General features: G+C 72.3%; 105 protein-coding genes, 3 pseudogenes and 1 riboswitch (2 of these 109 cut by a window edge). Of the genes and pseudogenes, 58 read left to right on the forward strand and 50 right to left on the reverse strand.

Translation table 11 applies throughout. The annotated features are described in order from the left end of the window. From E6R18_RS05065 to E6R18_RS05075, 3 genes and pseudogenes are all read right to left on the reverse strand, one after another. A pseudogene (locus E6R18_RS05065) lies at positions 1-332 on the reverse strand (zinc-binding dehydrogenase); it reaches 433 nt to the left of the window's first position. Further along, positions 329-829, reverse strand: coding sequence for a DUF4334 domain-containing protein (locus tag E6R18_RS05070; protein WP_136315620.1), 501 nt, complete (start codon positions 827-829; stop codon positions 329-331). Before E6R18_RS05070 ends, E6R18_RS05065 begins: the two are co-directional and overlap by 4 nt. 42 nt (positions 830-871) lie before the next feature. Then, positions 872-1,513, reverse strand: coding sequence for a TetR/AcrR family transcriptional regulator (locus E6R18_RS05075; RefSeq protein WP_136315621.1), 642 nt, complete (start codon positions 1,511-1,513; stop codon positions 872-874). Between the two features lie 262 nt (positions 1,514-1,775). Between E6R18_RS05075 and E6R18_RS05080 the strand changes: the two genes are divergently transcribed. Beyond that, positions 1,776-2,801 carry an LLM class F420-dependent oxidoreductase gene (locus E6R18_RS05080; protein ID WP_136315622.1) on the forward strand — a complete coding sequence of 342 codons (1,026 nt, stop codon included), beginning with the start codon at positions 1,776-1,778 and terminating at the stop codon, positions 2,799-2,801. A gap of 49 nt (positions 2,802-2,850) precedes the next feature. Continuing rightward, entirely contained in the window at positions 2,851-4,683 is a 1,833-nt protein-coding gene (locus E6R18_RS05085) for an AMP-dependent synthetase/ligase (RefSeq protein WP_136315623.1), read from the forward strand. A 52-nt stretch (positions 4,684-4,735) separates the two neighbouring features. On the opposite strand, the gene E6R18_RS05090 is transcribed toward E6R18_RS05085, so the two are convergent. After that, the gene (locus E6R18_RS05090) at positions 4,736-5,875 is read right to left on the reverse strand and encodes an acyl-CoA dehydrogenase family protein (protein ID WP_136315740.1); all 1,140 of its coding nucleotides are present in this window, start codon (positions 5,873-5,875) and stop codon (positions 4,736-4,738) included. Between the two features lie 89 nt (positions 5,876-5,964). On the opposite strand from E6R18_RS05090, the gene E6R18_RS05095 reads away from it, so the two are divergent. Beyond that, positions 5,965-6,591, forward strand: coding sequence for a TetR/AcrR family transcriptional regulator (locus E6R18_RS05095; RefSeq protein ID WP_136315624.1), 627 nt, complete (start codon positions 5,965-5,967; stop codon positions 6,589-6,591). 16 nt (positions 6,592-6,607) lie between these two features. Here the strand turns inward: E6R18_RS05095 and E6R18_RS05100 are convergent, their stop codons facing one another. Continuing rightward, positions 6,608-8,092: an aldehyde dehydrogenase family protein gene (locus E6R18_RS05100; protein WP_136315625.1), complete on the reverse strand. Its 1,485-nt coding sequence runs from the start codon at positions 8,090-8,092 to the stop codon at positions 6,608-6,610. 217 nt (positions 8,093-8,309) lie between these two features. Between E6R18_RS05100 and E6R18_RS05105 the strand changes: the two are divergent. Beyond that, positions 8,310-8,996 (forward strand): annotated as a pseudogene (locus E6R18_RS05105) (TROVE domain-containing protein); the annotation flags it as partial. A gap of 4 nt (positions 8,997-9,000) precedes the next feature. Here the strand turns inward: E6R18_RS05105 and E6R18_RS05110 are convergent. From E6R18_RS05110 to E6R18_RS05120, 3 genes are all read right to left on the reverse strand, one after another. Beyond that, positions 9,001-10,401, reverse strand: coding sequence for a cytosine permease (locus tag E6R18_RS05110; protein ID WP_136315626.1), 1,401 nt, complete (start codon positions 10,399-10,401; stop codon positions 9,001-9,003). Continuing rightward, positions 10,392-10,488, reverse strand: a riboswitch (TPP riboswitch). (Overlaps the previous gene by 10 nt.) Before the next feature lie 55 nt (positions 10,489-10,543). Next, positions 10,544-11,506: a formylglycine-generating enzyme family protein gene (locus E6R18_RS05115; RefSeq protein ID WP_136315627.1), complete on the reverse strand. Its 963-nt coding sequence runs from the start codon at positions 11,504-11,506 to the stop codon at positions 10,544-10,546. Next, the gene (locus E6R18_RS05120) at positions 11,503-12,753 is read right to left on the reverse strand and encodes an ROK family transcriptional regulator (RefSeq protein WP_136315628.1); all 1,251 of its coding nucleotides are present in this window, start codon (positions 12,751-12,753) and stop codon (positions 11,503-11,505) included. The genes E6R18_RS05115 and E6R18_RS05120 overlap by 4 nt, the downstream gene beginning before the upstream one ends. A 204-nt stretch (positions 12,754-12,957) precedes the next feature. On the opposite strand from E6R18_RS05120, the gene E6R18_RS05125 reads away from it, so the two are divergent. From E6R18_RS05125 to E6R18_RS05150, 6 genes are all read left to right on the forward strand, one after another. After that, positions 12,958-14,445, forward strand: coding sequence for a sulfatase-like hydrolase/transferase (locus tag E6R18_RS05125; RefSeq protein ID WP_136315629.1), 1,488 nt, complete (start codon positions 12,958-12,960; stop codon positions 14,443-14,445). Beyond that, entirely contained in the window at positions 14,442-15,305 is an 864-nt protein-coding gene (locus E6R18_RS05130; protein WP_136315630.1) for an ABC transporter permease, read from the forward strand. The genes E6R18_RS05125 and E6R18_RS05130 overlap by 4 nt, the downstream gene beginning before the upstream one ends. Before the next feature lie 3 nt (positions 15,306-15,308). Further along, complete coding sequence (locus E6R18_RS05135) at positions 15,309-16,091, forward strand: ABC transporter ATP-binding protein (protein WP_136315631.1); 783 nt, start codon at positions 15,309-15,311, stop codon at positions 16,089-16,091. Beyond that, positions 16,088-17,113, forward strand: coding sequence for an aliphatic sulfonate ABC transporter substrate-binding protein (locus tag E6R18_RS05140; RefSeq protein ID WP_136315632.1), 1,026 nt, complete (start codon positions 16,088-16,090; stop codon positions 17,111-17,113). Before E6R18_RS05135 ends, E6R18_RS05140 begins: the two co-directional genes overlap by 4 nt. Continuing rightward, complete coding sequence (locus E6R18_RS05145) at positions 17,110-19,368, forward strand: DUF4838 domain-containing protein (RefSeq protein WP_136315633.1); 2,259 nt, start codon at positions 17,110-17,112, stop codon at positions 19,366-19,368. Before E6R18_RS05140 ends, E6R18_RS05145 begins: the two co-directional genes overlap by 4 nt. Before the next feature lie 73 nt (positions 19,369-19,441). Continuing rightward, on the forward strand, positions 19,442-22,495 hold the full coding sequence (locus E6R18_RS05150; RefSeq protein WP_136315634.1) for a beta-galactosidase: 3,054 nt from the start codon (positions 19,442-19,444) through the stop codon (positions 22,493-22,495). Between the two features lie 67 nt (positions 22,496-22,562). On the opposite strand, the gene E6R18_RS05160 is transcribed toward E6R18_RS05150, so the two are convergent. From E6R18_RS05160 to E6R18_RS05180, 5 genes are all read right to left on the reverse strand, one after another. Beyond that, on the reverse strand, positions 22,563-23,057 hold the full coding sequence (locus E6R18_RS05160; RefSeq protein ID WP_136315635.1) for an FBP domain-containing protein: 495 nt from the start codon (positions 23,055-23,057) through the stop codon (positions 22,563-22,565). Between the two features lie 50 nt (positions 23,058-23,107). Continuing rightward, positions 23,108-23,614: an NUDIX hydrolase gene (locus tag E6R18_RS05165; RefSeq protein WP_136315636.1), complete on the reverse strand. Its 507-nt coding sequence runs from the start codon at positions 23,612-23,614 to the stop codon at positions 23,108-23,110. A gap of 71 nt (positions 23,615-23,685) precedes the next feature. After that, a complete protein-coding gene (locus E6R18_RS05170) occupies positions 23,686-24,585 on the reverse strand; it encodes a hypothetical protein (protein ID WP_136315637.1) in 900 nt (299 codons plus the stop codon). Next, complete coding sequence (locus E6R18_RS05175; protein WP_136315638.1) at positions 24,582-25,595, reverse strand: SPFH domain-containing protein; 1,014 nt, start codon at positions 25,593-25,595, stop codon at positions 24,582-24,584. The genes E6R18_RS05170 and E6R18_RS05175 overlap by 4 nt, the downstream gene beginning before the upstream one ends. Positions 25,596-25,802: 207 nt before the next feature. Beyond that, the gene (locus tag E6R18_RS05180) at positions 25,803-26,432 is read right to left on the reverse strand and encodes a TetR/AcrR family transcriptional regulator (RefSeq protein ID WP_136315639.1); all 630 of its coding nucleotides are present in this window, start codon (positions 26,430-26,432) and stop codon (positions 25,803-25,805) included. A 157-nt stretch (positions 26,433-26,589) separates the two neighbouring features. On the opposite strand from E6R18_RS05180, the gene E6R18_RS05185 reads away from it, so the two are divergent. Further along, on the forward strand, positions 26,590-27,405 hold the full coding sequence (locus tag E6R18_RS05185) for a phosphatase PAP2 family protein (RefSeq protein WP_136315640.1): 816 nt from the start codon (positions 26,590-26,592) through the stop codon (positions 27,403-27,405). Further along, positions 27,402-28,331, forward strand: a complete 930-nt coding sequence (locus E6R18_RS05190; RefSeq protein ID WP_136315641.1) for a hypothetical protein — start codon at positions 27,402-27,404, stop codon at positions 28,329-28,331. The genes E6R18_RS05185 and E6R18_RS05190 overlap by 4 nt, the downstream gene beginning before the upstream one ends. Positions 28,332-28,348: 17 nt before the next feature. On the opposite strand, the gene E6R18_RS05195 is transcribed toward E6R18_RS05190, so the two are convergent. Together E6R18_RS05195 and E6R18_RS05200 are read right to left on the reverse strand one after the other, a co-directional pair. Further along, a complete protein-coding gene (locus E6R18_RS05195; RefSeq protein WP_136315642.1) occupies positions 28,349-28,897 on the reverse strand; it encodes a PadR family transcriptional regulator in 549 nt (182 codons plus the stop codon). A gap of 53 nt (positions 28,898-28,950) precedes the next feature. Continuing rightward, on the reverse strand, positions 28,951-30,966 hold the full coding sequence (locus E6R18_RS05200) for an NADPH-dependent 2,4-dienoyl-CoA reductase (protein ID WP_136315643.1): 2,016 nt from the start codon (positions 30,964-30,966) through the stop codon (positions 28,951-28,953). A gap of 232 nt (positions 30,967-31,198) precedes the next feature. Between E6R18_RS05200 and E6R18_RS05205 the strand changes: the two genes are divergently transcribed. Then, positions 31,199-31,723 (forward strand): DoxX family protein, encoded by a 525-nt coding sequence (locus tag E6R18_RS05205; RefSeq protein WP_136315644.1) that lies wholly within the window; start codon positions 31,199-31,201, stop codon positions 31,721-31,723. A 36-nt stretch (positions 31,724-31,759) separates the two neighbouring features. On the opposite strand, the gene E6R18_RS05210 is transcribed toward E6R18_RS05205, so the two are convergent. After that, the gene (locus E6R18_RS05210) at positions 31,760-33,406 is read right to left on the reverse strand and encodes an FAD-dependent oxidoreductase (protein WP_136315645.1); all 1,647 of its coding nucleotides are present in this window, start codon (positions 33,404-33,406) and stop codon (positions 31,760-31,762) included. 25 nt (positions 33,407-33,431) lie between these two features. Continuing rightward, complete coding sequence (locus tag E6R18_RS05215; protein WP_136315646.1) at positions 33,432-34,346, reverse strand: diiron oxygenase; 915 nt, start codon at positions 34,344-34,346, stop codon at positions 33,432-33,434. Between the two features lie 237 nt (positions 34,347-34,583). On the opposite strand from E6R18_RS05215, the gene E6R18_RS05220 reads away from it, so the two are divergent. From E6R18_RS05220 to E6R18_RS05245, 6 genes are all read left to right on the forward strand, one after another. After that, on the forward strand, positions 34,584-34,919 hold the full coding sequence (locus E6R18_RS05220) for a DUF3592 domain-containing protein (protein ID WP_346764969.1): 336 nt from the start codon (positions 34,584-34,586) through the stop codon (positions 34,917-34,919). Between the two features lie 423 nt (positions 34,920-35,342). Continuing rightward, positions 35,343-36,887 carry a pectate lyase gene (locus E6R18_RS05225; protein ID WP_136315648.1) on the forward strand — a complete coding sequence of 515 codons (1,545 nt, stop codon included), beginning with the start codon at positions 35,343-35,345 and terminating at the stop codon, positions 36,885-36,887. A 119-nt stretch (positions 36,888-37,006) separates the two neighbouring features. Next, positions 37,007-38,056: a YihY/virulence factor BrkB family protein gene (locus E6R18_RS05230; protein ID WP_136315649.1), complete on the forward strand. Its 1,050-nt coding sequence runs from the start codon at positions 37,007-37,009 to the stop codon at positions 38,054-38,056. A gap of 76 nt (positions 38,057-38,132) precedes the next feature. Then, positions 38,133-38,546, forward strand: coding sequence for a phage holin family protein (locus E6R18_RS05235; RefSeq protein WP_136315650.1), 414 nt, complete (start codon positions 38,133-38,135; stop codon positions 38,544-38,546). Then, positions 38,543-39,013, forward strand: a complete 471-nt coding sequence (locus tag E6R18_RS05240) for a DUF3618 domain-containing protein (RefSeq protein ID WP_136315651.1) — start codon at positions 38,543-38,545, stop codon at positions 39,011-39,013. The genes E6R18_RS05235 and E6R18_RS05240 overlap by 4 nt, the downstream gene beginning before the upstream one ends. Further along, positions 39,010-39,276, forward strand: coding sequence for a DUF4235 domain-containing protein (locus E6R18_RS05245; RefSeq protein ID WP_136315652.1), 267 nt, complete (start codon positions 39,010-39,012; stop codon positions 39,274-39,276). Before E6R18_RS05240 ends, E6R18_RS05245 begins: the two co-directional genes overlap by 4 nt. 115 nt (positions 39,277-39,391) lie before the next feature. Here the strand turns inward: E6R18_RS05245 and E6R18_RS05250 are convergent, their stop codons facing one another. From E6R18_RS05250 to E6R18_RS05260, 3 genes are read right to left on the reverse strand one after another with little or no spacing between them, the layout of a single operon-like run. Continuing rightward, entirely contained in the window at positions 39,392-40,135 is a 744-nt protein-coding gene (locus E6R18_RS05250; protein ID WP_136315653.1) for a metallophosphoesterase, read from the reverse strand. Beyond that, positions 40,132-40,386 carry a hypothetical protein gene (locus E6R18_RS05255; RefSeq protein WP_136315654.1) on the reverse strand — a complete coding sequence of 85 codons (255 nt, stop codon included), beginning with the start codon at positions 40,384-40,386 and terminating at the stop codon, positions 40,132-40,134. The genes E6R18_RS05250 and E6R18_RS05255 overlap by 4 nt, the downstream gene beginning before the upstream one ends. Next, entirely contained in the window at positions 40,383-41,003 is a 621-nt protein-coding gene (locus E6R18_RS05260) for a nucleotidyltransferase family protein (protein WP_240799601.1), read from the reverse strand. Before E6R18_RS05260 ends, E6R18_RS05255 begins: the two co-directional genes overlap by 4 nt. A gap of 234 nt (positions 41,004-41,237) precedes the next feature. On the opposite strand from E6R18_RS05260, the gene E6R18_RS05265 reads away from it, so the two are divergent. The 5 genes from E6R18_RS05265 to E6R18_RS05285 all read left to right on the forward strand — a co-directional run bounded on the left by E6R18_RS05265 (position 41,238) and on the right by E6R18_RS05285 (position 45,049). Then, the gene (locus E6R18_RS05265; protein WP_136315656.1) at positions 41,238-41,483 is read left to right on the forward strand and encodes a DUF6480 family protein; all 246 of its coding nucleotides are present in this window, start codon (positions 41,238-41,240) and stop codon (positions 41,481-41,483) included. Positions 41,484-41,686: 203 nt separating this feature from the next. Further along, positions 41,687-43,345 carry a catalase gene (locus E6R18_RS05270; protein WP_136315657.1) on the forward strand — a complete coding sequence of 553 codons (1,659 nt, stop codon included), beginning with the start codon at positions 41,687-41,689 and terminating at the stop codon, positions 43,343-43,345. A 221-nt stretch (positions 43,346-43,566) separates the two neighbouring features. Next, positions 43,567-43,992 carry an aspartate 1-decarboxylase gene (gene panD, locus E6R18_RS05275; RefSeq protein WP_136315658.1) on the forward strand — a complete coding sequence of 142 codons (426 nt, stop codon included), beginning with the start codon at positions 43,567-43,569 and terminating at the stop codon, positions 43,990-43,992. A gap of 32 nt (positions 43,993-44,024) precedes the next feature. Next, positions 44,025-44,378 (forward strand): GNAT family N-acetyltransferase, encoded by a 354-nt coding sequence (locus tag E6R18_RS05280; RefSeq protein ID WP_136315659.1) that lies wholly within the window; start codon positions 44,025-44,027, stop codon positions 44,376-44,378. Positions 44,379-44,410: 32 nt separating this feature from the next. Continuing rightward, a complete protein-coding gene (locus E6R18_RS05285) occupies positions 44,411-45,049 on the forward strand; it encodes an aspartate/glutamate racemase family protein (RefSeq protein WP_136315741.1) in 639 nt (212 codons plus the stop codon). A 345-nt stretch (positions 45,050-45,394) separates the two neighbouring features. On the opposite strand, the gene E6R18_RS05295 is transcribed toward E6R18_RS05285, so the two are convergent. The 4 genes from E6R18_RS05295 to E6R18_RS05315 all read right to left on the reverse strand — a co-directional run bounded on the left by E6R18_RS05295 (position 45,395) and on the right by E6R18_RS05315 (position 50,009). After that, positions 45,395-45,838, reverse strand: coding sequence for a hypothetical protein (locus E6R18_RS05295; protein ID WP_136315661.1), 444 nt, complete (start codon positions 45,836-45,838; stop codon positions 45,395-45,397). A gap of 159 nt (positions 45,839-45,997) precedes the next feature. Further along, a complete protein-coding gene (locus tag E6R18_RS05305) occupies positions 45,998-47,389 on the reverse strand; it encodes a diaminopimelate decarboxylase (RefSeq protein WP_136315662.1) in 1,392 nt (463 codons plus the stop codon). 162 nt (positions 47,390-47,551) lie between these two features. Further along, a complete protein-coding gene (locus tag E6R18_RS05310; protein WP_136315663.1) occupies positions 47,552-49,192 on the reverse strand; it encodes a helix-turn-helix domain-containing protein in 1,641 nt (546 codons plus the stop codon). Between the two features lie 70 nt (positions 49,193-49,262). Next, on the reverse strand, positions 49,263-50,009 hold the full coding sequence (locus E6R18_RS05315) for an MgtC/SapB family protein (RefSeq protein ID WP_136315664.1): 747 nt from the start codon (positions 50,007-50,009) through the stop codon (positions 49,263-49,265). Positions 50,010-50,491: 482 nt separating this feature from the next. Between E6R18_RS05315 and E6R18_RS05320 the strand changes: the two are divergent. Continuing rightward, positions 50,492-50,725, forward strand: a pseudogene (locus tag E6R18_RS05320) (type 1 glutamine amidotransferase domain-containing protein); the annotation flags it as partial. A 26-nt stretch (positions 50,726-50,751) separates the two neighbouring features. Here E6R18_RS05320 and gndA read toward each other — a convergent pair. Next, positions 50,752-52,194 (reverse strand): NADP-dependent phosphogluconate dehydrogenase, encoded by a 1,443-nt coding sequence (gndA, locus tag E6R18_RS05325; RefSeq protein ID WP_136315665.1) that lies wholly within the window; start codon positions 52,192-52,194, stop codon positions 50,752-50,754. A 169-nt stretch (positions 52,195-52,363) separates the two neighbouring features. Between gndA and E6R18_RS35355 the strand changes: the two genes are divergently transcribed. Both E6R18_RS35355 and E6R18_RS05335 read left to right on the forward strand, forming a co-directional pair. Next, positions 52,364-52,807 (forward strand): hypothetical protein, encoded by a 444-nt coding sequence (locus E6R18_RS35355; protein WP_346764967.1) that lies wholly within the window; start codon positions 52,364-52,366, stop codon positions 52,805-52,807. 174 nt (positions 52,808-52,981) lie between these two features. Next, positions 52,982-53,563, forward strand: coding sequence for a TetR-like C-terminal domain-containing protein (locus tag E6R18_RS05335; protein WP_136315742.1), 582 nt, complete (start codon positions 52,982-52,984; stop codon positions 53,561-53,563). Positions 53,564-53,638: 75 nt separating this feature from the next. Here E6R18_RS05335 and E6R18_RS05340 read toward each other — a convergent pair whose 3' ends face one another. From E6R18_RS05340 to E6R18_RS05355, 4 genes are read right to left on the reverse strand one after another with little or no spacing between them, the layout of a single operon-like run. After that, on the reverse strand, positions 53,639-54,997 hold the full coding sequence (locus E6R18_RS05340; protein WP_136315666.1) for a GH1 family beta-glucosidase: 1,359 nt from the start codon (positions 54,995-54,997) through the stop codon (positions 53,639-53,641). A 20-nt stretch (positions 54,998-55,017) separates the two neighbouring features. Beyond that, on the reverse strand, positions 55,018-55,926 hold the full coding sequence (locus E6R18_RS05345) for a carbohydrate ABC transporter permease (protein ID WP_136315667.1): 909 nt from the start codon (positions 55,924-55,926) through the stop codon (positions 55,018-55,020). Next, on the reverse strand, positions 55,919-56,929 hold the full coding sequence (locus tag E6R18_RS05350) for a sugar ABC transporter permease (RefSeq protein ID WP_136315668.1): 1,011 nt from the start codon (positions 56,927-56,929) through the stop codon (positions 55,919-55,921). Before E6R18_RS05350 ends, E6R18_RS05345 begins: the two co-directional genes overlap by 8 nt. 10 nt (positions 56,930-56,939) lie before the next feature. Beyond that, positions 56,940-58,253, reverse strand: coding sequence for a sugar ABC transporter substrate-binding protein (locus E6R18_RS05355; RefSeq protein WP_136315669.1), 1,314 nt, complete (start codon positions 58,251-58,253; stop codon positions 56,940-56,942). A 145-nt stretch (positions 58,254-58,398) separates the two neighbouring features. Between E6R18_RS05355 and E6R18_RS05360 the strand changes: the two genes are divergently transcribed. Next, on the forward strand, positions 58,399-59,754 hold the full coding sequence (locus tag E6R18_RS05360) for an ROK family transcriptional regulator (protein ID WP_206308219.1): 1,356 nt from the start codon (positions 58,399-58,401) through the stop codon (positions 59,752-59,754). Between the two features lie 354 nt (positions 59,755-60,108). On the opposite strand, the gene E6R18_RS05365 is transcribed toward E6R18_RS05360, so the two are convergent. Then, positions 60,109-61,215, reverse strand: a complete 1,107-nt coding sequence (locus E6R18_RS05365; RefSeq protein ID WP_136315671.1) for a LacI family DNA-binding transcriptional regulator — start codon at positions 61,213-61,215, stop codon at positions 60,109-60,111. A gap of 8 nt (positions 61,216-61,223) precedes the next feature. Then, positions 61,224-63,743 carry a glycoside hydrolase family 3 C-terminal domain-containing protein gene (locus tag E6R18_RS05370; RefSeq protein WP_136315672.1) on the reverse strand — a complete coding sequence of 840 codons (2,520 nt, stop codon included), beginning with the start codon at positions 63,741-63,743 and terminating at the stop codon, positions 61,224-61,226. Between the two features lie 372 nt (positions 63,744-64,115). On the opposite strand from E6R18_RS05370, the gene E6R18_RS05375 reads away from it, so the two are divergent. Next, a complete protein-coding gene (locus E6R18_RS05375) occupies positions 64,116-65,420 on the forward strand; it encodes a transglycosylase family protein (RefSeq protein WP_136315673.1) in 1,305 nt (434 codons plus the stop codon). On the opposite strand, the gene E6R18_RS05380 is transcribed toward E6R18_RS05375, so the two are convergent. Beyond that, positions 65,390-66,496 (reverse strand): DMT family transporter, encoded by a 1,107-nt coding sequence (locus tag E6R18_RS05380; RefSeq protein ID WP_136315674.1) that lies wholly within the window; start codon positions 66,494-66,496, stop codon positions 65,390-65,392. The genes E6R18_RS05375 and E6R18_RS05380 overlap by 31 nt on opposite strands. Positions 66,497-66,763: 267 nt before the next feature. On the opposite strand from E6R18_RS05380, the gene E6R18_RS05385 reads away from it, so the two are divergent. Next, a complete protein-coding gene (locus E6R18_RS05385) occupies positions 66,764-69,115 on the forward strand; it encodes a GH92 family glycosyl hydrolase (protein WP_136315675.1) in 2,352 nt (783 codons plus the stop codon). Positions 69,116-69,190: 75 nt separating this feature from the next. Here the strand turns inward: E6R18_RS05385 and E6R18_RS05390 are convergent, their stop codons facing one another. Together E6R18_RS05390 and E6R18_RS05395 are read right to left on the reverse strand one after the other, a co-directional pair. Beyond that, a complete protein-coding gene (locus E6R18_RS05390; protein WP_136315743.1) occupies positions 69,191-69,523 on the reverse strand; it encodes an STAS domain-containing protein in 333 nt (110 codons plus the stop codon). Positions 69,524-69,769: 246 nt separating this feature from the next. Further along, positions 69,770-70,282 (reverse strand): MarR family transcriptional regulator, encoded by a 513-nt coding sequence (locus tag E6R18_RS05395; protein ID WP_136315676.1) that lies wholly within the window; start codon positions 70,280-70,282, stop codon positions 69,770-69,772. 80 nt (positions 70,283-70,362) lie between these two features. Here E6R18_RS05395 and E6R18_RS05400 point away from each other — a divergent pair, with 80 nt between their 5' ends. Continuing rightward, positions 70,363-71,538, forward strand: a complete 1,176-nt coding sequence (locus E6R18_RS05400) for a PP2C family protein-serine/threonine phosphatase (protein WP_136315677.1) — start codon at positions 70,363-70,365, stop codon at positions 71,536-71,538. A 31-nt stretch (positions 71,539-71,569) separates the two neighbouring features. Here E6R18_RS05400 and E6R18_RS05405 read toward each other — a convergent pair whose 3' ends face one another. From E6R18_RS05405 to E6R18_RS05425, 5 genes are all read right to left on the reverse strand, one after another. After that, the gene (locus tag E6R18_RS05405) at positions 71,570-72,025 is read right to left on the reverse strand and encodes an ATP-binding protein (protein WP_136315678.1); all 456 of its coding nucleotides are present in this window, start codon (positions 72,023-72,025) and stop codon (positions 71,570-71,572) included. 99 nt (positions 72,026-72,124) lie between these two features. Beyond that, complete coding sequence (locus E6R18_RS05410) at positions 72,125-72,568, reverse strand: response regulator (RefSeq protein ID WP_168712279.1); 444 nt, start codon at positions 72,566-72,568, stop codon at positions 72,125-72,127. Next, entirely contained in the window at positions 72,565-74,187 is a 1,623-nt protein-coding gene (locus E6R18_RS05415; protein ID WP_136315679.1) for a sensor histidine kinase, read from the reverse strand. Before E6R18_RS05415 ends, E6R18_RS05410 begins: the two co-directional genes overlap by 4 nt. After that, the gene (locus tag E6R18_RS05420; RefSeq protein ID WP_136315745.1) at positions 74,177-75,436 is read right to left on the reverse strand and encodes a SpoIIE family protein phosphatase; all 1,260 of its coding nucleotides are present in this window, start codon (positions 75,434-75,436) and stop codon (positions 74,177-74,179) included. The genes E6R18_RS05415 and E6R18_RS05420 overlap by 11 nt, the downstream gene beginning before the upstream one ends. Before the next feature lie 200 nt (positions 75,437-75,636). Beyond that, positions 75,637-76,539 (reverse strand): RNA polymerase sigma factor SigF, encoded by a 903-nt coding sequence (locus E6R18_RS05425; RefSeq protein WP_136315680.1) that lies wholly within the window; start codon positions 76,537-76,539, stop codon positions 75,637-75,639. 205 nt (positions 76,540-76,744) lie between these two features. Here E6R18_RS05425 and E6R18_RS05430 point away from each other — a divergent pair, with 205 nt between their 5' ends. Both E6R18_RS05430 and E6R18_RS33955 read left to right on the forward strand, forming a co-directional pair. Then, the gene (locus E6R18_RS05430; RefSeq protein ID WP_136315681.1) at positions 76,745-78,229 is read left to right on the forward strand and encodes an SDR family NAD(P)-dependent oxidoreductase; all 1,485 of its coding nucleotides are present in this window, start codon (positions 76,745-76,747) and stop codon (positions 78,227-78,229) included. A gap of 345 nt (positions 78,230-78,574) precedes the next feature. Then, entirely contained in the window at positions 78,575-78,751 is a 177-nt protein-coding gene (locus tag E6R18_RS33955) for a hypothetical protein (protein WP_168712277.1), read from the forward strand. A 78-nt stretch (positions 78,752-78,829) separates the two neighbouring features. Here the strand turns inward: E6R18_RS33955 and E6R18_RS05435 are convergent, their stop codons facing one another. Beyond that, the gene (locus E6R18_RS05435; RefSeq protein ID WP_136315682.1) at positions 78,830-79,204 is read right to left on the reverse strand and encodes a CrcB family protein; all 375 of its coding nucleotides are present in this window, start codon (positions 79,202-79,204) and stop codon (positions 78,830-78,832) included. Continuing rightward, entirely contained in the window at positions 79,201-79,671 is a 471-nt protein-coding gene (locus E6R18_RS05440) for a CrcB family protein (RefSeq protein WP_136315683.1), read from the reverse strand. Before E6R18_RS05440 ends, E6R18_RS05435 begins: the two co-directional genes overlap by 4 nt. 201 nt (positions 79,672-79,872) lie before the next feature. Here E6R18_RS05440 and E6R18_RS05445 point away from each other — a divergent pair, with 201 nt between their 5' ends. From E6R18_RS05445 to E6R18_RS05485, 9 genes are all read left to right on the forward strand, one after another. Continuing rightward, entirely contained in the window at positions 79,873-80,835 is a 963-nt protein-coding gene (locus E6R18_RS05445; protein WP_136315746.1) for an urea transporter, read from the forward strand. Between the two features lie 70 nt (positions 80,836-80,905). Then, positions 80,906-81,211: an urease subunit gamma gene (locus tag E6R18_RS05450; protein WP_136315684.1), complete on the forward strand. Its 306-nt coding sequence runs from the start codon at positions 80,906-80,908 to the stop codon at positions 81,209-81,211. Positions 81,212-81,214: 3 nt separating this feature from the next. Beyond that, positions 81,215-82,060 carry a cobalamin biosynthesis protein CbiX gene (locus tag E6R18_RS05455; RefSeq protein ID WP_136315685.1) on the forward strand — a complete coding sequence of 282 codons (846 nt, stop codon included), beginning with the start codon at positions 81,215-81,217 and terminating at the stop codon, positions 82,058-82,060. Further along, positions 82,057-82,545 (forward strand): urease subunit beta, encoded by a 489-nt coding sequence (locus E6R18_RS05460; protein ID WP_136315686.1) that lies wholly within the window; start codon positions 82,057-82,059, stop codon positions 82,543-82,545. The genes E6R18_RS05455 and E6R18_RS05460 overlap by 4 nt, the downstream gene beginning before the upstream one ends. Next, positions 82,545-84,269, forward strand: a complete 1,725-nt coding sequence (ureC, locus tag E6R18_RS05465; protein WP_136315687.1) for an urease subunit alpha — start codon at positions 82,545-82,547, stop codon at positions 84,267-84,269. The genes E6R18_RS05460 and ureC overlap by 1 nt, the downstream gene beginning before the upstream one ends. A 5-nt stretch (positions 84,270-84,274) precedes the next feature. Then, positions 84,275-85,021, forward strand: coding sequence for an urease accessory UreF family protein (locus tag E6R18_RS05470; protein ID WP_136315688.1), 747 nt, complete (start codon positions 84,275-84,277; stop codon positions 85,019-85,021). A 30-nt stretch (positions 85,022-85,051) separates the two neighbouring features. Next, positions 85,052-85,672, forward strand: coding sequence for an urease accessory protein UreG (ureG, locus tag E6R18_RS05475; protein ID WP_136315689.1), 621 nt, complete (start codon positions 85,052-85,054; stop codon positions 85,670-85,672). A 1-nt stretch (position 85,673) separates the two neighbouring features. Next, positions 85,674-86,633, forward strand: coding sequence for an urease accessory protein UreD (locus tag E6R18_RS05480; protein WP_136315690.1), 960 nt, complete (start codon positions 85,674-85,676; stop codon positions 86,631-86,633). Positions 86,634-86,669: 36 nt separating this feature from the next. Then, entirely contained in the window at positions 86,670-88,019 is a 1,350-nt protein-coding gene (locus E6R18_RS05485) for an ammonium transporter (RefSeq protein WP_136315691.1), read from the forward strand. A gap of 58 nt (positions 88,020-88,077) precedes the next feature. Here the strand turns inward: E6R18_RS05485 and E6R18_RS05490 are convergent, their stop codons facing one another. Continuing rightward, on the reverse strand, positions 88,078-89,481 hold the full coding sequence (locus E6R18_RS05490) for a lipase maturation factor family protein (protein ID WP_136315692.1): 1,404 nt from the start codon (positions 89,479-89,481) through the stop codon (positions 88,078-88,080). 135 nt (positions 89,482-89,616) lie between these two features. Between E6R18_RS05490 and E6R18_RS05495 the strand changes: the two genes are divergently transcribed. After that, entirely contained in the window at positions 89,617-90,786 is a 1,170-nt protein-coding gene (locus E6R18_RS05495; RefSeq protein WP_136315693.1) for a DUF6777 domain-containing protein, read from the forward strand. Between the two features lie 15 nt (positions 90,787-90,801). On the opposite strand, the gene E6R18_RS05500 is transcribed toward E6R18_RS05495, so the two are convergent. Then, the gene (locus E6R18_RS05500; protein ID WP_136315694.1) at positions 90,802-92,235 is read right to left on the reverse strand and encodes a carotenoid oxygenase family protein; all 1,434 of its coding nucleotides are present in this window, start codon (positions 92,233-92,235) and stop codon (positions 90,802-90,804) included. Between the two features lie 191 nt (positions 92,236-92,426). On the opposite strand from E6R18_RS05500, the gene E6R18_RS05505 reads away from it, so the two are divergent. Continuing rightward, positions 92,427-93,023, forward strand: coding sequence for a hypothetical protein (locus E6R18_RS05505; RefSeq protein WP_136315695.1), 597 nt, complete (start codon positions 92,427-92,429; stop codon positions 93,021-93,023). A 124-nt stretch (positions 93,024-93,147) separates the two neighbouring features. Further along, positions 93,148-94,200, forward strand: coding sequence for a chitinase (locus E6R18_RS05510; RefSeq protein WP_136315696.1), 1,053 nt, complete (start codon positions 93,148-93,150; stop codon positions 94,198-94,200). Positions 94,201-94,264: 64 nt separating this feature from the next. Here the strand turns inward: E6R18_RS05510 and E6R18_RS05515 are convergent, their stop codons facing one another. After that, positions 94,265-95,632 carry an FAD-dependent oxidoreductase gene (locus tag E6R18_RS05515; protein WP_136315697.1) on the reverse strand — a complete coding sequence of 456 codons (1,368 nt, stop codon included), beginning with the start codon at positions 95,630-95,632 and terminating at the stop codon, positions 94,265-94,267. A 273-nt stretch (positions 95,633-95,905) separates the two neighbouring features. Here E6R18_RS05515 and E6R18_RS05520 point away from each other — a divergent pair, with 273 nt between their 5' ends. The 10 genes from E6R18_RS05520 (at position 95,906) to E6R18_RS05565 (ending at position 106,576) form a co-directional block, all read left to right on the forward strand. Continuing rightward, the gene (locus tag E6R18_RS05520; protein WP_206308220.1) at positions 95,906-97,972 is read left to right on the forward strand and encodes a SpoIIE family protein phosphatase; all 2,067 of its coding nucleotides are present in this window, start codon (positions 95,906-95,908) and stop codon (positions 97,970-97,972) included. A 146-nt stretch (positions 97,973-98,118) separates the two neighbouring features. Continuing rightward, entirely contained in the window at positions 98,119-99,522 is a 1,404-nt protein-coding gene (locus E6R18_RS05525; RefSeq protein ID WP_136315698.1) for a wax ester/triacylglycerol synthase family O-acyltransferase, read from the forward strand. An 85-nt stretch (positions 99,523-99,607) separates the two neighbouring features. Then, entirely contained in the window at positions 99,608-100,624 is a 1,017-nt protein-coding gene (locus E6R18_RS05530; RefSeq protein WP_136315699.1) for an aldo/keto reductase, read from the forward strand. A 1-nt stretch (position 100,625) separates the two neighbouring features. Continuing rightward, positions 100,626-100,937: an L-rhamnose mutarotase gene (locus E6R18_RS05535; protein ID WP_136315700.1), complete on the forward strand. Its 312-nt coding sequence runs from the start codon at positions 100,626-100,628 to the stop codon at positions 100,935-100,937. 1 nt (position 100,938) lies between these two features. Then, positions 100,939-101,796: an amidohydrolase family protein gene (locus E6R18_RS05540; protein ID WP_136315701.1), complete on the forward strand. Its 858-nt coding sequence runs from the start codon at positions 100,939-100,941 to the stop codon at positions 101,794-101,796. A gap of 33 nt (positions 101,797-101,829) precedes the next feature. Further along, positions 101,830-102,690, forward strand: coding sequence for a DNA-formamidopyrimidine glycosylase family protein (locus E6R18_RS05545; protein ID WP_136315702.1), 861 nt, complete (start codon positions 101,830-101,832; stop codon positions 102,688-102,690). Between the two features lie 41 nt (positions 102,691-102,731). Next, positions 102,732-103,484, forward strand: a complete 753-nt coding sequence (locus E6R18_RS05550) for a LytTR family DNA-binding domain-containing protein (protein ID WP_136315703.1) — start codon at positions 102,732-102,734, stop codon at positions 103,482-103,484. 64 nt (positions 103,485-103,548) lie between these two features. Further along, complete coding sequence (locus tag E6R18_RS05555) at positions 103,549-103,911, forward strand: hypothetical protein (RefSeq protein ID WP_136315704.1); 363 nt, start codon at positions 103,549-103,551, stop codon at positions 103,909-103,911. Next, positions 103,908-105,389, forward strand: coding sequence for a cation acetate symporter (locus E6R18_RS05560; RefSeq protein ID WP_136315705.1), 1,482 nt, complete (start codon positions 103,908-103,910; stop codon positions 105,387-105,389). Before E6R18_RS05555 ends, E6R18_RS05560 begins: the two co-directional genes overlap by 4 nt. Then, on the forward strand, positions 105,386-106,576 hold the full coding sequence (locus tag E6R18_RS05565) for a histidine kinase (RefSeq protein WP_136315706.1): 1,191 nt from the start codon (positions 105,386-105,388) through the stop codon (positions 106,574-106,576). Before E6R18_RS05560 ends, E6R18_RS05565 begins: the two co-directional genes overlap by 4 nt. 13 nt (positions 106,577-106,589) lie before the next feature. Here the strand turns inward: E6R18_RS05565 and E6R18_RS05570 are convergent, their stop codons facing one another. Next, positions 106,590-107,093, reverse strand: coding sequence for a hypothetical protein (locus E6R18_RS05570; protein ID WP_136315707.1), 504 nt, complete (start codon positions 107,091-107,093; stop codon positions 106,590-106,592). A 163-nt stretch (positions 107,094-107,256) separates the two neighbouring features. Here E6R18_RS05570 and E6R18_RS05575 point away from each other — a divergent pair, with 163 nt between their 5' ends. Further along, on the forward strand, positions 107,257-107,454 hold the full coding sequence (locus tag E6R18_RS05575; protein ID WP_136315708.1) for a zf-HC2 domain-containing protein: 198 nt from the start codon (positions 107,257-107,259) through the stop codon (positions 107,452-107,454). On the opposite strand, the gene E6R18_RS05580 is transcribed toward E6R18_RS05575, so the two are convergent. Beyond that, a complete protein-coding gene (locus E6R18_RS05580) occupies positions 107,388-107,957 on the reverse strand; it encodes a sigma-70 family RNA polymerase sigma factor (protein WP_136315709.1) in 570 nt (189 codons plus the stop codon). The two genes, E6R18_RS05575 and E6R18_RS05580, sit on opposite strands and share 67 nt — an antisense overlap. 163 nt (positions 107,958-108,120) lie before the next feature. Next, complete coding sequence (locus tag E6R18_RS05585) at positions 108,121-108,582, reverse strand: universal stress protein (RefSeq protein WP_206308221.1); 462 nt, start codon at positions 108,580-108,582, stop codon at positions 108,121-108,123. Between the two features lie 163 nt (positions 108,583-108,745). Between E6R18_RS05585 and E6R18_RS05590 the strand changes: the two genes are divergently transcribed. Then, entirely contained in the window at positions 108,746-109,588 is an 843-nt protein-coding gene (locus E6R18_RS05590) for a polysaccharide deacetylase family protein (RefSeq protein WP_136315710.1), read from the forward strand. A gap of 9 nt (positions 109,589-109,597) precedes the next feature. Here the strand turns inward: E6R18_RS05590 and E6R18_RS05595 are convergent, their stop codons facing one another. Beyond that, positions 109,598-110,257 carry a class F sortase gene (locus tag E6R18_RS05595; protein ID WP_136315711.1) on the reverse strand — a complete coding sequence of 220 codons (660 nt, stop codon included), beginning with the start codon at positions 110,255-110,257 and terminating at the stop codon, positions 109,598-109,600. Between the two features lie 313 nt (positions 110,258-110,570). Between E6R18_RS05595 and E6R18_RS05600 the strand changes: the two genes are divergently transcribed. Continuing rightward, the gene (locus E6R18_RS05600; RefSeq protein WP_136315712.1) at positions 110,571-111,197 is read left to right on the forward strand and encodes a hypothetical protein; all 627 of its coding nucleotides are present in this window, start codon (positions 110,571-110,573) and stop codon (positions 111,195-111,197) included. Between the two features lie 96 nt (positions 111,198-111,293). Here E6R18_RS05600 and E6R18_RS05605 read toward each other — a convergent pair whose 3' ends face one another. Together E6R18_RS05605 and E6R18_RS05610 are read right to left on the reverse strand one after the other, a co-directional pair. Next, a complete protein-coding gene (locus E6R18_RS05605) occupies positions 111,294-111,848 on the reverse strand; it encodes a hypothetical protein (RefSeq protein ID WP_136315713.1) in 555 nt (184 codons plus the stop codon). A gap of 172 nt (positions 111,849-112,020) precedes the next feature. Next, positions 112,021-112,430, reverse strand: the 3' portion of a protein-coding gene (locus E6R18_RS05610; protein WP_136315714.1) for a DUF4239 domain-containing protein. It continues 358 nt past the right edge of the window; only the last 410 of its 768 coding nucleotides appear in the window; the start codon falls outside the window, past its right edge — the gene reads right to left on this strand; the stop codon is at positions 112,021-112,023.

The raw sequence follows: 112,430 nt of genomic DNA on the forward strand, positions 1-112,430 counted from the left end.
GATCGACGGCCACCACCGGATCACAGCCCACGGCGACGGCGGCCATCAGGGCGCTCAGGCCGACCCCGCCGGCGCCCAGGACGACCAGCGAGGACCCCGGTCCGGGCCGCAGCCGCACCCACCGCCTCGACCCGGCCGGCGCCCTCGTGGCCGAAGACCATCGGGGTGAGGTGGCGCGGCCAGGTGCCTTGCATCGCGAGGTCGGTGTGGCAGAGGCCCGCCGCCGTCATCCGCACCAGCACCTCGCGCGGGCGCGGGTCCTGGAGGTCCGCGTCCCGGACGGCGAACGGGGCGCCGGGGGCGTCGGTGACCGCCGCGCGGACGTGCCTCACGCCCCCTCGCCGGCGGCGGGCGGTGCCTCGGAAGCCCGCTCCAGGAAGAAGTAGTAGAAGGGGCCGTCGGCGGGCACCCCCTTGGCGTTCATGATCCCCATCAGCGTCGTCCCGTCCACCCGCTTGAAGTGGTCGAAGACCGGCCGGCCGTCGTAGACCATGGTGGCCGTCGACTCGCCGCGGAACTCGACCGTCCACAGGCTGGCTTCGCCCTGGCCGAGCTCCAGGTTGGAGTACAGCTCGCCTGCCGCGTTGCGGCACATCAGCGGCTTGGCGTCGTGCACGGAGGCGAACGTCTTGCCGTACCAGTCGGCCTCGGCCGGCACCCCTTCGAGCGGGTGGCCGGTACGGAACTCGCCGCCCTTCCACTCGCCGAGTACGTCCTGCGGGCGGACGGTGTCCAACGCCGCCCACACGGCGTCGAGTTCACCGGGTTCGATCAGGCCGTCCCCTTCCCGCAGTTCCCGGAACCGGGCGCGGGCGTCGAGCGCGTTCATACGGGTGTCCTCTCGTCGGTACTGCCTCGGCGGAGCGGGGATTCAGGGTGTGGCCGCCGGGGAGTGGCCCACGGTGCCCAGGCTCAGCAGGACGTGCCGTTCCGCGACCTCCTCGGCGGTGAGCGGGCCGTCCGAGCGGAACCAGTTGGCGACCCCCTGGCACATGGTGAGCACCGCGCGCACGGCGTCGGCGGGGATCGGTGTGCTGAACACGCCCCGGGCGCGGCCCGCCTCCACGGTGTCCAGCAACATGTGTTCGAGGTAGTCGCGCAGCGCCACGTATCGGGCCCGGTTCTCCGGCTCCAGGCTGCGGATCTCGGTGTCCAGGAAGGCCAGTTGGCGGCGGTGGGCCATGGAGAGCACGATCGACTCGACCATCCGGCAGTACCGCGCCAGCGGATCGTCCCCGGCCTCGGCCGCCGCGGACCGGCAGCGGTCCAGGACGTCCTTGATGGACGTCTCCAGCAAGGTGGCCAGCAGGGCCTGCTTGTTCGCGTAGTGGTAGTACAGCGCGGGCACGGTGACGCCCACCCGGCCGGCGATGTCCCGGACCGAAGTGCCGTGGTAGCCGTGCTCGTTGAACGCCTCCATGGCGTGCGTCAGGATCGGGTGCAGGTCGAGCGGCCGGTAGGAGCGCCAGTGCTCCGCCGGTGGTGCGATGTCCTGGCTGGTCTCGGTGCTCAACTGCTCTCCTCGGGACGGGCGGCGATCGGCGGCTTCGTACGGCCCGTGCGTCGCAAGTGCCTCGTTCCAGTTGCTTAGCGCTCGATCAGGAAACTCCGGCGGTCAGCCTACTGCCGGCTCTCGCTTCACCGGTAGATGCCCGCAAGAACTCGTTCGCTACAGGGAGTTGACCGCCCGGCGCCGCACTTCTACGTTCTTAGCGAACGCTCAGTAGACCCGGACCGGGCGGTGGCGTGCGTACCGCATGCCGAGAGAGGAACCCATGGAACTGTCCTCACCCCTGACCTACGCCGGCGATCCGCGCGCCGCCGCCGACCGGGCCGCCGCCCTGGAGCCCGCCGGACTCGACGCCGTCTGGGTGGCGGAGGCGTACGGCTTCGACTCCCCGACGGTCATGGGGTACCTGGCCGCGAAGACCGACCGGATGCGGATCGGCTCGGCCATCGTCAACGTCTATTCGCGCACCCCCGCCCTGATCGCCCAGACCGCCGCCGGCCTGGACGCGATCAGCGGCGGCCGCGCCCTCCTCGGGGTCGGCGCCTCCGGACCCCAGGTGGTCGAGGGCTGGCACGGCCGCCGCTACGACCGCCCGCTCGGCCGCACCCGCGAGGTGATCGAGCTCTCCCGGAGGATCTGGCGGCGCGAGGTGATCGAGCACCACGGCATCACCGACCTGCCGCTGCCGCCGGAGAAGGGCGGCACCCTCGGCAAGCCGCTGAAGCTGCTGAACCACCCCGTCCGCGACACCATCCCCGTCTACGTCGCGGCACTGGGCCCCGCCAACGTGCGGATGACCGCCGAGACCGCCGACGGCTGGCTGCCGTTCCTGTACGTTCCCGAGCGCGCCGCCGACGTCTGGGGGAAGGCCCTGTCCGAGGGCGCCGCCGGGCGTGATCCCGCGCTCGGCCCGCTCCAGGTCGTGGCGGGCGGCCCGCTGGCCATCGGCGACGACGCCGAGGCGGTCCGCGACCTCATGCGCCCCACCGTCGCCCTCTACGTCGGCGGCATGGGCGCGCCCGGCCGCAACTTCTACCACGACCTCGTCTGCTCCTACGGCTACGAGGGCGAGGCGGCGGCCATCCAGGAGCACTACCTCGCGGGCCGCAGGAAGGAGGCGGAGGCGGCGGTCCCGGCCGAACTGCTGGAGCGCCTGTGCCTGGCCGGTCCCGAGGGCTACGTCCGCGACCGCGTCGAGGTCTTCCGCGAGGCGGGCGTCACCATGCTCAACGTCACCCCGGTGGGCCCCGACCCCGCCCGGCTGATCGAACGCGTCAGGAGCTGGCTGTGACCACGGCGGACGCCACCGCACCCCGTCCACCATCCGCAAGGAGGCCCCGATGACACCGGCACCCCGCACCACCGTCGAGCTGCCCGAAGCCCCGGCCGACCGCACGCTGCCCCAGCTGCTGGCCCGCAACGCACACACGTACCCGCACCTGCCCGCGCTCTCCTGGCAGCCGGCGGGCTCCGGCGGCGGCTGGTCGACGTACAGCTGGGCGGAGGTCGAGGAGCACACCCGTACGCTCGCCGCCGGTTTCCGGGCCCTCGGGGTCGGCCGCGGCGACCGTGTCCTGCTGATGATGCCGAACCGGCCCGAGCACTGGCTGTCCGACCTGGCCCTGGTCCGGCTCGGCGCGGTCCCGGTCAGCGTCTACGGCACCGCGGCCCCCGAGCAGGTCACGCACATCGCCCGCAACTGCCGGGCCCGCCTGGCCGTGGTGGACGCTGCCGCCCAGGTGGCGGTGTGGGAGCCGCTGCTGACCGACGCCGGAACACCGCTGGAGCGCCTGGTGGTGGCCGAGCCGGGGGCGGAGGGCGGCCATCTCCCGTACGCCGCGCTGCTCGGGGAGCCGGCGGCGGTGGGGTTCGCCGGGGAGCTGGACGCGGCACGCCCCGAGGACCCGCTGACCGTCGTCTACACCTCCGGCACCAGCGGCGAGCCCAAGGGCGTCGTCCTGACCCACCGCCAGGTGCTGTCCAACGCGCTCGCGCTGGACGCCGTGGTGGAGTTGCCGCCGCACGTCGAGCACATCTGCTACCTGCCGTTCGCCCACATCGCCGAACGGATGCTCGGCATCTACCTGCCCTGTCACCGGGCCTCGCACGTCTACCTCTGCGCCGACCCGACGGGAGTGGCCGCGGTGGTGCGCGAGGTGCGGCCCGCGCAGTTCTTCGGGGTGCCGAGGATCTGGGAGAAGCTGTCCGCCACCGTGCGCGGCATCCTCTCGCTGATGCCGGCCGAGCAGCGGAAGGTCATCGACGAGGCGTTCGAGGTCGGGCGCGAGCACGTCGGGTACCGGGAGCGTGGCGAGACACCGCCCGCCGAACTGGAGAAGCGCTACGGCCAGGTGCGCGAGGACGTGCTGCTGCCGATGCTGGCCGCGGGCGGCCTGGACCGGGTGACCTGGTCGGCCAGCGCGTCGGCGCCGATGCCGGTCGACGTGGTGAGGTTCTGGGCCGGTTTCGGCATCGTCGTCATGGATGCCTGGGGGCTGACCGAGACGACCGGGGTGGCCACCAGCAACAGCCCGCGGGCCGGGTTCCGGCTCGGCTCGGTGGGGCGCCCGGTGGAATCCGTGGAGGTCCGGGTCGCCGAGGACGGGGAGATCCTGGTGCGGGGCGCGTCCGTCTGCTCCGGCTACCTCAGGCCGGACGGTTCGGTGCTGGCCGCCGTGGACGACGACGGCTGGCTGGCCACCGGTGACATCGGGCGGATGGACGAGGACGGCTTCCTCTGGCTCACCGACCGCAAGAAGGAGATGATCGTCACCTCCACCGGCAAGAACGTCTCGCCGGCCCTGGTCGAGAACGCCCTCAAGGAACACCCGCTGATCGGCCAGGCCATGGTGCACGGCGACAACCGCTCCTACCTGGTCGCCCTGCTGGTCCTCGACGCGGAGGCCGCACCCGCCTGGGCCGAGGCCAACGGCGTCCCCGTCGACGGGGGACTGGCCGGGCTCGCCCAGCACCCGGCCGTCCTGGCGGAGACGGACCGGGCGGTCGCCGCCGCCAACGCCCGGCTCAACCGCAGCGAGCAGGTCAAGCGGTACGAGCTGCTGGCCGAGGAATGGGGTCCGGCCACCGGTGAGCTGACGCCGTCGCTGAAGATGCGGCGCCGGGTCATCCGGGACAAGTACGGCGACGCGCTCTTTGGGCTCTACCAGGACTGAGCGGGGACCCCAGGGGCGCGGCGGGTGGTCGTCCCGCCGCGCCCCGGCCGTCTCAGAGGCCGTACGTCCTGCCGATGACGTCCCGCTGGATCTCGCTGGTCCCGCCGTACACCGTGGAGACCACCGCGGCCCGCAGATGGCGTTCCATGTCGAACTCCGTGGTGTAGCCGTAGCCGCCCATCATCTGCATGCCCTCCAGCGCGGCCCGCTTGGCGGTCTCGGTCGCCTTCAGCTTGGCCATCGACGCCTCGCGCGGAAACAGCTTGTCGGGCTGCGCGTCGCAGTCCAGAGCCACTTCCCGCACCAGCAGCCGGGCGCACTCGATCTCGGTGGCGAGATCGGCGATCCGGTGCCGCAGCGCCTGGAAGGAGCCGACCGGCCGGCCGAACTGCTCCCGCTCGCGCACATAGCCGACCGTGTCGTCGAAGGCGCGGCGCGCCAGACCCAGCATGTTCGACGCCAGGAACAGCCGCTCGTGGTTCAGCCCCGCCATCAGCTGCCGCCAGCCGTTGTCCACCTGCCCGACGACCGCGTCCGCGGGCAGGTGGACGCCGGTGAGGAAGACGTCGTTGACCTCGCGGCCGCCCATGGTGTCGATGCGCCGGATCTCCACGCCCGGGGCGCGGGCGGGCAGATGGAACATGGTCAGGCCGCCGTGCTTGTCCTCGCCGGTACGGGCCACCAGCAGGATGTGCTCGGCGCAGTGCGCGTTGGAGATCCAGGTCTTCTGGCCGTCGATCACCCATGTGCCGTCCGGATCCCGCCGGGCCCGGCAGCGCAGCGCGCCGACGTCCGACCCGGCCCCCGGCTCCGACATGGCGATGGACAGCACGTCACCGCGCACGACCCCGGACAGCACCTCCCGCCGCTGCTCCTCGGAGCCGAAGCTCTCGTACGCCTTCGCGGCGATGACGGTGGTGATGAAGCCGCCGGCCGGGACCATCCCGTACGAGGTCTCCTCCAGGAAGAGGCAGGCGTCGGCCAGCCCGCCGCCGGCGCCTCCGTACTCCTCGGGCAGGCACACCCCCAGCCAGCCCAGCTCGGCGAGCCGCCCGTACAGCTCGGGGTTGTGGGCCTCGCGGCCGCCGGCGGTCAGCGCGTCGCGCTGCTCCCGGGTCCCGCACTCCCGCTTGGCGAAATCGCGGATGGCGGCGACGAAACCGGCCTGTTCCTCGGTGAGGCGACTGCCCATCAGGTCCTCCTGGGTCGGAAGCATGTTACTGAGGGATGGTAAACGTTTCATCGACTCACGGGGAGGGGTCCGCCGGTATCGTGAGCGGCATGAGAACTGACACGAACGACTCGGCGCTCACCCGGGCCATCGCCGAGTCGGAGACGGAGGACCCGACGGCGCGGCGGATTCTCGACGCCGCGCTGGAGCAGTTCACCCTGCTGGGCCTGCGCCGCTCCTCCGTGGACGACGTCGCCAAGCGGGCCGGGGTCTCCCGCGTCACCGTCTTCCGGCGCTTCCAGACCAAGGACAACCTGGTCATGGCCACCCTGCTGCGCGAACACGGCCGGTTCTTCCAGCGGCTGGACGCGGCCGTCGCGGCGCTGCCCACCATGGAGGAGCGGGTCGTCGAGGGCTTCGTGGTCGCTCTCCGCCACACCCGCGCCCACCCGCTCTTCGGCGGGCTGCTGAAGCTGGAGCCCGAGGTGGTGCTGCCGTACATGACCGTGCAGGGCGGCTCCACGCTCTCCGCCACCGTCGCCTATCTGACGGCCCATCTGCGCCGCGCCCAGCAGGCCGAGGGCCGCCCCGACGAGGACCCGCGGCCGGTCGCCGAACTCATGGTGCGGGTGGCCGTGTCCTTCCTGCTCAACCCCGCCAGCTGCATCGAGTTGGAGGACGAGGAGCAGGCCAGGGCCTTCGCCCGCCGCTACCTGGCCCCGCTCCTGGACGCCTGACGGGCGCCCCGGCCGCTCAGCGACGCCGGTGCAGCGCCCGGGCCATCCGGATCGCGCGCTCCCGTGTCGCGGCCGGCACCTCGAAGGAGGTCAGTGCGATCGGCGGCGTGAACCGCTGCACCGTCATCGACTGCACGGAGGTGAAGGCACGCAGCCCCTCCTCACCGTGGATCCGGCCGAACCCGGAGTCCTGCGAACCGCCGAACGGCAGCGCCGGCACCGCCGCGAAGCCCAGCACCGAGTTCACCGAGACCGCCCCAGCCCGCAGCCGCGCCGCGATCGCCGCACCGGTGCGCCCGCTGCGGCAGAACACCGCGGCCCCGAGCGCGTAACGGGAGGCGTTGGCCCGCTCCACCGCCTCGTCCACGCCCGCCACCGCGTTGATCGCCATGACCGGCCCGAAGGTCTCCTCGGTCATCGCCGCCGCGTCCTCCGGCACCCCGGTCAGCACCACCGGCGCGACGAACGGGGCGCGCACCGACTCGGGCCCGCCCAGCAGGGCCCGGGCGCCCGCCGAGACCGCCCCGGTCACATGGTCCTCCACGATCGCGACCTGGCCAGGCAGCGTCATCGGGCCGTACGTGGCGTCCGGCCCGGCCCCGGGGCGCAGCTTCCCTGCCCGCTCGGCCACGCGTGCGCACAGGGCCGCGTGGATCTCGCGCACCGCGTAGACGCGCTCCACACCCGCGCAGGTCTGGCCGGCGTTGCTCAGCGCGCCCCAGACGATGGCGTCGGCGGCGGCGTCCAGGTCGGCGTCCGCCGTCACGATCACCGCGTCCTTCCCGCCGCACTCGGCGAGGAACGGTGTCAACGTCTCGGCGCACACCGCCATCACCTTGCGGGCCGTCCCCGGTGAGCCGGTGAACGCCAGCTTGTCGACCCCGGACCTGGCGAGCGCGTCCCCGGTGGACGCGGGCCCGGTGACCGTGGTGAGCAGTCCGGCGTACTCGGGCACGGCGGCGTCGAAGAGGCCGGCGAGCAGCAGGCCGGTGGCCGGGGTCAGTTCGGACGGTTTGAAGACGACGGCGTTGCCCGCCGCCAGGGCGTACCCGATGGAGCCCATCGGCGTGTACAGCGGGTAGTTCCAGGGGCCGATCACACCGATCACGCCGAGCGGCCGGTACACCAGGGAGGCGCGCTGGTGGACGGTGAAGACTCCGGTGCCCACCTTCCGCCGGCGCAGCACGCGCTCCGCGTTGCGGGCGGCCCAGGCCAGGTGTTCCAGCGTGAGCACGACCTCCAGCGCGGCGTCACCGGCCGGTTTGCCGGTCTCCTCGGCGATGGTCCGGGCCACCGGCCCCAACCCGGTGGCGAGGGCCTTCTTCCAGCGCAGCAGGTGGTCGCGGCGCCGCGAGGCCGGCAGCGCCGCCCAGCCCGCCTGGGCGTCCCGGGCCCGGGACAAGGCGCGGGCGACCTCATCCGGCCCGTCCACCGGGTGTTCGGCGATCCGCTCGCCGGTCGCGGGGGAGCGCGTGGTGAAGGTCGCGGCGTCGTCGGTCATCGGGTCTCCATTCCACGGGGAGTACCGTGTGAGTCGGAGATACTGAAACTATTGAAGTGTTTCATCGGGGTCAATACCGCTGACACGGGACGCAGTTGCCGTACTCCCGCGACGGGCACGCAATCCGGTGGTGCGCGGCCGGGCGGCTCTTGTACGGTGACACCGCGCCCGCGCATGGCGATGTGCTCGGCTGCGGCTACTTCCTTCGAATCCAAGCGATGCCGCCGCCCCGGTCGCCGCACGCATCGCGGACCCCGAGGAGGTCGCCCGGTCCCGGCAGTTTCCGTTCCGCCGCCTGGCCGCCCACCAGCACGCCTCCCCGCGCTGGGCGGACGAGTTGGAGACGGCGCTTGGCCACAGCCTGGCGCATGTGCCCGCGCTGCCCGGCCGGACGCTGGTCCTGGTGGACCGGCCCGACTCGATGTTCTGGGACACCGTCTCCGAGCGGTCCACGCTCAACCGGGCCGACGCCGCCGCCGTGTTCGGCACGGCGCTCGCCCCGCGCGCCGAACAGGCGGACCTGGTCGAGTTCGGCTGGCGCAGCGTGCCCGTGCCGTACGCCCCCGGCGAACCGGTGCTCGATGTGCTGAAACGGTTCCACACGCTCGGCGGCACCGACACCACGAAGGCGGTGCGCACCCACTACCGCGACCACGACCGGGTGCTCGTCGTCACCGAGGAGCAGTCCGCGCCCTACGGTCCCGGCGGCCCCGGCCCCGTACCGCGCGAGGTCCCGGTCCTCACGTGGAACCTGGCGGGATACCGGCCGGCCCACAGCCCCACCGGCCCCAGCCGGCACACCTCCGGCGGGCTCACGGACGCGGCGTTCCGGGTGATCGGCCTCGTCGAGAGCGGGCGCAAGGCCGCCTGGTCCTGGACCGGCGACCCGGACACCCCCCGGTGAGCGGTCAGCGGCGGTGGCGCAGCCGCAGCGGGGCGTAGACCGCGAGGGCCGCGAGGAACGCCACCCCGTACGCGAGGTCCGCCCCGTGCAGCGCCTCGGCCACCGGGCCCACGTACAGACCGGTGCTCATGAACGGCACCGCCGCCGCGAAGGCCGCGGCGAACGCGGCGAGCGACGGCCACCACGGGCGCGGGCGGGCGTGCTCGGCCGCCAGGCCCACGGGGGCGCCGCGCCGGGCCCTCGCCCGGACCAGCCAGTCGACGGAGACGATCGCCACGAAGCCGGGAATCCAGTAGCCGACGAGGAGCAGCACGTTCTGGAAGCGGGCCGTCGTGTCGGCCGCGTGCATCCACAGCACCAGCGGGAAGCCGAGGGCGGCGGCGAGCGCCGCGGCGGCCGGGCGCGGCAGGCGCACCCCCATGGTCTGCAGGGCCAGCGAGCCGCTGTAGTCGTTCATCGCGTTGCTGCACAGCGCGGCCAGCGCGACCGCGAGCAGCCCGAACGCCCCGAGTGCGCCCCCGCCGAGCAGGGTGTCGACACCACGCGCGGTCTGGTCGGTGAAGACCGAGGCGCCCCACAGCCCGATCGTCTGGACCGTCACGAAGGAGGCGCTGATCCCGCCCAGCGTGCACCAGAACATGCGCGGCCGGGACGTCTCGCGCGGCAGGTAGCGGCTGAAGTCGCTGGCGTACGGGGCCCAGGACAGTGCGAGGCTCAGCGCGATGGTGCAGGTCAGGACGAAGGCGCCGGCCCGGTCCGCGCCGTGCACGGACCCGCTGGTCACCGGGTCGACACCGTTCAGGAGCTTCGTCGCGAGGACGGCGAAGGCGGCGGCGAGCGCGAACGTCATCACGGTCTGGAGCCGGTGGATCACCTCGTAGCCCAGCACGCCCAGCGCACCCTGTGCGGCCATCATGACCAGCACCCCCAGCCAGAACGGCCAGCCGCACAACTGGGCCAGCGCATCGCCGCCGAACAGGCCGATCAGCGCGTCCCAGGCGATGGACGACAGCCACTGGAGCGCGCCCGGCAGGACCACACCCGGGCCGAACGCCAGCCGCGCGAGGGGGAGTTGGCCGGACCCGGTGCGGCTGCCCCAGGTGCCGAGATACGCGGTGGGCGCGGCCCCGACGAGGGTGCCGAAGACGACGGCGGTGAGCGCGGTCGCGAAGTCCAGGCCCAACGCGATGCCGACGGTGCCGGTGAAGACACCGGTCATCGTCAGGTTGGGCGCGAACCAGACCGTGAACAGGCGGCCGGGGCCGCCGTAGCGGCGGTCCTCGGGGACCGGGGCTATCCCGTGCGCCTCGATGCGCAGATCGCCGGGGGCGGTGGGCATGCGCCCGCCGAACGCGGGCCTCGGCGCCACGGCGGCGCGCTCGCCCGGGGCATGCGGCAATGACATGAAGACATCCCTCCGCCAGTGCTAACTGGTTCAGGTTCGACGGGTGTGATCTCAGCCCCCTGCGTGGGGGCACCCCGTGTCCGGTGTGGCGGCCAGGATAGCCGGAGGGATGTCCGGGTCGAAGCGGGGGCCGGGCGGGCGCTCAGAGCGAGAGCGCGCAGCGGAACCCGCCGTGACCTGTGGTGCTGTCGGGGGTGTTGGAGGTGCGGGCGGCGACCCGGTAGCGGTTGCAGTAGGAGCGGTGGCACAGGTGCGAGCCGCCGCGCAGCACCCGGGTGCCCCCGTCCGGCGGCCCGGCGGGGTCGATACGGGTCTCCGGGCGGTCCGGGACGTGCCAGTCGGCGCTGAACCGGTCGGCGCACCACTCCCACACGTTGCCCGCGACGTTGTACAGCCCGTAGCCGTTGGGGGCGTAGGTCTTGACGGGGGCGGTGCCCGCGTAGCCGTCCTCCCGGGTGTTGCGGACCGGGAAGTCGCCCTGCCAGATGTTGCAGCGGTGCCGGCCGTTCGGGGTGAGCGCGTCGCCCCACGGGAAGCGGGCGCGGCCGCGTCCGCCGCGGGCCGCCTTCTCCCACTCGGCCTCGGTGGGCAGCCGCTTGCCGGCCCAGCGGGCGTAGGCCGAGGCGTCGTGCCACGACACATGGACCACCGGATGGTCCCGCCGGTCCCCGATCGAGGTGCCCGGCCCCTCGGGCGCCCGCCAGCTCGCCCCGGCCACCGCGCTCCACCAGGGGGCCCCCGGCACGGTGCCGGGAAGCACGGCGTGGCGGGCCTCGCGGGGGACGAAGGGGCCGAATACGTAGGACCAGCCGATGAGTTCGGCCTCGGTGCGGTAGCCGGTGGCCTTGACGAAGCGCGCGAACCCGGCGTTGGTAACGCAGGCCGCGTCGATCCGGAACGGGGTGAGGACCACCTCCCGGACCGGCCCCTCCCCGTCGGCGGGGAACGCGTCCTCGTCGGCGCCGCCCATCAGGAACGGCCCCCCGGGCACGGCGACCGTGCCGCGCAGGAGGTCGGCGGTGCTGCGGACCGGCACCGCGAAGTCGGCCGGGGGAGCGGTGGCGGCGGTCGCGCTCTCGCGGCCGGGCCCGCAGCAGGCGCTCAACGGGAGGTTCCTTCGTCGTGCGCGGCGGTCCGGCCGTGGCCGCCCGCCGGGACGGGGGCGGGGCGGTCGAGCAGTTCCGCCAGGTCCTGGCCCGTGGTGCGCAGCAGCAGCGCCACGCCGCCGAGCGCGGCCGCATCGCCGCCGAGCGTGGAGCCGCGCACCTCGATGGAGCGGGGGGCGGACGGCAGGGAGAGCGCCGCGATCTGCTCCCGGATCGGGGTGAGGACGAGGTCGTCCAGGGCCGCCGGCTCCCCGTAGACGACGACGCACTCCGGATCGACCTGGGCGGCGAGCGCGGCGAGCACCCGCCCGGCGGTGACGGCCGCGCCGCGGAGCACGTCGGCCACCTCCGGCCGGCCCTCGGCGGCGAGGGCGATCAGCTCCTGGGCGTCCCGGGCGTCCACCCCCCGGTCCGCACAGGCGGCGAGCAGGGCGGGGACGGAGATGAGGCCCTCCAGACAGCCCCGGCCGCCGCAGTGGCAGGGCTTGCCCTCGGGGTCGCAGCTGGTGTGCCCGATCTCGCCGGCCGCGCCGTGCGCGCCGTGCACCAGCGAGCCGTTGACGACGAGTCCGCCACCGACACCCTGGGACCAGCGCAGATACACGGCGTTGTCGAAGCCGCGCGCGGCGCCCCAGGTGACCTCGGCGAGTGCGGCCAGCCGGGAGTTGTTGTCGGTGAGCACCGGAGCGCCGAAGTGCCGGCCGAGTTCGGCGGCGACGTGCCCGGCGAACGGGGTCATCGTGTGCCGGTCGGCGGAGGCCGGGTTCTGTACGAAGCCGGGCAGGCCCAGGCCGATGCCCTGCACCGGGGCGAGGCTGATGTTCTCGCGCCGCATCAGCTCCTCCACCGAGCGGATCGCCTGCGCGGCCCGCTCGGCGGCCTGGCTGTCGGCCGGTACGGGAGCGCTGTACCGGCCGACGATCTCGTGGGCGCAGTTGGCCACGACCACGTGGATGTGGTGGCGCTGGAGGTCGATGCCGATCAGTTCGGCGCCGCGCGAGTTGAGCGAGATCTCCAGGGCCGGCCGGCCACGCCCCCTCGGCTGCCCGGGGTCGGGGGCCGGCTGTTCGACCACCGTGTTGCGGTCCAGCAGGTCGGACACGATCGCGAACAGGGTCGTACGGGACAGCCCGACCCGGTCCTTCAACTCGCCCCGGCTCAGCGCCCCCGACCTGCGCAGCTCGCCCAGTACGGCGGCTTCATTGGCTCTGCGCAGGCGCTGGAGGGCATCGGTGCGTTCGGTCATGGACGCATGGTCGATCGGTCAAGGGGTTTCTGTCAATGCGCCGGACGAATTCACACAATGTTTATTCCCGAGGGTTGACGTAAAAAAGTGGGCCTCCCTACAGTTCCCGTCAATCGCCGGAGCCGGAAAGCGTCGAGCACCCCCGCAACGCGCCCCGGCCGGCTCCCGCCATCACCATGAGCGACCACCGAAAGGGCGGCCCGAGTGGCTCCGCGCAACGTCCTGTTCCTGATGACCGACCAGCACCGGACCGACACCCTGGGCTGTTACGGCAACCCGCTCGTCGACACCCCCGCCCTGGACGCCCTGGCGGCCGAGGGGACCCGTTTTGACCGCTTCTACACCCCGACCGCCATCTGCACCCCGGCCCGCGCCTCCCTGGCCACCGGCCTCCACCCGTTCCGCCACGGCATGCTCAACAACCCCGAGCGCAACGGCGGCAGCAAGGACGAGCTGTCCGACGAAACCCCCATGCTCTGGCGCCAGTTGACGGACCAGGGTTACGCGGTCGGCCATGTCGGCAAATGGCACATCGGCCGCGAGCGCGGCCCCGAGTTCTACGGCCTGGACGGCGAGCACCTGCCCGGCGCGCTCAACCCCGTACACCACCCCTCGTACGAGAAGTGGCTCGACGACAACGGCTTCCCGCCCTTCGCGGTGCGCGAGCCCGTCTTCGGGACCGCCGCCAACGGCACCGGACGCGGCCACCTCATCGCCGGACGGCTCCAGCAGCCCGCCGAAGCCACCATCGAGGCATTCCTCACCGACCGCGCACTCGGCCTGCTGGACCGCTACGCCGCCGACTGGAAGGCGACCGGCAAGCCGTTCATGCTCTCCTGCCACTGGTACGGCCCGCATCTGCCCTACCTGATCCCCGACCACTACTACGACCTCTACGACCCCGCCGACGTACCCCTGCCCGCGTCCATGGCGGAGACCTTCGCGGGAAAGCCCGAGGTGCAGCGCCAGTACAGCGCCTACTGGTCCTCCGACGACTTCGACGCCGACGCCTGGCGCAAGCTCATCGCCGTTTACTGGGGCTACGTCACGATGATCGACCACCAGGCCGGACGCATCATCGAGGCGCTGAAGGGCCACGGCCTGTGGGACGACACCGCGGTCTTCTTCACCGCGGACCACGGCGAGTTCACCGGCGCCCACCGGCTCAACGACAAGGGCCCGGCGATGTACGAGGACATCTACAACATCCCCGGCATCGCCCGCGTCCCCGGCGCTCCCGCCCAGGTCAACGACGACTTCGCCACCCTCATCGACCTCAACCCGACCATCCTCGAACTGGCCGGCGCACCCGTGCCCGAACTGTGCGACGGCACCAGCCTGCTGCCCCTGCTGCACGGTGAGGAGGCGGGCGGCACCCGCGACGAGGTCGTCACCGAATTCCACGGCCACCACTTCCCGTACTCCCAGCGCATGATCCGCGACCGGCGCCACAAGCTGGTCCACAACCCGGAGAGCGTGCACGAGCTGTACGACCTGGAAACCGACCCGCACGAACTGCACAACGTGTACGAGGCGCCCGCCTACGCGGAGGTCCGCCGCGACCTCACCGTCCGGCTCTACCGCGAACTGCTGCGCCGCGGCGACCCCGCCTACACCTGGATGAGCTACATGGCCGACATCGGCGGCGGCCGGGCGGCCGACGTCGACGGGGTCGCGGAGGAAGTGGCATGAGCGTGCAGGACAAGACCCGCGCACCGCACCGGACGAAACCACCGGGACCACCGGCCACCAGGCCATCGGCCTCCGAACGCGCACCGGGCAAGGGTGCGAAGAAGCGCGGCACGGGCCGGCTCACCTCCGTACTCCTCGGCCTCGCCTCCGCAGCCCTCGGGCTGCTCGCCTGGACCGTCCTCGCGAACAGCGGCGTCGACGGCTTCCCCGGACCCGTCGCCGTGGGCCGCCGCGCGGCTGAACTCATCGCCGACGGCACGCTGTTCGAGGACGCGGGCGCCAGCCTGAAGCGCGTGCTCATCGGCTACGTCCTCGGTGTCGCCCTCGCGGTACCCGTCGGATTCGTCATGGGCTGGTACCCGGTCGTCCGCAGGCTGATCGAGCCCTGGCTGCAGTTCTTCCGCATGGTGCCACCGCTCGCGATCATCCCGCTCGCCATCGTCCTCATGGGCATCGACGAGACCCCCAAGATCTTCGTGATCTTCCTGGCCTCGTTCCTGTCCTGCGTCGTCTCCACCTTCCAGGGCGTCGTCGCCGTCGACGTCACCCTCGTCAACGCGGCACGGGTCCTCGGCGCCCGCGACCCGCAGGTCTTCCTCGGCGTCGTCGTGCCCGCCTCCACCCCGTTCATCCTGGTCGGCATGCGCATCGGGCTCGGCGCCTCCTGGGCCACCGTCGTCGCCGCCGAACTCATCGCCGCCCAGGGCGGCCTCGGCTTCCGGATGCAGCAGGCGCAGCTCTACTACGACCTGCCGACCATCTTCGTCCAGCTCATCGCGATCGGCGCGATCGGACTCGCCATGGACCGGCTGCTGCTCCTCGCCGAGCGCCGGCTCACCCACTGGCAGGAACGGCGGTAGCCCATGCCCACCATCAACTTCCACGACGTGACGAAGGACTTCGCCGTCAAAAACGGCGGATTCCTCGCTCTGGACCATGTCGGCCTGGACATCGAGGACGGCGAGTTCGTCACCGTCGTCGGCCCGTCCGGCTGCGGCAAGAGCACCCTGATGAACATCGCCGCCGGACTCCTCGACGCCACCGACGGCGAGGTCGTGGTCGACGGCGTCCCCGTCAGCGGCCCCGCCCCCGAACGCGGCGTCATCTTCCAGCAGTACGCGCTCTTCCCCTGGATGACCGTCGCCGCCAACGTCGAGTACGGGCTGAAGGTCGCCGGGGTCAAGAAGGACGAGCGCCGCCGCAGGGCCCGCGAGGTCATCGAACTCGTCGGCCTCACCGACTTCGCCGACTCCCTGCCCAAGACCCTCTCCGGCGGCATGAAACAGCGCTGCGCCATCGCCCGCGCCTACGCAGTGGACCCCAAGGTCCTCCTGATGGACGAACCCTTCGGCGCACTCGACTCCCTCACCCGGGTCCGGATGCAGGAATCGCTCCTGGACACCTGGGGCCGCGACCGGCGCACCGTCATGTTCATCACCCACGACGTGGACGAGGCGGTCTTCCTCGCCAACCGCGTCGTCGTCATGGCGGCCCGCCCCGGCCGCATCCACACCGTCATCCCGGTCACGCTGCCCTACCCGCGTACCGAGGAGCAGCGCCTGTCGCCCGAGTTCGCCGCACTGCGCGCCCAGGTGTGGCACGCCGTGCACCACCAGCCCGCCCCGCTCGAAGGAATCGCGTCATGAAGTCGATCCGTGCCGCCCGCCGCCGTGCGGCGGGCCTGTTCCTCGCCCTGGCCCTCGTCTCCACCGCCGCCGGCTGCGGGGACGACTCCTCGGACGCCGCCGACGGCTCGAAGAAGGTGAGTTTCGGCTACATCGCCGACTACAGCGGCTCCGTCGCCCTGGCCGTCGCCCGGAAACAGGGGCTGTGGAAGAAGGCGGGCGTCACCCCCGAGCTCAAGGTCTTCACCAACGGGCCGCTCCAGGTCCAGGCCCTGGGCACCGGCAACCTGGACTTCGGCTACCTCGGCCCCGGCGCCCTGTGGCTGCCCGCCTCCGGCAAGGCGTCCATCGTCTCGGTGAACATGCTGGGCCTCGCCGACCGGGTCATCGCCCGGCCCGGCTCCGGCATCGAGAAGCCCGCCGACCTCAAGGGCAAGAAGGTCGCCGTCGCCGAAGGCACCTCCGGCGACATGATCCTCAACCTGGCCCTCAGCGAGGCCGGGCTGAAGCCGGACGACATCACCAAGGTCGCCATGGACGCCTCGACCGTCGTCACGGCGTTCTCCTCCGGCCAGGTCGACGCCGCCGCCACCTGGTACCCGCTGATCGACACGATGAAGAAGAAGGTCCCCGACCTCAAGGAGATCAGCCGGACCGAGGACTACTACCCGAAGCTGACCTTCCCGAATGTCTTCGTCACCCAGCCGAAGCTCGCCTCCGGCGACCCCGAACTCGTCAAGAAGGTGACCGGGGTCCTCAAGGAGGCCGACGACTGGATCGCGGCCCACCCCGAGGAGTCGGAGACCGTCGCCGCCGACTTCCTGAAGCTGCCGGCCGGGCAGCTCAAGGGCTCCACGAAGTACGTGAAGATCCTGCCCTCCGACGAGCTGGCGAAGCTCACCCGGGACGGCACGGTCGACGGCTGGTTCGACGAACTGGCCGCCAACTTCCACCGGATGGGCAAGCTGCCCGACCCGGGCAAGGCCAAGGACTACTACCTCGGCGACCTCTACGCCGCAGCCGGAAAGGCGGACCGCTCATGAACGACTCGCCGCACAACGACCCCACCACCGCACCGGACGGGGTGAGACGGCGCGGCTTCCTCGTCGGAGCGGCCGGGCTCGCCGGGGCCGCCCTCCTCGCCGGGACCACCGCCACAGAGGCCGCCGCCGCGGCCGGCGGCCCGCTCCGGGTGACCTCCGGCGGGCGGGCCCGCGCCTCGGTCCTGTGGTGGGGCGGCGGCAGCGCCGGGTTCGCCGCCGCCGAACTGCGCGACTACCTCCGCGCGATCACCGGCGTCCGCCTCCCGCTGCGCGCCGTCCCCGCCCCGGCCGCCGCACCCGAGGGCGTCACCGGCCTGGTGGCCCTGCACACCGGGACCGGCGGCGGCCGGATCACCGCCGGCCGCCTCGCCGACGCCGGACGCGAACTCGCCGGCGCCCCCGAGGACTCCTTCACCCTGCTCGGCGACAACACCTGCCTCCTGCTGACCGGCCACGGCGACCGGGCCCCGCTGTACGCGGTGTACGCCCTCCTGGAACGGGCCGGCGTCCGCTTCTTCGCCCCCGCCTACCCCGCGTACGAGGGCCACCACGAACACGTACCCGCCACCCGCGACCTCGCCCTGCCGGCCGTACGCCATACCGACCGGCCCGCCACCGGGCTGCGGCGGCAGTACGCCGAGGAGGGGTTCAGCCACACCGCCGCGAGCCTGCCGCCGCTGCTCGACTGGATGGCCAAGAACCGGCTCAACACCTTCGTCCACCCGACCGACTACCTGGGCCTGGGCGTCACCGCGTACGACAAAGTGCGCGGCGTACTGGCCCGGGAGGCCGGGAAACGGGGCCTGCGGATCGAGACCGGCGGCCACGGCTACGACAGCTTCCTGCCGAAGGCCGCCTACCCGCAGTTCTACGAGTCCGGCGGGCCGGTCTTCGACATCTACAACCCCGAAGCGCTCGACGCCTACGTGGGCAAGGTCGTCGCCTTCCTCCGGGAGCGCCCGGAGATCACGGTCTTCGACTGCTGGCCCCCGGACGTCGGCGCCTTCCAGAAGCCGGTCCTCGACCGGTACGGCACCGCGTCCAACGCCGAGTCGGTGGTGGTCAACGAACTGGCCCGGGTACTGCGCCAGGAGCTGCCCGGCGTCCGGGTCGAACGGATCGCGTACGCCTCCACGGTGCGCCCGCCCGACGCGGACCACGCGAGCGACCCCGAGGTCATCGTGGACTTCGCCGCCTACTCCCGGAACTACGACGGCCACATCGGCGACCCGGCCGTCAAGGCCAACGTCCCCTTCGCGGACGCGCTGCGAGCCTGGCGGACCACGCACAGCGGCCCGCTCGCCATGTACGAGTACTACCGGCGCTACCGCTGGCGCAGCCTGCCCGTGCACCCGCTGGCCACCATCGCGGGCGACGTCGCCTTCGAGGCGGGGCTCGGGCTCGACGGGATCGGCATGTACAGCGAGCCCGGCGACTGGATCACGTACGAGCACGTGCAGAGCCTGGTCGCCGCGCTGGCCTGGGACGGCTCCCTCGACGCGGAGGCGTTCCTCGACGGGTACCTGCACGCCCGCTTCGGGGACCGGGCGGTGCCCGCCATGCGCCGCTACTACGACCTGACGCGCCTGGACCCGGACACGCACGCCGCCGCAGCGCTCAGCACCGCGTACGGGCAGGCCCGTGCGGCGCTGCGGGAGGCGGCCGGGCAGGTGACGGGCGCCGCGCCCCGCACGGTCCTGGACCGGCTGACCCGCAACGCCGACATCGCCCTCGCCGACATGCGGATCGGCCTGGCACCGGCGGCCGGCGCCGAACTCGACGCCGCACGCCGGGAGTACCGCGCGCTGGTTCACCGCAACCGGTTCAACGGCGTCTGCCTGCCCAACATGCAGGCGTGGTGGCGCTGGAACGGGCCGCAGGGCCAGACACCGTACGACGACGCGAAGATCCGGCAGGACGTCGTCGACACCTACGCGAGCCCGGCCGCCGGCTTCGGCGACCCGGGGACTCTGGTGCTGGAGCGGGGCGGCGACGCGATCCGGCTCGACGTGGAGGCCCAGGACGTGGACTTCACCGGCCACACCGTCCACTGGACGGCCACCGCACCCGAGGGCGTCCGCGTGGAGCCGTCCCACGGCACGCTGAAGGTGCGCGGGACCCGGGGCGACGCCCAGCGGGTCGCGGTGAGCGCCGCACCGGACGCCGCGGCCGGTACGCGGCCGATCACGCTGGACTTCCGCCTCGCCGACGGCACCCGGCTCGTCGCCTCCCAGGTGGTGGCCGACATCCGCTGACCCGCACGGCGCAGCACCACCGGCTCCACGGCCCACGGACCCGCACCATGAGCACACCAGCGAAAGGGCGTCCATGACACACCACCCCCACCCGCCGCGCACGCGGTCGCGCCTGTTACGGCGGCGCGCGGTCGTCGGCGGCCTGGCCACCGGACTCGCGCTGTCCCTGTTCTCCCCGTCCCCGGTCTCCGCCCACCCCGCGCCGCAGGCCGGGCCGGCGGCGGCCGCCGAAGCCACCACCCACCGCTTCCCCGGCGACGACCACCGCGCCCACACCGTCACCTGGGACGAGAAGTCCCTCAAGATCGACGGGGAGCGGCTGGTCGTCTGGTCCGGGGAGTTCCACTACTGGCGGCTGCCCAGCCCCGACCAGTGGCGCGACGTCCTGCAGAAGCTCAAGGCGTCGGGCTTCAACGCCGTCTCGCTGTACTTCTTCTGGGGCTACCACTCCTCGAAGCCGGGCTCCTACGACTTCAGCGGCGTCCGCGACATCGACCGGCTCCTGACCATGGCCGAGCAGGAGGGCCTGTACGTCATCGCCCGCCCCGGCCCGTACATCAACGCCGAGGTGAGCATGGGCGGCCTGCCGCCGTACATGAGCACCTACGCGGGCGAGCAGCGCACCGCCGATCCGCAGAACCTGGCGGCCGACCTGGAGTGGCTGAAGGCCGTCAACGGCATCATCGGCCGGCACCAGATCACCGACGGCGGCGGCAGCGTCATCGCCTACCAGGTCGAGAACGAACAGATCGACAACTCCGCCGCGCACGTCGACTACATCGAGAAGCTGCAGAGCGCGGTCGTCCAACAGGGCATCACCGTGCCGCTGTTCCACAACGACTACGGCAACGGGCACGGCTGGAACGTGCCCGGCGGCCCCGGCGGTTCCAAGCTCGGCCTGTACGCCTTCGACACCTACCCGCTGGGCTTCGACTGCGCCGGCGGCCGGGGCAAGCTGAGCGACTACGAGACCCGGGTACGCGGCTACTCGCCCTCCACCCCGGTCTTCATCGCCGAGGGCCAGGGCGGCGCGTTCACCGCGTGGGGCCGCGACTTCCAGACCGACGAGTGCGCGAAGTTCACGGACGAGGCGTTCACCCGCCAGTTCGCCGTGAACAACCTCGCCAACGGGGCCACCCTCTCCAACACCTACATGGAGTACGGCGGCACCAACTGGGGCTGGACCGGCGACCCCGGCTCCGGCTTCACCTCGTACGACTACGGGGCGGCGATCTCCGAGAACCGCGCGATCACGCCGAAGCTCGCCGTCCAGAAGGAATTCGGCTACCTGCAGAGCGCGGTGAAGCCGATCGCCTCCGCCCAGCCCGACACCGCCCCCGACCTCACCGTCACGGGCGGCGGCCCGGTCAGGGCCCAGCAGCGCCGCTCCACCGAGCGGGCCGACGACACGTCCGTCTCGGGCCACGGCATGCGGCTCATCACGCTGCGCCACCCCGACTCCAACGACACCACGACCAGCCGTGTCACCTTCCCCCTGGACCTGACCGGCGACGGCGGCTACGCGCGGGTCCCGCAGAAGCCGGACACCGCGATCACGGTGGACGGACGGGACGCCACCACCCTCGTGGCGGACTACGCCTTCGGATCGCACCGGCTCGTCTACTCCACCTCCCAGCTCCTCACCCAGCTGACCGCCGGACGCGATCTGCTCGTCCTCGACGGCGCCAAGGGCACGGACGGCGAGACCGTCCTGCGCTACGCGAAGCGGCCGAAGGTCACCGCGGTGGACGGGACACCCGTCGAGACCACCTGGGACCCGGTCCGCAAGGACCTCCGGCTCGACTACACGCACGGCGGCAGCCGCACCGTGCGCATCACGGGCGGCGGCGGCCGGGACCTCACCGTCGTGATCGGCGACCGGGACGGCGTCGCGGACATCTGGCAGCTCGACGCGGGCAGCGGCCGGGCGCTGGTCATCGGCCCGGAACTCGCCCGGACCGCCCGCGTGACGGGGACCCGGCTCGACCTCACCGGCGACACCCGCGAGGCCGGCCCGCTCAGGGTCTTCGCACCGGCCGGGGTGAAGACCCTGACCTGGAACAAGCAGGCCGTGCGGGCGAAGCGGGACGCCTCCGGGGCGCTCGTCGCCCACCTGCCGGGCCCGGCGAAGGTGTCGGTGCCCGCCCTGGACACCTGGCGCACCTCTGCCTCCGACCCCGAACGCACGGCGGACTTCGACGACTCGGCGTGGACGAAGGCGGACCGCACCACCGCCGCCAACACCCGGCACGGGCCCGGCGCGGCGTCCGGAGTCGTGCTGGACACGGACGAGTACGGCTTCCACGAGGGCGACACCTGGTACCGGGGCCACTACACGCCCACCGAGGCCGGCAGCACCGTGAAGGTCACGGTGAAGACCGGCACCGCCGGCCACGCACTGGTCTGGCTCGACGGCCACTACCTCGGCGCCCAGGGCGACGGCACCGGCACCTACGCCGTCCCCGAGGGCCTGGCGGAGCCGGGCAGGCCCGCCGTGCTGGCGATCCTGGTACGGAACATGGGCCAGTACGAGGACTGGAGCTCCGACGGCCGGTCCAAGGGCGGACGCGGCCTGGCCGACGTCGACATCGCCGGCGCCGGGAAGGCCGAGTGGCGCATCCAGGGCGCCGAAGGCGGCGACGAGCCGGCCGACACCGCGCGCGGGCTCTACAACAACGGGGGTCTGTACGGGGAGCGCTTGGGCTGGCACCTTCCGGGCGCGCCGGACGCGTCGTGGGCGCGCACCGGCTCGCTCAAGAGCGACCGGCCGGGCGTGCGGTGGTACCGCAGCACGGTCCGGCTCGACCTGCCGAAGGGCGCCGACACCGCGCTCGCGCTGCGGATCGAGGACGCCGGAGGCCGGACCGGAAAGTACCGCGTCCAGATCTTCGTCAACGGCTGGAACACCGGTCAGTACGTCAACAACGTGGGCCCGCAACAGGAGTTCGTCATCCCGTCCGGCTTCCTGAAGCCGCACGGCGAGAACACCGTCGCGCTGGCGGTCACCGCCGAGCAGAGCGGCGTCGGCCCCGACGCGGTGCGGCTGGTGAACCAGGGCACCGTTCTCGGCGGCGTCGCCGGACAGCAGAACGCGGCACCGGACTACGCGGCCCTCGCCGCCCGGTAGCGAAGGGTGCGCGCCCCGGAGGTCCGCCCGGACCACCGGGGCGCGCACGGCCGCACCCGGGCCCCGCTCAGCTGAAGAGCTTCGTCACGAACGCGGAGAGGTTGGCGACCGTGCGGGCGATCTGCTCCTCGGTGGTCAGCGACTCCTTGAAGCGGGCACCGGAGGCCACGGCCTTCTTGCCGCGCACGTACAGCGAGCACGCCAGGTCGGTGCACATGTACAGGCCGACCGAATTGCCCTCCCGCCCGGCGGGTCCCGTCTTGCGTGCGGTCATCAGCGAGACCCCGCTGCCCGGGTGCGTGGTCAGGCAGAGCGAGCACATGCTCCGGTGGAGGAACCCGCGCTGCTGGGAGGGGAAGCGCAGCGAGATCCCGGCCAGCTCGCCCTCGTGCTCGGTGACGATGTAGCTGCGCCCCGGCGCGGACAGGTCGCGCCAGCCCAGGAAGTCGAGATCGTCCCACGGCAGCTCCTCGAAATCGCGGGGCAGCGGCAGACGCTTGGCCTCCCCCTTGGAGCAATTCACGAACGATGAGCGGATGTCCTGCTCGGTCACGACCTTCATACCCACGAAGCTAACTCTGCCTATGGGGCCTAGGCAAACGATTAATGCGCTTAGGGCTTCACCTGGGGGCCCTCGGCCGCGAGTGCGAGGCGGTGCACGGGCGGATGGGGGATGCCGAGGTCCGGGCGCCAGGTCGCGAGGATCTGCGCCGAGGGATCGAACAGCGGCGCGGGCAGCGCGTCGAGCGGGGTCCACTCCCAGGTGCTGATCAGGTGCGGCTCGGTCACCCGCGCGGTGCCGGAGCCGACGCGCACGAGGGCGGCCATCGTCACGCGGTTGATGCCGGCGACGGCGTCGTGCAGCATCGCGAAGACGCTCACCTCGTCCTCGGTGACCGTCAGCCCGGTCTCCTCCCGCAGTTCGCGCACGGCCGCCGCCGCGACCGACTCGGGCAGCGGATCGACCTTGCCCCCGGGCAGCTCCCAGGTGCCGCTGTGGTGCCGGCCGAGCAGCACCCGGCCCCGCGCGTCCTGCACGATCACACCGACCCCCAGCGCCGCCTGCGCCTGCGGCGGACGGGAGTTGCGGGAGGGGACGGTCGGGCTTTTGGTCTCCATGCGGATCTCCTGACGGGGCCGGTCCGGTCCGGGCGTCGAGCCTACGCGGCCGCCGCGCCGGGCACCGCGCCTTATACCGCCAGCCGCAGCGCGGTGTCCGACACGCCGAGCCGTACGCTCTGCCCCCAGGTCAGCTCCAGCGCGTCCGCCTCCATGCCGTCGCCGAAGACCACCACCCGGTCGGACTCCACGGTCAGCCGCAGTCCCTGCCCCCGGCCCAGCTCGCCCGAGACGAAAGAGGTGCCGGTCGCCGGTGAGGGCCACGCCTCCCGGACGAACCAGAGCAGTCGGGGATCGGCGGGCCCGGGCAGGGGGAGGGGGCTGCGGCGCTCCTGCCACAGGGAGCGCAGCCAGCCGGTGGCCCCGGTGCCGGTTCCGACCAGGACGCCGCTGGATGCCTGCGGTTCGGCTGGGGAGTCCGCCGGGTCGGGACCGAGCCGGTAGCGGGCCGTCTGGTGGCCGGGCGGGCCGAGGTAGATCTCGTTGAGGGCGAGCAGCCGCTGCGTGTCGTCGGCCACCGCCTCGACCATCGTCAGCTCCTCCGCCCGCCCGCCGGGCACCACGGACGCCCGCATGAGCGCCGCCGCGTCGGCCGGCCGGTGGCGCACCAGGACCCCGGGGTTGCGGCCCGGATCGGTGTCGATGCCGATGACCGGCTGGCCGGAGAGGTACTTGGCGGCGTTGGCGACCAGACCGTCCTGCCCGACGACCACCACCACGTCCTCGGGCGCGAACAGGAACCGGTCCAGATCCGCCCGCTCCACCCGGCAGTGGCGCCACTGGAGCGGAACGGCCGCCGCCACGTCGGCCAGCGCCTGCCGGGTCCGCTCGTGCCTGCGGGCCACCTCCTCGATGGACCGGCCCCGGCCGGCCAGGACGAAGGCCGCCTGGCCGTGCGTGCCGTGCCGGGCGAGCAGTTCCTCGTACTCGGTGGTGCGGTGGACCAGGACCGCACGCGGCGCCAGGCTCACGCCCGCGCCCCGGGAGCCGGCCGGCCGAGCTTGCCGAGCAGGCCGGTGAGGACGTCGGGCGAGAGGGTGAGGCTGTCGATGTGCGGCAGGTTCTCGGCGAGCCGGGTGGCCGCCAGGGCGTGCAGGGTCGCGGCTTCCACCTCGCCGTGCGCACGCAGCCAGGCCGCCTGCGCCTCGGCGCGCGCCGCACCCACCTCGCGGGCCGCCTCCGCCTCGGCGCCGGCCAGCCGGACCGTGCGGGCGGCCTCCGCCTCGGCGCGCACGCCGTCGGCCGCCGCGCCCTCCTCCGCCTCGCGCCGGGCGTTGGTGCCGCGCTGCTCGACGAGCTGTTCCTCGCGGCGCGCGAGCTCGATCCGGCTGGCGAGCTCGTTCTCGGCGATGGTCCGCTCGCGCTCGACGGCCACGGCCCGCCGCTCGTACGTCGCGCGGTCGGCCTCCTGCTGGATCTGCTCGCGGGCCGGAGTGCGCAGGGCGCGTTCCACCTCGGCCTCGGGGCGGATGGCGACGACGCGCACGGCCACCACGTCGATGCCGGTGGCGGGCAGCCTGGGCTCGGCGGCCAGACCGGCCGCCACCCGCTCGCGGACGGCGGCGACGCCGTCCACCAGCGCCCCGGCCAGCGGGGTGCGGGCGAGGACGTCCAGGGTGTGCTGCTGGGCGGTCTCGGTGAGGAGGGTCGCGATCTGCTCCAGGGGTGCGCCGCGCCAGGCACCGGTGTCCGGGTCGACGGAGAAGTCGAGGCGGGCGGCGGCCTCGGCCGGGTCGCTGATGCGGTAGGTCACGGTGGCCTGCACCGTGACGTCCTGGAAGTCGGAGGTGCGCGCGTGGAACGCCATGGCCAGTTCCCGGTCGTTGACCGGCACCTCGCAGAGCGCGGCGCTCAGCGACCGGTACCAGAAGCTCAGCCCCGCTCCGTCGTGGGCGAGCCGGCCCCGCTTGTGGTGGCGGATGTGCGCGGTGGGCGCGGAACGCAGATGGCGCCAGCCGAAGCGGCGGGTGATGTCGGCCATGGTGACCCCCTCGATCTTTTCTCGTCATGGCGACGATAAGGGCGGCCCCTGGTTATCGTCAAGCGGACGAGAAAAGCTGGTCCGGGTACGCGAACGGCCGGTGACTTCGGGAGAAGCCACCGGCCGGCCGGGTTGCGCGCCGCCCCCGTCCCCACGGTGCGGCGCGGGCGGGCCGCCGTCATCCGCTGGAACGACGGCCCGCGTCTGTCAGGACCCGGACGCCCAAGCGTTCAGGCCGAGTGCGGGGAGGACGGCGCCCTCCACGAAGCGGACGAGGAAGGTCTCGTCCGCGTGCGCCCCCTGCAGCATCGGGCGGGCCCGCATCACGCCCAGCAGCTGCGCGGAGACGAACTTCGTCGCCGGGTTGTCCGCGGCCACCTCGCCGCGCTCCACCCCGCGCCGGACGAGCGCGTCGATCGCCGCCTGCTCCGGCAGGATCAGCGACTCGCGCAGCGCGCACAGCAGGTCCGGGTTGTGCAGGGCGGCGTGGCTCAGGGCCAGCATCAGGGGCGTGTCCCGCCCCGACCCCTCACCGATGGCCCGCGCCGCCTCCAGCAGGTCGCCCGCCAGTGAGCCGGTGTCGATCTTCCGCAGGGTGCCGCGCCGGGTGCCGTGCAGGGCGGCCACGACCAGTTCGGGCTTCGACCCCCACTGGCGGTAGAGCGTGGACTTGCCGCAGCGGGACCGGGCGGCGACCCCTTCCATGGTCAGCGACTCGTAGCCGCTCTCCCTCAGCATGTCGAGCACGGCCGTGTAGAGCTCCTGGGCCCGCTCCGGCGTGATCTTCGAGCGGCGCTGCGCGGGGGCGTGCTCGTGCTCGGTCTCCTGCGACGACATGCGCTTTCCCTCTCTGCGACTCTGCGACGAGGTCCATCGATACGCCAGTGTACCGATACGCGAGTGTTCCGATACGCCTCCGTATCGGTACACTGGCGTATCGATAAGGGCGGAGACCCGCCAACGACACACCGCTTCGTCAGCAAAGGGGCACCGGGTGAAGTACGCCGGTAACAGGCCCGCCGATCGGGAGCCGGACACCTCTGCCCGACCGCCCCTAGTCCGCGAGCTTCTTCTGGTCGTAGGACTCTTCGTGATCTACAAGCTCGGCCGCCAGGCCGCGAACGGTCACGTGGACGAGGCGTTCCACAACGCCGGCCGCGTCTGGGACTTCGAACGCGCCGTGCACCTGCCCGGCGAGGGCGTCGTACAGCGCCTGCTCCTGCACGACGAGACGCTGATCCACCTGGCGAACACCTACTACGCGACCGTGCACTTCCCGGCCACGCTGCTCTTCCTCGTCTGGCTGTACTGGCGCCGCCCCCGGCACTACGTCTGGGCGCGCCGCATCCTCGCCGTGCTCACCGGCGCCGCCCTCGCGCTGCACCTGCTCTTCCGGCTCGCCCCGCCGCGCCTCCTCGCCGCGACCGGCCTCGTCGACACCGGCCAGGTCTACGGCCCCACGGTGTACGGGGCCGCGCCCGCCACCGACTCCATGGCGAACCAGTTCGCCGCGATGCCCTCGCTGCACTTCGGCTGGGCGGTCATGGTCGGCGTCGGCCTCGCCGTCGCCACCCGGTCCCGGTGGCGGTGGCTGTGGCTGCTGCACCCGGCGATCACGCTGCTCGTCATCGTCGGCACCGCCAACCACTACTGGCTCGACTCGATCGTGGTGGCCGCCCTGCTCTCGGTGGCTCTCGCCGCGCTGCGGCTGCCGCGCGCCGAGCCGGTCCGCCCGCCGCTCCCGTGGCCGTCCGTCGTCCCGCAGCGGGAACACGTCACGTCCTACGCCTCCTCCGGGGCGCGCCGGTGAACGCCACCCTGGCCGCCGTCGCGCTGTCCCTCGTCTCCGCCGCCGCCTACGCGACCGCCGCGGTGGCCCAGGCGCGGCTGGCCGGCCGCGCCGCCCCGGGCACCGGGACCCTCCGGCTGCTCGGGCGCGGCGCCTGGTGGTGTGCCGTCGGCCTGAACGCGGGCGGCGCCCTGCTGCACGTGGCCGCGCTGAAGTACGGGCCGCTCACGCTGGTCCAGCCGCTCGGCGCGCTCACCCTGGTGGCGGCCGTCCCGCTGGGCGCCCGGGCCGCGGGCCGCCGGGTCACCCGCACCGAGTGGCGCGGCACCCTGCTCACGCTGCTCGGTCTCGGGGCCCTGCTGCTGGCGGCGGGCGGGGCCGCACCCCACGAGACGCTGACCCTGGCCGAGGCGCTGGCCGTCGGTGCCGGAACCATGGCCCTCGTCGCCGGCCTCAGCCGCCCGGGTGCCCGCCCCGGCCTGCGGCACGCGGCGGCCTCCGGCATCACCTCCGGCGTCGCCTCCGCGCTCACCCAGACCCTGACCGTCGCCGTGACCGACCACACGGGTCCGCTGCTCAGCCCGCGCCTGGTGGTCGTCGCCGTGCTGGTGTCGGCCTTCGCGATGGGCGGGCTGCTGCTCTCGCAGACCGCCTACCGGGGCGGTCTCGGCGCCCCGCTCGCCGTCGTCACCCTCGCCAACCCGGTCGCCGCCGCGGCCATCGGCCTGGCCCTGCTGGGGGAGCGGCTCCAGGGCGGCCCGGCCGGACTCGTCCCGGCGCTGCTCGGCGCGGCGGCCGCCGTCCGGGGCGTGGTCCTGCTCAGCCGCGCCCAGGCGCAGCCCGTGCCCGCCGCGGCCCCGGCCGGTGCCCCGTCGCGGGTGGTCATCAGGAGCCCGAGGGCTGCCCGCCCTCAGCAGCCGCGCAGGATCAGGGCCGGACGCTCCTGAGCGTTGGGAGTCTCCGGCTACGAGGCGTCGGGCGCCGGGGCGGGGTAGTCCGCGAGCGCCCGGGTCAGCCACCCGATCCAGAAGTTCTCCAGGTCGATGCCGCCGCGCAGCACCAGATGGCGCAGCCGGTCCTCGGGCGCGTCCCGGCCCGGCGGGAAGTCCCGGGTCTCGATCTCCAGGTACTCCGCGAGCTGCCGCCGGTGCAGCGCCAGGTGGCGGCGCAGCTCCGCGTCGAGACCCGGCGCCCCGACGACCGCCGCCGCCCGCATCCGCAGCAGCAGCGGATCGCGCACCTGCTTGGGGTCCTCCTGCCGGGCCACCCAGGCGGACAGCGCCTCCCGGCCGGCCCGCAGCACCTCGTACTCCTTCTTCTGCCCCCGGGCGGGCTGCGCCGGGGTCAGCGCCCTGATCTGCCCGGCCTGCTCCAGCTTGCCCAGCTCGCGGTAGATCTGCTGGTGCGTGGCCGACCAGAAGTAGCCGATGGACCGGTCGAACCTGCGGGTCAGCTCAAGACCGGAGGAGGGCTTTTCGAGCAGGGCGGTGAGGATCGCGTGCGGCAGTGACATGGGGTGCATCCTAGGGACGGCCGGGCGGCCCGACGGCCGCCCGGCCGCCCGGGTCAGAGCGAGCCGGCGAGCTCCGTGCCCTGCCGGATCGCGCGCTTGGCGTCCAGCTCGGCCGCGACATCGGCGCCGCCGATCAGATGCGCGGTACGGCCCTCGGCGAGCAGTTCCTCGTACAGGTCACGGCGCGGCTCCTGGCCCGCGCACAGCACGATCGTGTCGACCGGCAGCAGGTGCTGCTCGCCGCCGACCGTGATGTGCAGGCCCTCGTCGTCGATCCGGTCGTACGTGACGCCCGCGGTCATGGTGACCCCGCGGTGCCGCAGTTCGGTGCGGTGGATCCAGCCGGTCGTTCTGCCGAGGCCCGCGCCGACCTTGCTCTCCTTGCGCTGGAGCAGGTGGACGGTACGGGTGGTCTTGGGGCGCTCAGGGGCCGCGAGGCCGCCGCGCTCTCGGTACTCGGTGTCGACGCCCCACTGCCGGAAGAACACCTCCGGGTCCAGACTCGCCGCCTGACCGCCGTCCGTCAGGAACTCCGCCACGTCGAAGCCGATCCCGCCCGCCCCGACGAGCGCCACTCGGTCGCCGACCGGTGCCCCGTGCCGCAGGACGTCGAGGTAGCTGACGACGCCGGGGTGGTCGATCCCGGGGATCGCCGGGGTCCGGGGGGCGGCCCCGGTGGCGAGGACGATCTCGTCGTACCCGCCGAGGTCCCCGGCGCCGACCGGGGCGCCGAGCCGCACGTCGACGCCCTCCTCGGCGAGCCGGGTGCGGAAGTAGCGCAGCGTCTCGTCGAACTCCTCCTTGCCGGGCACCCGGCGGGCCACGTTCAGCTGCCCGCCGATCTCGTCGGCCGCGTCGAAGAGCGTCACCGCGTGACCGCGCTCGGCGGCCGTGACGGCGCAGGCGAGCCCGGCGGGCCCGGCACCGACGACGGCGACGCGCTTGCGGGTGCGGGTCGGAGACAGGACGAGTTCCGTCTCGTGGCAGGCGCGCGGATTGACCAGGCAGGAGGTCACCTGGCCGCTGAATACGTGGTCCAGGCACGCCTGGTTGCAGCCGATGCAGGTGTTGATCGCGTCCGCGCGGCCCGCGCCCGCCTTCGCCACGAAGTCCGGGTCGGCGAGGAACGGCCGGGCCATCGACACCATGTCCGCGCGGCCGGCGGCGAGGACCTGCTCGGCGACCTCCGGGGTGTTGATGCGGTTGCTCGTCACCAGCGGTACGGAGACGGAGCCGCGCACCTTCTCGGTGACCCAGGTGAAGGCGCCCCGGGGGACCGAGGTGGCGATCGTCGGGATGCGGGCCTCGTGCCAGCCGATGCCCGTGTTGATGATGGTGGCGCCGGCCGCCTCGATCTCCCGGGCGAGCCGCACCACCTCGTCCAGGGACGAGCCGCCGGGCACCAGGTCCAGCATCGAGAGCCGGTAGATGAGGATGAAGTCGCTGCCGACCCGCTCACGGACCCGGCGCACGATCTCCACGGGGAAGCGCACACGGTTCTCGTACGAGCCGCCCCAGCGGTCCTCGCGGTGGTTGGTCGCCGAGGCGATGAACTCGTTGATCAGATAGCCCTCGGAGCCCATGATCTCGACACCGTCGTACCCCGCGCTTCGCGCCAGCGCGGCCGCCGTGACGAAGTCCTCGATCGTCGCCTCGACCTCGTCGTCGGTCAGGGCGTGCGGGGTGAACGCGCTGATCGGCGCCTGGATCGCGCTCGGCGCCACCAGGTCCGGGTGGTGGGCGTAGCGGCCGAAGTGCAGGATCTGCATGGCGATCCGCCCGCCCGCCGCGTGCACGGCCGAGGTCACCCGGGCGTGCTCCGCGGCCTCCGCCTCCGTGGTCATCTTCGCCCCGCCGGGGAACGAGCAGCCCCGCTCGTTGGGCGCGATGCCGCCGGTGACCATGAGGCCCACCCCGCCCCTGGCGCGCTCGGCGTAGAAGGCCGCCATGCGCTCGAAGCCGTTGTCGACCTCCTCCAGGCCGACGTGCATCGATCCCATCAGGACCCTGTTCGGCAGGGTGGTGAACCCGAGGTCGAGCGGGCTCAGCAGATGCGGATACGGGCTCATGGGGCGGCTCCTCGCTGTGGCGTCGCCCCAGTTCTAGACCACCGGAACGCCATTGTGCAACAAGTTGCACAATGGCGTTCGTCGCACTGTGTCACGGCTCACTCTCCGGAGCGGGCCGCCCGGACGGCGTAACAACACGGTCCGCGCGCGGCGCGGGCACGGAGAGTGGTGACGTACGGCATCCAGGGACCCGCGTCGTCCGGACGCGGCCCCGAAAACCACCGGAGACCCCATGGGCTGCGTCAACCGTCACGACCTCGGTCTGCTCATCCTGCGCGTCGGCACCGGAGCGGTACTCGCCGCGCACGGCACCCAGAAGCTCGCCGGCTGGTTCGGCGGTGGGGGAGTCGAGGGCACCACCGCCGCCATGGAGGCCATGGGCTTCCATCCGCCCAAGTACAGCGCCATCGCCGCCGGGCTCGGTGAGGCGGGCGGCGGCGCGCTGCTCGCCGTGGGCCTGGCCACACCGGCGGCCGGGGCGGCCGCGGCCGGCGCCATGGCCGGAGCGGTGGCCGTCCACGCCCCCGCGGGCTTCTTCGCGCAGGGCGGCGGTTACGAATACCCGGCGTTCCTCGGCTTCACCGCCGCCGCGATCGGCCTGACCGGCCCGGGACGCTACTCCGTCGACCACGCCACCGGGCACGCGTTCAACCAGCCCTGGATGGTCGCGCTCGCCTTCGCCGGCAGCGCGGTCGCGGCCGCCGCCGTGGTCGGCAAGCGGTCCAGGGCCCAGGTGCCGGAGCCGGACCAGTTCTGACCGGCCGGCCACGCGACGGGCGTGACCGGCGCGGCTTCAGCTCGCGGCCCTGCGGCGCCCCTTCGCCGCCGCGACCAGCTCCGGGACCGTGGAGAACTTGACCCTCGGGCGCCCGCCGACCCGCCCGCGCGCCCGCTCGGCACGGTCGATGGCGGCCAGACCCCGGGCGTCGACCACCTGGCGGCTGCGGCCCCGGACCAGGCGGCCGAACGCCTTGGCCGGGTGGGCGGGGGAGGGGAGCGCACCGGCGACCGCGTCCGCGAGCAGCGTGCCGACGGTCTCGGCCGCGCAGGTGCGGTTGGCGCCGATACCCCCCGAAGGGCCGCGCTTGATCCAGCCGACGACGTACGTCCCGGGCAGGCCCGTCACCCGGCCCCCCTCGTGCGGCACCGTGCCGCTCGCCTCGTCGAAGGGCAGGCCCGGGAGCGCCAGACCGCGGTAGCCGATCGCCCGCAGGAACAGCTGCGCCGGGATCTCCGACGCGCCCCCCTCGGCCGTGACCCGGACGCCCTCCACGTCGTCCCGGCCGACGAGCTCCACGGGCGCGGAGTGGAAGCGGAGCACGATGCGCCGCCCGTCCGCCGGCGGGCGCGACCAGTCCACCCGCTCCCGGCGTACCCCCCGCAGCACGGCGGCCGCGCCGCCGGACCCCGCGTCCTCGATCGCGGGGCCGATGCGCGGATCGTGGTCGTCCACCACCAGCTCCACGCCCGGCAGGTGCCGGAGCGCCAGCAGCTCGGACGACGTGCAGGCGGCGTCCTCGGGGCCGCGCCGCCCCAGCAGCACGACCTCGCGCACCGCCGAGCCGCGCAGGGCCGCGAGTGCGTGGTCGGCGATGTCGGTGCCCGCCAGCGACGACGCGTCCGAGACGAGCAGGCGCGCCACGTCGAGCGCCACGTTGCCGTTCCCGGCGACGACCACCCGCTCGGCCCGCGACAGGTCCACGGCCTCCGGAGCCACCTCGGGGTGGGCGTTGTACCAGGAGACGAACGAGGTCGCCGCGATGCTGGACGGCAGGTCCTCGCCCGGGATGCCGAGCCGGCGGTCCGCCCCGGCCCCGACCGCGTAGATCACCGCGTCATGGTGCGCGGCCAGCTCCTCGGCGGTGATGTCCTTGCCCACCTCGACCCCGAGGTGCATGCGCACCCGGGGGTGGGAGTGGAAGCGCGCGAAGGTCTCGCCCACCCCCTTCGTCCCCGGATGGTCCGGTGCCACGCCGTACCGGACGAGTCCGCCCGCCACCGGCAGCCGGTCCACCAGGGTGACCTCGGCGTTGGTGTGCAGCAGCAGGTCCTCGGCGGCGTACATCCCGGCTGGGCCGGTGCCGACGACCGCCACCCGGATCGGCGCGAAGTCCGAGGGCAGGCTGCGCGCGAACGAAGGGGCGCCCCAGGCATGGAAGTTGGGTCCGGAGGCCGGCTCCTGCTCCCGGTCCGCGTAGTAGGCCGCGTTGATGGCGACGTACTCCTCGCGCGCCCCGAAGAGGCTGTCCACCGGGAAGATCGCGTCGACCGGGCAGGCGTCGGCGCAGGCACCGCAGTCGATGCAGGTCTGCGGATCGACGTAGAGCATCTCCGTGCTGCCGAAGGCCGGTTCCTCCGGCGTGGGGTGGATGCAGTTGACGGGGCACACGGCGACACAGGTGGCGTCGCTGCAGCAGGTCTGGGTGATGGCGTAGGTCATGGTCGGCTCGGGCTCTCGGCTCGGGTCAGATCAGGTCGGCGCGCTTGTAGAAGAACAGGGCCGGCTTCGTCAGCAGGCGGGCCGAGGCCAGGAACTCCATCAGCCCCGAACAGCTCGACCGCATCAGGGACTTGTGGTGCTCGTTGGCCTTCGCCTCGGCACGCGCCCGCGCGGCGTCCAGGCCCGCGTTCGCGTACACGTCCCGGTTCACCATGCTGGTGACGATGTAGTACGAGGCGATGGCGACCACGAGCGCGTTGAGGTGCCGGCGCACCGGGCCCGCGCCGCGCAGCCGCTTGCGGGTCTCGTCGCGGGCGAACTTCATGTGGCGCGACTCCTCCACCACATGGATGTTGTTGATCGTGCGGACGAAGGGCGCGACGCGCCCGTCGCGCATCCAGTCGCGCTGCATCACGTCGAGCACCTCCTCCGCCACGAGGATCGCCGCGTACGCGGCCTCGCCGAAGGCGAGTGTCTTGAAGGCGCGGCCCAGTTCGATCACGGGCCGGCGCGGCCGGTAGGCCGGTGCGCCCAGCTTCGCGGCGCCCCGGGCGAACATGATCGAGTGCCGGCACTCGTCGGCGACCTCGGTCAGGGCCCACTGGAAGCGCGGGTCGGTCGGGTCCTTGGCGTACATGTCGCGCAGCACCATCTGCTGCAGGATCATCTCGAACCAGATGCCGGTGCTGGCGACGGAAGCGGCCTCCTGGCGCGTCAGCGCCTTGCGCTGAGCCTCCGTCAACTCACCCCAGTACGGCGTGCCGTAGAGCGTGCTCCATTCGGGGCTCGCCCCGTGGTGGTCCGTGTCCAGGGGGGTGTCCCAGTCCACCTCGGTGGCCGGGTCGTACGACAGCTTCGCGGACGAATCGAGCAGGCGCCGGGCGACGTCCTGCTCGGCGGCCCGGTCCTGGTCCTCCGGCCGAACGGTGCTGCTTGCCATGCTGCGGCTCCTTGACTCGAGAGATCGACCCGTCGCCGCCCGGCCCCCTCACCCGGCACCGGCCCGATGAGATCGTCGGCCGCCGAGCGCCGCCCTCGCTTGTTAGACGCGGCGTCTAGCAAGCTGTTAGACGGAAGGTATAGCAAGAGCGGCGCGCTCACTACCCCCGCGTAGGAAATTCGTACGTTCTCTCCACGGTGTGGGAGGACCCTGGACCGGCAGCTGGAGGGGCCGAGGCTGCGGGCCGCCTGGGCCGGCCGCACCGCGGAGGCCCGGTGCACGGCGGTGCGCACCGAGGACGCGGTGGACGCCGAGGGTGTCCCGATCAGCCTCTCGCACCCGACCCTGGAGTTCCGTACGGCCGACGGCCGGACCGTCGCGTTCGAAGAGCGCCGGCGCCAACTCGACGTGGCGGGAGGTGGCTTCGTGACCGTGTACTACGTCGAGGACGCCCCCGAGGCCGCGACCGCCCGCACTCCGTCCTTCCTGGTGCGGCGGGCCAGGGGGCTGACGGCCGGGCTGGGCTGCGTCCTGGCTCTCGTGACCGCCGGCGTGCTGGCCGCGCTGCTCTGATCCGTACGTCCACCCGGCAGCGGCAGGTCCACGCCGCTGCACGCCGTCGCCCGCCCGCACCGGACCCGCCCCCGCCCCCGCCGCAGGTTTCGGGGGCGGTCGAGGTCTTCCGCGGGCCGGTTCATCGGCCGGAAGACCTCGCGGTCGTTACGACCCGGTTACGCCCCGAACGCGCACGGGTTTGTCGTGTCCAGGCAAAGAGAGCGCATTCTATGGCGTTCACATCCTTGTCAGTGGAGGCTCGGCGACCCTATTCTCGCCCATCAGAAAGCGCTTTCCCTCCGTCAAGTCTCGTTACGGCAGGCGTCACACCGCGGCACCCCCGCGGACTGCCCGCACCACCCGCGGCACGCGCCACCAGCACCCGGGACGGGCCGCGCACAAGCATCAGCACCCGTGATCCGACGACGAATGAGGACGAACATGAGGCGACCAGTCGCGCTGCGACTCTCCGCGGCGCTGTCCACGATGGCCCTGGCGGCCGCGACCGGGGCGGTCCTGACCATGCCCGAAGCGTCGGCGGCGACCGGCGGCGCCACCGGCTACGCGAGCCAGAACGGCGGGACCACGGGCGGCGCCGGCGGTCAGACCGTACGCGCCACCACCGGCACCCAGATCCACCAGGCCCTGTGCGGCCGGCCCAGCAGCAGCACCCCCATCACCATCGAGGTCGAGGGGACCATCAACCACGCCAACACCGCCAAGGTGTCCGGCGGCAGCTGCAACACGGCGGCCGGTGTCATCGAGCTCAAGCAGATCAGCAACGTCACGCTCGTCGGCGTCGGCAGCGGGGCCGTCTTCGACCAACTGGGCATCCACATACGCCAGTCCAGCAACATCATCATTCAGAACGTGACCGTCAAGAACGTCAAGAAGTCCGGCTCGCCCACCTCCAACGGCGGCGACGCCATCGGCATGGAGAGCGACGTCCGCAACGTCTGGGTCGACCACGCCACCCTGGAGGCATCCGGCGGCGAGTCGGACGGGTTCGACGGCCTCTTCGACATGAAGGACAACACCCAGTACGTGACCCTGTCCTACAGCACCCTGCGCAACTCCGGCCGGGGCGGCCTCATCGGCTCCAGCGAAACCCAGCTGAACAACGGCTTCGTCACGTTCCACCACAACCTGTACGAGAACGTCGACTCCCGCACACCCCTGCTGCGCGGCGGCATCGCCCACATCTACAACAACTACTACGTGAAGCTGAACAAGTCCGGGATCAACTCCCGGGCCGGCGCCCACGCCAAGGTGGACAACAACTACTTCAAGGACTCCAAGGACGTCCTGGGCACCTTCTACACCGACACGACCGGGTACTGGCAGGTCAGCGGGAACACCTTCGACAACGTGACCTGGTCCGCCCCCGGCAGCGACAACCACCCGGCGGGCCCCGACCCCCAGTCCAACACCACCGTCAGCATTCCCTACGCCTACAGCCTCGACAAGGCGTCCTGCGTGCCCGACATCGTGACCCGGACGGCGGGCGCGGGCAAGGGCCTCAAGGTCTCGGACGGCAACTGCTCCACGACCACCCCGGACCCCGACCCGACCGACCCCACCCCGGACCCGACCGACCCGACCGACCCGACCACCCCCGGCGGGACCAACCTCAGCCTCGGCGCCGGCGCCGACGGCTCCAGCAAGGCGAGCGGAACGAGCTACGGCAACGTACGCGACGGTGACCTGAACACCTACTGGTCGCCGTCCGGCTCGACCGGCTCCGTCTCCATCAAGTGGCCCTCCGCCACCAGCGTCTCCGCGCTCAACATCCGGGAGGCGGCGGGCGCCCAGGGCGCCATCGGCTCCTGGCGGGTCCTCGACGCCGACAACGGAGCGGTTCTGAAGACCGGCAGCGGTGCCGGAGCCGTCACGATCCCCACCACCTCACTGCGCAAGATCACCTTCGAGATCACCGGCTCCAGCGGCACGCCGAAGATCGCCGAGTTCGAGACGTACGCCGGCTAGGACGACAGGGCCCAGCGGCGAAGCCGCAGGCAGGCACGTGAGCCGGTCCGGGGAGCAGCACCTTCCCCGGACCGGCTCCGTGCAGACATGAGTACCGCCCGGCGGGCAAGCCGCACGGTATGACACGGACACCGAATCCAGGCACCGACCGAGAAGACGACGAGCGCACCGGCGACGGCCGGGGGCCGGAGGTGGGGCCCGGCGAAGAGGTGGAGGAACGGGCGCCGGACCAGCCGACCGACCTGAGCGGCCGGTCCTGGCTCGCCGTGCTGCGCTCCACCGCGAAGGAGTTCAAGGACGACGAGCTGGCCGACCGGGCCGCAGCGCTCACCTACTACGGCGTCCTGTCGCTGTTCCCCGCGCTGCTGGTGCTGGTGTCCCTGCTGGGCATCGCGGGGGAGTCGGCCACCCAGCGGGTCCTGCACAACCTGCGCAAGCTCGCGCCCAGCTCCGCCCGCGACGTGATCACCGACGCCGTGCAGCAGCTTCAGGGGAACGCCGGCGTCGGGTCGGTGATGGCGATCGTGGGCCTGGTCGTCGCCGTGTGGTCGGCCTCCGGCTACATCGCCGCGTTCATCCGCTCCTCGAACGCCGTCTACGACCTGCCCGAGGGGCGGCCGGTCTGGAAGATCCTGCCGCTGCGCCTCGCCCTGACCGTGACCCTGATGGTCCTCGCCTGCGCCAGCGCGCTCATCGTCGTCTTCTCCGGCGGCCTGGCCCGGCAGGCGGGCGCCGCCCTGGGCATCGGCGACACCGCCCTGACCGTGTGGTCGATCGCGAAGTGGCCGGTCCTGGTCCTCCTCGTCACGGTCATGATCGCGCTGCTGTACTGGGCCGCCCCGAACGCCAAGGGCCGCGGCTTCAGGTGGATCACCCCGGGCAGCTTCCTGGCCCTGCTGATCTGGCTGGCGGCCTCGGCCGGGTTCGCGTTCTACGTCGCGAACTTCGCCTCGTACAGCAAGACCTACGGCACCCTCGCCGGCGTGGTCGTGTTCCTGGTGTGGCTGTGGATCACCAACCTGGCGATCCTGCTCGGCCTGGAGTTCGACGCGGAGATGGCCCGCAGGCGCGCGATCGCCGGGGGACTGCCCGAGGACGAGGAGCCGTACGTGGAGCCCCGCGACACCCGTGCGTGGACCGACGAGGACCGCCATCGCATGGAGGAGTGACCTGCGGGCGGTACCTGGGCGTTCGCAGGGTACTCGTGCCAGGACCACAGATCGAGGAAGGCAAGGAGACCCCGCCATGAGCACGATGGAGCGACAGACCCACGCCGCCGACGAGTCGGTGAACGTGCTGGTCTCACGGGCCTCGCAGCAGATCTCGGAGCTGGTCCGCGAGGAGATGCAGCTCGCCCGGGTGGAAATGACGCAGAAGGGCAAGCGGTACGGGAAGGGCGGCGGCCTCTTCGGCGCGGCCGGCCTGCTGGGCTTTCTGACGGCCCAGGCGCTGGTGGTGACCTGCATAGCCGCCCTCGCGTCGGTACTGCCGGTGTGGGCGTCGGCGCTCATCGTCACGGCGGTGCTGGCGGCCGTGGCGGCCGTGGCCGCCCTGGCGGGGAAGCGGCAGATCACCGAGGCCGGTGCCCCCGCGCCCGAGCAGACCATCGACAGCGTCAAGGCCGATGTGGCAGAGATCAAGGAAAAGGCACACCGATGAGTGAGACACCCCGGACGGACACCGAGAACCCGACCCCCGAGGACCTGCGCCGGCAGGTCGAACACACCCGTGACGAACTCGGGCACACCGTCGAGGCGCTGGCGGCCAAGGCCGACATCAAGGCGCAGGCCAAGGAGAGGACGGCCGCTGTGAAGCAGCAGACCGCGGAGAAGGCCGCCCTGGCCACCGGCCAGGTGCGCGAGAAGGCCGGCCAGGTCGCCCAGAAGCTGAGGGACCGGACGCCCGACCCCGTCCTGGAGAAGACGGCGCAGGCCGCCGCCCAGGTACGCGAAGGCGCCGCCCGGGCCGGACAGTACGCGGTGGACAAGACGCCCGACCCGCTGCTGCAGACGGCCGGCCAGGCCGCGACGGCGGCCCGCGCCAACCGCAAGCCGCTGCTGGCGGCGGCCGGTGCGCTCCTGCTCGCCGTCCTGCTGGTCCGCCGCAGCCGGGGGCACCGCCGATGAAGGCGGCCAAGATCGCCTACAAGCCGGTCGGGCTGGTCCTGGGCGCCGCCGGCGGCATGCTCGCGGGCGTCGCGTTCAAGCAGGTCTGGAAGGTCATCGAGGGCGAGGGCGACGCGCCCGACGCCATGGACGAGGACCGTCCCTGGACGCAGATCCTGCTCGCCGCCGCCGTCCAGGGCGCGATCTTCGCCGTGGTCAAGGCCGCCGTCGAGCGGTCGGGCGCGGTGACCACGCGCCGCCTGACGGGCGCCTGGCCGGGCTGAGAAACGGAAGCGGAAGCCCTGACGGGCGCCTGGCCGGGCTGAGAAACGGAAGCCGAAGCGCAGGTGCCGGCGCGTGCGACCGCGCCGCCGGCACCTGCGCCGCCGCGCTCACGGCCTACGGCCCAGAGGGCGTCTCGCCGTGCAGGTGGTAGACGTTGAACGCCTTGCGGATGACGGGCTGGGCGACATTGCGCACGGGGACGCCGCCGCTGGTCATCCCGTGTTCCGTACCCGCGTGCGCATGGCCGTGGACGGCCAGGTCCGCCCCCGCCGCGTCGATGGCCTCCGCCAGCAGATAGCTGCCGAGGAACGGATAGATCTCCAGCGGTTCCCCCGCGAGGGTGTCCGGCACCGGTGCGAAGTGGGTCAGCGCGACGCGCTCCTGGCACCCCTGTCCTGCCAGCTCCTCCAGCGAGCCGCGCAGTCCGTCGGCGCAGCGGCGGGTGTACCGGATGAACTCCTTCATCAGCGGCTCGCCGAACTCGCTGCCGCTGCGCCCGGCGAAACCGCCGCCGAACCCCTTGGTGCCCGCGACACCCACCCGCCGGCCACCGGCCTCCACGACGGTGCCCTCGCCCTCCAGCACCCGTACGCCCGCCGCTTCGCGGAGGATCGCGGTGACCTCCTCGGGCCGTTCGTCGTGATGGTCGTGGTTGCCGAGCACGGCGACCACCGGCACCGGCAGGCCGGCGACTTCCCGGGCGACCACGCGGGCTTCCTCCGGAGTGCCGTGGCGGGTCAGGTCCCCGGCGAGCAGCAGCAGGTCCGCGCAGTCGGACAGTGTCTCGAAGGCGGGCCGGAGCACTCCTTGGCTGTCGGCGCCCATGTGGATGTCCCCCACGGCGGCGACGCGGATCACCGGACCTCCTCCGGGTGGTCAGGGGCCGCCGATTCGGTGACGACGACGTCGAAGTGGACGGTCAGCCCGGCCAGTTCGTCGGTCACGGTCTCCATCAGCTCCTCGCGGCAGTGCGCGGTGGGGACGGTCCCGACGACGGTCACGGACGACCCGCGGTTCTCGATACGGATACCGAGATCGCCCGTCTCCTCCGCGGCGAGCCGCTCCTTCAGATGGGCGATGCGGTACTCGACATCGGCTGGGGTGTTCATCGTGGTCCTCCTTGCGCGGCGATGACTCCGAGGCGTTCCAGCAGGTAGAGGAAGGTGTCGGGCATCGGTGAGTGGCCGTACTCGCGGCGCAGGGCCGGCCAGTCGACCCGCTCGCGCAATTGCCTGGCGATCGGCAGGACGGCGCCGAAGTCGCAGTGGTGCTCGGAGAAGGCGGCCAGCAGCGACCGCATCAGATCGGTCGGCGTCAGCACCGGCATGTGCACCGAGTCCACGGGGAGGTCCACGGCCCGGCCGAGCAGTTCCGGGGTGACGGGCTCATTGGCCACTTCGAGGATGAGGTCGATGTCCTGGCCGAGGCACTTGGCCTTGAGCAGCCAGTCCTCGGGCGGCGCGAACACCGGCAGCCCGGCCTCTTCCAGGGTGGCCGCGACCGCTTCCGCGTCCTCGGGCCGGACGCAGAAGTCCGCGTCGTGCTGGAGGTTGCCGGCCCCGCCGTGCGCGTAGACGGCGACACTGCCGGCCAGGGCGAAGGCGTGCCCGCCCCGTTTGAGGATGGCCGCGAGCTGCTTGGTGGCCTCAAGGATGGCCTGGTTCAGGTCGGGCGGGAGCTCCCCGGCGCGGACCTCGTGGTGCGGCGCCCCGCCGGCCGGGCGCAGCCGGGCGACCGACTCGCGGCTGTCGGGAGTGGGGCCCTTCGCGTTCCGCGTCACCTGCTGCTCCGTTTCCGGACGCCGGCTGCTGGACTGGTCACGATGTGTCCCTGTATACCGCAGGGACCGCGGTGCCACCTCTTCGCCGGGTTCGGCCCCGCCCGCCGGGGCGGCCGAACGGCCCGCACATCCGTCGCGGTGGGCGGGCGAATCAGGCGGCGATCGGGGAACGTGGAGCGTATGACCCCTTCGCAGACCCCGGAGCCCGATCCGGAACCCCGTGACACCACCGGCCTGGAACCCGGCGGGGGTGTCCCGCCGGGCGAGACCCCGCCCGCCGAGGGCGGCATGTCGGAGACGGGGCCCCAGGACACCACCTACAACCCGCCCAAGGGCTGGTCGAAGGCCCCGATGGCGCTGATCATCGGGCTGGCGCTGGTCATCGCGGCGTTCTTCCTGGTCTACGCGATCATCCTGCTGCTCTGACGCGCGGGGGAGCGGCGACCTCCGAGGCGCGGAGGCAGCGACCTCCATGGCGCGGGGGAGCGGCGACCCGAACAGCCGAACCGCAGGGGCAGACGGGCCGACGGCGTCCGCCCGCACGGACCGCTCCACCCGGCCGGGTGCGCAAACCTCGCATAGCTTGGTGAACCGGAGCATACGTACACGGTTCGAAGGAGTCGACGCACGTGACGGACGTATCGAGCAGGGGCCCCGCCGCCGGTGACGAAGGCGAGACGCTCACCAACCGGCAGGGCCATCCCGTCTACGACAACCAGAACCAGCGCACCGTCGGCGCCCGCGGCCCGGCCACGCTGGAGAACTACCAGTTCCTGGAGAAGATCAGCCACTTCGACCGCGAGCGCATCCCCGAGCGTGTCGTCCACGCCCGCGGCGTGACCGCGTACGGCTACTTCGAGGCGTACGGAGCCTTCGGCGACGAGCCCATCAGCCGCTTCACCCGCGCCAAGCTCTTCCAGGAGCGCGGCAAGCGTACGGACGTGGCCGTGCGCTTCTCGACCGTCATCGGCGGCCGCGACTCGTCCGAGGCCGCCCGCGACCCGCGCGGCTTCGCGGTGAAGTTCTACACCGAGGACGGCAACTGGGACCTCGTCGGCAACAACCTGGGGATCTTCTTCATCCGGGACGCGATCAAGTTCCCCGACGTCATCCACGCGCTCAAGCCGGACCCCGTCACGTTCGAGCAGCAGCCCAGGCGCATCTTCGACTTCATGTCGCAGACCCCCGAGTCCATGCACATGCTGGTCAACCTGTTCAGCCCGCGCGGCATCCCGGCGGACTACCGCCACATGCAGGGCTTCGGCGTCAACACGTACAAGTGGGTCAACGCCGAGGGTGAGTCCTTCCTGGTCAAGTACCACTGGATGCCCAAGGCCGGCGTCCGCAGCATGACGGAGGAGGACGCCGCCAACGTCCAGGCGGACAGCCTCGGCCACGCGACCAAGGACCTGTACGAGGCGGTCGCGCGCGGCGACCACCCGGAGTGGGAACTGCTCGTCCAGCTGATGGACGACCACGACCACCCCGAGCTGGACTTCGACCCGCTCGACGACACCAAGACCTGGCCCGAGCAGCAGTTCCCGCCCAGGACGGTCGGCCGGATGGTGCTCGACCGGATGCCGGAGAACTACTTCGCGGAGAACGACCAGATCTCCTTCGGCACCGGTGTGCTGGTGGACGGGCTCGACTTCTCCGACGACAAGATGCTGGTCGGCCGCACCTTCTCCTACAGCGACACCCAGCGCTACCGCGTCGGCCCCAACTACCTGCAACTGCCGGTCAACCGGCCCAAGAACGCCGAGGTGCGCACCAACCAGCGCGACGGCCAGATGGCGTACCACATCGACGGCGGCGGCGAGAGCCCCATCGTCAACTACGAGCCGTCCATCACCGGCGGCCTGCGGGAGGCGCAGTACCCCACGCACGACGAGGTGGGTCCGGAGGTACGCGGCAGGCTCACGCGCAAGCGCATCCCGCGCACCAACGACTACCTCCAGGCGGGGCAGCGCTACCTCCTGATGGAGCAGTGGGAGCGGGACGACCTCGTCCACAACTTCATCGACCTGCTCTCCCAGTGCGACCGGCAGGTCCAGGAGCGGATGGTCTGGCACTTCCTGCTCGTGGAGAACGAGCTGGGCCTCAAGGTCGGCGAGGGCCTCGGCATCGGCGCACAGGACGTCAAGGGCCTGGAGCCGCTGGCCGGCCAGGACCTGACCGACGAGGACCGGCAGCGGCTCTCCCGCCTGGGTGACAACCCTCCGCGCGATGTCACCGGACTGACGATGACCCACTGCGTCCCCGACGAGCGGCACGTGGTCACGCGCTGACACACCCGGTCACGTCCGGTCCCCCGTGGTTCATCGCGGGGGACCGTCGTCGTCGTGCCCGGCGACCGCGATGTCCTCGGGAGCGACGTGTGTCCGAGGTGTTGCCGAACCCGTGGTAATCCTGGCGGAGAGCTGACCGGGCCCGCGACTCGTTGTAAGCTGGGGAAACAGCACTTGACCTGCAAAAACGCAGGCAGGAAGCCTAGCCCGGGAGTAGCTCGATGCTGCGCACCATGTTCAAGTCCAAGATTCACCGTGCCACCGTGACCCAGGCCGACCTGCACTATGTCGGTTCTGTCACGGTCGATGCCGAGCTCATGGAGGCCGCGGACCTGCTGCCCGGCGAGCTCGTCCACATCGTGGACATCGACAACGGCGCCCGCCTGGAGACGTACGTGATCGAGGGGGAGCGCGGCTCCGGGGTGATCGGGATCAATGGTGCCGCCGCGCACCTCGTGCACCCGGGTGACCTGGTCATCCTCATCAGCTACGCGCAGGTCGAGGATGCCGAGGCGCGGAGCCTCGTTCCGCGTATCGTGCACGTCGACGCGGACAACCGCATCGTCGCACTCGGTGCCGACGCCTCCGCGCCCGTGCCGGGCAGTGACACCGAGCGCAGCCCGCACGCGGTGCCCGCGGCGCGCTGAAGCGTCTCGTCCGGCTAGGGAGCGACCCCGCCGTGGCAGAGCAGACCGGGCCCGAGATCCGTGACGACCGGGCGGCGGGCAGGCTGCCGGCGTACGAGGACGGCGAGGCCGTCGGGGTCATCGCGTACTTCGTGCTGGACGGGGGGCCCGCCGGGCTCGTCGCCGTGCACACGGTCGTCGAGCCCGGGCACGAGGGCAAGGGCATCGGAGGCGCCCTGGTCAGGGAGTTCTACGCCATGGCGGGCCGCGAGGGCGTGCCCGTCGTTCCGCTGTGCTCGTACGCCGCCGAGTGGGCCTCGCACCATCCCGAGGAGGCCCCCGAGGCGCCGGCCGAGCTGGTGGGGCGGGCGAAGGTGCAGCTCGCCTCGCACCCCGAGCTGTACTGACGGCGGGGACGGCGGGGACGGACGTGTCGTCGGTGACGCTCGCGCTGCTGCACACCTCGCCGGTCCACGTCCCGGTCTTCGACGCCCTGCGCGACGCCGACCACCCGGGGCTCGTCCTGCGCCATGTCGTGCGCGAGGAACTGCTCACCCGCGCCGGGGCCCTGGGGCCCGAGGCGGTGGCGGACGAGGTGGAGGCGCTGGTAGCGGAGGCGGTCGCCGCGGGGGCGGACGCCGTGCTCTGCACCTGTTCGACCATCGGGGCGGTGGCGGAGGGCGCCGGGGTGGCGCTCGGCGTCCCGGTCCTGCGGGTCGACCGGCCGATGGCGGCGACCGCCGTCCGGGCGGGACGGGTCACCGTCCTCGCCACCCTCGCCTCCACGCTGGAGCCGACCCGCGCGCTGCTCGCCGAGGAGGCGGCCGGGGCCGGCCTGCCCGCGGCGGATGTGCGCACCGTGCTGGTGGCGGGCGCCTGGGAGCGCTTCGCGGCCGGTGACGGGGAGGGATGCCTGGACCTCGTGGCCGCCGCGGCCGACGCGGTGACGGACGCCGATGTGATCGTGCTCGCGCAGGGATCCATGGCCGGCGCGGTCGACCGTACGGCGACCCGCGTCCCGGTGCTGTCCAGCCCGCGCCCCGGGCTGGCCGCCGGGGTGGCGGCGGCCGGGCGCTGAGCCGGCGGGACCGGCCCCTGGTCCGTACGTATGGGCTCGGCGGGCGAGGGAAGCCGCTCCGGGAGACGGTGGAAGAGATCCACCCCCGACCGTTCGGAGGCCCGAGATGACTCATCCGTTCCCCGACCCCGTACCGCCGGCGCCCACCCCCGGGCCGATTCCGGGCCCGCCGCAGCCGTTGCCCGAGCCGACGCCGCCCTCGCCGGGGCCCGAACCGACGCCGCCTACGCCGACACCGCCGGGACCGGCGCCTGACCCGATCCCGCAGCCGCCCGGGCCGGACCCCGAGCCGGTGCCGCCGCCCGAGCCGGAGCCGTCACCCGTCGGCTGACCGGCGACGGCCGGTCAGCCGGTGGCCAGCACCGCGTTGGCCCGCGCGGTCACCTCGGTCAGCACCCGGCCCGCCGTGGCCAGGTCCTCGGCCGGCAGGTCCGCGTACAGGGCGGCCGTGGCACGGGCGACGCCGGTCCTGTGGTCTCGTTCCAGCGCTTCGCCCGCGGCGGTGAGGGCCGGCAGGGGCCGGTCGCCGGGCTGCTCCTCCAGCAGCCCGGCCGACGTCAGCTCCGACAGGGTCTGCTCCACCACCGACACGTCCAGCTTCACGGCGCCGGTCATGCGCTCGACGAGTTGCCGGCGCTCGATGGTTCCGCCCTTGTCGGCTGTGGCGGTCAGTGCCACGGACTGGTGAAAGGTGGTCCCGGTGGTGGCGAGCAGCCGTTCCAGGACGGCCCGGGTGGCGTAGTGGGCCATGCCGATGATCTGGCCGTTGACAGGGATCGCGGTAGTCATGGTTACTCCTTGGTAGGGCCGTCGACTGCGGGGACCGGCACGTCGAGCAGTGCTGTCAGTGCCCCGGTGAACGCCTCGGTGCCGGGGCCGTCGAGACCGCCCAGGGGCTCCAAAGCCGCCGCCCCGAGCGCCTGCCACGTGGCCCTCGGCCCCCCCGCGTCAGTCGTGCAGACCGAGCAGCGCGTCCGCGTGGGCGAGGCCGCTCTCGGCGGAGACCGAGTCCAGTGACTGGGCGTCGCGCACCGGCGCGAAGCGGACCACCGGCTCCTCCTGCCCGGCCGTCGCGGTCACGTCGAACCCGTACACCGCCGGGCGCGGCAGGCTGTTGTACGACCACGGCGTGGAGAAGTAGTACGCGCCCGTGTCGTACAGCACCACGAAGTCGCCGGCCCGCAGTTCCGGCAGCTCCCTGGCGTGCGCGACGACATCTCCCGCGAAGCAGCACGGGCCGGCGATGTCCTGGACCAGCGCGGGCGCGTCCTTGGGCCGCCCCTCGGCGTCGAACGCGCCGACCCGCAGCGGCCATGCCTCCGGCATGAAGACGGTACGGGTGGCGGTCTGGGCGCCCGCGTGGGTGAGCGCTATGCGGCGGCCGCCCGCGTCCTTCGTGTACTCGACCAGCGCGCCGATGAACCCGTTCTTCGCGAGCAGCGAGCGGCCGAACTCGGTGACCAGTTCGTACCGGCCGTCGAAGAGCCCGGGCACGGCCGCCCGCAGGGCCCCCGCGTAGGCGGCGAAGCTGGGGCGGACCTCGTCGTCGGCGAAGTTGACCGGGAGACCGCCGCCGATGTCGAGACCGGTGATCTGCCGGCGGCCGACCGCGTCGTTGATTTCCTCGGCCAGCCGGTACGTCTCGGCGATCCCGGCCGCGATCAGCTCCAGCGAGCAGCCCTGCGAGCCGACATGCGCGTGCAGCCGGGTCAGCCAGGGATGCGCGGCGAACGTCTTCACGACCTGCTCGCGCGCGCCGGGGTCGCGCAGCGCCACGCCGAACTTCGACGTGGCCGTGGCCGTGCTCATCGCGCCGATGGAGCCGCCGCCCACCTGCGGGTTCACCCGGAGACCGATGGCGGACACCGCGTCGGACGGGCGCAGCGAAGCGATCCGGTCCACCTCGTCGAGGTTGTCGGCGTTGATCGCCACGCCGACCGCCAGGGCGCGGCGGATCTCGTCCCGGGTCTTGGCGGGGGAGTCCAGCACGATGTTCGACGGCGCGAACCCGGCGTCCAGAGCGAGTCGCAGCTCACCCGGGCTCGCGACCTCGCAGCCCATGCCGCACCGCGCGAGCAGCCGCAGCACGGGCACGAGCGAGGATGCCTTCGCGGCGAAGGTGTGCAGCACGGCGGGCACGCCGGGGAACGCCTCGTGCAGGGCGGCGACCGACGCGCGCACCCCTTCGGTGTCGATGAATCCGGCGACCGGGCTGGACTCGCCGAGCAGGCCGGAGGCCACGGCGTGGCGGACCGCGGCCGCGACACGCGCGGACGGGGTCAGCGCCTGCGGGGCGGAGGCGGAGGGGGACAGGGCGGGAGGGGACCAAGGGAGGCTCATGGAGCCAGATTCGGTGATGGGTGCCCCCCAGGTCTCTGTCCAGGCAGACAACAATGGCGCGCGGCCTTGGCCGATCGGCCAACAGCTTGCGCGTAACCATTCCCGGCCGGTGATCGACGGTCGTGCGGGACCGCCCCCGGCCGGTAGGCGACAGACGGCAACCTACCCGCTGAGGCGGACGGCGAGGGTGACCAGCAGCCTGGTGTCGGGGTCGTCCAGGTCCACGCCGAACCGCTCCCGGGCGCGCCGCAGCCGGTAGCGCAGCGTGTTGGGGTGGACGACCAGCCGGGCCGCCGCCCGGGTGATGTCGCCCGACGCGTCGAGATAGGCCGCCAGTGAACGCACCAGCTCGCCGCCCGCCGCCACATCGGCCCGTACGAGGTCGTGCACGGGACCGTTCCCCGCCTCCCAGACCGGGCGGGCGGCGTCCATGACCCGGGCGATGTCCAGCGACGGACCGAGGCCCGCGGCATCCGCGCAGCGCCCCCGGACCACCCCCGCGCCCTCCGTACCCGCCTCCGCCCGCTCACGCAGCACCCGCACGATCAGCAGCGCCTCCTCGCACGAGGCCCGCACCCCCGCCGCGCCGGCGACCACCGGACCCGCGCCCGCCACCACCCCGGCACTCCCGGACGCCGCCTGGCCCGACAGCTCCCGGGCCAACGCGAGGGCGCCGCGCTCCGGCCCGGACTCGACCGGCAGCAGCACCAGCAGCCGGTCACCGTCGCGCAGCACCCGTACCGATGGCCGGTAGGTGACCGCCTGGAGTGCGAGCACATCGAGCGTGCGGTCGCCGGGGGCCGGTGCGGCGGTGAGGCGTTCGGCGACCACGACCGCGCACGCGGCGTCGGGGGACAGGCCGAGCGACCAGGCATGCGTGCGGGCGTCGCCGTCCCCGTACAGCAGGCCGCGCAACGCGAGTTCGCTACGGCGCGCGGCTCCGCTCTCGCGCAGCCGGTGCCGCACCAGCAGGGGAGCGGCGACGTCGGCGGCCCGGCGCAGGGCGTCCGCCGCTCCCGGGCGCAGGGGCCGGCCGTCGCCCGCCACCCAGATGGAGCCCAGTACCTCGAGGCCGCTGCGGACCGCGATGATCAGGCGCTCGGGGCTATCGGCGTCGGCGGCGCGGTGGATCACGTCCCGGGACGTCCACAGCGCCCGGAGCATGCCGCTGCGGCGCAGCTCCGCCACCCGCCACTGCGGCACCCGGCCGCCCAGGATGGTGGAGCGGCGCACCGCGTCGGCGTCCGGCCCGGTGGCGGAATGGGCCAGCACCCGCAGGCGCGTGTCCTCGATGGTGATCGAACCGCCGGTGTACTCGGCCACGGCCGCCGCGAGGGCGGACAGGCTCTCCGCGCCGCCTGCCGCCGCCTGCCCCGGGCCTCCGTCGTCCCGGCCCGCCCGCGCGCAGGCCAGCGCGGAACGCAGCAGCGCGGCGGTGTCCGTCCAGTCGGCCCACTCCGCGCGGGTGAGCAGGGCGACCCCCGCCTCCTCGGCCGCGGCGAGCACCTGCGGCGCGGCGGCCACCCCCTCCACCTCGCGCAGCACCACACCGGACGCGCCGCGGTGCGCCGCCGCGCGCACCGGTTCGGCGGCGTCGGGGGATGCGGAGGGCGGGCCGGTCAGCAGCACCAGGCAGCCGTCGAGCGGCCGGGCGGGGCCCTCGTCGCCCACGGCCACGCCCCGTACGCCGACATCGTGCCCGGCCGGTGCCAGCAGCAGCCGCAGGCTCCCGCCGTCGTCGAAGGCGAGGATCTCGCGCAGCGCCACCGAGGGCTGCGGTGAGGCGGACGCTCGGCTCGTCATGGCAGCCGAGCATACGAGCGCGCCGGGAGGCGGGAGGGGCCCTTGCGAGTCCGGCCCCTCCTGACTCGTCTCACTCGTCGGCGAGGTCGCTGCGGCTGCACGCCAGGACCCCCGCCGTACCCGCGAGCCGCGCCGTCAGGGCGTCCGGGTCGCCGCGCCCCTGCACGCTCAGCGCGACCTCCACGGTCCGCTCGGCGTCCTGCTGCGAGCGGCGGCGCCGGAACATGCCCGAGCCGTCGGCGGAGAGCGTGGTGAGCTCCGAGACGGCGAACCCGGTCTCCGTGCAGTGGTTGACCAGTTCCCGCAGCGCGCCGACGCCCTCGGTATAGGTGATCCGGTAGCCGATCGAGGCGTTGCGCAGGACCGGGAGCCGGTGGGCCAGGGGGCGGACGCCGTAGGACACCAGGAAGTAGGCGAGGGTGGCCAGCGTGGCGAGAACGGGCAGCCCCGCGCCGGCCGCGCAGCCCACGGCGGCGGTCAGCCAGATCGAGGCCGCCGTGGTGAGGCCGCGCACCGAGCCGCGGTGGACGAAGATGACGCCGCCGCCGATGAACCCGAGCCCGGAGACGATCTGCGCCGCCACCCGGGACGGGTCCAGTTCCACCTGGCCGGTGACCACGACGTCGGAGAAGCCGAACTTGCTGACCAGCGTGAAGAGCGCGGCGCCGAGGCCGACGATCGTGTACGTGCGCAGCCCCGCCGCCTTCTGGCGGATCTCACGCTCGATCCCGATCGCGGACGACAGGACGAACGCGATGCCGAACTGCGCCGCGTGCGTCCAGTTCTGACCGAACGGTTCGTTGATGTCGAGTGCCACGAGACCTCCGATGCCCTTCGGGCCTGTCCGGCGGACCGTGCCGGACAGCCGCCCCTCGTCCTTCCGGGCAGCCGGCCCCCGGAAGGGGAAGCGCCGAGGCTCCGCCGGCCGGGCGGCGCGACGGTGCGGCGGCGCGATCACCACCGTACCCGGCCCCCGGGCGGCGACCGCGGCGCCGGGGCCGCCGGAAGGTGACGCTGTTTCACCCCGCCCGGTCCGGGAAGACGTCAGCCGGACCGTTGACCGCCGTCCGCTCCATCGCCGTCATCCCATGGGGGGCACCGCCGTTCCCACGCGGCGGCCCGCGTATGCCTCGCACAGCAGCGGTCGTACGGTCTGCTTCCCGGCGTGACGGTGCCCCTTTCCGGATCACCGTCACGCGAAACCCGCCCGGGCGCCGGCGCCCCGGCTCTGCCAAAGACGTGACGTGGCAAAGATTCTGTTCGTTGTGACCGGCGCCGACCACTGGACGCTCGCCGCGCCACATCTTCGCCGGCTACCGGCTCACCGGCTTCACCAACGCGGAGGAGGGCCAGGCAGGATTCGCCGACGAGGCCAAGTGGCTCCTCCAGGACCGTCTCGTGGAGATCGGGACCGACTTCCAGGAGGGCGAGCCGTGGGCCCCGCACGTCGTCGTGGACCGCAACCTGGTCACCGGCCAGAACCCCGCGTCGGCCGGCCCGCTCGCCGGTGAACTGCTCAAGCGGCTGCGCTGAGGGATCGCCACACCCCCCGGCGCGGCTCAGCCGGACTCCGCCTCCGAGCGGTCCTGGCCCCACTGCGTGTGGAACGCCCCCTCGCGGTCGGTCCGCCGATAGGTGTGCGCGCCGAAGAAGTCCCGCTGCCCCTGGGTGAGCGCCGCCGGCAACCGGTCGGCGCGCAGACCGTCGTAGTACGAGAGCGCCGCGGCGAACCCGGGGGCCGGCACGCCCTGGCGCACCGCCTCGGCCACCACCGCGCGCCAGTCGTCCTGCGCCGCGCCGATCTCCTCGGCGAACTGCTTGTCCGACAACAGGCTCAGCAGCTCGGGCTGTGCGTCGTAGGCGGCGCGGATGCGGTCGAGGAACGCCGCCCGGATGATGCAGCCGGCCCGCCAGATCGACGCCACCGCGCCCAGATCGATGTCCCAGTCGTACGCCTCGCTGCCCGCCCGGATCTGGTGGAACCCCTGGGTGTACGAGACGATCTTGGACGCGTACAGCGCCTGCTCGACCCGGTCCGCGAAGGCGGCGGCCTCGCTCTCGCCGAGCGGGGTGGCCGCGGGGCCCTTCAGATCCCGCGCGGCCTCGCGCAGATCGGTGTGCCCGGACAGCGAACGGGCGAAGACCGCCTCCGCGATGCCGGAGACGGGCACGCCCAGATCGAGGGCGATCTGCACCGTCCAGCGCCCGGTGCCCTTCTGCTCCGCCCGGTCCTGCACGATGTCCACGAACGGCTTGCCGGTGGCCGCGTCGGTGTGGGCCAGCACCTCGGCGGTGATCTCGATCAGATACGAGTCGAGGCGGCCGGTGTTCCAGCCGCGGAACGTCTCGGCGATCTTCGCGGGGGAGTAGCCGGCCACCGCGCGCAGCAGGTCGTACGCCTCCGCGATGAGCTGCATGTCGGCGTACTCGATGCCGTTGTGCACCATCTTGACGAAGTGGCCGGCGCCGTCCGGCCCGATGTGCGCGGTGCAGGGCGTGCCGTCCTGCGCCTTCGCCGCGATCCGCTCCAGCATCGGCCCCAGCGACTCGTACGACTCGGCCGAGCCGCCCGGCATGATGCTGGGGCCGTTCAGCGCGCCCTCCTCGCCGCCGGAGATGCCCGCGCCCACGAAGTGGATGCCGCGCTCGCGCAGTTCCTTCTCCCGGCGCCGGGTGTCCTCGAAGTGGGCGTTGCCGCCGTCGATGATGACGTCGCCCTCGTCGAGCAACGGGGCGAACTCCTGGATGACCGCGTCCGTCGGCTCGCCCGCCTTCACCATGACGACCAGGCGGCGCGGCCGCTCCAGGGCCCGGACGAACTCCTCGGGACTGTGCGCGGCCACGAAGGTGCCCTCGCCGCCGAACTCCTCGATCAGGGCGTCGGTCCTGCTCTCCGTACGGTTGTGCACGGCGACCGTGAAGCCGTTGCGGGCGAAGTTGCGGGCCAGGTTGCGGCCCATCACCGCGAGCCCGGTGACGCCGATCTGCGCGGTAGCGCTCATCTGTCTGCTCCTGCGGTAGGTGGGGAAGCCGGGAGCCGGGGCTGCGGCAGCCGGCGATGTCCAGTATGGATAAGGGGGCGGGGGGCGGCCTGTTCAACGGCCGGACGGTGACGCTTGCCCCTCCGGCCGGGCTGGACCGGCGGGACCGGGCGCCCGCCAACCTGTCGCGATGCCGCCGCACCTCGGTGCGCTGGCCGGCGCCCTGTATGACGAGGGCGCCTCGCCGCTCCTGCCCCTGCCTGCCGACGCGTCGGCAGGCAGGGGCTGTCCGCCCCGCCACGGCTCGCGGCGCACCTGCGCCTCGTGCACGACGCCGCCCATCAACTGGCGCCGGTTGGCGGCCCACTGCCCGGAACTCGTCTTCGACCGTGCGGCCGTGCTGTTCGGGGCGGCCACCCACGACATCGGCAAGATCCTGCACACCGCCGAACTCTCCGGCCCCGGTTCCGCACACGAGGAGGCCGGCCGGGAGCTCCTGCCGGCCCGGGGCTTCGACGCCCGCCTCGCCCGCGTCGCCGGCACCCGTGGCTCCTGGACCCCGTCCCGGTGCACGCCTGAGGAAGGCCGTTTCACGCCGGCTCTTGACACTCCGTCGACAGCGGCGCAACACTGACAACGCGCGCGGGAGAGCGCTCTCCCAATGTCCCGGACCACCGTGTCGGCCCACTCCCCGCTGTCGGCACGGTATAGAAGCCCGCGGTGGTCACGGTGATCCGTGACCACCGCGGGCTCCTGTGTATATTCGGGAAAGCTAAGGGTCCTAGGAAGTACGTCGGCGGGGGTGGGGATGGTTCGCGCGGGGCTCACGACCGAGCGGGTCGTGGCGGCGGCGGCCGACCTGGCGGACACGGCCGGCTTCGACAAGGTCACCATCTCCGCGCTGGCCCGCGGCTTCGGCGTCAAGGACGCGAGCCTCTACTCCCACGTCAAGAACCTGCGCGATCTGCGGACCCGGGTCGCGGTGCTGGCCGCCGAGGAGCTCATCGACCGGATCGAGGCGGCGGTGGCCGGGCGGGCCGGGAAGGACGCGCTGTTCGCGTTCGCGGACGCCTACCGCACCTTCGCGCTGGAGTGCCCCGGCCGGTACGCGGCCACGCAGATGCGCGTCGACCCGGCGATCGTCGCCGAGGCACCCGCGTACCACCGCACCCTGCGCACCACCTCCGCGATGCTGCGCGCGTACGGTCTGACCGAACCGGACCTGACCGACGCGGTACGGCTGCTGCGCAGCACCTTCCACGGGTTCACCGCTCTGGAGGGCGACGGCGGCTTCGAGGCGCCGCGCCCCGTCCAGACCTCCTGGGAGCGTGCGGTGGAGGCGCTGCACTTCCTCCTGTCCAACTGGGCGTCGGCCACCGGTGCACCGTGAGCGTGTCGTGCAGCGCGAAACCTCCGGCGGCGGCGGTCGTCCGTCGCGGCCGGAGGCTGCTGGGGGTGGCGCCGGTCAGGCGGCCTTGTGGGTGCGGCCCGCCGCCGCTTCGCGGATCAGCTCGGCGTAGCGCCGGCCGCTGCTCTTGACCGTGCGGCGCTGCGTCGCGTAGTCGACGTGCACCAGGCCGAACCGCTTGTCGTATCCATAGGCCCACTCGAAGTTGTCGAGGAGCGACCAGGCGAAGTAGCCGGCCAGCGGGGCGCCCTTGCGGACGGCGCGGGCGCAGGCCGCGAGGTGTTCCTCCAGGTACTGCGTCCGCTCGGGGTCGTGCACCGATCCGTCGGCGAGGACGACGTCCTGGTAGGCCGAGCCGTTCTCGGTCACGTAGACGCGCTCGACGCCGTACTCCTCGGTCAGGCGCAGCAGCAGTTGCTCCAGGCCCTGGGCGTGCACCTCCCAGTCCATGTGCGTGTGGCGGGAGCCGGGCAGGTAGACCTGCTTGGCGTGCGGGACGGGGCCGGCCGGGTCGGCTGTGACGACCTGGCGGAAGTAGTAGTTCACGCCCAGCCAGTCCAGCGGCGCCGAGATCAGCTCCATGTCGCCGTCCCGCACGGGGAGTTCGACCCCGTACAGGTCGACCATGTCCTGCGGGTAGCCGCGCCCGAGGACCGGGTCGAGCCACCAGCGGTTGATGTGCCCGTCGCCGCGCACCGCGGCCGCCCGGTCGGCCTCGCGGTCGGTGGCCGCCTCCACCGGGCTGAGGTTGTTGACGATGCCGACCCGGGCGTCGGGGGAGAGGTCGCGGATCGCCCGGACGGCGAGGCCGTGGCCGAGGTGCAGGTGGTAGGAGGCCCGGACGGCGGCGGTCAGGTCGGTGAGACCCGGGGCCATCGTGCCCTCCAGGTGGCCGATCCAGGCCGAGCAGAGTGGTTCGTTGAGGGTCGCCCAGTCCTTGACCCGGTCGCCGAGCCGTTCCACGACGACCGAGGTGTACGCGGCGAAGTGCTCCGCGGTCTCCCGCACGGTCCAGCCGCCCCGGTCCTGGAGGGCCTGCGGCAGATCCCAGTGGTAGAGCGTGGCGAACGGGGTGATCCCGGCGTCCAGGAGGCCGTCGACCAGCCGGTCGTAGAAGTCGAGGCCGGCCGCGTTGACCGGTCCGTCGCCGCCGGGCACGATCCGCGGCCAGGCGAGCGAGAAGCGGTACGCGTTCGCGCCGACCTCCTTGATCAGGCCGATGTCCTCCGGCACCCGGTGGTAGTGGTCGCAGGCCACGTCGCCGGTGTCGCCGCCGGCCACCTTGCCCGGGGTGTGCGAGAAAGTGTCCCAGATGGACGGGGCGCGGCCGTCCTCGGCCACGGCTCCCTCGATCTGGTACGCGGCGGTGGCGACGCCCCAGGTGAAGTCGGCCGGGAGGGCGCTGAGGTCGTTCACGGACTTCCTTTCCATAGCGGTCACTTGACGGCTCCCGCGGTGAGGCCGGCCACCAGGTAGCGCTGCAGGAGCAGGAAGCCTGCGACGATCGGGACGCTGACGACGAGCGAGGCGGCCATGACCTGGTTCCAGTAGACGTCGTTCTGCGTGGCGTAGCCCTGGAGGCCGACGGCCAGGGTGCGGGTGGTGTCGTTGGTCATGACGGAGGCGAAGAGCACCTCGCCCCAGGCCGTCATGAACGCGTACACGGCGACGGCGACGATGCCCGGCACGGCGGCCGGCACCACGACCTGGAACAGGGCGCGGATCGGTCCGCAGCCGTCGACCAGCGCGGCCTCGTCCAGGTCCCGGGGGATCGAGTCGAAGTAGCCGATCAGCATCCAGATGGAGAACGGCAGCGAGAACGTCAGATAGGTGAGGATCAGTCCGCCGCGCGAGCCGTACAGGGCGATGCCCGTGCTGTTGCCGATGTTGACGAAGATGAGGAACAGCGGGAGCAGGAAGAGGATGCCCGGGAACATCTGGGTGGAGAGCACCGTGACGGTGAAGACGCGCTTGCCGCGGAACTTGTAGCGGCTCACGGCGTACGCGGAGAACACCGCGATGATCACCGAGAGGACCGTCGCCGTGCCCGCCACGATCAGCGAGTTGACGAAGTACCGGGCGAGCGGGACGGTGTCCCAGATGTCGAAGTAGGGCTTGACGGTCAGTCCGGACGGGATCCAGTGGAACTTCCCCGACACGTCCTGGAGCGGCTTGAGCGAGCTGCTGACCATCACGTAGACGGGCAGCAGGGCGAAGAGGGCCAAGAACGTCAGGATGACGCGGCGGGTCCAGAGGAAGGACTGCGGCGCGGCCATCGGGGAACGGGAGCGCGAGCGCGGTCCGGTCTTCGCCGGCAGCGCGGACGGCTGGGCATGGCTAGGCATCGGCACCCTTCCTTCCGCGTGAGGTGATGAGCAGGTAGACGGCCGTCACGACGAGCAGGAACAGCAGCAGGAGCACGGACATCGCGGAGCCGGTGCCGAAGTTCCAGGTGACGAAGGAGGACTGGTAGATGTGGATCGAGATGAGGTCCGCGTTCTCCGGGGCCGCCTTCCCGAACAGCACGTACGGGGTGTTGAAGTCGTTGAACGTCCACAGGAACAGCACCAGCACCAGGACCTGGTTGACCGGGCGCAGCGAGGGCAGCGTGATCTTGCGGATCTGCTGCCAGATGCCGGCGCCGTCGATCGAGGCGGCCTCGTACAGTTCGCGCGGGATGTTCTGCAGCCCGGCCATCACGATGAGGAAGGCGAAGGGCCAGCCCTTCCAGACCGAGACGATGATCAGCGCGTAGATGCTGTTGTCGCCGATCAGCCAGAACGACGGCTGGTCGGTGAGGCCGAGCTGGTCGTGGAGCACGTGATTGACCAGGCCGTTGTCCCGCTGGAACATGAAGGCCCAGGTGATGACGGCCGCGTAGACCGGCAGGGCGTACGGGACGAGGAAGATCGCCCGCAGGAAGCCCCTGCCGCGGAAGTTCTCCTGCAGCATGATCGCCGCCGCGACCCCGAACAGCCACGCCAGGCCGACGGCGAAGAACGTGAAGACGCAAGTGACGAAGAACGAGTGGAGCAGTGCCTCGCCGATCGGGGCGTTGACGTCGACGGCGATCTTGTAGTTGTCGAAGCCACTCCAGGGCGCCCCGCCCCAGTTGTTGATGTAGAACTGCGTGAACTGGCGGAAACTCATCACGATTCCGATGATCATCGGAATCACATGGACGAGGAGTTCGAGCAGGACGGCCGGCAGGAGCAGGAGATAGGGCAGTCCGCCCTGGCGGATCCGGTCGGGGATGCGCGGCAGTCTCCTGCGCGCACCCCCGCTGCCCCGGCTCGTCACCCTGTCCGACTTTTCCTTCAGGCTGTCGGTGGTCGCGGTGGCGGTCATGAAGGGTGCCTTACTGCTGCATCGTCTGCTGGGCCTTTTCCAGGCGCGCCTTGACGGATTCGGTGGTCACGGGGCGTCCTGCGGCGGCGTCGGCCCACAGCTCCTTGACCGCCGTACCGACGGCCGTCTCGAACTGCGACTCGTTGGGCACCTGCGGCAGCGGGGCCGCGCTCTTGGCCAGCGTGTCGCGCAGGACCGCGAGGTCCGGCGCCGAGAACGCCTCGTCGGCCTGGGCGGTCTTGACCGGCGGGATCGACCCGTAGGTCTTGTTCAGCAGCTTCTGCTCGGCGTCGCTCGTCATGAACTTCACGAACTTCTTGGCGCCGTCGACGTTCTTGGTGTTCTTGAACACCGCCATGTTGATGCCGGCGACCATGGAGTTGACGTTCTTGCCGGCGCCGGGCGTGCCGGAGGCGACGGGGACGGGGGCCGCGCCCCAGTCCTCGGGCTTCATGCCCTGGGAGGCGAAGGTGGAGGCGGCGGCCTGCCACAGCACCATCGCGGTCTTGCCCTTGGCGAAGTCCGTGAGGGACTGGTTCTGGGCGTACTCCGCGTTGCCCGGGGCGATGATCTTGTCCTTGGCCATGAAGTCGATGTACTGCTTCACGGCCGCGACCGCGCCGTCCGAGGTGAAGGTCGGCTTGCCGTCGGCGTCGAAGAAGTCCGCGCCGTGCTGCTGGCCCAGGACGAAGGTCTGGTGGATGTTGTTGGAGAGGTTGGCGCCCTCCGCGCCGAGCCCCCACTTGCCGTTCTTGGACAGCTTCTTGCCGTCCGCGACCAGCTCGTCCCAGGTGGCCGGGGGCTTCTCGATGCCGGCCTCGGCGAAGCTCTTCTTGTTGTAGTAGAGGGCGTACGCCAGCGAGTACAGCGGCACCGCGGAGGGGTCCTGGCCCTCCGCGCCGGCCGAGGCCACCGCCGAGTCGACGAACCGGTCACGGCCGCCGATCGCGTCGAAGTTCTCCTTGCTCCAGGGGAGCAGCGCGCCCGTCGCCTGGAGCGAGGCGGACCAGGTGTTGCCGATGTTCAGGACGTCCGGGCCCTGACCGGACGTGGTGGCGGCGAGGATCCGGTTGAGCAGGTCGGCCCACGGCACGACCTCCAGCTTGACCTTGATGCCCGTCTGCTCCTCGAACTTCTTCAGCTCGGGCGTCAGGATCTTCTTGTCGGCCTCGATGCTGGGGCCCTGGTTGGAGGCCCAGTACGTGAGGGTCTTCGGTGAATCGTTGCTGCCGCCGCTCGCGGACGAACCGCCTCCGCAGCCGGTGACTCCGGCGGCTATGGCGATCGCGAGGGTGACGGCTGCCGCGGCTCTGATGGTGCGCATGCTGGGTGGCCCCTTTCCGGGGAGGAAGGCTGTGTTCGAGAACCGAACGACCTTCAGGGCTTAATTTATGACGTGATTTAAGAGGTGAGAGAAGGTCGCGTCAAGTCCCGGGGGCGCGGTATGTTTCGGGCAGGGAAGGAGCCACATGGCTGAGCGCAACAGACGGACCGTGCGTGACCTGCGACGGGGCAACCGGGCGAGGGTATTGCAACGGTTGTATTTCGACGGCCCGCTGAGCCGCCAGGAGCTGGGACCGGCCACCGGACTGAGTTCGGGTTCCATCAGCAACGTCGTGGCGGAACTCGCCGCGGAGAACCTCCTGGAGGAGGCCGGTGTCGTCGACTCCGACGGCGGCCGCCCCCGCACCCTGCTGCGCGTCGCCCCCGGGGGTGGCCTCCTCATCGGCATCGACATCGGCGAGACCCGGATCAGGGTGGAGCTCTTCGACCTCTCCCTGACCGAACTCGCCCGCACCGAGAGGCTGCTCGCCCAGCACGGCTACGACGTCGACCGCATCGTCGGCCATGTCCGCAGCGGCGTCGCCGACGTACTGCGGGACGCCGGCGCCGACCCGCACCGGCTGCTCGGCATCGGGATCGGCGTCCCCGGCATCATCGAGCGCGACGCACCGGACGGCGCCATCGGGGACGTGGGCTCCGTCGTGCACGGCCAGACCATCGACTGGAGCGCCGTGCCCTTCGAGCAGCTGCTCCGGGATGCCGTGCGGGTCCCGCCCGAGGTGCCCTTCTTCATCGACAACGGCGCCAAGACCCTCGGCCAGGCCGAGATGTGGTTCGGCGGCGGCCGGGGCGCGGGGGCCTCCGCCATCGCGCTCATCGGTTCCGGCGTCGGCGCCTGCGTCAACCACGGCGACCTCCTCGACGAGGACCGCAGCAGCCAGGCCCTGGAATGGGGCCACAGCACCGTGCAACTGCGCGGCCGGCGCTGCCGCTGCGGCTCGATCGGCTGCCTGGAGGCGTACGCGGGCGCCGAGGCGATGCGCGAGCGGTGGCACGAGGCGGGCGGCCCGCTGCCCGCCGACGCCGACGACGAGACCGCGCTCGCCGCGCTGCTCGCCGCCGCCTACCCGGCCGCCGGCGAACCCGACCCCGTCGCGGTCGCGGTGCTGGACGAGACGGCCGAGTGCCTGGGCGCGGCCCTGGGCGACCTGATCAACCTCTTCCTGCCCGAACGCATCCTGCTCGGCGGCTGGGCGGGCCTGCTGATCGGCCCGCATCTGCTGCCCGACATCCGCCGGTACGCGCAGGAGTACGCGCTGAAGCACGCGGCGGCCCGCACCACGATCGAGATGGGCCGCCTCGGGCCCGACGCGGTCACGGTCGGCGCGGCGACGCTCCCCCTGGCCGACTTCCTGGCCCGCGGCGGCAGCCGCCCGTCACCCGCGCCCCGGAGCGGCCCCCCGGCACCGGAGCTGCGGACCCCGGCGGACGCCGTACGGAGCAGGGAGCGCCCCAGGACCGCGTCGGACACGGCGGGCTGAGTCGAGGGGTTGTCAGGGGCTACGCCCGGCTCCCGCATGGCCGGCGAGAGCTGCCAGGGACTACGCCGGCTCCCGCGCCGCCACCAGTGGGGGTCGTCGGGGCCTGCGCCCGGTTCGCGCACCACCGGCGAGAGCTGCCAGGGACTACGCCGGCTCCCGCGCCGCCACCAGCGGGGGTCGTCGGGGCCTGCGCCCGGTTCGCGCACCACCAGCGGGGGCTGCCGGGGCCTGCGCCCGGTTCGCGCACCACCAGCGGGAGCTGCCAGGGACTACGCCGGCTCCCGCGCCGCCACCAGCGGAGGTCGTCGGGGCCTGTGCCCGGTTCGCGCCGCCACCAGCGGGAGCTGCCGGGGCCTACGCCGACTCCCGCACCACCAGCGACGGTTCGAAGACCACGGACGTCGCGGCCCCCTCCGGCTTCGCCAGCCGCTCGATCAGCAGCCGGGCCATCTCGGCGGCCATCGCCTCCACCGGCTGGCGGACCGTGGTCAGCGGCGGGCGGCAGGCGGACGCCGCGCTGCTGTCGTCGAAGCCGATCACCGCGACGTCATCCGGCACCCGCTTGCCGTGCTCCCGCAGGACATGACAGGCGCCCATCGCCATCAGGTCGTTGGCCGCGAACACCCCGTCCAGATCGGGGTGCTCGGTCAGCAGCCGCTCCATCGCCGCCTCACCGCTCTCCTGCGTGAACCGCCCCTCGGCGATCGCGATGTACGGGTGCCCGTTCCGCGCCATCGTGTCGCGGAAACCGGCCAGCCGCTCCTGCACGGCGGGCACGTCGAGCGGGCCGGTGATGGTCGCGATACGTCGGCAGCCCCGGGCGAGCAGATGCTCGGCGGCCAGCCGCGCCCCGTCCTGGTGGGCGACGTCGACATAGCTGATCCGGGCCGCGCGGGCGGGGCGCGCGTAGAGCACGGCCGGCAGCCCCGCGTCCGTGAGCATGCCCGGCAGTGGGTCCTCCGCGTGCGTCGAGACGACGAGCGCGCCGTCCGCGCTGCCCTGGCGCAGGAACGACACCACGTCCTCGCGGGCCCGTGACGTCTCGGCGAACATCAGCACCGGGTGCATCCCGCGCGGCCGCAGGTAGTCGACGACCCCGGTCACGACCCGGCCGAAGAACGGGTCGGCGAAGACCTGCCCCGTGAAGGACGCCCCGCTGCCCGCCTCGGCCCCGTCGCCGTCCGCGTCGGCCGGGGGCGCGGTCTCCTCCGGCTCCGGCTCGACGCCCGCGCCCGACACCACCAGCGCGATGGCGTCGGTGCGCCGGGTCACCAGGGAGCGGGCCGCGCGATTGGGCGCGTAGCCGGTGAGGGCGACGGCCCGGCGCACGGCCTCCTGAATCACCGGGTCGACATTCCGTACGCCGTTGATCACCCGGGAGACGGTGGCGCGCGAGACACCGGCCGCCCTCGCCACGTCCTCAAGGGTGGGTGTTCCGGCCGGTCGCAGATCATCCGTCATGAGCGCATTTATAGCATCAGCGGAGAGCGCTCTCCATCATGCTCCGAACCGTTATCGGATCCTTTCCCGGCCGAGTCCGGGCGCGGCAGCGCCATGAGCTTCGCGGCGAGCGGCAGATCGCCCGCCGAACGCCCGCCGAGCAGCGTGAACCCGCCCGGCTCGGTCTCCCAGCCGCCGCGCCCCGGCGCCCAGTGGGCCAGCGCGCGCCCGCCCACCCGGACCACCGCGACCGCGCTCTGCCCGGGGTCCGCCTCGACCGCCGCGTACCCGATCAGCCGGCGCACCGGCCGCTCGACGGCCGAATCGGTGCGGGCCAGGTAGACCTGCACCACCTCCCGGCCGCGCCGCCGCCCGCAGTTGCGCACCCGCACCCGTACGTCGAAGGGCTCCCCGGCCCGCACCGCCGCCGGGGCCGTCAGCTCCTCGTACGCCCAGCCGGTGTACCCGAGTCCGTGGCCGAACCAGTACGCCGGGGCCGTCCCGGACCGCAGCCAGGCGCGGTAGCCGATGTGCGGGCCCTCCGCGTAGCGCAGCCGGCCGTCGGCGTCGGGGGCGGTGCCGAGCACCGGTACGTCGTCCTGCGCGGCGGCCCAGGTGGTCGGCAGCCGGCCGCCGGGCTCGGTCCGGCCCAACAGCACGTCCGCCAGTCCGTCCCCGGCCTCCTGGCCCGGGAACCACGCGAGCAGCAGCGCGGGCACCCGGGTGTGCCAGGGCAGGGCGACCGGGCCGCCCGCGTTGACCACGACGACGGTGCGCGGGTTGGCCCGCGCCACCGCCCGGACGAGTGCGTCCTGCCCCTCCGGGAGGTCCAGGCTCTCGCGGTCGTGCCCCTCCGACTCGCTCTGCTCCGTGGTGCCCACGACCACCACCGCGACATCGGCCGCCCGCGCGGCGGACACCGCGTCGGCGAGCGCGGCGGCCGCGTCCCCGGCGGGTGGGGCGGCGGCGAGGACCGTCGCGACACCCGACCCCGGGGTGAGCGAGCGCCGTGCCACCACCTCCACCTCCCGGCCGGCGACCAGGGCGGCCCGGGCTGTGTGCAGGGGCGGGGCGACGTGCACCCGGGTCGGGTCGTCGCTGTCCAGCGGGAAGGTGCCGGACATCACCTCATGGCCGTCGACGGACAGCGCGATGTCGCCCCAGCCGCCCACCGCCCAGGTCCACACCCCGCTCTCGGCCGGGCGGAACAGGGCCCGGATCTCCACCAGCGCGGCATCGCCGGCCGGGACCGACGGCTCCACGATCCGCCCGGACAGCCGGTGCTCGGCGTGGAGTTCGGCCCCCGCGCCGTCGAGCAGCCGCACGAGCACCCCGGGTTCGCCGCTGCGCGGATCGCGCGCCCGGTCGCGGCCGAGCGGCTCCGGCACCCCCGACGGTGCGAGACCCGGCCGGTACGTCACCTCGGCCACCCCGTCCAACGCCTTCTCGATCCCGGCGAGCGGGGTCACCACGTGCTCGGGGAACACCTCCGCGCTGCCCCCGCCCTGGATGCGTACGGCCGTGGCGTGCGTACCGATGACGGCGACCGAGTCCAGCGCCGCCGGGTCCAGCGGCAGCACCCCGCCCTCGTTGCGGAGCAGCACCGCCCCGGCGGAAACGGCGCGCCGCAGCAGCGCCCGCCGCGCGTCCGGTGCCAGCGTGGGCCGCCGCACCGGCCGGGCCGGACCCAGCGCGCCCACCCGTCCCGCCAGCCTCAGCAGTCTTCGCACCTTGTCGTCGACCGCATCGGCGGACACCAGGCCCTGTTCCAGCGCGGCGAGCAGGCCGGCCGCCCAGGGACCGTCCGGGCCCGGCATCGCCAGGTCCTGGCCGGAGCGCGCGGTCTCCAGGAGGGAGCGCACGCCTCCCCAGTCGGAGACCACGAGCCCGTCGAACCCCCAGCCTTCCTTGAGGGGCCGCTCCAGGAGCGCGGAGGCGGACATGGTGACGCCGCCGACCTTGTTGTACGCGGACATGACCGCCCAGACCCCGGCCGCCACCGCTTCCTCGAACGGGGCTAGATAGACCTCGTGCAGGGTCCGCTCGTCCATGCGGACGTCGACGTTCAGCCGGTCCGTCTCGGCGTCGTTGCCCACGAAGTGCTTGGCCGTGGCCGCGACCCCGCCCGACTGGATGCCCCTGATGAGCGCGGCGCCGGTGCGCCCGGTGAGCAGCGGGTCCTCGGAGAAGCACTCGAAGTGCCGGCCGCCCAGCGGTGAGCGGTGCAGATTCAGCGTGGGGGCCAGGAGCACGTCGACCCCCTTGCGTCTGGCCTCCGAGGCGAGCAGGGCGCCCAGGTCCGTCAGCAGCCGCTCGTCCCAGGAGGCGGCGAGCGCGGTGGGGGAGGGGAGGACGAGCGAGGTCTCGCGTTCGTCCCAGGTCTCGCCGCGCACTCCGGCCGGCCCGTCCGAGAGGGTGAGCGGCCGCAGCCCCACAGCCGCTTCACCGTACGTACGCCAAGTGCTCGCCCCCGTCAGCAGACGGACCTTCCGGGCCGCGTCGAGCTTGTCGAGCAGCGGATCGGTCTCTTCGTCCGTCATGGCGGCCATGCTCCTTCGTGCACCGCGCTCCCATGGATCGGATCGGAGAGCGCTCTCCCGGCTGTCGCGCCCAGCGTCGCTGGCGGACGCCGACTGTGTCAATGGGAGCAGGGGCGGACTCCGGGAGCGAGCAGTTCGACGGGGATGCGCGCCTGCTCACATCACCGCGCGGGTCAATGGGAAGGCCACCGGTGCCTCCGAACGCTCCCTGGGTACCGCCTCGCCGCTCCCCTCCGACGTCCGCCGACCGTGTGCGCCGCGCGCCCCGCGCACGCCCTTGGGGCCGGTGGCCGAAACGTACCGTGGTCTTGTCATCACCCGCTGTCTGCACATAAGTTGACCGCTTGCGACATGTCCTACAGCCAGTGGGGGAGCCAAGTCATGGCCGCGAACGGACGGCACCGCAGATATCAGCCGAGCCGCATCAACCGGGCTTCGCTCACGGTCACGGCAGGAGGTGCGGGGCTCGCGCTCCCGCTCATCGCGGCCGCGTCGGCCGGCGCGGCGTCGGCGGACGTGTGGGACAAGGTCGCCGCGTGCGAGTCCACCGGCAACTGGCACATCAACACCGGCAACGGCTACTTCGGCGGGCTCCAGTTCACCCGCTCCACCTGGGCCGCGTACGGCGGTACGGACTACGCGCCGCGCGCCGACCTGGCCACCCGGGAGCAGCAGATCGCCATCGCCGAGAAGGTGCTGGAGGGCCAGGGGCCGGGCGCCTGGCCGGTCTGCTCCGGAAAGGCCGGCCTGACGCAGGGCGGCGACTCGCCCGACGTCAGCCCGCAGAGCGAGCGCACGGCCCGGGTCGCCACGCCCAAGAAGCCGGACAGCGCCTCCGCGACCCCGCGCAGGACGCAGACGAAGCCCGCCGAGGCGACGCCGACCCACGTGCCGGGCAAGCGTGACTCGTACACCGTGACGCCCGGCGACTCGCTCTCCGGAATCGCCGTCGACCGGCACCTCGAAGGCGGCTGGCAGCGGCTCTACGCGGCGAACCGCACGGTCGTCGGCGACAACCCGGACCTGATCTTCCCCGGCCAGCGCCTGAGCCTCGACCTGGCCGGGACGCCGAAGACGGCCACGAAGGCCGCACCGAAGACGGCCACGAAGGCCGAGCCCAAGGCTGCCGCGGCGAAGACCACCCCGAAGACGGCGCCGCAGAAGCAGCAGGCGAAGCCGCAGCCGAAGAAGACCGAGGCGCCCAGGACCCAGGCGCACAAGACCGAGACCCACAAGACCGAGACCCACAAGACCGAGACGCACAAGACCCAGGCGCAGAAGCACACCTCGCTCATCGCCCCGGTCGCGGCCCGCACCGGCACGCCGTACCACCAGGCGGGTTCCTGGTCCAGCGGCTACCACACGGGCGTCGACTTCCCCGTCCCCACCGGCACGTCCGTGAAGGCGATGGCGGCCGGCACCGTCGTATCGGCGGGCTGGGCGGGACCGTACGGCTACCAGGTCGTCATCCGCCACAGCGACGGCAAGTACAGCCAGTACGCGCACCTGTCCTCGCTGCTGGTGCGCGGCGGCCAGCACGTCGGCGGCGGTCAGCGGATCGCCCGGTCCGGCGCCACCGGGAACGTCACCGGACCGCACCTGCACTTCGAGGTCCGTACGGGCCCGGAGTACGGCTCCGACATCGACCCGCTGGCCTACCTCAGGGCGGGCGGCGTCAAGGTCTGAAGGCCCCTGCGGTCAACGGCCGTCACGCCGGCCCCGGCGGCCGGGCCGGACCGGTGCCCCGCGCCCGGCGGGCCGAACTCCACGCGTCCGGCCAGCCGTTCCAGAGGCGTCCGCATGGGCGGCGCCGGGGGAGCCGTCGACGGCTTCGGGCCCGCGGACTCGGATGAGGGCGGGGCGGCCGGAGCCGGCAGGACCTTCCCGGGGTCCTGCGGCTCCTCGGCGGGCGCCGGCTCCGCGCGCTCGGCGCCCATGCGTTCCGTGGTCAGCATGATCAGGCCGCCGGCGGCGACCACCCCGCAGGCCAGGGCGAGCACCGTGCCCGTGGTGCCGTGCCGGAACTGCTCGCCGAACAGCGTGATCCCGACCGCCGCGGCCACCACCGGGTTCACCACGGTGACCGTGGCCAGCGGGGCCGTCAGCCCCGCGCCCCGGTAGGCCGCCTGGGACAGCAGCAGGCCGGCGCCCGCGAGCGCCGCGATCACCAGCAGCGTCGGCAGCCCCGACCCCACCGAGCCCGCGGTCCACTCCATGGCCACGGTCTTCGTGTACACCGACGCGATGCCGAACGCGACGCCCGCCGCCCCGGCCAGCACCACACTGCGCAGCACCGGCCGGCGCAACGCCCGGGAGAGCAGGACGAGCGCCGCCACCGCGCCGAAGGTGACGACGGCCAGCATCAACTGCTGCGGGCGGCCCAGGGAGTGCGCGTCGGAGCTGCCGGTCAGCGCGAGCAGCCCGGCGAGTCCCACCGTCGCCATCACCGCGCCGCGCCAGGCCGTGGCCCCGGCCCTGCGGCGTACGAACAGGGCGGCCATCGGCAGCGCGAAGACGATCGTCAGCGCTCCCAGCGGCTGTACGAGGCTCAGTGGTCCGTACGCCAGCGCCACGACGTGCAGGACGGCGCCCACGCCGTTCAGCGTCACCGCCGCCCACCAGACGCGGTTGCGCAGCGGCGCGAGTGAGCGGCCGTCGGAGGCGGTGGCCACGCGCTCCTGGACGATCGCCCCGGCCGCGTAGGCGACCGCGGAGACCAGCGACAGCAGCACGGACGGCGCAAGGGAGCTCATGTACACCACGATCCCCTTTTGCAGCCGCCGCGTCGTCGTCCCTGAGGCGGCGATCCGGCGTACTGCTTTGGTAGTACGGGAGTAGTCAGGGTGTCCTCCTCCTGACGGTAGTCCTCCTCGCGGCGGACGTCAGAACGATCAACCGGCGGCGGTACGCGCGGCCACGAACCGTTTCACGTCACCGGACGGAACGTCACCGTCCGCCCCCTTGACGGGGATCACGGCCGAATCGAAGATTGATCGCGCTCTGACAACGTTGTCCTAAGGAGTAACCCCATGCATCGGACCCCACGGCCGAGACTGCGCGGCCCGGCGGCCGTACTCGCCGCCGTCGCCCTCCTGGGCGGTGTCCTTCTCCCCGGGGCCACGGCCGAAGCCGCCCCACGGAGCGACGGCCGGCTGACCGACCTGGTCAACCCGTTCATCGGCACCCAGAACGAGGGCAACACCTACCCCGGCGCCTCCGTGCCCTTCGGCATGGTGCAGCTCTCCCCGGACACCGGCCACAACACCGGTTACGACTACGGTGAGAACCACATCCGCGGCTTCTCCTCCGTCCACCTCTCCGGTGTCGGCTGCGGACTGGGCGGCGACCTGCCGACGCTGCCCACCACCGGGGACGTCACCGAGACCGACTACGCGAAGTACGCGGCGGAATTCAGCCACGACGACGAGACGGCGAGCCCCGGCTACTACCAGGTCGGGCTGAAGACCGGCATCGAGGCCGAGCTGACCGCCACCCAGCGCACGGGGGTGCAGCGCTACACCTTCCCGGCCACCGACAAGGCCAACGTCCTGCTCAACGCGGGCCAGTCGCTGCACCGGACGCTCTCCTCCGAGGTGGAGATCCTGGACAGCCGCACCGTGCGCACCGCCATCACCGGCAGCGGCTTCTGCCAGGACACCAAGCCGTACACGCTCTACACGGTCACCCGCTTCGACCGGCCGTTCACCACCTCCGGCACCTGGAACGGCGACACCGTCACCGAGGGTTCGGAGAAGTCCACGGCAGCCGACGCCCGCAACGGCGCCTGGCTGCGGTTCGACACCACCGAGGACCGCACCGTCGAGGCCACCACCGCCCTGAGCTACGTCGACGCCGAGGGCGCCGCGCTCAACCTCCGCGCCGAGGGCGGCCGCAGCTTCGACCGGGTCCGGCGCGCCGCGCAGCGCACCTGGGAGGACCGCCTCGAAGGCGTGAAGGCCAAGGGCGGCAGCGACGAACTGCGCCGCACCTTCTACTCCTCCCTCTACCGGTCCTTCCTCGCGCCCAACGTGGGCAGCGACGTGGACGGCCGCTACACCGGCTGGGACCAGAAGAAGCACCGCGCGAAGAGCTTCACCTACTACCAGAACTGGTCGCTCTGGGACACCTACCGCACGCAGGCCCAGCTGCTTTCGCTGCTCGCCCCGCGCGAGTCCCGCGACATGGCGATATCCGTCCTGCGCATCGACGCGGAGAGCGGCTGGCTGCCCAAGTGGGGCTACGGCACGGTCGAGACGAACATCATGACCGGCGACCCGGTCACCCCCTTCCTCACCAACGCCTACCAGCAGGGACTGCTGAGGGGGTACGAGGAGCAGGCGTACCGGGCCCTGAAGAAGAACGCGGACGGGGTGCCGCCCGCCGGCTCCGCACCGGTCGGCCGGGAGGCCAACGTCCAGTACCTGGCGGACGGCTTCGCCCCATACATCAAGGGCCGTCAGCACGCCAAGCCCGGCGACTCCGACTTCGACCACGGCGCCTCCGCCACCCTGGAGTACGCCCTGGCCGACGGCATGCTCGCCGAGATGGCCCGCGACCTCGGCCACGACGCCGACGCCGCGCGCTACGAGGCCCGCGCCCGGAACTACCGGAAGATCTTCGACCCCTCGACCGGTTTCTTCCGCGCCCGCGACGCCTCCGGAGCGTTCACCGGCCCCGCCGACCCGGCCGAGAGCGAGGGCTTCCACGAGGGCACGTCCTGGCAGTACCAGTGGATGGTGCCGCAGGACATCCCCGGCATGGTCGACCTGATCGGCGGGAAGGACGCAGCCAACCAGCGGCTCGACTCGTTCTTCGCGTACGACAAGCTCCTCGCCGACCCGGCGAAGACGGCCCGCGAGGTGTGGGTGAACGGCCCGTACGCGTACTACAACGCCGACAAGTACAACCCGCAGAACGAGCCCGACCTCATCGCCCCGTACACCTACCTGTCCACCGGCCGGCCGTGGAAGACGACCGATGTGGTCCACGCGGCCCTGACGCTCTTCACCAACGGTCCGACCGGCATGACGGGCAACGACGACCTGGGGACGATGTCCGCCTGGATGGTGCTGTCCTCCATCGGCGTCTTCCCGGTCCAGCCGGGCACCGACACCTGGGGCCTGTCCACGCCGGCGTTCGAACGCGTCGACATCCGGCTCGACCGCCGCTACTACCCGCGTGGGGCGCTCACCGTCAGCGCCCCCGGCACCTCCGCCACCGACCGCTACATCCAGTCCGCCCGGCTCGACGGCGCACCGCAGGCGCGTACGTACCTGACCACGGACGACATCCGCTCGGCCCGTTCGCTCTCCTTCACGGTGGGCGACGAGCCGTCGGCGTGGGGAACCTCACCCGAGGACGCCCCGCCCGCTCTGGACTGACCCGGCTGCCGCAACGGCCGAGCGCCCTTTCTCCGGTTCGGACGGGAGAAAGGGCGCTCGGCCGTTGCGGTCTCGCTAGGCGGGGAGCGAGGGGTCGATCGCCTCGGCGACGCTCGGGAAGACCGGAAGCGCGCTGTCGAGTTTCAGCACGCCGATCAGCCGCTCCATGAAGACGGAGGGCGCGGCCAGCCGCAGCCGGGGGCCGAGCGCGGTCTGCCCCTGAAGAAGCACGTTCACCGTCGTGGAGTCGGCGAAACTCACATCCGAGAGGTCGACGACGACCGGCCCGGTGCCCTCCAGCGACGCGTTCTCCAGCGCCGCGCCGAGGGGCGCGACGTTGTCGATGTCGAGGTCGCCGGTCACCGCGAGCACCAGCGCCCCTCGTTCGTGACGTGGGACGATCTGCATGGCGCGGCCGGCGCTGGGGGGTGGAAGCACGTTCACCTCGTGATGCACTGGACGGTGGGAAACCACCGGATCAGGCGGACAGTCCAATTCTGCCCCGTTCCTGCTCGCGGCGGGAATGCTCAACGATAAAAGTAACAGTTGCCATTTGACAACATTCTTCATCGGGCAACAATCTGTACCGAACGATCAACGAGTGCGCCCGTCCGAGGAGCGCCGTCAGAAACGCGGAAGCAGGGCTGCATGAAGCTAGGCGCTGTCCGCGACATCGTCGCGAAGCCGTGCGGCCGGACTCCGGTTTCCGGTGAGCCGCTGCGATGCCGCCGAGCGGAAGGCGGTGAGCCCTGCGGCCAGAGCCGCCACCTCGGAGGGCTGCATTCTTTCCAGTACGGCGGTGAGCTCCCGGGTGCGGATCGCCCGGTACTCCTCCAGCAGCTCCCTGCCCCGGCGGGTCAGGCGCAGCTCGACCTCCCGGCGGCTCGTCTGGCTCGGGTCCCGCTGGACCAGCCCCATGGCCTCCATCCGGTCGCAGAGCCGGCTCACCGAGGGCGCCCGCGAGCCCAGCGCCTCACCGAGCGAGCGGAGATTGCTCCCCTCCTGCTGCTCGATGACGAGCAGCGCGCGAAGCTGGGAAGGGGAGACCACGCCGAGAGCGGCGGCCTCCTGGCCCCGGCCCCACAGCACCTCCAGAAGTTCGGACGCGGCACAGACGTCCTCGGACACCTGTTCAGGGCGGTGAGGAAGTCCGGTGCGGTGGGGCATTCTTCCACTCTGTCACCCGTAACGTGCTCCTGTCAGCCTGGCTCCGTCCCCGCCACCCACCGAAGAACGGGCGAAACAGCGTGAATGCCCACACGGAGATCGAACGAGCGCTACGCGCGGCGGCACCGTATGCCCTGGTCGGGACGGTGCGCGACTTCCTGGTGAAAAAGTACGGGGCCCGCTCGGTGCAGCTGCTCCTGGCGGACTACGGAATGACCGTGCTCAACCCGGTCGACCCCTCCGACGGCCTCGCCCAGCCGCTCTCGATGCACAACAGCCCGCAGGGTCGTGCCTTCGGCAGCCAGCGCCCGCACGAGGGCCGCCCCGGACCCGACGACGCTGCCGACCACTACTTTCCGGTCACCGCCCGGGGTGAACGCCTCGGCATCCTCACCGTCCGGCTGCCGTCCGCGCGCTTCACCCCGCCGGTCTCGGAAGACCTCACCCATGTCGCCGAGCTCCTCGGGCACGAGATCGTCGTCGCCGACCGGGAAACCGACCACTACCAGCGGGCCCGCCGCACCACGCGCCTCACCCTCGCCGCCGAAATGCAGTGGCAGCTGCTGCCCGCCCGGTCCTTTACCGCCGCGGAGTACGCCATAGGGGCCCAGCTCGAACCCGCCTACGCCATCCACGGCGACAACTTCGACTGGGCGGCGGAGGACGATCAGCTCAGCGTGGCCGTGACCAACGGCCTGGGCGAGGGCATCCGCGCCTCGCTGCTCACCAACCTCGCCGTGAACGCGCTGCGCAACGCCAGGAGAGCCGGGATCGGCATCGCGGACCAGGCGGCCCTGGCCGACCAGGCCATCTACGACCAGCACCGCGGCGCCGCCCACGTCTCCACCCTGCTGCTCCGCTTCGACCTGGCCACGGGGTCGGTCGAAGCGGTGGACGCGGGCTCCCCGCAGCTGTGGCGTCTGCGCGGCCGCACGGTCACGCGGGTGGCCCTGGACGCCCAGCTTCCGCTGGGGATGTTCGAGGAGTCCCAGTACGTCGTCCAGCACCTCCAGGCCCGCCCGGGGGACCGGCTGCTGCTCGTCAGCGACGGGGTCTACGACGCGGTGTCGCCCCTCGGCGAGAAGTACGCGGAACGCGGCCTGGCCAGGGCGGTCCTCGCGACCCGGCTGCTGCCGGCGGCCGCGGTGCCGGGGGCGGTGCTGCGTGAACTGGCGGAACACCGCTCATCGGACACGCTCGACGACGCGCTGGTCATGTGCATCGACTGGTTCGGCCGACAGGACGGCCAGGGCTGATCCCCGGCGCGGCCGGCACCCGCCGACCGGCTCAGCTGCTGAGCGTGAACTCGGCCCGGATGCGCTTGCCGACCGGCACCCGCTCCGCCGTGACGCGGTCGCACAGGGCCACCACGATCTCCATGCCGTGACCGCCCAGGCGGCTCGGATCGGGGGCGTAGAACACCGGCAGCGCGCTGCTGCTGTCGTACACCGTGATGCTGATCCGCTCCGCCGTGCCCTCAAGCTCCAGCAGGTACGGGCCGTGGCTGTAGCGCTCGGCGTTGGTCACCAGCTCGCTCACCGCCAGCATCAGGTCGTTGCGGGTGTGGGTGCCGAGCACCGCCATCCACTCGGACACCAGCCTGCCCAGGAAACAGTCGGCCAGTGCCCGCGCCTGGGAAATGCACCCCGGCTCGCCGTCGAACACCTCGGCGCTGTGCAATGCCTCCGTGGGCGGACAGCTCCGGGGAGAGTCGTCCGGCCGGGAGATCGCCTGTTCGTTCATGTGCTCCAGCCAGGGCGCAGCGGGGGAGGTCGCAGACCTCTTTCTGGTGATCGTGTACCCACGTCGGGAGATCCCACTCCCAAGCAGCGTCAGCGAATATTACGCGCGACCGGGAAGCCGCACCACGGTGAGGAAGAACTCGTCGATCTGGCGCACGGCCGCGATGAACTGGTCCAGGTCCACCGGCTTGGTGACATAGGCGTTCGCGTGCAGTTTGTAGCTGCGCAGAATGTCCTCCTCGGCGGAGGACGTGGTCAGCACGACCACCGGGATGAGCGACAGCACGGGGTCCTGCTTGATCTGCTCCAGCACCTGCCGGCCGTCGTACTTGGGCAGGTTCAGGTCGAGCAGGATCAGGTCGGGGCGGGGCGCCTCGGCGTGCGCGCCGCGACGGTAGAGGAAGTCCAGCGCCTCCTCGCCGTCCCGCGCCACGTGGAGCGTGTTGCGGATCTTGTTGTCGTGGAACGCCTCACGCGTCATCAGCTCGTCGCCGGGGTCGTCCTCGACCAGCAGGATCTCGATGGGCATCTCGGGCATGTTCACGCGGTCTCTCCGGAAGTCTCGGCAGGAAGGGTCGGGCCGGCCGGCTCCGCGGCCGCGGGGGCGTCGACGGGCAGGCAGAAGTGGATACGGGCGCCCCGGCGGGACTCCGGATCGAGCCAGATCCGGCCACCGTGGAACTCGATGATCTTGCGGCACAGGGCGAGGCCGATGCCCGTGCCGTCGTACTCGTCGCGGGGGTGCAGCCGCTGGAAGATGACGAAGACCTTCTCGGCGAACTCGGGCGCGATGCCGATGCCGTTGTCCGTCACGGTGAAGTGCCAGTCGTCGTTCTCCCGCTCGCACTCGACCGTGATCACGCACGGCTCGTCCGGGCGGCGGAACTTGACGGCGTTGCCGATGAGGTTCTGCCAGATCATCGCGAGCGTCGTGGGGTCCCCGGTGACCGAGGGAAGCGTGTTCCCGCGGACGACCGTGGTCCCCGACTCCTCGATGACCAGCGCCAGATTGGTCATCGCCCGGTCCAGCGCCCGGTCCAGGTCGACCGGGCTCCAGCTGTCGTGGACGCGCCCGACGCGGGAGAACGTGAGCAGGTCGTTGATGAGCACCTGCATGCGCTTGGCGCCGTCGACCGCGAAGTCGATGTACTGCTTGCCCCGGCCGTCCAGCTCGGTCCCGTACCGCTTGTCCAGCAGCTGGCAGAACGACGCCACCTTGCGCAGCGGCTCCTGGAGGTCGTGCGAGGCGACGTAGGCGAACTGCTCCAGCTCGGAGTTGGACCGGCGCAGCTCGACCGTCTGCTGCGCGAGCAGTTCCTCCCGCTCCTGCGCGGCGTCGAGCTCCGCCACCAGCCGGCTGCGCATGTCCTCGACCGCCGAGGCCACCGCCCGTACGTCGGACGGCCCGCGCACCTCGATGCGACTCCGGCGGAACGTGGTGGACCGCACCCGCCTGGATGCCTCGGCCAGCGCGTTGAGGGGGCGCCCCACCATGCGCTGCAGCAGCACACTGAGGGAGATCACGCACACCAGGAAACCGATCACCAGGGCGGTCAGCACCCGGTCGCGGGTGTGGCGCGCGTCGTCCAGCTGGGTGCGCGCCCGGTCCCGGGCGGCGTCGAGGTGCGCCTGCTGGGTGCCGTAGAGCTGCCGCAGCTCGTCGAACGCGGCCTTGCTCGCACTGGTCAGGTCGGACGAGCGGGCGCCCGGCCCGTCGCGGCGGACGGTGGCGATCAGCGGGTCGGCGTGCACCCTGCGCCACTCCGCGGCGGCGGCGGCGATCCGGTCGAGGTCGCGGTTGTACAGCTCGCCGTCACCGATCGCGGAGCGCACCCGCGCCAGCCGGTCCTTCTCGGCCTTCTTGCCCGCCGCGAACGGCTCCAGGAACGAGGCGTCACCGGTCAGCGCGTAGCCCCGCACGCCCGTCTCCTGGTCGAGCAGCGCGTTCTGCAGCTGGAAGGAGGCGGAGCGGGCCGGCTGGATGCGGTCCACCAGCTCGGTGGTCCGGTCGGAGATGCTGGACAGGACGAGCCCCCCGGCCACCAGGCAGCCGCAGACCACGAGTACGAAGGCGCCCAGGATCAGATGGACCCAGTTCTGGACGGACAGCCGGGCCCGCAGCCCGGTGGCCGGCGCGGTGGTGTCGGGTATCTCACTGCTCATGGGGGGTGTTTCTCCAGCCGAGGTGCAGGACGGCCACGTCGTCGGCGAGACCCCCGTGGGGTGTCGCCGCCTCCGAGGCGCCCGCGACCAGTGCGTCGATGAATGGGCGGGCGGCGAGCTGGGCCCGGCTCCGAGCCATGTCGAGCAGACCTTCCTCACCCAGCCGGGTGCGCGGTCCGGTGCGCCCCTCGAAGAGGCCGTCGGTGAACAGGACGAGCCCGGCACCGGGTGTGAGTTCGAGATCGGTGACCGGCCACTGACCGTGCCCGGGCAGCAGGCCGAGCGCCATCCCGCCCTCGGGCTCCACCCACTCGACGTCGGTGCCGCGCCGCAGCAGCAGCCCCGGATGGCCGGCCCGGACGACGCGGACCCGGTCCCGGCCGGGCGGAAAGACCAGCGAGGTGACGGTCGCGAAGACGTGGGGATCGGAACGCTCGGCGACCAGGATGGACTCCAGCAGCCCGAGCTGCTGCAACGGATCGGTTCCGCACAGTACGGCCGTGCGCCAGGCCACGCGCAGGCACACACCGAGCGCCGCTTCCGCCGCGCCGTGCCCCGACACGTCGCCGATGATCGCCCGCACCGTGCCGTCGGCCGTCTGCACCACGTCGTAGAAGTCACCGCTGAGCAGACCGTGGGCGCGGCCCGGCTCGTAGCGGGCCACGGCCTGGAAACTGTCGTCGTTCAGCAACGGCACGGGCAGCAGGCCGCGTTCGAGGCGCGCGTTCTCCTGCGCCATCAGCTGGTTGGCCCGCAGGGCGGACGCCGCCCTTTCGACCTGCTTGCGCTGGAGGGCGTACCGGATCGCACGCGACAGCGCCTGCGGATCGAGCCGCCCCTTCACGAGGTAGTCCTGCGCTCCGGTCGCCACTGCCTCGAGCCCGGCGTCGGCCTCCGCGAGACCGGTCAGGACCACGATCGCGGCGTCCGGGGACGACTCGACGATCTGGGTGACGGACCGCAGACCGTGGACGTCGGGCAGGTGGAGGTCGAGCAGGACGCAGATGGGCGCCCGGTGCGCGCGCAGGTAGGCCAGCGCCTCGGACAGGGTCTTGCACCAGGTCAGCGCCGAGTCCAGCTCACCGTCGGCGAGCATCTCCTCGACGAGCAGCGCGTCGCCCGCGTCGTCCTCGACAAGCAGGATGGAACCGCTGACGTCCCAGACGGAGTCCCGGTCGTCCGCCCCGGGGACGGTCTGGACCGGGAAGGGTGCCGTAATGGGAGGCCGGGCCGGGGCGCCCATGCGCATCTCAGCCACGTTTCGCCCTCTCGTTGCCACCGTGCGGGCCACCCGCCGGTATGCATGAAGCATATGTGAACGACGCCCGCCGATTCGCCGCCGGACGCCGTCCGTCACGTCTTCGGCCACGCTGCGCCGCAGCGTGGCCGATAACAAGAGGGTGGGGAAGTGCCGGGAGCCGGGCGGATCACCCGGGTCCCGAGCGGTTATCAGGCTTCGACGGACATTCCCGCCCGCAGCCGCTTGACGATACGGGCCAGCAGCCGGGACACGTGCATCTGGGAGACGCCGAGCTCCGCCCCGATCTGCGCCTGCGTCATCTCGTCGCCGAAGCGCATCTGGACGATCCGGCGCTCGCGCTCGTCCAGCTGCTCCAGCAGGGGCGCCAGCGTGTGCAGGTTCTCCACGGTCTCCATGCCGGGGTCGGCCTCACCGATCACATCGGCGTACGACCGCTGCTCGTTGCCGGAGTCGGTCTCCGCGCTGGGGGTGTCGAGGGAGCCGGCCGAGTACCCGTTGGCCGCGACCAGGCCCTCGATGATCTCCTCCTCGGGCAGGTCCAGGTGGGCGGCCAGCTCGGCGACCGTCGGATCGCGGTCCAGCCGCGACGACAGCTCCTCCTTCGCCTTCGCCAGGTCGACCCGCAGTTCCTGGAGCCGGCGCGGGACGTGCACCGCCCAGGTGGTGTCCCGGAAGAAGCGCTTGATCTCACCGACGATGTAGGGGACGGCGAATGTGGCGAACTCCACCTCGCGCGAGAGGTCGAAGCGGTCGATGGCCTTGATCAGACCGATCGTGCCCACCTGGATGATGTCCTCGACGTCGTCGCCGCCGCGGTTGCGGAAGCGCGAGGCGGCGTACCGCACGAGCGAGAGGTTCATCTCGATGAGGGTGTTGCGCGCGTACTGGTACTCGTGCGTGCCCTCCTCCAGCGTCTGCAGCCGGTCCAGGAACATCCTCGACAGGGCGCGGGCGTCCTTCGGAGCGACCTTCCCGGTGTCCTCGATCCACGGCAGGTCCGCAGTCCCGGCGCCGTGCGGCGCACCGTCCTGCTCGACAAGCGTGCGCGCGTCGCCGAGGACTCCGCCGGTTCGCTCCGTTGTGGTCGCCATGATGTGTGACCCCTCCTGTCGCCAAGTGCTTCGCACACCGCCTGCCCCGTATCGCCGCGGTCATGCGCAACTGCCGCGAAAGTTTTTCGACCGCCTCTGCGCCCGGGGCCGCCCACCCGAATGGAGCAGCCCGGGAACCATGGCAAACTTGACCGGGGCGTTCGGCCCGCAGTAAGGCCAGCGGCACGATTACAGAGGAACGGCAATGACGGTGACAGAGGACGGCCCGGAGCTCGTGGCCGGAACCGAGGCATTCGGTCCCGGTATCGACCCGGAGCGGCTGGCCGTCTGCCTGAGCGTGCTCGACGAACTCGACACCATCGAGGTCGACCACCCGGACGCCATCGCCGTGCGCCGTGCCACGGCCGGGGTCTACCGGACCGTGAAGCAGCGCCGCCGCCAGGAGCGCCGGGCCGCCAAGACCGCGCACGACAAGGCGGTGACCGAGGCCACCGCCACCGGCTCGGCCGAGCGCATCGACGACGAGACCCAGGGCGTCCTGCCGTCCTCCTCCGCCGCCGCCGAGATCGCCGGAATCCTCCAGCGGCCCCGGTCCTGCTACGTGTGCAAGACGCGGTACGTCGAGGTCGACGCGTTCTACCACCAGCTCTGCCAGGACTGCGCCCGGGAGAACCGCGCCCGCCGCGACGCGCGCACCGACCTGACGGGGCGCCGGGCGCTGCTCACCGGCGGCCGCGCCAAGATCGGCATGTACATCGCGCTGCGGCTGCTGCGCGACGGCGCGCACACCACGATCACCACGCGCTTCCCCAACGACGCGATCCGCCGCTTCAAGGCGATGCCGGACAGCGACGAGTGGATCCACCGCCTGAAGATCGTCGGCATCGACCTGCGCGATCCCGCCCAGGTCGTCGCGCTGGCCGACTCGGTGGCCGCCGAGGGCCCGCTGGACATCCTGATCAACAACGCGGCCCAGACGGTCCGCCGCTCGCCGCAGGCATACAGCGAGCTGGTCGGCGCCGAGTCCGCCCCGCTGCCCGCCGGTGAACTGCCGGCCGCGGAGGTGATCGGCACCTTCGGCAGCGGCAGCGTCGACCGCGTCGCCGCGCTGCCCGCCCCGCGCGAGGAGCAGCTGAGCGCGCAGGACGTCACGGAGCTGGCCCTGGTCACGGGTTCCGCCTCGCCGGCCCGGATCGCCGCCGGCACCGCGATCGACGCGGGCGGGCTCGTCCCGGACCTGCACGACACCAACAGCTGGATCCAGACAGTCGACGAGGTCGAGCCGATCGAGCTGCTGGAAGTCCAGCTCTGCAACTCCACCGCGCCCTTCATCCTGATCAGCCGGCTCCGCCCGGCCATGGCGGCGACGGCGGCCAAGCACTCCTACGTGGTCAACGTCTCCGCGATGGAAGGCGTGTTCGGCCGCGGCTACAAGGGCGCCGGACACCCGCACACCAACATGGCCAAGGCCGCGCTGAACATGCTGACCCGCACCAGCGCCCAGGAGATGTTCGAGAAGGACGGCATCCTGATGACCGCCGTCGACACCGGCTGGATCACCGACGAGCGCCCGCACCCGGACAAGATGCGGCTTGCGGAGGAGGGCTTCCACGCCCCGCTCGACCTGGTCGACGGCGCAGCCCGGGTCTACGACCCGATCGTGCGCGGCGAGGCGGGCGAGGCCCTGTACGGCTGCTTCCTCAAGGACTACGCCCCCGCCAACTGGTAGCAGCGCGGGAGCGCGGTGCACGTGCTCGACGGAGACCCGGACGGAATGCTACTGGCCGGGTCTTTTCCGTATGCTGTGGCTGAAAGTGACTCATGGCACACGTTCCATCGAGCGCGGATGCGCTCATTTGGTTACTCTGATGTGAACGGACGTCATCGAGGAGTCCACAAACCCTCCTCGACCGTCCTGGGACAGGCTTGTCAACCAAGTCGCCGTCCCGTCCTGTACCCGGCGCCACCGCGACCGAGCTGTTCCTGCCCCTGCCCCCCATGGGCGGCTGATTCCCGGCAATGAGAACCGGAGCGTCGGCGACGCCCGGGGCTACGCGACACAGAGGAGTGCGCGGTGACGACACCGGAAATGACGAAGCACGAGGAACGACCGGCCGAACGGCACGGAAAGCCGGGTTCCGGCAGCGAGAAGCTCCAGAACATCGAGGTCTGGGCCAGGTCCGCGCCGATCCGTCTGGCCGGCTACGAGGAGGACCTCGCCGAGCCGCACATCCTGCCCGGCATCGACTGAGTACTGCGTGCTCGCGACGGGCCCCGGCCCCACCCCGCTCGGGGTGGGGCCGGGGCCCGTCGCCGTGGAGCGGCGCGCTCAGAACACCGCGCGCGCCAGCGCGGCCCCGCCGAAGGAGAGCCCCAGCCCGACGCCGACGGTGAGCAGGAGGTAGGCCGCGGCCAGAGTGAGCCGGCGGGCCGAATTCAGCGTCAGCAGTTCGTAGGAGAACGTCGACCAGGTCGACAGCGCCCCGCAGAAGCCGGTGGCCAGCAGCAGATTCAGCCGGGTGCTCAGATCGCCGTCGGTCGCCGCCTCGGCGATGAAGCCGAGGAACAGGGCGGCCCCCGCGTTGGCCGCGAAGGTGCCCCACGGAAAGACGCTGTGCAGGCGGAACTTCGCGTCCACCCCGAGGAGGTAGCGCACCGGCGCGCCGACCAGTCCGCCGGCCAGGACGAGCAGCCAGTCGGTCATGACGCCTCACCCCGCCGCCCGTAGGAGCGGCCGAACGAGAAGTGCGCCGCGAACGCTCCCGCCGTGACGGCCGCCAGCGCCGCCGCCACGGTCAGCGCCAGGCAGCCGACGGCATAGCCCGGCTGATGGTTCTCGAACAGCTGCCGCACGTTGTCCGTGTAGTGCGAGAACGAGGTGAACCCGCCGAGCACGCCGGTGCCGAGCAGCGGGCTGATCAGCCGGGGCGCTCCGGGGAAGCGCAGCTTCAGCGTGACCATCAGGATTCCCATCAGGAAACACCCCACCGTGTTGACCAGCAGGATCGTCCACGGGAAGGCGAAGGTCCCGGTCGGCCACAGGCGTTCGGCTCCGTACCGGGCGGCGGCTCCCGCGGCGCCGCCGACCGCGACGGCCGCCACGACCGTGATCTGTACGCCCGGGTGGTGATCGGGGTGGGAGTGCCGGTGCAGCTGCATCTTCTGGGGCATTCAGCGAACGTACGGACGACGGCCGTGGATCACGAGCGCGATGCACGGCGTGGTCCGTGGCTCCACCCGAGTGGGCTATTCGAAACCAACTCGACGCGATAATCAGACTTTTATGTGGCTTTATGGCATATGTCAGGAATGACGCGACTGCCTGTCACGCCTGAAACCACCCCTCTTTCTGACGAGACGCTGGAGCACGCCTTGCCCCTCGCCGAGCCGGACCTCGTCCGGCGGCTGGAGAGCCGCCAGCCGTCCGCGTACCTCCTGGCCTCCCTGCGGGGCTTCGGCCAGGTCGACTTCCAGGCCAGTCTGTTCACCGGAGCCGCGATCCTCGCCGCCTTGTGGGCGGCAGGCTGGGAGACCGGCCTGTTCGCCACGCTGGGCACGCTGGTCGCCACCGGCGCCGCCTATGTGCTGGCCGTCGACCGGGGGAGCATCGCGCTCGGTGTTCAGGGGTTCGCCGGCTGCCTGACCGGCATCGCCCTCGTCTCCTCGCTGGGCAACCACCCGGCCACCTATGTGCTGACCGTCGTGGGCGCCGTCCTGTGCGTCATCCTCATGGCGACCCTCGCCACCTTCCTCACGCCGTACAGACTCACGCCCATGACCGCGCCGTTCTGCCTGGTCTCCGGGGTGATGGTGGTGGGCGCGCCGTCGTTCGACCGCGTCTGGCACGGCGCCCCGGCCGCCGTGTCCAGTACGACGAGCGGCGACACCGGGATCACCTGGAACGACCTGTGGCACGCCTTCTTCAACAACGTCTCGCAGGTCTTCCTCGTCGAGAGCTGGTACGTCGGGCTGATCATGCTCGTCGGACTCGCCCTGGCCGGCCTGCGCGTCGTGCTCTACGCGGCGGCCGGCAGCATCGTCGGCATCATCACCGCCTGGCTGCTGGGCGCGCCGACCGACCTGATCGCCAACGGTATCTACGGCTACAACGCGGTGCTCGTCGCCATCGGTCTCGGGGTCGTCTTCATGGCGAACACCGTCTGGACCGCGGTCTACGCGATGTTCGGCGCGGCGGTCAGCACGGGCCTCACCGCGGCCCTGACGTCCTTCTTCAAACCCTTCGGCGGCCACACCTTCACCTGGCCGTTCATCCTCACCACCTGGACGCTGCTGGCGGCCGTGCCCCTGCTGCCGCGCCTGCGCCGCAGCGACTGACAGGGCCCGGGGCCCACCGGGCCCTCCGCCCTCGCCCTCCCACCGCACCATCCCGAGGAAGGTACCCACGATGAACCTCGCCCCTCGCGAGATCGACAAACTGCTCGTCTACGTCGTGGCCGACCTGGCCCGAAAGCGCCAGGACCGCGGCCTCAAGCTCAACTACAGCGAGTCGGTCGCGCTGATCACCGAGGCGATCCTCGAAGCCGCCCGCGACGGCAAGAGCGTCGCGGACTGCATGGAACTGGGCCGCCACGTCGTGGGCGAGGCCGACACCATGGACGGCGTACGGGAAATGCTCGGCCTCCTCCAAGTCGAGGCGTCCTTCGTGGACGGCACCAAGCTCGTCTCCTGCCACGACCCCATCGGTGGCTGACCCATGGCCAAAAGCGGGGCCGTCATCGCCGTGTGCGGCCACGAGGCCGCGTACGGACGTGCGCTGGAAGGACGCCTGGACCCGCGCGTGAGCATCGTCTCCAGCGGGCGGGCGCTCTTCCGGGCCGTCGCCGCGCACCTGCGCCGGGGCGAGGCCGGTGTGGTCGTCCCCATGACGCTGGGCCGCGAACCCGGTCTCGTCGCCGACACCGCCCGCACCCTGCGCGCGGTCCCCGGTGCCGGGCCCGGCACCACGCTGCTCGCCGAACCCTTCGGCACCGCCCAGCACCTCGTCGCCTGGCTGCGGGCCGCCGCCGGCCGGGTGGCCGACGACTCCGCGCTCCTCGTCACCGCCCCTGCGGGCGACCCCTTCGAGGACGCCGAGTTGTACCGCGTCGCCGCGCTCGTACGCCGCTACGGCCGCCACGCCCTGGTCGAGGTCGCGTTCGACGGGGGCGCCCCGGACCCTGCCGAGGGCGTACGGCGCTGTGCGCTGCTCGGCGCGGACCGCGTGGCGCTGCTGCCGGCCTCGTTCGCACCCGTGGACGCCGGGGGCGCGCCGCCCGTGCCCGCCGAGAGCGCGGGCCCCCTCATGCCGGCCTCCGCGCTGCGCCGGGTGCTGGACGAGCGGGTGGCCGACGCCCGGCGGCGCTGGGCCGAGCACGGCGACGACGGCATCGCGGCCGGGCTCTCCGCCGCCGACCACCACGGCCACGCCCACACCCACCCACCGGGCGAGGGCCACGAGCACGGCCACAGTCACAGCCACCCGCACGGCCACGGCCACGAGCACCGGCACCACCACCCGTCCGCCGATGGAGCGGACCGAGTCATCGGGAGCATCGCATGACGTTCCGTCAGAAGTATCTGTACGGCAAGGACCCCATCGAGCTCAACGCGGGCCGCCGCACGCTGAAGGTCACCGTGAGCAACACCGGCGACCGGGCCGTGCAGATCGGATCGCACTACCACTTCTTCGAGGTCAACTCGGCGCTCTCCTTCGACCGCGAGGCGACGCTCGGCATGCACCTCAACATCGCCGCGGGCACCTCCGTACGGTTCGAGCCCGGCGGTTCGCGCGAGGTCGAGCTCTGCGCGTACGCCGGAACCGGCCGGCTCACCGGCTTCAGCGGGCTGCTCAACGGGAGCCTCGCCTCCCACCCCGCGCGCGTCGAAGCCGTCCGCAAGGCCATCGAACGCGGCTACCAGGGTGCGCAGAGCACTCCCGCCGCCATGAGCGCCGAGGACGGCTCCAAGGAGGAGCACAAGGGCTCCGGCAAGAGCGGGTCCAAGGATTCCAAGGCCGCCAAGGACAAGAAGAAGGGTTCGCGCTGATGCCCATCCTGCCGCGCAAGCAGTACACCGACATGTTCGGCCCGACGGTCGGCGACCGCTTCCACCTCGCCGACACCAACCTCGTCGTCGAGGTCGAGAAGGACTACAGCGAGGGCCTGTACGGCGATGAGGTCCTCTACGGCGGCGGCAAGACCATGCGCGACGGCATGGCGTCCGACCCGCAGGCCACCGCCGCCCAGGGCGCGCTCGACACCGTCATCACCAACGTGGTCGTCATCGACCCCATGGTGGGCGTCGTCAAGTGCGACATCGGCATCAAGAACGGCTTCATCGTCGGCATCGGCAAGTCCGGCAACCCGCAGACGCAGAACAACGTCGACCCGGACCTGGTCATCGGACCCGGCACTGAGGCCATCGCCGGCGAGCACCTGATCGCCACCGCCGGCGCCATCGACACCCACGTCCACCTCATCGCCCCGCAACAGGCCGAACAGGCGCTGACCAACGGCATCACCACCCTCATCGGCGGCGGCACCGGCCCCACGGACGGCTCCAACGGCACCACCTGCACCCCCGGCCCGTACAACATCAGCCTGCTCCTCCAGGCGGCGGAGACCCTGCCGGTGAACCTCGGCATCATGGGCAAGGGCAACGGCAGCCTGCCGGGGGCGCTCGAGGAGCAGATCGTCGCGGGCGCCTGCGCGCTCAAGGTGCACGAGGACTGGGGCTCCACCCCGGCCGTGATCGACAACGCGCTGAACGTCGCGGACGAGCACGACGTCCAGGTGGCCATCCACACCGACAGCCTGAACGAGGGCGGGTTCTTCGAGGACACCCGTTCCGCCATCGACGGCCGTGCCATCCACACCTTCCACAGCGAGGGCGCGGGCGGCGGCCACGCCCCCGACATCCTGCGGGTCACCGGCGAGCCGAACATCCTGCCGTCCTCGACCAACCCGACGCTGCCGTACACCAAGAACTCGGTGGACGAACTCCTCGACATGGTGATGGTCTGCCACCACCTCAGCCACGACATCCCCGAGGACGTCTCCTTCGCCGACAGCCGGGTCCGGGCCGAGACGATCGCCGCCGAGTCCGTGCTGCACGACCTCGGCGTCATCAGCATGTTCTCCTCCGACTCCCAGGCGATGGGCCGCATCGGCGAGTCCGTGACCCGGGCCTTCCAGACCGCGCACCACTGCAAGGACAAGCTGGGTGTGCTGGAGAGCGACTCGGAGCGCAACGACAACCAGCGGGTGCTGCGCTACCTCGCCAAGGTCACCATCAACCCCGCCATCGCCACGGGCATCTCCGACTACGTGGGCTCGATCGAGAAGGGCAAGCTCGCCGACATCGTGCTCTGGCCCATCCACTCCTTCGCCGCCAAGCCGAAGATGGTCATCAAGGGCGGCCTCGTCTCCTGGGCCCAGATGGGCGACCCCAACGCCTCGCTGCCGACCCCGCAGCCGGTCACCTACCGGCCGATGTTCGGGCAGTACGGCAAGGCGCTCCAGGCCACCCACGCCACGTTCATGTCGCAGGCGGGCATCGCCGCGGGCGTGCCGGAGACGCTCGGCCTGGAACGCAAGGTCCTGCCCGTGCGCCGCACCCGCACCATCGGCAAGCACAACATGGTCCGCAACGACGTCCTGCCGGACGTCCAGGTCGACCCGGAGACGTTCAAGGTGACGCTCAACGGCAAGGTCGCCACCATCGACCCGGCCGAGACGCTGCCCCTCAACCACCTCTACTTCCTGGTCTAGGGCCGATGTACCGCAAGGAAGGCGACATCGCGGGCGAACCCGGCCCGGCGGGGACCACGGCCGCCGTGGGCCTGGGACCGCTGCTGGTCAGCCTCCAGCTGACCGACTCCGCGTTCCCGAGCGGCTTCTACACGCTCTCGCACAGCCTGGAGGGCTTCGCCCAGGCGGGCGCCGTGGACGCCGCGAGCCTGCCGCTGCTGCTCAAGGACCTGCTGCTGCACGGCGTCGGTCCCGCCGACGCCACCGCGCTCGCCCTCGCCCACCGGGCGACCGCCGCGGGCGACGTGGAGGCCGTCGTCAGGATCGACGAGCACCTGTTCGCCACGAAGCTGGGCCGCGAGATGCGCCAGGCCGCCACGCGGACCGGGCGCCAGCTCCTGGACCTCGGCCACGAGGTCTTCGGCCGGCCGGAGATCGGCGACTACTTCGGCCGGGTCGTACGCCGTGAGGCCCCCGGCACCCAGGCGGTGGCGGCCGGGGTCGTCTACGCGGCGACCGGCGTCCCGGTCCGCCAGGCCGTCGCCGCCGACCTGTTCGCGTTCTGCGTCAGCTTCGCGGGCGCCGCCCTGCGGCTGCGGCTGACCGACCACCGCACGGCGCAGACCCTGCTCAGGGGCGCGGCGCCGGTCATCGAGACGGCCGTCGACGCGGCGCTGCGCAGGGAACTGGACGACGTCGGCGCCACCGTCTTCGCCTCGGACGTCATGTCGGGCCGTCACGAACGCGCCGAGGCCCGGCTCTTCGCGAGCTGAACCCACCCCCACCACTCACCAGGGAGCACCATGGACGACAACGTACTGCGGGTCGGCATCGGCGGACCCGTCGGTTCCGGCAAGACCGCGCTCATCGAGGCGCTGGTGCCCGTACTGATCGAACGCGGCCACCGCCCCGCCGTCATCACCAACGACATCTACACCCAGGAGGACGCCCAGCACGTCCGTCGCACGCTGGCCGGCGTCCTCGAACCCGAGCGCGTCGTCGGCGTCGAGACGGGCGCCTGCCCGCACACCGCCGTGCGCGACGACCCCACGATGAACCTGGCGGCCGGCGCCGAGATGCTGGAGCGCTTCCCGGACACCGACACGCTGCTGTACGAGTCCGGCGGCGACAACCTCACCCTGACGTTCAGCCCGGCCCTGGTCGACCTGTTCCTCTTCGTGCTGGACACCGCCGAGGGCGAGAAGATGCCCCGCAAGCGCGGCCCCGGCATCACCGACTCCGACCTCCTGGTCATCAACAAGATCGACATCGCGCAGTACGTGCGCACGGACATCGGCGTCATGGAGTCCGACGCCCACCGGGTCCGCGGGGATGGCCCCGTCGTCCTCACCGACTGCCTGACCGGCGTCGGCATCGACGAGATCGCCGGCTACCTCGAATCGCGCCGCAAGGTGCTGATCTGACATGCCGCTCGCCCCGCAACGGCCGAAGGCAGGCCGGCTCGCCGAGGAGTACTACACCGCCGTCCGCGTCCCCCCGGACGTGGCGGCCCTCGCCTCCGTCCCGGACACGCTGGCGCCCGGCTCGCCGGCCAAGGTCGGCATCCTCGACCTCGACTTCGCCGTACGGGGCGAGCGCACCGAACTCGTCGGGCGCTACCAGAAGACCCCGCTGCAGATCATGCGGCCGCTGTGGATCGACCCCGCGATGCCCGGCATGGCCTACGTCTATCTGATGGCGACCGGCGGCGGCATCGCCCAGGCCGACCGCTACCGCATGGACTTCCGCTGCGGCCCGGACACCCAGGTCCACCTGACCACCCAGGCCGCCACCAAGGTCTTCAAGATGGAGCACGACTACGCGAGCCAGCGGGTGCACCTGACGGCCGAGGCCGGCAGCTACGTCGAGTACCTGCCCGACCCGATGATCCCGTTCGAGGACGCGCGCTTCTACCAGCGCACCGAGGTCACCGTCGCACCCGGCGCCACGGTCCTCGTCGGCGACACCCTCACCGCGGGCCGGCTCGCCCGGGGCGAGCGCCACGCCTACCGGACGCTCGCCACCGACCTGCGCGTCAGCAGGCCCGACGGCACCCTCCTCGCCGTCGACACCCTGCGCCTGGCCCCCGGAAGGACGGGCCACGGTGTGCTCGGGCCCGGGGTGTTCGCCGGGCACGACCACGTCGCCTCGCTCTTCGCCGTGACCGACCGCGTCCCGGCCACCGGCCTCGCCGACACCCTGCACGAGGCGCTCGCCCCACTCGGCGTCCTGTACGGGGTGAGCGTGCTGCCCCGGGACTGCGGCGCCTGGGTGCGGCTGCTCGACGACAGCCCGATCCGGGTCGCCGCCGCGCACCGGGCCGCCTGGCACGCCGTACGCCGGCTGCTCACCGGCCACCCGCCGCCGGACCTGCGCAAACCGTAGCCCCCCGCCCCCCCACCCCCACACGAGGGACCGCCGATGATCACCGCTCCCGCGCCCATGCCGGCCGCGTACGACTCCGGGGACACCGCCTGGCTGCTCGCCGCCACCGCCATGGTCCTGCTCATGACGCCCGGACTCGCGTTCTTCTACGGCGGCATGGTGCGCACCCGGCACGTGCTCATGATGATCAAGATGAGCTTCGCCGCCCTGGCCTTCGGCACCCTCGTCTGGTGGGTCATCGGATACACCCTGGCGTTCGGGCCCGACGTGGGAGGTGCCGGGCTGATCGGGAACCTCGACCACGTGTTCATGAAGGGCATCCAGCTGAACACGCTGAGCGGTGCCATCCCCACGTACATCTACAGCACCTTCCAGATGGGCTTCGCCATCATCACCGTGGCGCTGATCAGCGGCTCGATCGCCGACCGTGCCACGATGAGAGGTTGGCTCGTCTTCGTCGTGCTGTGGCTGCTGATCGTCTACATTCCCGCCGCGCACTGGGTGTTCGACAAGGACGGCTGGATCGTGAAGCACCTCGGCGCCCTCGACTTCGCCGGCGGCCTGCCGGTGGAGCTCAACTCCGGGGTCGCCGGGCTCGCCGTCGCCCTGGTGCTGCGCGCACCGCGCGACTTCGCCCGCCGTGAGGAGCGCCCCAACAACATCCCGCTCGTGGTCGTCGGCGTCGGGCTCCTGTGGTTCGGCTGGTTCGGCTTCAACTCCGGCTCCGCGCTCACCGACCAGGGCACGGCCGCCGCCGCCTTCATCAACACCCAGCTCGGGGCCGCGGGCGCCATGGTGACCTGGCCGCTGGTGGAGAAGTGGCGCACCGGACGGGTCACCACCATGGGCGTCGTCTCGTCCGCCGTCGCCGGCATGGTCGCCATCACCCCGGCGTGCGGCGAGATCAACACGCTCGGCGCGGTGATCACCGGCCTCGTCGTCGGCGCGGTGAGCGCCTTCGCGATCACGCTGAAGTTCCGCTTCAACGTGGACGACACGCTCGACGTGGTGGGTGTGCACGGGGTCGGCGGTCTGATCGGCCTGATCATGGTCGGGCTCTTCGCCACCGCGCGCGTCAGCGGCAAGGAGGGCCTTTTCTACGGCGGCGGCTGGGGCCTGCTCGGCAAGCAGCTCGTCGCCATCGTCTCCATGATCGCCTTCTCGTTCATCCTCACCTGGATCATCGCCAAGGCCGTCGACGTGACCGTCGGCTTCCGGGCGAAGGAGGAGTACGGCAACGTCCCGGGCGAGGAGGTGGAGCGGGCGTACGACTTCCAGACCGCCGAGCGTCTGGGCGCACTGGTCTCCGGCAAGCGGGTGGAGAGCGACGACGAACTGGTCAAGCAGATCACCCGGCTGCTGCGCGCCCGCGAGAACGACAACTAGGTTCTGCCCGGCGGACCTTCCCGGGCCCGGGAAGGTCCGCCGGGCAGGGCACCAGCCGCTACCTCCTGGTCGGCCGCAGGAAGTCGCGCACGAACGTGCGGTGCCACCAGCAGCCGGTGGCCCGCAGCTCGTGCCAGGTGGTGAACCGGTAGCGGAAGACCCTGGCCCGCACCTGGGCCGGCGGGGCGCCGGGGAACGGGTTGTGCCGCAGCAGTCGCAGCGTGTCCCGGTCGTTCTCCAGCAGCCGCTCCACGAACGGGCCGAACCAGGCACGGGCGTACGCGGGCGACAGCGCCGCGAACCACATCATCCAGTCCAGCCGCAGATGGTACGGGGCGAACTGGCGCGGCAGCCGCCGCGGATCGCCCGGCTTGCCCCAAAAGCCGTACTCCTTCCACACCGTGCCCGGGTGCACCATCGCGTCATCGGTGCCCTCGACCACCACCTCCAGCCGGACCCGGCTGACGCTGCCGAACGCGCCGTACGTGTTGACCAGGCGCAACGGGTCGAAGGAGCGGTTCATCACCTGACGGCGGGAGACCAGATTGCGGGCCGGGCGGTAGCTGAGGGCCAGGACCAGGGCGGTCACGGCGATCACCACCACCTCGTACCAGAGCGGCGCACCCCGCTGGGCGGGCGGTTCGGACAGCGGCGACCAGTCGATGACCGGCAGGGCGAGCGTGATGGTCAGCCAGTTCAGCCAGGCGAAGTTCCCCGAGAGCACCAGCCACAACTGCGTGACGATCATCAGGCCCGCCGCCACGCTCGCCACCGGCTGCGGGGTGAGGAGCAGGACCGGGACGAGCAGCTGCGTCACATGGTTGGCCGCCGCCTCCATACGGTGCACGGGCCGGGGGAGACGGTGGAAGAACCAGCTCAGGGGCCCGGGCATCGGCTGGGTCTCGTGATGGAAGTCCAGGCACGTCAGCTTCCGCCAGCAGGCGTCACCGCGCCACTTGATGAGCCCGGCGCCGAACTCCAGCCGGAAGAGCAGCCACCGCAGCAGCCACAGCACGAGCACCGGTGGCGCCGTGCCCGCGTTGCCCAGGAAGACGGCGAGGAAGCCCGTCTCCAGGAGCAGCGACTCCCAGCCGAAGCCGTACCAGACACCGCCGACCTGCACGATCGACAGATACAGCAGCCACGGCAGGGCCCACAGCGCCATCGCCGCCCCCAGCGGCACCCGGTTGTCCACGCCCGCGACGAGCGCGACGGCGAGGGCGCAGCCCGTCCAGGCGACCGCGGTGAAGGAGCGGTCGGAGTAGTGGAGGCGGAAGAGGCCCGGGGCGGTGCGCCAGGTCGTGCGCCGCAGGACGCCGGGGGCGGGCAGCATGCCGCGCTCGCCGATCAGCGCCCGGAACTGGAGCGCGGCGGTGAGGAAGGCGGCCAGGTAGATGACGGCAAGGGCCTTCTGGAAGACCAGCCGGCCCAGCCAGTAACCGTCTGCGGTGAACCACTCCATCGCTACCAGTATCGGCCCGCGGCCCCCTGGGCGCGGGACGTGCCCGGAGCGCCGTCCGTTTGCGGCGGAACGGGAAGTGCGGCAGACATGAGGGGAGCGAACCGGGAGACCGGTGACCAGGCAGGAGACCCCTTCGTGCACCCACGCATACGTCTGCGACGCACCGTGTCCGCCCTCCTCCCCGTCGGCCTCCTCCTCGCCGCGGGCTGCGCCCCGGACGCCTCCCCGCCCGCCGGGACGGCCGACGACGACGTCCTCCTCCAGCCGGCCGCCGATCCCGGACCGTCCCCGTTCACCGGTTCCACGGCGAGCGAGCCCGGCGCGGCGCCGGGTACACGCTCCGGTGACCGCTCCACGTCGGCCCCCGGCGACGGGAAGCCGCTCACGCGCACCGGATCGACGCCCGGCCTCTACGGTGGAACGCGCGCCGTCCCGTCCTGCGACGTCGAGACCCAGATCCGCATGCTTGCCGCCGACCCGGCCAGGGAAGAGGCATTCGCGCGCACCGTCTCGGTCGCCCCCGGCCAGGTCCCCGCCTTCCTGCGGGCCCTGACCCCCGTCCTGCTGCGCGCCGACACGCTGGTCACCGCGCACGGCTTCCGCGCGGGCTCCGTCACGGCGTTCCAGTCCGTGCTCCAGGCGGGCACCGCGGTCATGGTCGACGGCCGCGGCGTCCCGCGCGTCCGCTGCGCCTGCGGCAACCCCCTGGACCCGCCGGCCCGGGGGGCGGGGGCCACGGCCGGCAAGGGCGAGCGGTGGGAGGGGTTCGACCCGGCGCGGACCGTCGTGATCGAGCCCGCGGCCCGGCCAGTCCCCGAGCTGGTGATCGTGGATGAGCAGCATCAGGCGTGGATCGCGCGGCCCTCGGGCGACGAGGGCGCCGGGGACCGCGCCCCCGCGGTGCCGCCGCCCTACGGCCCCGGCACCGACATCACAGGGCCGCTCCCCGAGGCGCCGCCGACCGGTACCGAGGAGCCGCGGGCACCGAAGAAGTCCGCGCGGCCCGAGAAGCCGGCGGAACCGACACCGTCGCGCCCCCTGCCGCCCGGGGACTGCCCGACGCCCGCCCTGCCGACGCCGCCCGGCGAGCCGGCGGGCGGCGTCGGCGTACCCGCCCGGTCGCCCGGGGAGACGCGCTGCCCGACGCCCACCGGCGTGCCCTCCGACAGCCCCACGGACGGGTACCCGGACGAGTCGTCCGAGCCGGAGCCCGACGACCCGCCGCAGGACGTGGTGCCGCCCATGACCGATGAACCGCAGACGTCCATCAAGCTGCCCCGGAACGACCGGCCGGCGGCCCGGTGAGGGGGCGCGGCCGGCTCACTCCTCGGTCGGCAGCCAGTTCCCGTGGAGGCCCAGCGGGACCCGCACCGGAATGCGCACCCGGGCCACCGGGCCCGACGCCGGGTCCTCGGACGGAATGACGAGCAGCCAACTGCTCGCGTCGGTGCGGTCGGTGGCATAGGTCATCCAGTAGCCGGCCTCGCCGGGGCCGGTGCCCGGAACGGGAGCGAAGACCGGCTCGCCCACCGACAGGTTTCCGGCCCGCCACGCGACATGCGGGCCCGAGGGGTCGCCGCCGTCGTACCAGCGCAGTTCGTCGAACTCGCCCGGCAGCAGATCCGGGTTGCCCGAGTCCGAGGCCACGGCCAGCTGGCGGTGGCGCCGGCCGATCAGGCGGTCGTCGGTGCGGGGGAGCTCCATCCGGGCGTCGTCCAGGACGGTGCGGCGCATGCTGCCCGCATCGGGGTCGATGACCGCGCGCACCAGGCCCGCTCGGTTGGGTCGTCCGGCCTCGTCGGGAGTGCCCATGGCCAGGCGCGTCCACTGCACGTAGTCGAGCACCACGTCTCCGCCGTCCGGTTCGGTGTCGAACGCGTTGACCGTGTGCCACAGCCAGAAGGCGTCGTCGGCCGCCCAGCGCACCGGGCCGCCGTCGCGGGGGACCAGGGCGACGCGGGTGCCGCGTTCGGGACGCCAGTCGATCATGGAGCCGCCGTTCATCGCCGCGTCGATGTCGAAGAACACGGGCGCCAGCACGATCACCAGGAAGCGCGGTGTGAGCGCCATGTCGTGGATCATCATCGGCTCGTCCACCCCGTCGATCGTGGTGGGACCGCGCACCACGTCGCCGAAGGGGCCGATCGCGGACCAGGTGAGGTAGGGCGCTTCGAGGCCGTAGCAGAAGACGAGCATCTCGCCGGTGACCGGGTCGATCTTGGGGTGCGCGGTGATCCCGGCCGGCAGCGCCCCGCCGAACGTCTCCTTCCCGACGGTCCCCAGCTCCGGCGTCATCAGGAACGGGCAGTCGGACTCGGCGAGCGCCAGCAGCCGTCCCGCGTGGCGCACCACGTTGATGTCGGGCATGTCCCGGAAGGTGTTGGCCAACTCCGGCTCGACGTCCGGCGCCTGCGGCAGGATCATCGACTCGATCCCGCCCCACAGCGCCCGCCCGGCCCGCTCCTCGGCGACCACGGCGGGGGTCCGCACGAACCGGTTGCGGTAGCGGGCGCGGCCGCCGGAGATCCACACCCCGTGCAGCATGCCGTCCCCGTCGATGGGGTAGAGGTACGAACCGATCGGTGTGAAGCGGGGGTTGGGCCCGTTGCGCAGGAACACCCCGTCCAGCTCGTCGGGCAGAGCGCCCGTGACGTGGAGATCCGCCTCGTCCACCTCCTCGGTGACCGGGGCGAAGCGGCCGGAGAGATGGACGACACGGCTCGGGTCGAAGGGGTGTGCGGTATGTGCGGCCATGGCGGCCTCCCTCGCCGGGGCGGTGCGCACCCGGATGCGGGCCGGGCTGACCCTTCATTCAATCTCCGGCCCCGGCCCGTCGCAACGCGGAACGGATGTCGTCCGCACGGGATGCGGCGGTCTTCCCGAGGGCCCACCATGGAAGGCGCGGCAGGTCGCCGTGCCGGGCCCACGCCCTTCGGAGGTGTCCGGTGGATCAGGTCCGTTCCGGGCGGCGCACCGGGAACCTCTTCTTCGCGTTCGCCCCGTGGATCATCTTCATCGTCATCGCCTCTCCCAGTACCTGGGAGTACGCGGCGCTGGCCGCCCTGGTGGCCGCCGTCGCGCTCAACCTGCCGGACATGCGCCGCGGTTCCTTCAAGATCCTTGAGGCCACCGGCATCGTCTTCTTCGCGGTCCTCAGCGTCCTGGCGCTGTTCCTGGACCGGCAGGACCTGTACTGGGTGGAGCGGTACGCGCAGGTCCTGTCCAGCGGCGTGATCGCGGTGGTGGCCCTCGGTTCGCTGGCGTTCGTCCCCTTCACGGAGCAGTACGCCCGTGAGTCCACGCCCCGCGAGGTGTGGGGCTCGCCCGTGTTCCGCCACGTCAACCGGGTGCTGACGCTGCTGTGGGGTGCGGTCTTCGCCGTCACGGCCCTGCTGGGCCTCCTGGCGCTGCACACCTCGTCCGGCGCCGACTGGTACAACTGGATCATCCCCGTCGTCCTGCTGGTCCTCGCCGTCCGGTTCACCGAGCGCTACCCGGACCGGGTGCGCGAGCGGGCCCGCGACGCGCACGCCTCCCCATGAGGCCCACCGGCCCCACTTTGGTCCAGACCTATTGACGGAAGGTCTGGACCACTTTACGTTGGGCGGCGTTCACGATCCGGTTGCGTGTTGTCAGGGGCATGCCATTCGAGGAAGAGGTCCCGCCATGTTCGGTCGCACATCACGTCTGCTGGGGGTCGGCCTCGCGGCGGCGTGCATCGTTCCGATGCTCGTCGCGGCCAAGCCGAGCGCCGCGCAGGAGGACACCTGCGCGGTCAAGTCGAAGCCCACGGGCAAGGTGCTCCAGGGGTACTGGGAGAACTGGGACGGGGCGTCCAATGGGGTGCACCCGCCGCTGGGCTGGATCCCCGTCACCGACAGCCGCATCCCGCAGCACGGCTACAACGTGATCAACGCGGCCTTCCCGGTCATCCTCTCGGACGGCACCGTCCAGTGGCAGGACGGGATGGACTCGACCGTCAAGGTCCCCACGCCCGCCGAGATGTGCCAGGCCAAGGCGTCCGGGCTCACCACCCTGATGTCGATCGGCGGCGCCACCGCCGGCATCGACCTCAGCTCCACGGCCGTCGCCGACCGCTTCGTGGACACGGTGGTGCCGATCCTGAAGAAGTACAACTTCGACGGCATCGACATCGACATCGAGACCGGCCTCACCGGCACCGGCAACATCAACCAGCTCTCCGCATCGCAGGCCAACCTGATCCGCATCATCGACGGCGTGCTCGCGCGGATGCCGTCCAACTTCGGTCTGACCATGGCGCCCGAGACGGCGTACGTCACCGGCGGGAGCATCGTCTACGGCTCGATCTGGGGCGCGTACCTGCCGATCATCAAGAAGTACGCGGACAACGGCCGGCTCTGGTGGCTGAACATGCAGTACTACAACGGCAGCATGTACGGCTGCTCCGGCGACTCGTACTCCGCCGGCACCGTGCAGGGCTTCACCGCTCAGACGGACTGCCTGAACAAGGGGCTCGTCATCCAGGGCACCACGATCAAGGTCCCCTACGACAAGCAGGTCCCCGGCCTGCCCGCCCAGCCCGGCGCCGGCGGAGGCCACATGGCACCCGGCCTCGTCTCCCAGGCATGGAACCACTACGGCAACAGCCTCAAGGGCCTGATGACCTGGTCGCTGAACTGGGACGGCTCCAAGAACTGGACCTTCGGCGACAACGTGAAGGCGCTCCAGGGACGCTGACACCCCTTGTACGGCGAAGGCCCCGCACACCCGGACCGGGCGTACGGGGCCTTCGCCGCGGGTGTCAGCTGCCGGCCTCGGAGGCGTCCAGCATGGCCTCGCGCTCCACGACCTTGATCCGCTCGCGGTCCTGCTCCGCACCCAGGGCGCGCTCGTGCGCGTCCAGGCGGTACCAGCCCTCGCGGGTGGTGTAGCGGACGCCGCGCGCCTCCAGGAACGCGGTGACGGCCTCGGGCTCGGGCTGTGCCGGGGTGGGCAGCCGGTCCGCGGCGTGGTCCTCCAGGAGGCAGGCGACCGTCTCGTTGGCGTCGCCCTTGGTGTGCCCGATCAGGCCGATCGGCCCCCGCTTGATCCAGCCGGTGACGTACACCGACTCCATCGGCTCCCCGCCCGCCAGGACCCGTCCCGCGGCGTGCGGCACGGTGCCGGACGCGACGTCGAAGGGCAGCTTCGGCAGCTCCTGCGAGTAGTAGCCGACCGCCCGGTAGACGCTCTGGACGTCCCAGTCGTGGAAGGTGCCGGTGCCCCGGACATTGCCCGTGCCGTCCAGCTCCGTGCGCTCGGTGCGCAGCCCGGTGACCCGGCCGTCCTCGCCGAGGATCTCCACGGGGGACTCGAAGAAGTGCAGGAACAGCTTGTGCGGCCGGTCGCCGACGTCGCGGATCGCCCAGTTCTCCAGCGTGGAGGCGACCATGTTGGCCTGCTTGTTCCCGCGCCGGGTCTCGATGGACCCCTCGTCGTAGTCGATGTCCTCGGGGTTGACGATGACCTCGATGTTCGGCGAGTGGTCCAGCTCCCGCAGCTCCATCGGGCTGAACTTGGCCTGCGCCGGGCCGCGCCGCCCGAAGACGTGCACCTCCAGCGCCTTGTTCGCCTTGAGGCCGTCGTAGACGTTGGCGGGGATCTCCGTGGGCAGCAGCTCGTCGGCGGTCTTGGCCAGGATGCGGGCCACGTCCAGGGCGACGTTGCCCACGCCCAGCACGGCGACCTTCTCGGCCTCCAGCGGCCAGGTGCGCTCCACGTCCGGGTGGCCGTCGTACCAGGAGACGAAGTCGGCGGCCCCGTACGAACCGTCCAGGTCGTTGCCCGGGATGTCCAGGGCGCGGTCCGCGTCGGCGCCGGTGGAGAAGATCACCGCGTCGTAGAAGGTCCGCAGCTCGTCGAGGCCCAGGTCGTTCGGGTAGTCGACGTTGCCGAAGAGGCGCAGCTGCGGCTTGTCCAGCACCTGGTGCAGCGCCTGCACGATGCCCTTGATGCGCGGGTGGTCGGGGGCCACGCCGTAGCGGATCAGGCCGAAGGGTGCGGGCATCCGCTCGAACAGGTCGATGGAGACGCCCGGGTCGGCGGCGGCGTCGGATTTGAGCAGCGCGTCCGCTGCGTAGATGCCGGCGGGACCGGCTCCGACGATGGCGACGCGGACGGGGCGTGTCATGGCGAGCTGTTCCTTCGAACGGATGAGCAGAAACAGGGCCGGATTAGTAAGGCAAGGCTTAGTCGACCCCGTCCACACGTTAGCCGCTGCTCCTGCCCGGTTTCGGGGCGGGGCTGAGTTACCGGCCGGTATCCGGTATGCCGTCCTGTCGCCCTGCGCCCGAATTCCTTGAAAACCGGCCCCTCTGGAGCTTCCGAAAATGTGTTCCATTGCACATTCACCAGATGGACGGCTCAGTCGAAGATTCGGACAAATGGTGGCAGAGTGACGCACATGGATGATCGGGTAGCGGGTGCCCTGTCACTCCCGGACGACTGGCCCGCCCACCCGGATCTCAGCCTCGCCCTGAACCGAATGGGCAGCTTCGACTGGGATCTCGACAGCGGCCTCATGCACATGGACCGGACCGCCCTCGACGTGTTCGACCTCAGGGCCGACGAGTACGACAACCGGCCGGAGTCGCTCGGGCGGCGCGTGCCGCCCGACGAGGCCGTCCGGCTGGACGCCATGGTGTCCCAGGCGCTCAAGAGCGGCCGCGCCGACTACGGTGCCTACTTCCGCGTGCACAGGCGCGACGGGACACTGCGCTGGGCGCACACCCAGGGCTTCGTCCGGCGCGACGGCGCCGGACGGCCGCGCCGGATCATCGGCATCGTCAGGGACGCCACCCAGGAGCTCGCCGACTCCACCGCCCGCCGCGAGCTGGACGAGGAGCTGCGCCGCAGGACCAGCCTCGTGGACGCCACCACCGCGGCGCTGGCCCACGCCCGCACGGTCAAGGACGTCATCGAGGTCCTGAAGAACTCCGAGGGAATGGCCCTGCTCGGGGCGACCAGCCTGGTCATGGGGCTGATCGAGGCCGGCCGCATCCACCTGGTGGCCGACGGGCCCGAGGGGTCGTTCGTGCCCGGGACGCGCTACACCCGCACGGACGACCAGTACCCGATGAGCGAGGTCGTCCGCACGCTCGGCCCACGCTTCATCGAGTCGGCCGATGACTTCGCCGACTCCTACCCCGTCCTGTGGCCCCACATCAGCCACCTCGGCATCACCTCGGCCGCCTATCTGCCGCTGATCGCCCAGGCCCGCCCCATCGGCGCGCTCGGCCTGCTCTACAGCGGCAAGAACGGCTTCACCGCCGACGAACGCAACCTCCTGCTCGCCCTCGGCAGCTCCATCGCCCAGAGCCTCCAGCGCGCCATGCTCTACGAACAGGAGCACGACCTCGCCGAAGGGCTCCAGCAGGCCATGCTGCCGCGCCGGATCCCCGACGTGCCGGGCGCCCAGATCGCCGTGCGCTACCGCTCGGCCCGGCTGGGCCGGGACATCGGCGGCGACTGGTACGACGTCATCCCGCTGCCCGGCGGCCGGGTCGGCGCCGTCATCGGTGACGTCCAGGGTCACGACACCCACGCGGCCGCCGTGATGGGGCAGCTGCGCATCGTTCTGCGGGCGTACGCCGCCGAGGGGCACAGCCCCGCCACGGTCATGGCCCGGGCCTCCGTCTTCCTGCACGAACTCGACACCGACCGCTTCGCCACCTGCACCTACGTGGAGGCGGACCTGACCACCGGGGTGGTCCAGCTGGTCCGGGCCGGGCACGTGGACCCGCTGGTGCGCGACGCCGACGGGAGCTGCCGCAGGCTGCCGTCCGAGGGTGGGCTGCCGCTCGGGCTCTCCGCCGAGTTCGGCCGGCTGGAGTATCCGGTCGGCACGGTCGAGCTGGACCCCGGACAGACCATGGTGCTGTTCACCGACGGCCTGGTGGAGCAGCCGGGCTCCGATCTCGACGAAGGTACGCAGCAGCTCAGCGATCTGATCAGGAGCGGCCCGAAGGATCTCCAGCAGCTGGCCGACCGGCTCTGCGCCTCGGTGGACGAGCGCGGCGGCGAGGACGACGTGGCGGTGCTGCTCCTGCGCCGCAAGGCCGCACAGGCCCCGCAGCCAGGCGGCCGGCTCCAGCAGCACGTCGCGCAGAGCGACCCGGAGGCCCTCAGCTCGGCCCGCCACATGATCCGCGCGGCGGTACGGGCCTGGGGCGCCAAGGACCGGGCCGACGAGGTCGAACTGGCCGCCGACGAGCTGACCACCAACGCCCTGATGCACACGGACGGCGGCGCGATCGTCACCATCCGGGTGCTGACCGGCCCCGGTCGGCGGCTCCGGGTCGACGTCGAGGACCGGTCGAGCGCCCTGCCGCGCCGCCGGGACGCCGGTGAGTCGGGGGTCTCCGGGCGCGGACTGATGCTGGTCGACCAGCTGGCGGACGCCTGGGGCGTCGAGTCCCGGGGCACCGGCAAATGCGTCTGGTGCGAATTCGCCATTCCGCCACGCGGCTGACCCGGCCCGCGCGTGGCCCGAACGGAGGGCGGATTGAGCGCAATCGACCTGTAACTGAACGTAACATGGCGGTACTTGACCGTAACGGAACGCGAGAGGTTGGCTGCGTCGTGGCCGGTCTCCGTCTTCGATGACATGAGGACCCGTTGGGCACTGAGCTACTGGCACCCCTCGATCTCGCCTTCTGGCACCTCGAGTCCGCTGCCCACCCCATGCACCTCGGCGCACTCGCCGTGTTCGCCCCGCCGCCGGACGGGGCCCCCGGCCCCGACACGCTCCTCGAACTCCTCGGCGCCCGGGCCTCGGCGATTCCCCGGCTGCGCATGCGGGTGCGCGACGTGCTGCTGCCGGTCGGCGGCGCGGCCTGGTTCGCCGACAAGGACTTCGACGTGCACCGCCACGTCATGCGCGTCACGCTGCCCGCCGATCGGAGCGCACCCGGCGGCGAGGGCTTCATGGCGGCGGCGACCGGGCTCGCGGGCGAGCTGATGGAGCGGCCGCTGCGGCGGGGCCTGCCGCCCTGGGAGATGTACCTCATCGACCCGGACGCCGACGGAACCTTCGCCGTGCTCGTCAAACTCCACCACGCGCTGGCCGACGGCATGCGGGCGGTCGCCATCGGGGCCGGGATCTTCGACGAGATCGCCTCCGCGACGGCCCGCCCCCGGTCCGCCGCCCCGTCCGCCCTGCCGCGCCCCGTGCCGCCCCGCTCCTGGATGCCGGGCCCGCGCCAGGTCGCCGTGCTCGCCCTCGGCCGGATCGAGGACCTCGGCCGTGCCTTCGGCGTCGGCGCCTCGCTGGTGCGGGCGGGCCGCCTCGATCCGCGCGGCGCGCCGGCGCTCAGGGCCGGCTCCAGCGGGACCCGGCGGCTGGCCACGGCCGACCTTGACCTCGAAACCGTGCGGCGGATCCGGCGCGTCTGCGGTGGCACGGGCAACGACGTGCTGCTCGCGGTCGTGGCGGGCGCGCTGCGCCACTGGATGCTGGAGCGCGGCGAGTCCCTGCCCGGCGACGACCCGCGCGCCCTGGTCCCCGTATCCCGTCGCAGGCCCGGCGGCGCGGCCACCGCGAACGGCAACCGGCTCTCCGCCTATCTCCTCGGCCTCCCCGTCTGCGAGGCCGACCCCTGGGAGCGGCTGCGGGCGGTACGCGGGGCGATGGACCGCAACAAGGCGGCGGGGCCGCTGCGGGGAGCGGGCGCGGTCGCGGTACTGGCCGACCAGCTTCCCTCGCTGGCCCACCGTTTCGGCGCCCCGCTCGCCGGGAACGCGGCCCGGATGCTCTTCGACGTCCTGGTCACCAGCGTGCCCCTGCCGCGCTCACGGCTCTCGCTGGCCGGCTGCCCCCTGAGCGCCCTCTACCCGATGGCGCCGCTGGCCCGGGGCCAGTCCATGGCCGTCGCGCTGACCACGTACGGCTCACGCGTGCACATCGGCCTGGTGGCCGACGGCAAGGCGCTCCCCGACCTGGAGCGGCTGGCGCGGTGCGTCGAGGAGGAGGCGGCCGGACTCCTCGCGGTGGCGGGGGAGGGGAGGCGGTCGGTCTCATAGATCGGACAGATAGCTTCGCCGTGGCCGCATTTTGGTGGTGCAAGGGGTGTTGACGCGCCCAAGTGATCCGATGAATATACGCAGTGTGGCAACGATCATCGAGCAGGGCGGCGGAGCAGTGCGGCGCAACAGACTGGGAAACAGCGCGGTCGAGATCACCGCACTCTCCTTCGGCGCGGCCGCCATCGGCAACCTCTACAGCGCGGTGGAGCCGGAGCGGGCCGCGGCGACCGTCGACGCCGCCTGGGACGCCGGCATCCGCTACTTCGACACCGCCCCGCACTACGGACTCGGTCTCTCCGAACGGCGTCTGGGCGAAGCGCTGCGGCGCCGCCCACGCGACGCCTACACGCTCTCCACCAAGGTCGGCCGGGTGCTCGACCCGCTGCCCGCCGGTGAGGCCGCCGCCTCCGAAGGGCTCAGCGAGGGCTTCGCCGTACGCGCCACGCACCGCCGCCGCTGGGACTTCAGCGCCGCCGGGGTCCGCCGCAGCATCGAGGACAGCCTGGACCGCCTCGGCCTCGACCGCATCGACATCGCCTACCTCCACGACCCCGACCACCACGCGGAAGCCGCCTTCCGCGAGGGCTACCCGGAACTGGAGCGGCTGCGCGCGGAAGGGGTCGTCGGGGCGATCGGCGCCGGCATGAACCAGACCGCGATGCTCACCCGCTTCGTCCTGGACACCGACGTCGACGTGGTCCTCTGCGCGGGCCGCCACACCCTCCTCGACCAGTCGGCGCTCACCGACCTGCTGCCGGCCGCCGCCGCACGCGGCCGCAGCGTCGTCGTCGGCGGGGTCTTCAACTCCGGCCTCCTGGCCGACCCGCGCCCCGGCGCGACCTACGACTACGCCACCGCCCCGCTGAACCTGCTCGACCGCGCCCTGCACCTGAAGGGCGTCACCGAGGCCCACGGCGTGCCGCTGCGCGCCGCCGCCCTGCACTACCCGCTCACCCACCCGGCCGTCGCCGGTGTCCTCGTCGGCACCCGCTCCCCGGACGAGGTGCGCGACGCCGCCGCACAGCTGAACCGGGAGATCCCCGACGCCCTCTGGGACGACCTGCGCGACCAGGGCCTGCTGGCCGGGAACGGACACTGACGTGCGCATAGCCCTGCACACCAAGGTCCGCGCCGACCGCGTCGCCGCGTACGAGGCCGCGCACCGCGAGGTCCCGCCCGAGCTGACCCGCGCGATCCGGGCCGCGGGCGCCGGCTCCTGGACGATCTGGCGCAGCGGCACCGACCTGTTCCACCTCATCGAGTGTGACGACTACGCCCGCCTCCTGGCCGAACTGGAGCACCTGCCCGTCAACGTCGCCTGGCAGGCCCGGATGGACGGGCTCCTGGACGTCGCGCACGACTACTCGACCGAGGGCGCCGAAGCCGGGCTCCCCGTCGTCTGGGAGCTGTGAGATGACCGCCCGGCCGCGCGTCGTCGACGCCCACCACCACGTCTGGGACCTCTCGGTACGCGACCAGGACTGGATCACCGGCGAGGAGCTGGCGCCCCTGCGCCGCGACTTCACCCTCGCCGACCTGGAGCCCGAGGCCCGGGCGACCGGAGTGACCGCGACGGTGCTGGTCCAGACCGTCACGGTGGCCGAGGAGACCCCCGAGTTCCTGGCGCTCGCCGACGGCAGCGAGCTGGTCGCCGGTGTCGTCGGCTGGAGCGACCTCACCGCCCCGGACATCGCCGACACCCTGGCCGCCCTGCGCGAACTCCCCGGCGGCGACCGGCTCGTCGGCCTGCGCCACCAGGTCCAGGGCGAACCCGACCCCGACTGGCTGCTGCGGCCCGCCGTGCTGCGCGGCCTGACCGCCGTGGCCGATGCCGGGCTCGTCTACGACCTGGTGGTCCTCCCGCACCAGCTGCCCGCCGCCACCCGGGCCGCCGCCCTGCTGCCCGGACTCGTCCTCGTCCTCGACCACGCCGGCAAACCACCCATCGCCGCGCGCCGCACCCACCCCTGGGCCGACGGCCTCAGGGCGCTCGCCGCCCTCCCCAACACCGTCTGCAAGCTCTCCGGGCTCGTCACGGAAGCGGACCCGCGCACCTGGAGCGTGGCGGACCTGCGCCCGTACACCGAGACCGTCATCGACGCCTTCGGCCCCGACCGGCTCATGTTCGGCTCCGACTGGCCGGTGTGCCGGCTCGCGGCGACGTACACCGAGGTCCTGGAGACCGCCCGCACCCTGATCGGGGACCTGGGCGAGGAGGAGCGGGACGCCGTACTCGCCACCACCGCCGAACGCGTCTACGGCCTCCGGTAGGCGCCCCCGGCACGGCTGCGGCAGGCTGGAACCATGCCCGAACTGCCGGAAGTCGAAGCCCTGCGGCTCTTCCTCGACGACCACCTCGTCGGCAAGGAGATCGACCGCGTCCTCCCGCTCGCCATCAGCGTCCTGAAGACGTACGACCCGCCCCTCACCGCCCTGCACGGCGCAACGGTCACGGACGTGACGCGGCACGGCAAGTTCCTCGACATCGGCGTCGGACCGCTGCACCTGATCACCCACCTCGCCCGGGCCGGCTGGCTCCGCTGGAAGGACGGCTTCCCCGACGCCCCGCCCCGCCCCGGCAAGAGCCCGCTCGCCCTGCGCACCGTCCTCACCGGCGGCGACGGCTTCGACCTGACGGAGGCCGGCACCACCAAACGCCTCGCCGTCCACCTCGTGCGCGACCCGGCCGAGGTGCCCGGGATCGCCCGGCTCGGGCCCGACCCGCTCGTCCCCTCCTTCGACCGGGACGCGTTCGCCGCCCTGCTCGACGGGGAACGCCGCCAGATCAAGGGCGCCCTGCGCGACCAGTCGCTCATCGCGGGCATCGGCAACGCCTACAGCGACGAGATCCTGCACGCCGCGAAGATGTCGCCGTTCAAGCTGACAGCCAACCTCACCGACGAGGAGATCACCCGGCTGTACACGGCCCTGCGCACCACGCTGGAGGATGCCGTCGCCCGTTCCGGCGGGGTGGAGGCGGGGCGCCTCAAGGCCGAGAAGAAGAGCGCGATGCGCGTCCACGGGCGCACCGGCCAGTCCTGCCCGGTCTGCGGGGACACCATCCGCGAGGTCTCCTTCGCCGACTCCTCGCTCCAGTACTGCCCGACCTGCCAGACCGGCGGCAAACCACTCGCGGACCGCCGCCTGTCCAAACTGCTCAAGTAGCGGCGCCCCTACCTCAGGAGCAGGCCCTACACTCCGGCCTCATGCTCCGCGTACTCGCCGTCGACGACGAAGAACCCGCACTGGAGGAACTCCTCTACCTCCTGCGCGCCGACCCCCGCATCCGCAGCGCCGAAGGAGCCACCGGGGCCACCGAGGCGCTGCGCCGCATCGGCGGCGCCGTCGACGCGGGCCCCGACGACCCGTCCGCCATCGACGTCGTCTTCCTCGACATCCACATGGCGGGCCTGACCGGGCTCGACGTCGCCCAGCTGCTGGCCGGCTTCGCCGCACCCCCGCTCATCGTCTTCGTCACCGCCCACGAGGGCTTCGCCGTCCACGCCTTCGATCTCAAGGCCGTCGACTACGTCCTCAAACCGGTACGCCGCGAACGCCTCGCCGAGGCCGTGCGGCGCGTCGCCGAGCAGGTCGGGGACCGCTCCGCACCCGTACACGACACCGCCCACGACCAGATCCCCGTCGAACTGGGCGGCGTCATCCGCTTCATCCCCATCGACGACATCGCCTACGCCGAGGCCCAGGGCGACTACGCCCGGCTGCACACCGCCACCGGCAGCCACCTCGTGCGCGTCCCGCTCACCACCCTGGAGGAGCGCTGGCGCACCCGCGGATTCGTCCGCATCCACCGCCGCCACCTCGTGGCGCTCGGCAGGATCGACGAACTGCGCCTGGACGCCGGCAGCATGAGCGTGCGCGTCGGCACCGCCGAGCTCGCCGTCAGCCGCCGCCACACCCGCGCGCTGCGCGATCTGCTGATGCGCCGCACCGGCCGCTGACCAGCGCCTACCGGGCCCGAAACCCCTTCCCAGCAGGGCCGGGTGCCGCCTACACTCCGGCCCCATGTCCGCAGAGCCCACACCCCGGCGCGAAGTGGTGACGGGGGAGCCCCGGCGGGTGCGCCCACTGCCGCGCTACCGCACCCAGTCGGAGATCGACGAGCAGACCGCACTCGGCGGCGCGTACGTCCGCTCGCTGATGCGCGGGCAGCTGCGGGCCGGGCTCACCGCCTTCGCCGCCCTCGCCGCCGTCGTCGGCACCCTGCCCCTCGTCTTCGAGGCCCTGCACAGCTCCGCCGTCGTCTGGGCCGTCCTCGGCTTCGCCGCCTACCCGCCGCTCACGCTCCTCGCCTGGTGGTACGTGCGCCGCGCCGAGCGCAACGAGAGCGACTTCGCCCGGCTCGTGGAAGGCCGCCCCGCCCCGTGAGCCGCACGTACGCGGTGACGGCCGTCGCCGCCGTCGTCCTGGCCACCGTCCTCGTCGGCGGATTCGGACTGCGGATCTCCCGCACCACCTCCGACTTCTACGTGGCCTCGCGCACCGTGCGCCCCCGGCTGAACGCCGCCGCCATCAGCGGCGAATACCTCTCCGCCGCCTCCTTCCTCGGCATCGCCGGACTCGTCCTCGTCCACGGGCCCGACATGCTCTGGTACCCGGTCGGCTACACCGCCGGCTACCTGGTGCTGCTGGTCTTCGTCGCCGCGCCGCTGCGCCGCTCGGGGGCGTACACCCTGCCCGACTTCGCCGAAGGGCGCCTGGAGTCCCGGCAGGTGCGCCGACTCGTCAGCGTGCTCGTCGTCGGCGCCGGCTGGCTCTACCTCGTCCCCCAGCTCCAGGGCGCCGGACTCACCCTCAAGATCCTCACCGGGGCGCCCGGCTGGCTCGGCGACGTGCTGGTGGCCTCCGTGGTCGTCCTCGCCGTCGCCGCCGGCGGCATGCGCTCGATCACCTTCGTCCAGGTCTTCCAGTACTGGCTGAAACTGACCGCCCTCCTCGTCCCCGCGATCTTCCTGGTCCTGGCCTGGCAGGGCGAAGGACAGCCCCGCATCACCTTCGACGAACACCTCTCCGCCTTCCGCGCCGACCACCCGCTCTACGCGACCTACGGCCTCATCGTCGCCACCTTCCTCGGCACCATGGGCCTGCCGCACGTCGTCGTCCGCTTCTACACCAGCCCCAACGGCCGCGACGCCCGCCGCACCACCGTCGCCGTCCTCGCCCTGATCGGCGTCTTCTACCTCCTGCCACCCGTCTACGGCGCGCTCGGCCGGCTGTACGCCCCCGAGCTCATCCACGGCGGCGACGCGGACGCCGCCGTGCTGCTGCTGCCCGGGCGGGTCATCGGCGGGCTCGGCGGCGACCTGCTCGGCGCGCTCGTCGCGGGCGGCGCGTTCGCCGCGTTCCTGTCCACCGCGTCCGGACTGACCATGGCCGTCGCCGGAGTCATCACCCAGGACGTGCTGCCCTCGCGCGGGGTACGGCACTTCCGGCTGGCCACCGTCCTCGCCATCTCCGTACCCCTGGCCGGCTCGCTGCTGGTCAGCCGGGTCCCCGTCGCCGACTCCGTGGGCATGGCCTTCGCCGTCTCCGCGTCCTCCTTCTGCCCGCTGCTGGTCCTCGGCATCTGGTGGCGCCGGCTCACCCCGCCAGGGGCCGTCGCCGGCCTCCTGCTGGGCGGTGGCTCCGCGCTGCTGTCCGTCGCCATCACGGTCAGCGGCGCGGTACGCCCGCCCGGCTGGCCGCACGCCCTGCTCGCCTGGCCCGCCGTCTGGTCCGTACCCGTCGGCTTCCTCGCCATGATCCTGGTCTCGCTCGCCACCCCCGGCCGCATACCCCCCGGCACCAACGCCGCCATGACCCGCTTCCACCTGCCCGAAGCGCTCACCTCCGGGAGGCACCGGTGACCGGGGCCGGATACGCCGTCGTCGTCCTGCTCGCCCTGCTCCTGTTCGGCGGCGGCCTCCTGCTCGGCCGCCGCACCGCCCGGCCCGTGCGCCCCAGCGACGTGGGCACGCCCGTGGAGCACGCCACCTTCGAGACGCTGCACACCGCGTCCCTGGCCGCGCCCCCGCTGCGCGCCGGGCTCACCGAGGACAGCGCCCGCAGGTCCGCCCGCAGGCTGCGCTCCCTGCTCGGCACCGACGCCCTGTGCCTCACCGACCGCGACCGGGTCCTGGTCTGGGACGGCGAGGGCGACCACCACGGCCGGCACGTCATGGAACAGGTCGCCGGCGTCCTGGAGACCGGCCGCGACACCGCCTTCCGCAGCGACTGCGACGACCTGGACTGCCCGCTGCAATGGGCCGTCGCGGTGCCCCTCACCGTCGACCACCGGGTGCTCGGCACCCTCGTCGCCTACGCCCCGCGCGAGTCCGCGGTCCTGGCCCGGGCGGCCGGCGAGGTCGCCCGCTGGGTCTGCGTCCAGCTGGAACTCGCCGAACTCGACCGCTCACGCACCCAGCTCATCGAGGCCGAGATCAGGGCCCTGCGCGCGCAGATCTCCCCGCACTTCATCTTCAACTCCCTGGCCGCCATCGCCTCCTTCGTCCGCACCGACCCGGAAAAGGCCCGCGAACTGCTCCTGGAGTTCGCCGACTTCACCCGCTACTCGTTCCGCAGCCACGGCGACTTCACCACCCTCGCCGACGAACTGCACTCCATCGACCAGTACCTCGCCCTGGTCCGGGCCCGCTTCGGCGAACGGCTCTCCGTCACCCTCCAGGTCGCCCCCGAGGTACTGCCCGTGGCCCTGCCCTTCCTCTGCCTCCAGCCGCTCGTCGAGAACGCCGTCAAACACGGCCTCGAAGGCGCCGTCACCTCCAGCCGCATCACCATCAGCGCCCTGGACGCCGGCTCCGAGGCCGAGGTCGTCATCGAGGACGACGGCACCGGCATGGACCCCCGGCGGCTGCGCCACATCCTGCGCGGCGAGGGCGGCAGGTCCACCGGAATCGGCCTGCTCAACGTGGACGAACGGCTGCGCCAGGTGTACGGGGACGACTACGGCCTCGTCATCGAGACGGGCATCGGTGCCGGGATGCGGATCACCGTACGGCTGCCGAAGTACCGTGCCGGGGTGCACGGTTCCTGACGCGCCCGCCCCGTCAGTACAGGTGGATCGCCAGATGCCCCAGCGGCAGGCCCAGCTGCCATGCCGGGGTCCACACCTGGGCGGCCTCCTCGGCGCCCGGGTCCTCGCCGCCCTCCTGCTCCCAGGGCAGCGGGCCGATGGCCTCCAGATCGGCCGCCAGCAGCTCGGTCTCCTCCAGCCACCGCCAGGCCGCCCGGGCCAGCGCCAGATCGGCGTCCGTGCAGCCCTGCGCGGGGGCGCCCAGCCGATCGCACACCCATCGGCGCCACGGCGTCCCGTACGCGGTGAGCAGCCGCAGCTCGTCCACCCGCGTCGCCGGCAGCGCCTCGGCCACCGCACTGTCCAGGAGGAAGATCGTCAGGGCCAGCGCGTCGCGCCCCGCCCGGTACTCCAGCGTCGCCGGCTCCATCAGGTCACCGGTCCGCAGCAGCTCGTCGGCGAGGTACTCCGCGTACATCCAGGCCATCGGGACCGGCAGCTCGCCCCCGCCGGGCCCCTCATGACGTTCCGGGCGCATCCCGAATCGCCTCATTTCCTCTTCTCGGCACCGGGTGCGGGGACCGTGCGGCCGGCGGGCCCCCGGCCGGTTCCCCACGCAGCATTGAACCGGGGGAGCGCGCCCCGCGTGGCCAGAAGGACAGGATCCGCCGGACCCGATCCGTCACAGACATGAGGTTGCGATGACCGCCGACCCCGGGGAGGGACCTCACGTGCGGAAGTTGCTCGGCGCCTACGTCCTGGACGCGCTGCCCGCCGCCGAGTCCCGCGAGGTCGCCCGCCACCTGCGCTGCTGTGACCGTTGCACCGCCGACTACGCGGCGGTCGCGGAGGCGGCGGAGCTGCTGGCACTGCTGCGTGCGGAGGATCTGCTGGAGTAACCGGGCAGATTGCGGGAGAGCAGCCGCAGCGCGTAGTACGAGCGGGACTTGACCGTGCCCGCCGGTATCCCGAGCACCTGTGCGGTCTCGCCCACGCTCAGCCCGCGGAAGTAGATCTGCACCAGAACCGACCGGTGCTCCGGGCTCAGGGCTCGTACGGCTTCGCGTACGTCGAGCGCGGCGGCCGCGGACTCGGCGGTGTCGGTCGCGGCCGGGGCGCACTCCAGGACCACGTCGCCGACCTCGGCGGGGCGGGCCAGCCGCGAGCGGCGGGCGTCGATCGCCAGCCGGCGCCCGACGGTGAACAGCCAGGGCCGCATCGACTCGTACGGACCGTCGAACGCCTCCGGGTGCTGCCAGGCCCGCACCAGCGTCTCCTGGAGCAGGTCCTCGGCCCGCTGCCGGTCGCCGAACGTCAGACCGAGCAGGAAGTGGAACAGGGCGGGTCCGTGTTCCCGCTGGAGCTCCGCGAGGGCCCGCTCATCGGTCGTCGTCGTGGTCATGGTGAACGCCCTTTCCCGCCAAGGCCCTGCCGCCTCGCTGCTGACTGGCGTATACGAGCGCATTCAGGCCACGAGGGACAGGACAAACGCCGCCCCGTGCGACGAGCGGTCGCACCGAGCGGCGAATGGTGCGGTGAGCGGTCGGACGGCTCCCGGAAGGGGGCTACGGAACCACGGTGACCGGCCAGCGGCCCGCCTTCACCAGACGGACGGCCACCGAGCCGATGAAGCGGTGCCCCGCCGACTCCGATGCGCCCACCACGACGGCGTCCGCCTTGAGCTCGTCGGCGGCCGTCACCAGACCGTTGTACGGGTCACCGCGGAACGTGTGGAACTCCCAGCGCACGTCCCATATGTCCTTCAGCCGCTCCGTCGCCGCCCGGATCTCGCTCACCAGGCCCTCGGCGACCTCCCCCGTCGCGTCCCCGATCGGAGCTCCGAGCGCGGCACCCGCGGGCAGCACGGGCTGGACGTACACCAGGGCCAGCTTGGCCCGCTGGCGACGGGCGAGCCCGGCGGCATAGGCCGCCGCACGCATCGACGAGTCGGAACCATCGAGGCCCGAGACGATCACCTTCGGTCCGTCTGTGCCACGTTCGAACTGGTGGGGCTGCTGATCTGTCACGACAGTGAGGCTATCGGCTCGCTCCGCCACCCCCGGCCCGGCCTCCCGAAGGCCGCGCTCCCGCCGCCACGTGCGCGGACGCACTCCCGCCATCCGGGTGCGAAACCCCCGGCAAGCGGTGTCGCAGAGGTCGGCGGCCGAGCGGACGTGCGAGCAGTGGGGCATGAAGAGTGATCACAGGCTGCCCCTGCGCAGAACGCTCCTGCGGCTGGCCGCCGGCCTGGGCGCCGCCACCGCCGTGCGCCTCGTCGCCGCGGACCCCGTCGGCTCCCCGCCGCGCCCCGAGCCGCGGGCCGCGGGGGCGGCGGGACCGCGGGCCACCCCCCTGCGGACCGGACCGCTCGCCTATAAACTGCGGCCCATGACGGGACACACGCCGCCCCGCTACCGCCCCGCGGCGCCGCCGGTGCGCACCCGGCCGTTCGAGAAGCTGACCGACATCGGCCACGCGATGGTGCTGACCTTCGACGACGGCCCCGATCCGCTCTACACCCCGCACATCCTGGACACGCTGCGCGAGCACGACGTCCGGGCGATGTTCTTCCTCTGCGGCGAGATGGCGAACGACAACCGGGACCTCGTCCGCCGGATCGCCGACGAGGGGCACACCGTGGGGAACCACTCGTGGACGCACCCCCTGGTCACCAGGCTCTCCCGGGCGGGCATCACCGACGAGCTGGGCCGCACCAGCGACGTGATCGAGAAGATCACCGGCGCCGCGCCGCTCTGGTACCGGGCGCCCTACGGCGCCTGGAACCGCGACTCCTTCGAGATCGGGGCCGCGATGGGCATGGAGCCGATGGCCTGGACCGTGGACACACTCGACTGGACCGTGCCCGGCACCGACAGCATCGTCCGCCGGGTCACGGAGGGAGCGGGCCCCGGGGTCGTGGTGCTCTCCCACGACGCGGGCGGCAACCGCTCGCAGAGCGTGGCGGCGCTGCGCCGGTATCTGCCGGAGCTGCTGGCCGACGGATACCGGCTCACGGTGCCGCGACGCCGCTGAGGGCGGGGCTCAGCGGGTTTCCACCAGGCGGGCGAAGACCACGACGTTGCCGTCGTAGCCGTTGGCCTTGGTGTATCCGCCGCCGCAGGTGATGACCCGCAGCTCCGCCTGTCCGGTGTCGCCGTAGACGCGGGCGCCGGGGAAGTCGTTCTTGGCGAAGACCTCGACCCCGTAGACCTCGAAGACCGCCACCCGGTCGTCGCTGCGGTCGATCTCGACACGGTCGCCCTTCTTCAGCGAGCCGAGGCTGTAGAAGACGGCGGGGCCCGCCTTGTTGTCGACATGGCCGACGACGACCGAGGTGCCGAGCTGCCCCGGCGCGATGCCGTTCTGGTACCAGCCCGCCAGGTTCGGGTCCTCCGGCGGCGGTGTCTCGATCCAGCCGTCCGGGTCGAGGTCCACGTCGATGACCGGCGCGTCCACCTGGATGGCCGGGATGGCGACGCGGGCGACGGGTGCGTAGGGCAGGGGCTTCACGGCCGGGCCCGCCACCGGGGAGGCCGGGGCGTTCTTCTGGTGGCCCACCGAGGCGGCGGCGACCGGCTGCGGCGGGCCGGGGGAGAGGTCGGCACCGTTGCGCATCAGCGCCATGCCGGTGAGCATCGCCAGGGCGAGCGCGCCCCAGGGCGAGTGCCTGATCCGTTCGGGGCGCCAGGTGTCCCGGCCCATGGTTCTCCCTTCGTCGCGACGAGCACGACGCTAGACGCGGTGCGGCCGGGCGGCGATCAGAGAAGGGCGAACGGGTGGCGGCGACACACTCGGATGCTTATCGGAGCAGCGCATGGATAAAAATCCTGACGGCCTGTGACCTGCGCATCCCTCAGTTCCGGGCGCGCGCGCCCGGCGTGTCGGATCACCGGTGTGGAGCAGTGCCGAAATGCGCGCGATCAAGGATCTGGTGAGGGTTCGTCATGGGAGGCGTTCTCGTCGATCCATCCCGGCGCACAGAGCCCCGGGGCGCTTCCCGGTGGAGGTTCGAACGATGCGTGCTACACGCGCTCTCGTTGTCGCCGCGACCGCCGTCGCCGCTCTCGGGCTCGGCGCCCCGATGGCGGCCGCCGGTGGAGACGTCGGGAACAACCAGAACAACGGCAACAACCAGAACAACGGCAACAACCAGAACGACTGGAACGACCAGGACGGCTGGAACAACGGCAACGGCAACGGCAACGGCAACGGCAACGGCAACGGCAACAACAACGGGCGCAACAACGGCCCGAACAACGTGACCGTCAACCCCGAGCGCGTGCACCAGGGCGCGGCCATGCAGGTCAGCGCCGAGGGATGCGGCCGCGGCGGCAGCGTCTCGTCCAACGCGTTCCGCACCACGCGGCTCTCGGCCGGCCGGGTCGGCCACGCCCGGGTCCGCATCCTCAACGACGCGACGCCCGGCTCGTACAGCCTGACCGTGCGGTGCGACGGCACCGACCGGACGGCCGGCCACCGCTTCACCGTGCTCGACAGCCGGGGCGCGCAGGGCGGCCTCGGCGGCTCGGTGGCCGCGACCCCGGCCGAGATGGGGGTCGGTGCGGGCCTGGTCGCCTCGGCGGCTCTCGGCGGAGGCATGTACCTCATGCGCCGCCGCAGGACGGGCCATGGGGCGGCCTGACCGCGAGGACGCTCCCACCGGACCGATAACCGAAGTCGCCCCGAGTCCTGTGACAGGACCGGGGCGACTCTCGTTCCGCACACCTCTTCGCACCGGTCAGTGCGAGCGGCTCTCCCTGCGGCGCCGCACGAAGAACACGACACCGGCACCGGCGGCCACGGCCAGCGCGGTGCCGGCCACGATCTCACCGGAGTTCACGCTGTCGATGCTGCCGCCGAGGCCGCCCTGCACACCGGCCGGGGAGGCCGAGGGCGCCGCGGTGCGGGTCGAGCTCGTGGTGGGCGTGCCCGTGGCCGCGCCGACCGTGAGATTCACCTTGGCCGTGGAGCTGGGCGAGGTGTTGCAGATGAACGTCACCTCGTAGGCGGCGCCGGGCTTGGCGTCCCAGTCGACCGTGGCCGGGGCGCTGCCGTTCATCGGGATGGTGACGGTGTCGAAGACCCCGGAGGACGCCGTGGCCGTGGTCGAGCAGCCCCTGGCCGCCAGGGTGACCTTGCCGCCCGGCGCGACCACCGACGGCGTGACGGTGTATCCGCTCCCGCCGCCCGACGGACCGCCCGCCGTCGCGGCGTACGCGCTGACGGCCGGGGCGGTCAGGGCGAGCGCCGCGGCACCGAGCAGAGCGACGGGGGCGACACGTATTGCGCGCATGGTGAATCCTCCGGGTCCCCGAGGAGCAGCTGCGGAACGGATTTCCACAAAGTGTCAGTAATGCACCTCGAATGCGGCCCACGCTAGAAGTGGTGCATTTCGCCCGCGATCGGGGTCCGGCGAACGGGGCACCGCTGTCCCCCGTGCGGCGCACCCGCCCGGGGGAGGTTCGCTACCCGCCCGCGGCCCCGGGGAACAGGTCGAGGAAGGGTGCGGCGGTGGCCGAGAAGCCCCGCCCGAATGGTGAGTCGAAGTCCCAGATCAGGAAGAGCAGGAAGGCGATCAGCACGCTGAAGAGGCCCGCCAGCAGCAGCTCGCGGAAGGTCCGGCGGATTTGCAGCGTGAAGATCAGCCCCACGGTCACCAGGGCCCCGATGATCAGCCCGAACCAGACGACACCCGGCATCGTCGCCCCGGCGCTCTGCCCCCGGGCGCTGCGGGCGTCGTCGGCGGCGGCCACCTGGTCGACCAGGGGCTGGTATGCCTCCCCCTCGTGGTCGGTCTTCGGCCGGTAGTCCGTCACGTCGGCGCGCACCCGGTTCAGCAGCTCGGCCCCGTGGCCGCTGAGCGTCCCCTGCTTGG

It is taken from the genome of Streptomyces sp. A1277, assembly GCF_004795015.1.
In the GTDB taxonomy this organism is placed as follows: domain Bacteria; phylum Actinomycetota; class Actinomycetes; order Streptomycetales; family Streptomycetaceae; genus Streptomyces.

What these genes read in the sequence shown, in the direction of transcription:
- E6R18_RS05070 (WP_136315620.1), bottom strand. Translation starts at nt 829, where the DNA reads ATGAACGCGCTCGACGCCCGCGCCCGGTTCCGGGAACTGCGGGAAGGG.
- E6R18_RS05080 (WP_136315622.1), top strand. Translation starts at nt 1,776, where the DNA reads ATGGAACTGTCCTCACCCCTGACCTACGCCGGCGATCCGCGCGCCGCC.
- E6R18_RS05085 (WP_136315623.1), top strand. Translation starts at nt 2,851, where the DNA reads ATGACACCGGCACCCCGCACCACCGTCGAGCTGCCCGAAGCCCCGGCC.
- E6R18_RS05090 (WP_136315740.1), bottom strand. Translation starts at nt 5,875, where the DNA reads ATGGGCAGTCGCCTCACCGAGGAACAGGCCGGTTTCGTCGCCGCCATC.
- E6R18_RS05095 (WP_136315624.1), top strand. Translation starts at nt 5,965, where the DNA reads ATGAGAACTGACACGAACGACTCGGCGCTCACCCGGGCCATCGCCGAG.
- E6R18_RS05100 (WP_136315625.1), bottom strand. Translation starts at nt 8,092, where the DNA reads ATGACCGACGACGCCGCGACCTTCACCACGCGCTCCCCCGCGACCGGC.
- E6R18_RS05110 (WP_136315626.1), bottom strand. Translation starts at nt 10,401, where the DNA reads ATGTCATTGCCGCATGCCCCGGGCGAGCGCGCCGCCGTGGCGCCGAGG.
- E6R18_RS05120 (WP_136315628.1), bottom strand. Translation starts at nt 12,753, where the DNA reads ATGACCGAACGCACCGATGCCCTCCAGCGCCTGCGCAGAGCCAATGAA.
- E6R18_RS05130 (WP_136315630.1), top strand. Translation starts at nt 14,442, where the DNA reads ATGAGCGTGCAGGACAAGACCCGCGCACCGCACCGGACGAAACCACCG.
- E6R18_RS05135 (WP_136315631.1), top strand. Translation starts at nt 15,309, where the DNA reads ATGCCCACCATCAACTTCCACGACGTGACGAAGGACTTCGCCGTCAAA.
- E6R18_RS05140 (WP_136315632.1), top strand. Translation starts at nt 16,088, where the DNA reads ATGAAGTCGATCCGTGCCGCCCGCCGCCGTGCGGCGGGCCTGTTCCTC.
- E6R18_RS05145 (WP_136315633.1), top strand. Translation starts at nt 17,110, where the DNA reads ATGAACGACTCGCCGCACAACGACCCCACCACCGCACCGGACGGGGTG.
- E6R18_RS05150 (WP_136315634.1), top strand. Translation starts at nt 19,442, where the DNA reads ATGACACACCACCCCCACCCGCCGCGCACGCGGTCGCGCCTGTTACGG.
- E6R18_RS05160 (WP_136315635.1), bottom strand. Translation starts at nt 23,057, where the DNA reads ATGAAGGTCGTGACCGAGCAGGACATCCGCTCATCGTTCGTGAATTGC.
- E6R18_RS05165 (WP_136315636.1), bottom strand. Translation starts at nt 23,614, where the DNA reads ATGGAGACCAAAAGCCCGACCGTCCCCTCCCGCAACTCCCGTCCGCCG.
- E6R18_RS05175 (WP_136315638.1), bottom strand. Translation starts at nt 25,595, where the DNA reads ATGGCCGACATCACCCGCCGCTTCGGCTGGCGCCATCTGCGTTCCGCG.
- E6R18_RS05180 (WP_136315639.1), bottom strand. Translation starts at nt 26,432, where the DNA reads ATGTCGTCGCAGGAGACCGAGCACGAGCACGCCCCCGCGCAGCGCCGC.
- E6R18_RS05195 (WP_136315642.1), bottom strand. Translation starts at nt 28,897, where the DNA reads ATGTCACTGCCGCACGCGATCCTCACCGCCCTGCTCGAAAAGCCCTCC.
- E6R18_RS05200 (WP_136315643.1), bottom strand. Translation starts at nt 30,966, where the DNA reads ATGAGCCCGTATCCGCATCTGCTGAGCCCGCTCGACCTCGGGTTCACC.
- E6R18_RS05205 (WP_136315644.1), top strand. Translation starts at nt 31,199, where the DNA reads ATGGGCTGCGTCAACCGTCACGACCTCGGTCTGCTCATCCTGCGCGTC.
- E6R18_RS05210 (WP_136315645.1), bottom strand. Translation starts at nt 33,406, where the DNA reads ATGACCTACGCCATCACCCAGACCTGCTGCAGCGACGCCACCTGTGTC.
- E6R18_RS05215 (WP_136315646.1), bottom strand. Translation starts at nt 34,346, where the DNA reads ATGGCAAGCAGCACCGTTCGGCCGGAGGACCAGGACCGGGCCGCCGAG.
- E6R18_RS05225 (WP_136315648.1), top strand. Translation starts at nt 35,343, where the DNA reads ATGAGGCGACCAGTCGCGCTGCGACTCTCCGCGGCGCTGTCCACGATG.
- E6R18_RS05230 (WP_136315649.1), top strand. Translation starts at nt 37,007, where the DNA reads ATGACACGGACACCGAATCCAGGCACCGACCGAGAAGACGACGAGCGC.
- E6R18_RS05235 (WP_136315650.1), top strand. Translation starts at nt 38,133, where the DNA reads ATGAGCACGATGGAGCGACAGACCCACGCCGCCGACGAGTCGGTGAAC.
- E6R18_RS05240 (WP_136315651.1), top strand. Translation starts at nt 38,543, where the DNA reads ATGAGTGAGACACCCCGGACGGACACCGAGAACCCGACCCCCGAGGAC.
- E6R18_RS05245 (WP_136315652.1), top strand. Translation starts at nt 39,010, where the DNA reads ATGAAGGCGGCCAAGATCGCCTACAAGCCGGTCGGGCTGGTCCTGGGC.
- E6R18_RS05255 (WP_136315654.1), bottom strand. Translation starts at nt 40,386, where the DNA reads ATGAACACCCCAGCCGATGTCGAGTACCGCATCGCCCATCTGAAGGAG.
- E6R18_RS05265 (WP_136315656.1), top strand. Translation starts at nt 41,238, where the DNA reads ATGACCCCTTCGCAGACCCCGGAGCCCGATCCGGAACCCCGTGACACC.
- panD (WP_136315658.1), top strand. Translation starts at nt 43,567, where the DNA reads ATGCTGCGCACCATGTTCAAGTCCAAGATTCACCGTGCCACCGTGACC.
- E6R18_RS05295 (WP_136315661.1), bottom strand. Translation starts at nt 45,838, where the DNA reads ATGACTACCGCGATCCCTGTCAACGGCCAGATCATCGGCATGGCCCAC.
- E6R18_RS05305 (WP_136315662.1), bottom strand. Translation starts at nt 47,389, where the DNA reads ATGAGCCTCCCTTGGTCCCCTCCCGCCCTGTCCCCCTCCGCCTCCGCC.
- E6R18_RS05310 (WP_136315663.1), bottom strand. Translation starts at nt 49,192, where the DNA reads ATGACGAGCCGAGCGTCCGCCTCACCGCAGCCCTCGGTGGCGCTGCGC.
- gndA (WP_136315665.1), bottom strand. Translation starts at nt 52,194, where the DNA reads ATGAGCGCTACCGCGCAGATCGGCGTCACCGGGCTCGCGGTGATGGGC.
- E6R18_RS35355 (WP_346764967.1), top strand. Translation starts at nt 52,364, where the DNA reads ATGCCGCCGCACCTCGGTGCGCTGGCCGGCGCCCTGTATGACGAGGGC.
- E6R18_RS05335 (WP_136315742.1), top strand. Translation starts at nt 52,982, where the DNA reads ATGGTTCGCGCGGGGCTCACGACCGAGCGGGTCGTGGCGGCGGCGGCC.
- E6R18_RS05345 (WP_136315667.1), bottom strand. Translation starts at nt 55,926, where the DNA reads ATGCCTAGCCATGCCCAGCCGTCCGCGCTGCCGGCGAAGACCGGACCG.
- E6R18_RS05350 (WP_136315668.1), bottom strand. Translation starts at nt 56,929, where the DNA reads ATGACCGCCACCGCGACCACCGACAGCCTGAAGGAAAAGTCGGACAGG.
- E6R18_RS05355 (WP_136315669.1), bottom strand. Translation starts at nt 58,253, where the DNA reads ATGCGCACCATCAGAGCCGCGGCAGCCGTCACCCTCGCGATCGCCATA.
- E6R18_RS05360 (WP_206308219.1), top strand. Translation starts at nt 58,399, where the DNA reads ATGGCTGAGCGCAACAGACGGACCGTGCGTGACCTGCGACGGGGCAAC.
- E6R18_RS05365 (WP_136315671.1), bottom strand. Translation starts at nt 61,215, where the DNA reads ATGACGGATGATCTGCGACCGGCCGGAACACCCACCCTTGAGGACGTG.
- E6R18_RS05370 (WP_136315672.1), bottom strand. Translation starts at nt 63,743, where the DNA reads ATGGCCGCCATGACGGACGAAGAGACCGATCCGCTGCTCGACAAGCTC.
- E6R18_RS05375 (WP_136315673.1), top strand. Translation starts at nt 64,116, where the DNA reads ATGGCCGCGAACGGACGGCACCGCAGATATCAGCCGAGCCGCATCAAC.
- E6R18_RS05385 (WP_136315675.1), top strand. Translation starts at nt 66,764, where the DNA reads ATGCATCGGACCCCACGGCCGAGACTGCGCGGCCCGGCGGCCGTACTC.
- E6R18_RS05390 (WP_136315743.1), bottom strand. Translation starts at nt 69,523, where the DNA reads ATGCAGATCGTCCCACGTCACGAACGAGGGGCGCTGGTGCTCGCGGTG.
- E6R18_RS05395 (WP_136315676.1), bottom strand. Translation starts at nt 70,282, where the DNA reads ATGCCCCACCGCACCGGACTTCCTCACCGCCCTGAACAGGTGTCCGAG.
- E6R18_RS05405 (WP_136315678.1), bottom strand. Translation starts at nt 72,025, where the DNA reads ATGAACGAACAGGCGATCTCCCGGCCGGACGACTCTCCCCGGAGCTGT.
- E6R18_RS05415 (WP_136315679.1), bottom strand. Translation starts at nt 74,187, where the DNA reads ATGAGCAGTGAGATACCCGACACCACCGCGCCGGCCACCGGGCTGCGG.
- E6R18_RS05420 (WP_136315745.1), bottom strand. Translation starts at nt 75,436, where the DNA reads ATGCGCATGGGCGCCCCGGCCCGGCCTCCCATTACGGCACCCTTCCCG.
- E6R18_RS05425 (WP_136315680.1), bottom strand. Translation starts at nt 76,539, where the DNA reads ATGGCGACCACAACGGAGCGAACCGGCGGAGTCCTCGGCGACGCGCGC.
- E6R18_RS05430 (WP_136315681.1), top strand. Translation starts at nt 76,745, where the DNA reads ATGACGGTGACAGAGGACGGCCCGGAGCTCGTGGCCGGAACCGAGGCA.
- E6R18_RS05435 (WP_136315682.1), bottom strand. Translation starts at nt 79,204, where the DNA reads ATGACCGACTGGCTGCTCGTCCTGGCCGGCGGACTGGTCGGCGCGCCG.
- E6R18_RS05440 (WP_136315683.1), bottom strand. Translation starts at nt 79,671, where the DNA reads ATGCCCCAGAAGATGCAGCTGCACCGGCACTCCCACCCCGATCACCAC.
- E6R18_RS05450 (WP_136315684.1), top strand. Translation starts at nt 80,906, where the DNA reads ATGAACCTCGCCCCTCGCGAGATCGACAAACTGCTCGTCTACGTCGTG.
- E6R18_RS05455 (WP_136315685.1), top strand. Translation starts at nt 81,215, where the DNA reads ATGGCCAAAAGCGGGGCCGTCATCGCCGTGTGCGGCCACGAGGCCGCG.
- E6R18_RS05460 (WP_136315686.1), top strand. Translation starts at nt 82,057, where the DNA reads ATGACGTTCCGTCAGAAGTATCTGTACGGCAAGGACCCCATCGAGCTC.
- ureC (WP_136315687.1), top strand. Translation starts at nt 82,545, where the DNA reads ATGCCCATCCTGCCGCGCAAGCAGTACACCGACATGTTCGGCCCGACG.
- E6R18_RS05470 (WP_136315688.1), top strand. Translation starts at nt 84,275, where the DNA reads ATGTACCGCAAGGAAGGCGACATCGCGGGCGAACCCGGCCCGGCGGGG.
- ureG (WP_136315689.1), top strand. Translation starts at nt 85,052, where the DNA reads ATGGACGACAACGTACTGCGGGTCGGCATCGGCGGACCCGTCGGTTCC.
- E6R18_RS05480 (WP_136315690.1), top strand. Translation starts at nt 85,674, where the DNA reads ATGCCGCTCGCCCCGCAACGGCCGAAGGCAGGCCGGCTCGCCGAGGAG.
- E6R18_RS05485 (WP_136315691.1), top strand. Translation starts at nt 86,670, where the DNA reads ATGATCACCGCTCCCGCGCCCATGCCGGCCGCGTACGACTCCGGGGAC.
- E6R18_RS05490 (WP_136315692.1), bottom strand. Translation starts at nt 89,481, where the DNA reads ATGGAGTGGTTCACCGCAGACGGTTACTGGCTGGGCCGGCTGGTCTTC.
- E6R18_RS05500 (WP_136315694.1), bottom strand. Translation starts at nt 92,235, where the DNA reads ATGGCCGCACATACCGCACACCCCTTCGACCCGAGCCGTGTCGTCCAT.
- E6R18_RS05510 (WP_136315696.1), top strand. Translation starts at nt 93,148, where the DNA reads ATGTTCGGTCGCACATCACGTCTGCTGGGGGTCGGCCTCGCGGCGGCG.
- E6R18_RS05515 (WP_136315697.1), bottom strand. Translation starts at nt 95,632, where the DNA reads ATGACACGCCCCGTCCGCGTCGCCATCGTCGGAGCCGGTCCCGCCGGC.
- E6R18_RS05520 (WP_206308220.1), top strand. Translation starts at nt 95,906, where the DNA reads ATGGATGATCGGGTAGCGGGTGCCCTGTCACTCCCGGACGACTGGCCC.
- E6R18_RS05540 (WP_136315701.1), top strand. Translation starts at nt 100,939, where the DNA reads ATGACCGCCCGGCCGCGCGTCGTCGACGCCCACCACCACGTCTGGGAC.
- E6R18_RS05545 (WP_136315702.1), top strand. Translation starts at nt 101,830, where the DNA reads ATGCCCGAACTGCCGGAAGTCGAAGCCCTGCGGCTCTTCCTCGACGAC.
- E6R18_RS05550 (WP_136315703.1), top strand. Translation starts at nt 102,732, where the DNA reads ATGCTCCGCGTACTCGCCGTCGACGACGAAGAACCCGCACTGGAGGAA.
- E6R18_RS05555 (WP_136315704.1), top strand. Translation starts at nt 103,549, where the DNA reads ATGTCCGCAGAGCCCACACCCCGGCGCGAAGTGGTGACGGGGGAGCCC.
- E6R18_RS05570 (WP_136315707.1), bottom strand. Translation starts at nt 107,093, where the DNA reads ATGCGCCCGGAACGTCATGAGGGGCCCGGCGGGGGCGAGCTGCCGGTC.
- E6R18_RS05575 (WP_136315708.1), top strand. Translation starts at nt 107,257, where the DNA reads ATGACCGCCGACCCCGGGGAGGGACCTCACGTGCGGAAGTTGCTCGGC.
- E6R18_RS05580 (WP_136315709.1), bottom strand. Translation starts at nt 107,957, where the DNA reads ATGACCACGACGACGACCGATGAGCGGGCCCTCGCGGAGCTCCAGCGG.
- E6R18_RS05590 (WP_136315710.1), top strand. Translation starts at nt 108,746, where the DNA reads ATGAAGAGTGATCACAGGCTGCCCCTGCGCAGAACGCTCCTGCGGCTG.
- E6R18_RS05595 (WP_136315711.1), bottom strand. Translation starts at nt 110,257, where the DNA reads ATGGGCCGGGACACCTGGCGCCCCGAACGGATCAGGCACTCGCCCTGG.
- E6R18_RS05600 (WP_136315712.1), top strand. Translation starts at nt 110,571, where the DNA reads ATGCGTGCTACACGCGCTCTCGTTGTCGCCGCGACCGCCGTCGCCGCT.
- E6R18_RS05605 (WP_136315713.1), bottom strand. Translation starts at nt 111,848, where the DNA reads ATGCGCGCAATACGTGTCGCCCCCGTCGCTCTGCTCGGTGCCGCGGCG.